The sequence below is a fragment of the Carboxylicivirga agarovorans genome (assembly GCF_050589845.1).
Taxonomy (GTDB): domain Bacteria; phylum Bacteroidota; class Bacteroidia; order Bacteroidales; family Marinilabiliaceae; genus Carboxylicivirga; species Carboxylicivirga agarovorans.
The window spans coordinates 173,015-280,321 of the sequence record NZ_JBNGPA010000006.1; the positions used below are offsets into that span (position 1 = coordinate 173,015).

The window sequence follows — 107,307 nt, forward strand, 5'->3', positions numbered from 1 at the left end:
AAAAGAGCTGAAAGCCAAAGCTGTTAAAGTTGTTGTTAAGGAAATTCGTTTCGGCCCAAACACTGATGATCATGATTATCAGTTTAAATTAAAACACGCTGAGAAGTTCCTTGGCGAAGGAGCAAAGGTTAAAGCCTATGTATTCTTTAAAGGACGATCAATCCTGTTTAAAGATAAAGGTGAGATTCTTTTGTTACGTTTCGCTCAGGATCTGGAGGAAATTGGCAAAGTTGAGCAATTGCCTAAATTAGAAGGAAAACGAATGACCATGTTCATTTCCCCGAAGGTAAGCGCTAAGAAAAAATAGCTTATTTTTTATAACTAAATATATAGGAATAATGCCAAAAATGAAGACAAATTCCGGTGCTAAAAAGCGTTTTACGATTACCGGAAGCGGAAAAATCAAGAGGAAGCATGCTTTCAAAAGTCACATCTTAACTAAGAAGACTAAAAAGCAGAAGAGAAATTTGACCTATGCTGGCACTGTTCACAAAGCTGATGAAACAAACATCAAGCTATTATTGAACATGAAGTAATTCAGATTTCAACGAGAAGAAGAAACGATTTTTTTTAACCAGAGTGAATTAGCTAAGAAGATTCCCAAAGGGGGCGCTAACCATTCGAAAATGATTTTAAAATGCCAAGATCAGTAAATCATGTAGCGTCAAGAGAACGACGCAGAAAGCTTTTAAAGCAAACCAAAGGTTACTTTGGACGTAGAAAAAACGTATGGACTGTTGCTAAAAACGCATACGAAAAAGGTCTTTCTTACGCATACCGCGACAGAAAGAAGAAAAAGAGCACATTCCGCGCATTATGGATTCAGCGTATTAACGCAGCTGCTCGCCTTGAAGGTGTATCATACAGCAAATTAATGGGTATGTTACACGCTCAAAACATTGAAATCAACCGTAAAGTTCTTGCTGACCTTGCAATGAACCACCCGGAAGCTTTCAAAGCTATTGTTAAGAAAGCAACTAACGCTTAATTGTATTAAGCCAAAATATTGAAGGAGACCATTTGGTCTCCTTTTTTATTGCCTGAACCTTAGGATTCCAGTTAAATTACTATCTTGTGTGCCCATTTTTATGTCATTATGAAGCAGATCAACCTAACAACAAGCATAGAGATTTTTGAATCGAAAGAAGAACTTAGTCGACAGGAGCAAGAACTTGTTAAGCATGCCGAAGAAGCATGTAGGAAAGCCTATGCTCCTTATTCTGAATTTAATGTCGGAGCAGCTGTTCTGCTCGAAAATGGAAAGATAATTACCGGCAGTAACCAGGAAAATGCAGCTTACCCATCAGGCTTATGCGCAGAACGAACAGCCATTTTTTACGCTAACGCTCAATACCCTGACACTCCTGTTGTTTCAATGGCAATCATAGCTATCAATAAAAACGGGATTCTTGAAAATCCGGTCGCTCCTTGTGGCGCCTGCCGACAGGTACTACTGGAGACTGAGCTGCGGTTTAAGAAAGCTTATGACATATTGCTGGTTGGGCAGTCATCGATACAAAAAATAAAAAGCAGCAAAGATTTGCTGCCTCTATCTTTTATTGGAGAAGGATTGTTAAAGAAGAATTAATCTTTAACCAGTGGAGTAACTTGTACTACTCTTTTAGATGGAGAATCTTTATTGTTTTCTCTTCCTGATTTATCCAATCATAGTAAGGAATTTCATTGATTACATCTGCACCAGATAATTCCCCACACGTAATTGCATATTCAACATCTTTAACCCACCACTTTACTTCTTCAGAAAGCTGATCATTATAATTACACCAACCATTAAATTCATATCCTCCATCAATATTTTCGGCACTCACCCCTTTATCGATAAGACTATTGGCAGCTTTCCACCGTGCCTCATTAACTTCTAAATAAGTCTTATGGCCTAACAATGAAAAGGATCCAGATAATAAGATAAGCGACAATGAGATTAGCAACCTGAAATTACCCTGTAATTCAAGACGATTTTTGGGGATAATAACGAAAAAACCAACAACAATAGAAGGCAAAAAATACCTTTCAAACAAAGTGTTTGCTAACGCAAGAAAGGCTATATAAATCACTCCAAAAACACATAAACCTATTTGAATTCTTTCTACAATAAGTACTTCATTAAGTCTCACACTTTTTATTTTGTCCCACAATAAAAGCACGTACATAATAAAGCCAAATTGTGTTAAGAACAGAACAAAACCTACTCCTAACCAATGCATTTTAGCCGGTAAATTCTCTCCTTGCCAAAAAGTATCTAAAAACGTCAATGGACCAATATAAATATCATTAACAACATTACCGAGGGGGAAAGTTATTATACCACTATAAATCAAGAAAATAAGTACAGAGGAACAGATAACTGACATTAATACAAATATCCGATGCTTTCTGAATAGCTCTTTCCTGATATACATCAAACACACTGGCAGCGAGAACAAACCTACATATAAAGAAAAATAAACAAAGACCTTAATCAGATTTTTTATTATTTGCCCTGACAAAAGATTGTTAATTATTACTTCACTTCCACTAAAATATGAAGGAAGTATATCATTTGTTTTAAGGTAAAATAAATACACTTCTAATAGCAGAAAAACAACAACTACACTGGCTATTGAATAAATTAACAGTTTTAAGTTAAACGGTTTTCTCACACAAAATGCTGCCAGTAAAACTAATGGCAGTAAAAGCCCTATTTGTCTGATTAGAGTTGCTAATATTGAAAATATGCACACAAATATGAAATTCCAAACACTTTCATTCTTAACGGCTTTAATAAAGAAGAAGACAACAAGGAGCGATACCACAAGAAAAGGGATATCCGTCATAAATGTTCCTGATAATGTGTAATATAACGGATTTGAAAATAGAGTCAGAACTATAACTCCTGTATATTTAACAGAAAGGTGTAATTTTTCACCAATTTCTTTTATTGTCCATAAGCCAATAAATCCTAAAACAACAACAGACAACCTAAGCGCAGAAAAGGAAAATCCAGCGCTACAAAATATAACTCCCCATAAGACTTGCGTAATAATTGTAGAGCCACAATAATCAATCAAGGTAAATTCACCTGTATCAATTAAATGTTTCACACTAATCGCATGTACCCAATCATCGTTTAAAGGAAAATCAGACAACCCTTTAATGGCCATAAAACTTCCAAACCACAGAATAGCTACAAAAGAAACAATAAGCCAACCCGACTTAAAACCAACTATTTGTACCAACCAATCTTTATTATCCTTATAAAGCTTACTGCTCATAGATAATTTAAATATTTACCCATTCACATTACGAAACTCTTTCCACAGGTTTTCTGTATCCGGAGTGGAGGCAGTTATGGTAATGGTTTCTTTTTTAACAGGATGGATAAATTCAATTTTACGGGCATGTAAAGAGATACTTCCGTCCTTATTGGAACGTGGAAAGCCATACTTCAGATCACCACGGATAGGACAACCTATTTTCGCCAGTTGACAACGGATCTGGTGATGACGTCCAGTCTCAAGGTCAACCTCCAGCATATAGTAATTCTTCAATCCTGAAACCAGGCGATAATTCAAAATCGCTTCTTTGGCACCATTTCGCGGCTTAGGAAAGGCATAAGACTTATTCTTCTCGGAGTTTTTAAGGATATAATGCTTCAACCTACCAGTATCTTCATCAGGTAACTCAGCCACCAATGCCCAATAGGTTTTCTTGATCGTTTTCTCCTGGAACATTTTATTCAAACGACTCAAAGCCTTACTGGTACGAGCAAACAACACCACTCCACTCACTGGTCTGTCCAATCGGTGAACAACGCCTAAAAACACATCACCAGGCTTATCGTACTTCTTTTTAATATAAGTCTTAACCCTGTCACTCAAGGTTTCATCCCCTGTTTTATCACCCTGCACAATGTCTGATGACGACTTATTAACCGCAATAATATGGTTATCTTCGTATAGTATATCTAGTTTCTTCATCTAACTCATCTCTGGCTGTCGCCGCGATTAACCGGCAACTTGCTACCTTATATTTATTCTTTTCAATCTTTATTTTCGACGTCCTGTCGTACTATTCCCTAGTATTGTTCACGTTCATTAGGGAAATCAACACTCTTAACATCTTCTATGTAGTTACCAACAGCACCACTTATCTCTGCAAACAAGTTGTGGTAACGGCGTAAAAAACGAGGTGAGAACTCCTGATTAATTCCAAGCATATCGTGCAAAACCAATACCTGCCCGTCTACCTGGTTACCGGCTCCAATACCAATAATAGGAATCTTCACTTCCTTTGCTACCTGCCCGGCCAAAGACGCAGGAATTTTTTCCAACACGATACCAAAGCAACCAGCTTCTTCCAACAAGTGCGCATCTTCGATCAGCTTCCGTGCCTCCTCTTCCTGCTTGGCTCTTACTGTGTATGTACCAAACTTATGTATTGATTGCGGTGTTAAACCCAGGTGCCCCATAACTGGAATTCCGGCACATAATATGCGTTCAACAGACTCAAGAATTTCCTTTCCTCCTTCCAGCTTTACCGCATCAGCAGCTGTCTCTTTCATAATACGAATGGCTGACGTCAATGCTTCCTTCGAATTACCCTGATAGGTTCCGAAAGGCATATCCACAACTACAAGTGAGCGCTGCACTGCACGTACTACTGATGCTCCATGGTAAATCATCTGATCAAGTGTAATTGGCAATGTGGTTTCCCAGCCCGCCATAACATTAGAGGCCGAATCACCTACCAATATCACATCTACACCTGCACTATCAACAATTTTAGCCAATGAATAATCATAAGCCGTAAGCATGGCTATTTTTTCATTTCGCATCTTCATCTCACTCAATACGTGAGTCGTCACTTTTTTTCGTCTTTCCTGAGCAACTGACATAATGTAGCTTGTTTTATTACTCCTAAGGAGAAATACCCATATTAACAATGAACTGAATTGATACCTTTAAACTTTTTACTTGCCCCGGAATAATTACCCTGGTACAGGTTCTGACCACAATAGGCAATTCAGCATTCAGTTCATAATAATAGTGGTATAATTATATTTTATAGTTATCTATTGGGTGATAGCTAATAATTTGCTTATCACAGCCTGCAAAGTTAATAATTTGTTATGAGCATAACGACATTATTATAACCCATTCAGCTATTTCTTCCGATTCATTACATATATCATGCTCTTCCAATCATAAACTTTAAAACTATTGTTTAATTTTAAACTGTTTTAACCAACCCACACTTATGAAAAAGAGCAGCATCTTATTTGTTACCTTCGTATTAGCACTAATTTCGATCAATCAAAAGCATTTATTAGCCCAGGGTTCATTAGCCCGCCCGGCCAAAGAGGTATTTACAGATACCCTGGTTACATCGAAAGTGCAAATTAAGCTTGGAGGGCAGCTAAAGGCTAATGGCATATACGACTTCAACGCACTTCAGGACAGTGAGTCGTTTAATATTCTTTCAATTCCAACCGGTGATAATCAAAATACTTCGCCGCGCTACAGCCTGGGTGTCAAACAGTCGCGACTTAACATGAACATTGCTTACGATTCTAAAAAGCTTGGTCGAATCACATCGTATTTCGAAGGCGACTTCTTCGGCATGGGCAACCTGAATTTCAGAATGCGTTTCTTCTACCTGGACATTCAGAACTTCAGAATTGGTCAGGCATGGTCTTTATTCTGCGACGAAACTGCATGGCCCGACGTTATTGATTTCGATGGTCCGCCAACAGGCATCTGGGTGCGCTCAGCCCAAGCCAGGTACACCAAGCAATTATCAGAGAACAACAGAATAGCTTTTGCTGTTGAATCTCCACAAGCCGAAATAACTCCCATTGAATCACTTGACTCAACCATAACGGAAACTTTCCAGGGCTTTCCTGATATTACTGCACACTGGAACAATACAGGTGAATGGGGACATGTCCAACTGGCTTTTGTTCTTCGACAATTAAACTACCTGAAAAACAACAAAACACTCTCCAATACAGGCTATGGACTTTCATTGTCAGGACATTTAAAAGTCAGACAAAATGATAAACTTATATTACAAGCAGCCGGAGGTAAAGGCATAGCAAGCTACTTTGTTTCATTTATGGGTGGTGGTTACGATGCTGTCACTTCATCCAGGGGAAAGCTCTCCAACATACCGGTTTTCGGTGGGTATGCCGCATACGAGATAATGTTTGGTAAAAGTTTAAAATCAACACTTGTATACGGATACACGCACATGATAACGGAAGTTGACGTTCTTCCACATGACGAGTTCAGAGGCCATTATACCTCAGGCAACCTTTTCTGGCTTTTGGATGACAAAATAACGATTGGAATCGAATGCCTTTATGGTAAGGTCAATGATTTTTATGGTGAATCAGGTCATGCAACCAGAATCCAATCCATGTTATTGTTTAACTTTTAACAATATAAGTTAATATTAACTGGATTTTAAACGTGCTTTTAACTACATTTCTGTTTGCGCATCGTTTATGCCAAAACTTAGGTCTAAACATGGGTTTTATCAATATCTATTGAAGGAAAAATTTCAACATTTGCTATCAATAAAAATAAAAATCACATGTCCACCACAAAACAAGATGCCTTGCAATACCATGAAAATGGCAGACCAGGCAAAATTGAAGTCATTCCAACTAAACCTTACAGTTCCCAACTTGATCTATCACTAGCATACTCTCCCGGAGTCGCTGAGCCATGCAAAGAAATTGAGCAAAACAAAGATGATGCCTACCGCTATACAGCTAAGGGAAATCTTGTGGGTGTCATATCAAACGGAACGGCTGTCCTGGGCCTTGGCGACATAGGTGCTACAGCCGGTAAACCGGTTATGGAAGGAAAAGGTCTACTTTTTAAAGTATTTGCCGATGTTGATGTATTTGATATCGAAGTAGATGAAAAGGGGGTTGATGAGATGATTAAGGTTGTTAAGGCCATTGCTCCTACTTTTGGCGGAATTAACCTTGAAGACATTAAGGCTCCTGAATGCTTTGAAATTGAGACACGCCTGCAGGAAATGCTTGACATCCCTGTTTTTCATGACGACCAGCACGGAACGGCAATTATTTCAGCCGCCGGACTGCTTAACGCTATTGAAGTAAGCGGTAAAAAGATCGAAAATATCAAAGTGGTTGTGAACGGTGCCGGCGCATCTGCCATTATGTGTTCCCGTTTATATATCAGTCTTGGGGTTAAGCGTGAAAATGTCTGGATGCTGGACAGTAAAGGTCTGATGACGACACAACGTACCGATCTGAACAAGTACAAAATTGACTTTGCCCAAAACAGCCAACTAACAAAGCTCGAAGAAGTAATAAAAGGTGCCGATATGTTCCTTGGACTGTCAAAAGGTAACATATTAAGCAAGGAAATGGTGCAAACAATGGCTGATAACCCAATTGTATTTGCCTTAGCCAATCCCATTCCTGAAATCAGTTACGAAGATGCCATTGCAGCCCGCCCTGATGTGATCGTAGCTACCGGTCGATCCGATTACCCTAACCAGGTCAATAATGTACTGGGCTTTCCATTTATTTTCAGAGGTGCCCTGGACGTGAGAGCCAAAGCCATTAATGAAGAAATGAAAAAGGCGGCTGTATACGCCCTGGCTGAACTGGCAAAAAAGGACGTACCCGACCAGGTGAATGCAGCTTACAAAAGCCAGAACCTAATATTTGGAAAAGAGTATATCATACCAAAACCCCTTGATCCACGTCTTATAACCGAGGTCGCTCCTGCTGTTGCAAAGGCGGCAATGGACACAGGCGTTGCCAGGCTGGATATTGTTGATTGGGATCAGTACAAAATCGACCTGATGAAACGCATGGGTATATACAATAAACTGGTACGCGACATCAGAACACGAGCGAAGGCTGATAAAAAACGAATTGTATTCTCCGATGCAGATAATTTTAAGGTACTGAAAGCCATTGAAGTGGTGCGCTCACAAAATATCGCTGAACCAATTCTATTGGGGGATAAGCAAAAAATAGAGGAAATTGCCTATGAAAACAACCTTAATGTTCTCGACCTGCCAATAATTGATAATAAGTCAAAAGAGGAAGCCGCTAAACGTGCAGAATTTGCTCAACTACTATATGAAAAGCGTCAGCGTAAAGGGCTGAACAAAGAAGAGGCTCTATACCAGATGCTTGACCGTAACTACTTTGGAGTGATGATGGTAGAAACTGGCGAAGCCGATGGTTTTATTGGTGGATTCTCCAATAAATATGCCGACACCATACGTCCGGCCATTCAGATCTCGGGCACAAACAACACCTTGAACCACATAGCAGGAATGTACATTGTGATGACTAAAAAAGGTCCTTACTTTTTTGCAGACACAACGGTTAACTATGAGCCATCGTACAGAACACTGGCAGACACAACACTCTTAACGGTCAATGAGATCAAGAAATTCAACATTGATCCGGTTGTGGCCATGGTATCCTACTCTAATTTTGGTTCTACCCGTGAAGGTAGTCCTAAAAGGGTGCGCAATGCGGTTAAGCATTTACATGAAAACTACCCTGAGCTACTTGTCGATGGTGAAATGCAGGCCAATTACGCTTTCAATTCTGAATTAAGAGCCAAACGTTTTCCATTCTCTAAGCTAGGTACCAGGGATGTTAATACTATTATCTTCCCAAGTTTAAGTTCTGGTAATATTGCATACAAGATGATGCATGAACTTGGACAAGTTGAGATAATTGGCCCTATCCTACTTGGTATCAGAAAACCGATTCACGTATTACAACAACAAAGTTCAGTACGAGAGATTGTTGATATGGCAGCTATCGCAGTAGTCGATGCCCAAACGAAAAAGGATCAGATTATTGAACTGTAGCATATTTAAACAGGAAAGCCACTCAGTGAGTGGCTTTCCTGTTTATACAATACTAATTACCTTTTTAATCAAGTGCTTTAAAGCTACTTTCTATTTCAGCTGACACACGCTTCATCACATCTTCAAAACTGTCAGAGCCATTAACCACTGCCACATTATGTATCTCCTTGTACTTCTCAATAACAGGAATGGTTTTATTGGTATGATCTTCAAGACGCTGAACTATTTTAGCTGTGCTTGAATCATAAGGCATGGCCTGTTCTGTCTTACTTCTATTATCTAACCTTCTTACCAGCTCCAGTGTTTTCACATCCAGTTCAATTATTTTATTGATGATCGCATCGTGCTTTTGCAATAAGCCATCTAAAATGTATGACTGAACCAATGTACGAGGATAACCTTTAAAGATAAATCCTTTGGCATTCTTAGATTGTTTCATTTTTCGCTCAATGAGCTGAATAACAATCTCATCAGACACCAACTGACCATTTTCGTAGTTCTGTTGCACCAACTTACCTAATTCGCTTCCCTTGGAAATTTCCTCATCGAGCATATCACCGGTTGACACAAATTCCAGGTTATACTTTTCAGCAATGGCACGCCCCAAAGAGCCGCGCCCCGAACCAGGAGACCCGAATAGAACTATATTTAATTGTTTCTTCTCTAACTCTTTATTAACCGCTTTTCTAATTTCAGAGGTTACCTTTTTAATCTTCTGAACACCATTAATGGCCTTGTAATTACCCTTTTCCTTAAAAAAATCAAGTACAGGCTTTGTCTTTTCATCGTATTCACGAAGACGATTGCGAATTACCTCTTCATTATCATCCAGGCGTCCCGATGTTTCACCACGAAGCAACAAACGCTTTACCGATTCTTCCTCAGGCACTTCAATACTAATGAGCAGATCCAACTTAGTATTCAGCTTGATCATTAATCCTTCAAGTATATATGCCTGTACAAAAGTCCGCGGAAAACCATCAAATAAAAACCCGTTGGCATCAGGGTTATTCTTAATTGTTTTTTCTATAATCTGCACGATAATTTCATCAGAAACCAAACCTCCTCTCGCAATAATGCTTTTAGCTTCAAGACCAAGCTTCGTTTCTTCTGCCAGTTCTTTCCGTAAAATATCTCCCGTGGAGATGTAAAAAAGATTGTATTTTTTAATTAGAAATTCAGATTGAGTGCCTTTACCCGCACCCGGAGGGCCAAAAAGAGCAATGTTTAGCATAGCACAGATTTTAGGATGTACGCGATTAAAATTGAGATACTTGAATATATCAATTAAAATCGAAAAGGACAAACCTCGGAATGCTAAAGGATTGAGTATCCTATAGGATTTCAGCAATATCCGCCAGTTAAGTTGATCAATTCCCCCAAAAAGATTCTATAATAACCATACCCCAATGATTAGCGGATTACAGGGATATTAATGCCTTCGTCATTGGATATTTTTACTTGCTGTAAATTTATTACACGCTAATCTTCCCCACTCAAAAAAAATGGTTCTGACAGTGCGTTGGCCTGTCTCCTGCCTGAGGCGGGACAAGCAGCCGCACGTCCACGGAGCGGGGACGAAGACGAATGCGGAAGAACTATTGAAATCTATTATATGGATTACGAGGATGCATCATTGGCATAAAACCATTTGACGGATTGGTAAATGTTGGGTATTTGCTTACTCCAAATGACACTTCTGCTCTGAAATTATCTGAAAACTTGTAGCCAACATAAGTTGAAGCACCATAATTATTAAAGCCCTGAAGCGTTGAATTATTACTTTCGGGCATATTGGCATTTAGAAAAACAGCAGCACCTGCATACCACTTTTCATTTATCAGGTAAGTACCCTGTGCGTAAACACCAAACTGCAGCATTGTTTCGTCAAGCGTTAGTTTGGTTGCATCGACCTGACCCCAGGCCGGAATATTATAAAAATTGGTACGGCTCATATATGGTAACACATCCACCTGGAACTTTTTAAACGGCATTAACGACCATTGAGGCGCCAGGTAGGTATTAAAACCATACATGCCTTCAAGATCAGAAAAGGCGCTAAGTCCAACATTCATGCTGAAATCAGCAAGCGGCAAGCTATCTTCCTCAAGAGCGATCTCACTCTCAATGAAATTTGTATTTAAGCCGGTCACATTGCGTTCCTCCTGCCCTGCCAACAACTGTGTCAATCCCAGTATAACAATTATTACAACACCAATTCGCATATGTTTAAGTTTTGCACGGTAAACATACAAAAATCACACCACAGGGCTCTACTTTTTCAATGAATCCATATAAATACTCAATAAAAAAAATAACACCCACTTCCTACTATTACTCACGCTACCCCATCATTTTCTATTTTTTAGACTTCTTTTTTCACTTTTTATACTTCCAACCCCACCTTCATGCTTTAAAACATATCCATATTTTACAATTGATGACTTTCATCATCCATTTACTATTTTTCTATACCCATCTTGCAATCGTCAAAATATTAATGAAACAACCATGAATTTATCAGTTACATTAAATCCCAATCCTCTTGTGAAGTTTTTGCAGAAGCCAGCTTCTGACTTTACAAAAGAGGATATCATCAAATATATGGAAGCCAACGAGATCAGAATGCTTAATTTCAGATACGTTGCAGAAGATGGCCGTTTAAAAAGCCTTAATTTCGTTGCTTCAAGCCTTGAGCATTTAGATGCTATTTTATCAGCAGGTGAGCGTGTTGATGGCTCCAGCTTATTTTCTTTTATGGAAGCAGGAAGCAGTGACTTGTATGTTGTACCACGTTACAGAACCGCATTCTTAAATCCTTTTTCTGAAGTTCCTTCACTGGAAATACTTTGTTCGTTCTACGACCACAAAGGGCAGGCTCTGGAGTCGGCTCCTGAAAACATACTAAGAAAAGCTCATCAGCACTTTATGTCTTCAACAGGCATGAGCATGAAGTTTTTAGGTGAACTTGAATATTACGTAAACAGCGAGCGTTCAAGTAATTTCCCGGCTTCAGACCAGAAAGGTTATCATGAATCAGAGCCTTTTGCCAAGTTTGAAGCCATGCGTAAAGAGGCCTTAAAACTAATTGCCCAATGTGGTGGTCAAATCAAATATGGTCATGCCGAGGTAGGAACATTTACTGCCGGTAATGAAGCCTATGAGCAACATGAAATTGAATTTTTACCTACCGATCCTGAGTTTGCCGCTGACCAGATGCTGATAGCCAAATGGGTATTACGCATGTTAGCTGAAAAACTAAACGTGGAAATCAGTTTTGCCCCTAAAATCACTGTTGGTAAAGCCGGTAGTGGTCTTCACTTCCACATGCTTGTGGAAAAAGATGGCAAAAATATAATGCTTGGAGATAACGGCCTTAGCGACACAGCTAAAAAAGTTATAGCCGGAATACTGGATATGGCAGACGCCTTAACTGCCTTTGGAAATACCATTCCTACTTCATACCTACGCCTTGTACCTCACCAGGAAGCACCAACTAACATATGCTGGGGCGACCGTAACCGCTCTGCATTAGTTCGTGTGCCTCTTGGTTGGACCGGTGGTGTTGAAAACATGATATTCGACGCTAACCCGGGTATTACTATTACCCCTGCCCCTACCGACAGCAAGCAAACCGTTGAGTTCCGTGCTCCTGATGGTTCGGCTAACATCCATTTAACCATTGCCGGATTAATTACAGCAGCCGAACACGGTATCAACATGCCTGATGCATTGGACAGAGCTGAAAAGCTATATGTAAATGGTAACATTTTCCATAAGATGCCTGAAGGTGGCCTTGAGCAGTTACCAAGCTCATGCTACGAGTCGGCTGAGAGACTGGAGAGCAAGCGTGATCTTTTTGAAAATAACGGTATTTTTTCTGAGCGTGTTATCAATCACAGCATTGAAAAACTAAAAGCTTTTGAAGATAAAGACCTGAGCGAACGACTATATGGCAAAAATGATGAGATTCGCGAGTTGGTATTAAGGTATATACACTGTCAATAAACCAAAATCTGTATACTTTCCACATTGCTTCGCAATGTTATTACTTAGTATTTGCACAACTAAACCTGTTAAGGGCTGGGATATAATCGTCCAGCCCTTGCGTTTTTTTTAAGGGCTAACAAAAACAGTCAATGCATTTATTTAAAGTGCACACAGTTCTAAACACACTTTTTTAGCTTCCTCTTATAAATGACATGTTTCTCATTCTTGTAAACTGTCATTTCAATGACCTGGTCATTCGAGTAATACCTCAAAATACACTATCTTTGATAGCAACCTTAAAAATAATACAATGGCAATATTTGGCACACTTGCTACTTTGAGCAAACAAAGTTCAGCAAACTTTCACAAAGCGCTTAACTATCTCGAAAACAATAATCTGAATGATATTTTTAAAAAAGTATCAATAAACGATCCTCTCGAAGTAGAAATTGATGGCCGACGCATTTTTGCCATCTTCCAAACCTATGAAACAAAGGCTATTTCAGAGGCTAAGATGGAAGGCCATAAAAAATACATTGACCTGCAATACATTCACAAAGGCGTAGAACAGATCTTAGTTGCCCCAACCAGCAGAATGGTTAAAGAAGGTAACTACGACCAGGACAAAGACCTGCATTTCAGTAAAGTTGCTGACTACTCCAACTTTCGATTAACAGCCGGAATGGGCTGCATTTTGTACCCCGATGATTTACACGCTCCTTGCATTAGCATTGATGCTCCATCGGTTGTACAGAAAATTGTAGTTAAGATTGCTATTGATTAATTCCAATGGGAAACCCGGAAAGTGGCATATCCTTTTCCGGGTTATATATAATAGCTATAAGTCTGCTTTTTACAAGCGTATATTTCAACGATCAACTCCTGTATCCCTTTGATAAAAAAATACCATAGCATCAGCTAGTCAGGCGGCAATCCTTGCCAGGTAAGAGGTGATGTTAAAAATAAACAGTAGCTGTAAGCACGGTTATCTTACCTGATAAAATTAGTATATATCTTATCTTCCTGCTCAGGAGCTTCAACTGTGGCTTTACCTGCGTCTATAAGCTTTAGCAGATAAGACATATTCTTACCCAAAACACGCATTATCTGAACACCTTCTTCATCCTGCAATACCTCTCCAGGAGAGGTACCATGTATGACGTTCCAATAGTTTGAAGTTGGGATAAACATCTCGGCATAATTCAGGAAATTATTCATCTCGTTAAATGTTGGTAAGCCTCCTGAACGACGCACAGCAGCGATACTGGCACCTACTTTATGACGGAACATGTTACCATTTGAGCCCGACACATAGAACGCACGATCAAGAAAAGCTTTAATATTAGCACTCAAGGCAGCGTAGTGCACCGGCGAGCCAAACAATATACCGTCGGCATTTTTCATTAGCTGAATCCATTCATTAACAGCATCTGTTTTAATAATGCACTTCTCATCTTTATTCTCTCGGCACTTGCCGCATGCCAGACAACCCTTTATCCCTTTATTGCCCAGGTGTATAATTTCTGTTTCAATTCCCTGAGCCTGTAATTGTTCACATACGATTTTCAATGCATGGTAAGTATTACCTTCTTTCTTTGGACTTCCGTTAAATGCAACTACTTTCATTGGTTCTTCTGTTTGTTCATTTGCAACTGTACACTAAACACAAAAGTAGAGAATAAATTATTTGAAAGCCACACCCACAGTATCGTTACCTGGTTTTACCATGACCACACCAGTAATGCAGTCAATAATTCCTATTTTTAGGCATGCAACACTTCAAAACCATAACTGAATACTATAAAGCCATTGGTCTGGATGCCCCCAGGCACCCCCATTTCGATATCAAAAGTTTTGAAGAGAACATGGGTAAGGTGGCATCAGTCATGACGCCTTTTCGCCATGAATTATATTTTATTGGCATTAAAGTAGATGGAGGTGGAAAAGTGCTCTTAGGCCATAATACCACCTTCCCCAAAGGCATCACTGTCTTTTTTAACTCCCCGTTCCAAATCCAGTCATGGGATACAATGCCCGACTGGTCGGGCTATTACATATTGATATCCAAGGACTTTATAGCTTCATCACATCTTTTTGACCGCTTGCTTGATGATTACCCCTTTCTGAAAATTGAGGAATCCATTCCTTTTGAGATAAACAAAGCCGATGTGCCTGAAATCCTTTTTATCTATGAACGCATTAAAGAAGAATACCTGGGCGGGAATGAAGATAAATTCAGCTTTATCGAAGTGTATATTCTGCAATTACTCAACCAACTAAGACGATTGTTCTTAAAAAACATTGACAAACAAACGCTCAATGAGCAGATACATTCAGCTAACACAAAAATACTGTCTGACTTTCAGGAATTAATAAAGACAAGCTTTTACCCGGATACTAAGATCGCCGCATCTTCCAATATTCATTCACCATCCTATTACGCAGATATCTTACACATCCATCCCAACCATTTAAATGCCGTTGTTAAATCAATAACCGGCATAACAGCTCTCAGGCTGATACACAATCATATTTTAGAGCTTGCCAAAGCAGAACTTGTCCAAACCAATGTCAATGTTAAAGAAATAGCATACAATCTGCATTTCGACTCACCAAGTAACTTTGGTGCTTTCTTTAAGAAGAACACAGGCCTTACACCAGTCTCCTATCGGAAAAATGCATAATCTTTGAAATTCAATAGTCTTGCTTTGAAATTACAAACCTGAATGCTGATCGACCTCCTAGTTTTGCATGCAGAATGAATGCGATTTTTCTTGAGCACTCATTTGTATGTACAACCATGAAGGTAGATATTATGAAAACACTTGTCATTTTAGCACATCCCAAACTGGATGAATCCATTGCCAATAAGCGAATAGCCGAACAATTGACCACGAAAGTAAGTAACCTGGAAGTAAGAAACATAACAGCTCTATACCCCGACTATAAAATAAATGTTGAATCTGAACAGGCGGCATTACTGGAGGCTGACACGATTATATTCCAGTATCCGTTTTGGTGGTATAACATGCCGGCCAATCTAAAGCAGTGGTTCGACGATGTATTTTGCTTCAACTTTGCTTTTGGCCCTGAAGGAGATAAACTCAAAGGCAAAAATTTCCTCCTGAGCTTTACTGTAGGTGGTCCGGATGATTCATATTCACCCCTGGGTTATAATCATTTTTCCATCGAAGATTTTACTAAACCCATGGAGCAAACAGCTTATCTGGCACAAATGAACTATTTAAGGCCGGTTTACGAACATGGTATGGTTTACATAGCTGGTGTATACAACACTAAAGAAGCCGTTGAAGAACGTGCCGACAAACAGGCTCAGCGCATTATTGACAAAATCGGGAGGTTCGAGAATGAAGATCCGGAAACAAAAATCAGGTCCTTTGCCAAAGAATGGTTCGAACACTTTGATATATTGGCCGATGACGGCTATTTCAATAACCACATTGCTAATGGTGCAAGACTACAGTTCGACGAAGGCGAGTTTATTGGTCACGAAGGCTTTTCAGAGTGGTACGCCCAGATCAGGAAAACCATCAAACCAAACAATGAACATCGCATCGAGTCAATCAATGTGCTTTCCAATAACGGGCATTATGATGTGGATATGTCGGTCAAACTGAAGGCTGAGAAAATCGACGGTTCGCCCCTTCAACTGAATGTGAAAGAAAACTGGAAAGTGGAAATTACACGCGACGGCCGTATTAAAATCCTTGAATACGTGGTAAAAGCCATCAACTAAGACACTGCCCTGGTCAATTGCCAGAGCGTGAAACCATGCCTGGCAATCAATATCATTCAACACAGCATTACAATAATACAAGAACATTTAATAAGTCTATTGACAAATGACACAAGAAATTAAGGATGTAGTAACGAAGCTATTTGTGTACAACGACGAACATGATTGGGAAGGCCTGGCATCGGTATTTGCACCTGAAGTAAAAATGTTACACCTGCTTGAAGGTAATGAAGAAGAGCACACCATGACTCCCCGCCAAATTATTGAGGCCTGGCGACCAATAATGGAGCAATTTGACTCAGTACACCATCAAATTGGCAACCTGTTGATCAGAAGCAAAGGGGACAAAACTGCCACTGTTACGTGCTATGGCACATCAACACATTACAGATCGGAACCGTTCAGCGTATGGGAAGTTGTTGGAACCTACGAGTTCAAGCTCAACAAGATCAATGATGAGTGGAAGATCGCCAATGAGGTTTTCAAGTGTAAATACCAATCCACAAATACAGATTCATGAAGCAACTATTTGAGCACGTCACTATCAGATCCTTAGTGCTGAAAAACAGAATCATACGCTCGGCCGCCTGGATGAATGCAGCTGAGGAAGATGGTAGCCTAAACGAGCAAACACTTAAGATCTATGAAGATCTGGCCAAAGGCGGAGCCGGTCTGATCATAACCGGATATGCCTACAGTTTAGAAGACGAAAAACCCAATACCAATATGCTTGGTATTTATAAGGATGAATTAATAGATCAGAAGTCAATGAACACTTTGATGGCATGTATTGCTCCCCAGGGATAAGCACTTATAAACTGCACAAAAATGAATGATATAAATAGCAACTACCAGCAATGCTGTCTTTATTTTACGGCTAATTCCTTAACCCGGCATATAAACGAAATGGCTGATGGAGCTTTTCGCACAACAGGTTTGTCACCTTCATATGCACACCTGTTGTTGCTTGTCATTGACAACCCGGGTTTGACGCAAAACGAATTGAGCGGAAGGATGAACCTGAAACCATCGACCTTAACCCGCTTCTTTGACAAGTTGGTAAAAAAGGACCTGGTCGAACGCTTGCAAAAAGGCCGTGAGGTCAATATCTACGCAACGAACAAAGGCAAGGAATCAAAAATATTGATCGATAAAGCTTTAAACCAGCTGTACAAGAACTATTGCGATGTCCTGGGTGAAGAATTCGCGGTAAAACTAACAGCCGGCATCTATAAAGCGACTTGTGCTTTTGAATGAAATACCATCATTAAATAACAGGACTCTGAACCAACGGGTCATTCAAGCCGACATCACTAATTTTTACCATAATTGTAGTAATTAGTATTATCCCTGAACCTTGCCGCACTGGTACATTTGCATTATCATAACAAACAAAATACAGTATGGAGCAACGAAACATACTCATAACAGGAGGCTCTGCCGGCATGGGACTTGCTACAGCCATCCGATTTAATGAGAATGGCGATCAGGTCATTATTACAGGACGTAATGAAGAGAAGCTAAAAGCTGTGAGACAACAGCATCCTGCCATTCACACCATCACATCAGATGTCGCATCATCATCTGACCGTGAAGCTTTGATGACTGAAATACAAAAGAAGTTCGGGCGCATCGATGTACTGTTTTCCAATGTTGGTGTAGGGATATTCAAGCCTTTAACTGAGATCAGTGAACATGAGTTCGACCAATTGGTGAACATCAATTACAAAGGAACATTCTTTCTTATCCAAAAGGCTTTGAAACTAATGCCAGATAATAGCCGGATCATAGTCAACAGTTCATGGACACACCACAGGGGCTTATATTCATCGGCGTTATACGGCTCTACCAAAGCCGCCATCAGCCACCTGGTTAAAACCTTAGCTATTGAGCTGGCCGGCAGAAGCATCAACATTAATGCTGTCAGTCCCGGTTATATCAATACCGAACAGTTCAATGAAGAGATGCTTGGCGAAGCAACAGCGCAAAAACGAAAAGCAGAGGTTCCTTTAAAACGCTTTGGCTCACCAAAGGAAATAGCCGGCATGGTTTACTTTCTGGCCTCACCCGAAGCAAGTTACCTAAGCGGTCAGGATATCCTGATCGATGGTGGCTTAACTGCAGTACACAACTATTAACGTACATCCATTGTTTCGTATAAAATGTATCATGTAACAGTATTGAAATGACAAATAGACAGGCATTTAAACTTAAAAACACCCTCACATTGGCAATTGTTATATTGGTAAGTTGCACCCAATCACCAAAACAGTCGTCGGCGCAATACGACCAGAGGGCTGCTGAGGAATATAGTGCTAACGATGTACAGGCCTTTCTTTACAGTTGGTTTGCAGGTTTTGATCACCAAAGAGAAGTTGACTTCTTTTTAAAACACATTGCAGAGCCGGTTGATATGCATTTCCCTGATTTCCCTGTTCGCTCGAAAGAGGATTTCAGGCGCTGGTATAAAAATGTAGAAGACATTATCTCATGGAACAGCCATGCGATCCGCAATTTACAGGTTACTGGTAATGAAACCGATGGCTGGCATGCCAGCTATGATGTGGAATGGAAAGCCCGTGACAAAAACAATAAGAGTATCGCTATGCTGATCCACCAGGAAGTGCAGCTGATGCGCCAGGGAGATATCTTGCAGATCACGCAACACAAGGCCTATGCCCGCGATCTCAATCACCAGGATACTCATTTATCTGAACTTATGAAAGCAGCTGGCAATGGCGATGCTAAAAGGGTTAAAGACCTCATCAACAAAGGCGCCAACATTTACACACTCGATGCGCTTACAGGTACCAGCGTTGTGCATTTTGCCGCACAGGGAGGAAATACTGAAGTCATGAAAGTGCTTATTGAAAATGGAGCAGAAGCCATCATCAATCTACAGGCAGCCAGCAACAGCTTCACGCCATTGATGGTAGCTACCTGGTATCAAAACCCTGATATGATCAAATACCTGTTAAGCCTTGAACATATCAATCCTAACCTTAAAGATCAGTTCGGACGAACAGCTCAGCAATTTCCGGTGGTGGCAAAAGGCTACACAGCACTTCACCCCATTGACCAGCAAATTGTCGACATATTCAATGACTATTATGAGCAACGTGAAAAGATGATAGCCAATAAGTTTATGGCAGACCGAATGACACCTAAAAACCTGCCAGAAGATGTTGATCTCCGGATTCCCAATGTTGAAACAGGTAACTCTCAACACACAGCCGCACTGGTTGCGGCGCGCGATAATGATTTGATGCTGTTCAAAAAGATGCTCGAAAATGGTGCTGATCTGACCGCTGCGGGTGAATATATGAAAGCCATTGCTGCACATAAAGCTGCTTACATGGGTAATCCGGAAATAATGACACTCATTGTTCAACATCCCGATTTTGATAAGATCAAGAATGCACAGGGGCCAACCAACGGGTACACGCCCCTGCACGATGCCATATGGCATGGCCATACCGCCACAGCGAAAATCCTTATCGATGCCGGTGTTGATACTTCACTAAAGGGCTGGGATGGCTTAACCCCCTTAGACCTGGCTAAAAAACTCAATTACAATGAGATCGTTCAACTCCTGCAGCAATAAGGTTGTGGAATAATTACCGGGGACTATCATAAAATTCTGTTTCACGCAAAGCTCGCAAGGCATCTGATCTCACCACTCACTACCTGGCGTTCTTTGCATAGTTCCAACATTGCACGCTTTGCAAGAAATATTTTAATTTTAATCAGTCTCTTTTATATCTTGCCATTTGTTTATGCAACACTTCAAAACCATAAGCGACTATTGCGGTGCCATTGGAATTAAACCTCCAAAGCATCCTCATTTTGATGTTCGCCGGTTTGAAGAGAACAGCCACAACATTAGAACTAGCATGCCGCCCTTTCGGCACGAGTTCTATTTTATTGCTATCAGAACTCATGGAGAAGGTAAAGTCAAATCGGGGCATAACCTCAATTTTCCCGAAGGCGTCACCATTTATTTCAATACCCCATTCCAGATTCTCTCCTGGGATATTGAAGTGGAATGGGCAGGCTATTACATCATCTTTTCACAGGATTTTATTTCATCATCGCATTACTTCGACCGGCTACTGGACGATTTTCCGTTTCTGAAAATTGACGAATCACAACCATTTACGATCAATTCAAAAGACCTGCCTGACATTATACACATATACGACAAAATCAGGCAGGAATTCAGAAGTGAGAACCAGGATAAGTTTAGCCTGATCGAAATATATGTATTGGAGTTACTAAGTAATATCAGGCGTCTGTTCAATAAACAAAGCGATGAAAAGAAAGTGAGTGAGCAAATCCAAAAGGCCGACCTGAAACTACTGTCGCGCTTTCAGGAGTTAATAAAAATGAGTTTCTGCTGCGAAACGCAACTGGAAGCCAATGCAAACCCCCATTCACCATCATACTACGCCCACTATTTAAATGTACACCCCAATCATTTAAATGCCGTGGTAAAATCAATTACAGGGCAAACCGCTTTGTTTCACATCCATTCATATATTTTAAAACTGGCCAAGGCCGAACTGGCACAGACCAATGTCAGCGCCAAAGAGCTGGCCTATAAACTCCAGTTCAGTTCACCTGTTAAATTCAGCTCTTTTTTTAAAAAACATACTGGCGCCACTCCTCTGTCCTACCGAAAAACTGCCAGTCTTTGAAACTGGTAATCCTTTCTTTGAAATAGGAAATCTGAATAATACTGCACGGCGTATTTTCGCATTGTAATGATCAATTGACATTAAAACTATTAAAAAACACTTAACACTTACAGCTATGCCAGTAGTTAATTTTCAAGGTGGCCACTTAAGCACAGAGCAAAAAAGAGAGTTGATCCAAAAGTTTACTGAGATCACCAAAGAAGTTACCCATGCTCCGGATCAGTTTATCACTGTGATCATTGAAGAATATGACGATGATAACCTGGGTGTAGGAGGCAAAACAGTGACAGAAATAAAAGAGGAATTAAAAAAATAAATGATGAAAAAGCTTGTATTAGTAGGCTCTACAGGAGTCATCGGTTCTAAAGTTAAAGAACTTCTGGAAGCAGAATATGAAGTAATAACCGTGAACCGCAGCAGTGGTGATCACCAGTTAGACATGGCAGACGCAGCTGCCACTGAGAAGCTGTTCAAGAAAATAGGTGGTTTTGATGCCTTGATCACAACCAGCGGCTATGGTAAATGGGGAAGCATGGACGAGCACAGCATCCCGGATTTCCACGATGGCCTTAACAGTAAATTAATGGGTCAGGTCAACATGGTCATGATTGGTCGCAAATATGCCAACCCGGGAGCCAGCTTTGCCGTTTCCACTGGTATCCTGGCTCAGCATCCTGTCAAAGGCGGATTATCTCTGGGCATGATCAATGCAGGATTGGAAGCATTTGTCAGAGGTGCCGCTTTGGAAATGAAAAACATGACCATCAACGCCATTAGCCCCTCCTTTGCAAAAGAAACAATGGAATTAATGGGCATGGATTCTTCAGCAGGTGTGCCTGCTATTGAATTTGCCAAACTTTATAAACAAGCCATCGAAGAAGGTAAATCGGGCGAAGTCTACCATGTATAAAACCTCTCATCCTTATAAATTATGCCATGTATTACTTGTAAGGATTCACCTGTGTCGTCAGTTAGCGATACTACCTGTCGTTAATTGGCGACACCACACGTCGTCAGTTAGCGACATCACACGTCGTCAGCTGGCGACAACCACGGTCGTTAGTTGGCGACACCTGCTTTTACAGTACTGTAACTGGTCATAAACAGGCACCATCACGTAGCGGATACATAAGCTACGAAAGAGATTAGTCCAGCTATCGTTCAAATTTGTATTTCACCAATTCCTCTTCTGTCATCCAGTGAATATCATCATGGGCGGCTGCATTGATCGTGAAATAATAGAATTCTTCGGCCTCCTGCTTACTCATTCCAACACTCTGGTAGTATGCTATATAAGGCATATGATTATTATGCCCCCTGGGAAAATCAGTAGCATGCTTTTTCCCATCTGACCAGGAGTGAACACCTAACATTACATTCTTCTCCAAAGTTCGTTTATTGCCGGCCAGAAAGAAATCCGTCCCACCAGAAGCGACCATGCCTCCCTCCTTCAATACTGTGTTAAAGTCATTCTCATATACATAGCGGCTTAAACTAAGGTTAACATCATCATTTATGGAACCATCACAATTAATAATGTGTATCGTTTTCACATCAGGATGAGCCTGTGCCACCTTTTTAAAATCATCAAAAGCTTTGCTGTTTATAGTCCCATCCAAAGCAATTACACCGATGTCTTCATTGTAAGAAAACACCGTTATTCCCTCCAGTTTTGCAAATTCATTCATCTCACTGCACGAGAGGAAAAACACCGAACACAAAAGTGCGGCCAATACTAGTCTGATCTTCATATTACTTGTTTTGTGTTAATAAAAAAAGCCCATACTTCGTCCTCTTAACAGAGTCTGAAGTATGAGCTTATATATCTTACTCAAAGCTTCCCGTAATCATTCCCAATTTCTTCTTCAGCGCTGGAACGATCACATGATTGAAAGAAGCTTATACCAATCTTATTCTTGTATGGCAAATGTATATCATTCGTTTAAAACAGCCACAAATCCTTCATGAAATAATCGTTTAAAACGTATTGTATTTAAAATCTTACTAGATTCGTACTATTGGAAATATTGAACAATGATCCAAACCGTCTACAACATACAAGATATGTACCGCTTAACCGGCTTTGAGCACCAGCCGCTTTCTGATGATTTTGATATTATCACACATCAGGAAACCTATCCGACAACGAACAAAATGGTGGCAGCTCACCGGCGAGACTTCTTTTCCATTATTTACCTGGAAAGCCAGCAGGAAGGAGAAATGCAGATCAACCAGGATAAGCATGCCCACCTCAACGACATCCTGTTTTTCCAAAGTCCGCAGCATGTGTTCAGTTTTGTTCGAGGCGACTCCATGAAAGGTTTTCTGATATTCTTTAAGCCCGAGTTTATACTGCCCTTCTCCAACGATGTCATATCTGATTTTTCATATTTCAGAAGCAGTGAAAACAACCTCTTTCAGCTTAATCAAAAGGAGAAGGAAGCTTTTACAGGACTGTTTAAAGCCATTGATGCTGAAAAGGAACACACAGATGTAGCAAAGGCATTGCTTCTTGCCCTTTTGGAGAAAGCCAGGCTACTGCAGCAAAAACACCGCACCATAGAGCAGGCCATACCTGCCGAATACCAGCTTGTCAACAACTTTAAGCGATTGGTTAACAACCATTTTATTGTCGAAAAATCGGTTGAGTTTTATGCGGAACAATTAAATATGACAGCCAATTACCTCAATAACCGCATTAAGGCACACACCGGGAAAACCGCCAAAGAACATATTGCCCACCGCACATTAATGGAAGCCAAAAACATGTTGCTTTACACAGGCTTTGACGTTGCAGAAATAAGCTTTCGCCTCCACTTTTCTGAACCATCGTATTTTGGTAAGTTCTTTAAAAAGCACACACAACAAACACCTAAAGCTTTTCGCCTGAATCGCTAATTATTACCATTTCTTCCTTTTTTAGTATTATCACTTCACCCTTGCGGCGAGCTACTTTTGTATTGTCACTTTTTAAAACCGATAATAATGAGCAAAGTAGCAATAGTAACAGGTGCCAATCAGGGTTTAGGACTCGGATTGGTTCAACGATTAAATGAAATATACCAAAAGAATGACATTATCTACATGGGTGTACGACGCACTGAAGCAGGCAAAAAAGCCCTCGAATCAATCGAAACGATCAAAGCAGACATAAGGGTCATATATATTGACATCAGCAAAGAGGAAAGCATTATAGCAGTAAAAAATACCATCTTTAAACAACACGGAGGCATCGATCTGGTCATTCATAATGCAGCGGCCCGCATTTCACCCGACAGGCCTTATAAAGAGCAGGTGAAGAACTTTATTGACACCAATAATATGGGGACTTATTATATGTTGAAACATTTTCAACCATTAATGAATGAGAACGGCCAGTTAATCGTAGTGGCCAGTGCCTTTGGCTCTTTAATCCATCTCAACTCAAACCTGCACAAACTATTCGATATCGAAAACAGCTCTTTGGAAGATATTAATACAACAATGATGAATTATGTGCATGATGTAGAATCGGGCAGAGAGGCAGACAAAGGCTGGCCTGAATGGATTAATATACCTTCAAAAATCGGACAGGTAGCTTTAGTTAAAATTGCCGCTAAAGAAGAGGATTCCAATAAAAGCATCTTTTCAGTATGTCCCGGCCTGGTAGATACCGATGCCTCACGCCCATTCTTTGACAACATGAACGAGGCCCAGTCGCCCTATGAAGCTGCCGGCCACATTATTGCATTGACCGGTAACCGATCAACTGCTCTATCAGGTCAATTGATCCAGTTTGGAAAGCAATTACCATGGAATTAAGCATCCCTACTGGCATAAGATCAAAGACAGGGTTAAGGGTAAAACATTGAAGTAAAACAAAAAGACTATAATTATGAAAGCCATTCAAATTACTAAAAACGGTGGTACTGAAGTATTGGAATATAAAGAAGTACAGTTGCCTGTTCCTGCACAGGGACAAGTACTTGTAAAGATACATGCAGCTCCTGTGAACTTTATTGACACCATTTTACGCGAAGGTAGCATGCCTCCGGGAATGATGCCTGAACTTCCTTTTATTCCCGGCGTGGAGGGCACCGGTATTATTAAAGATGCCAACGGTACGCATCTTAACAAGGGCGATAAAGTTGCATTCCTGGGAGTTATCGGTTCTTCGGCCTATGCCGAATATGCCCTGGTTGATGCCGGTAAACTGGTGGTTTTAAGCAAAGAGGCCAACTTACAAGAAGCTGCGGTATTACCTGTCAACTATTTTACAGCTTATCACATGCTTAAAAATGTAGCCCGGGTTGAACGTGGTAAAACAGCCCTGATCTATGCTGCATCGGGTGGCGTTGGAACCGCACTGATACAAATAGCCAAATTACTTGAGATCAGGATTATTGCCCTTGAGCGTCGCGATGAAAAGGTTAAGAACGCCATGTCAATGGGTGCCGACCATGCCTTTAACACATCCGATGAAAACTGGAAGAAAAAGTTAATAGAAGCTGTTGGTGAAAATGCCATCAACTATGTCTTTAATCCAGTTGCAGGCAACAGTATTAAAAACGACCTGGAATTATTGGCTCCTCTCGGTCATGTGGTGGTATTCGGCTTTCTGGCAGGCATGGGCGAATTCAACCTGATGCAGGAGTTAATGACTAATTTCAGCAAAGCACCAACCGTTTCATTTTCCGAATTATATGCCACATTCTTCAACAATTATGCTTCAGTAGATAAGGGCTTAAAAGAGCTATACCAATGGCTGGATGAAGGCAAAATAAAACCGGTATTTGAAACCATGCCACTAAAAGAGGCCCGTGCTGCACATGAGAAATTACAGAAGGGCCTGGTGCGTGGCAAACTGTTGTTAATTACTGAATAACACAACAATCAGTTATGGGCAGGCAATCCCTAATTTTCAGAATAGATAAATCTCAAAGCATCATACAGGCTTTGAAAAGGAACATGCCCCTCATCTTCATAGCTTTTCATTTTACACACTATGTTTTCTTTTGATTCGATGCGTTGGGTAAAATCATACAGTTGCTTCTTAATGACCCCGTCAGGGTCCAGAAAATCTTTCAGCCCCTGGGTCATGTACAAACATGTTGGCTTCACTTGTTCTGTTTCTAAAAACTGATCTGTCAGGTCAATGAAATAGTCCTCACAGTCAGGAAAACCGCCACTGCAAGCAATGTATGAATTAAATGAGTCGGTATGAGTCAGGAAATAATAAAAGGTGAATATGGCACTTATTGACTGGCCGCATAGGAGCTTCTCACTTGTTGTGCGATAGGAGTTGTTGATATGCGGAATTAATTCACTTTCAATAAAGGCTATAAAATTATCGGCCCCGGGATCAGATGTGAAGTAACTTGTATTTACAGGCATCATATCACGGTTACGGTTCGTATTCCCGATCATCACAATGATCATGTCCGGTATCAGCTCATCCATGTGCACCAGACGATTGATCGTTCCCACTGTTTCTGTGTACACATCCATATCTCCATCAAGCCTGTAAAGAACCGGGTATGATCGTTCAGAAGCGTTATAATCCCTTGGAAGCTTGACAATAAACTTTCTGTTTTCGTTCAGCACTTTTGATTCTATTGAATCCTTAAAGCCAATATTGATCTCCTGTCCACTTACCACAGATGTTAACAAGATCATGAATAGTAATAAAGGGAGGGTTTTCATTAAGATTTGATTTAGAGTTAAAATTCATTAATTGACACTATCATTACAAGGTAATTCGGCAAAAACAATATTTAAATATAAGAATTAAAGAATAATTGTAGTTTATTGTCAACCAATACTATAAAAACATTACAAAAAATCAATGCTCCAAAATCCTTGTTTTATTGCGTAAATTGCATTGTTTTGTGTCCTGAATCATTTAAAAACGTGCCATGATAGGAAAATACATTCGATTAATACTAGCCATACTTATAATAGCGTCATCAGTTTTTCTTTTTATTTACGGATATTCAGGCTGGGGTGTACTGGCTGTCTTTGCAGGTTTGCTGCTTGTATTGTTTCAGTTTAAAAATGAAACGAACCTGCTTGCGTTCTTTTTCATCAGAAGAAACAATTTTGCAAAGGCTGAGGCTATTCTTTCCAAAGTAAAACATCCTGAGCATATGCTAAAAGCCCAGGAAGCATACCATTACTATCTTTTGGGTTTAGCTCAGGCACAAACCCATCAACCTGCTTTGGCTGAAAAAAGTCTGAAAAAAGCCTTGTCAACAGGACTTCGCCTGAAAAGTGATCAGGCGATGGCAAAGCTTAACCTGGCAGGATTCTATTTATCTAAGAGAAATAAAAAACTGGCTAAAATCCATTTAATGGAGGCCAAGAAACTGGATAAGCAAAAGATGTTGACAGCCCAGATCAGAGAAGTTGAGAACATGATGAAACGAATATAAAGAATAAGACTAATAACAGTTAAGGCGCAGTGAGAAACACTGCGCCTTTTTTAATCTTAAGTACTCATCAAAAAAGGCCGTCAACCCGGTTCAGCAAAAGCATGTGAATACGAAAGTAAATTTCATCCCTGTTTTATTACTAAAGATCAAGCATCAGGTAGTGACCCAATGACTCTTCATACAAAGGAAAAGATTGATATATATTAAATAAAAACAATACATTTGCGTTGAAATCACTTATTAAATGCGTTGTAGTTATCTAATTGTTTTACTGCTTGTTCTTCTGTGTCACAGTCCGCTTGCTTCTCAATACAAGGTGTTTCTGAGTAACAATTATCCACCTTACAACTTTGTAAATGAGGAAGGGGAACTGGTTGGTTTTAACGTTGAAATTGTTGAAGCCATTAATGAACTGTACAATGCCGATTTTACGATCAAGTCAGGTGATTGGCAAAAGATCAACGTGGATCTGAATAACGGTAAGATAGATGCCATTGCCGGCATTCATTACAACAACAGAGCCGACAGCCGTTTTATCTATACACGCTCAGCAATCAATACATCACATTGTTTTTTGTACAACAGCGAGCACCAAAAACAATTTACACTTGAAAAGTTCCGGTCTTTAAAGTCTCCTTTGGTGGCTATGTATAAAAACGATGTATTAATACACTATGTCAAATCCATTAATCCAACAGCTGAGCTCATTTTTATAAACAGCTATCAGGATCTGGCCGACACATTGGAAAATGAAGCCATGACTTGTGTTTTTGCCCAAAGAGTTGGCTTTATGTACTTTGCCAACCTAAAGGAAAATAACCATATACGGGCGCTTGATCAACAAATATTGGAGCGCCAACTTGGCTTTATGGTTTCTAAAGATAGCCCTGAATTAGCAGCCATGCTAAACAACGGTTTAGAAGTGATTCTGGCCAATGGAACCTACCAGGAAATATATGACCGTTGGATAACACCGTATACAGCAAGAGACAATCATTGGAACAGGTACTTGAAATACATCGTTTTCGGGACAGGTTTAATGCTTCTGCTTTTTGTATTCCAGATCATTATCAATCGCATATTAAGAGCCAGGATCAACAGTAAGACGCGAGACCTTCAAATGCAACTGGAGGTAAATGCCGAGGTAATGAAGGAGCTTGAAAATCAGAAAAACAAAGCTGAGGAAAGCGACCGCATGAAAACTGCCTTTCTGGCTAATATGAGTCATGAGATCAGGACGCCGATGCACGGCATAATCGGATTTACTGAATTACTAAAAACAGGAGGTTATTCAAGCGAGGAGCATAAGCTATTTGTTGATATCATTGAGCAAAGTGGTAACCGGATGCTGGACACAATCAACAATATTATTGATATATCAAAACTTGATGCAGAACAGGAAACAGTTCAGTATTCACTGGTTGATATTGACCTGTTAATGCAGGAGTATAAGAATTTCTTTCTCCAGGAGGCCGCTAAGAAAGGCATAGATTTAATTCTTAAGCCCATGGATAATCACTCTTCCACAGCCTTTTATACCGATGAATATAAGTTAAATTCCATTTTAACCAACCTGATTAAAAATGCCATTAAGTTTACTACCCAGGGTTGTGTTTCGGTTAGCTACAAGGTATTGAATGATATGGCCGAGTTTAAAATCGAGGATACCGGCATTGGTATTGCTAAATCAAAACAGGCCAAGATATTCGAGCAGTTTGTACAGGCCGATACGTCCTACTCACGCGAATATGAAGGATCGGGGCTTGGACTATCGATCACCAAAGGCTATATCGATCTTTTAGGAGGAGAGATCACCTTGCACTCCACACCTGAGGCCGGAACAGTATTTAATGTTAAAATACCTCAAGCACCTGATTTCAATGTGTAATGTACCGGTGGACAAATTCTTGTAAACAGCTCCCTGACACCTTATTTTCACAAGACTAAAATCCTTTCTCAAATAATACTGCCGATCGATAGGCCATAATAAAATCATTTTTATGCAGACCTTTAATTTTATGGGTCCACCAAACAATGGTAACAGATGAGTATTCAACAATAATCTGCGGATGGTGATTTACTTCTTCGGCTAATTCAGCTATGGCATTAGTAAACGACATGGATTCAATAAAATTATCTGTATAAAACACCCGCTTCAGTTTCTTAATATCATGGTCAACGATCAATTCCCAGCCTTGAACATCAGGCATCAGTGAATCAATTTCATCAGCGGAAAGCCTATGGGCATTTATGCTGCATGCTTCACATTTCATATTGGACAACTGGCTCATCTTAAATAAGATTAGAGTTTATATACTGAATAGAAACAATCGCTTAACAGATCACTGGCATTAAGCAGGCATACCTAAGAAAATAAGATATGGCGTATTTGTCAAGAGGTATGTATCAGAAGTTGGAAAGGCGCCTACTACCTGATGACAACCATAGTTTATCTGATTTTCAACAAGTTGATCTGTAACATTGAAACACAAGCTCCAGGAAGCCAGTGGATATTGTCGAACATCTTAGTTAAATTAGCATAGACTGATGTTTTCGAATTAGTACGAAAGTTGCAGTATATGTGAGTATGGGCTCATGTTATCCCTTCAGGTTAACAATGACAGTACCACAACTACTAACTAAGCACGACAATTCATTCACGGTCAACTATCAGTAATAAAACTGACACCCCTGACGCTAACAGGTTTAAACCTTCTAAAACAATGTCTCTTGAAAGCGATTCGAAAGTTATCGGCCATTATGTTTACAGATATAGTAGGATACACTACCATGATGGGAAGGGACGAAAGCATGACAATAAAGAAAGTAACACATCATGAAAAAGTCATTAAACAATTAGTTACTGAGTTTGAAGGTGAGCTTATACAGTTTTATGGCGATGGCAGTTTATCCATATACCCAAGTACCACTTTTGCCCTGAAGTGTGCCTTAAAGATCCAGGAAACCTTACGGTCAAACATTATTGTTCCACTTCGAATTGGTATCCACATTGGTGAGATCCTTTTTAAAGATGGTAATATTTATGGAGAAGGCGTCAATATTGCATCCCGTATCGAATCATTGGGTCAGGCAGGCAGTGTTTTATTTTCTTCGAGTGTATTTCAGACCATACATAACAACCGACTATTTAAAACCCGCTTTTTAGGGGAGGTTGAATTAAAGAATGTTAATCGCCCCGTAATGGTTTATGCCTTAAGCAATGACGGTTTAACAGTGCCGGAGCCAAAGGATATAGCGGGACGGATAAAAAGTAGAGATGAACAGCAAGTAGCAAAATCAATGAATAGAATCGATTCTGCTAATGATATCAGTGATACTATTGCAGAGAAAATACCGGATCTTTCAATTGCGGTCTTACCTTTTGTCAACATGAGTAGTGATCCCGAACAAGACTATTTTTGCGAAGGAATATCAGAAGAAATCATCAATACCATTGTGCAATTTCCTGATCTGACAGTAGTAGGAAGAACATCTTCGTTTTGCTTCAAAGGAATAAACGAGGATTTACGGTCGGTCGGAAACACATTAGGTGTTAGTAAGATTCTGGAAGGTAGCGTGCGTAAATCAGGGAACAGAATCCGGATCACTGCACAGTTAATTGAAGCCTCTACAGGTTTTCATTTATGGTCCAATAAATATGACAGGGAGCTGGATGATATATTTAAGATCCAGGATGAAATATCGCATGAAATTGCGGAACAGTTAAAACTGACTCTTGAAGGCGTTCATCCAAATCCTATTATCAGACAGCAAACAAAAAATGTAAAAGCTTATCAATTATATTACAAGGGTCGATCACTGTTTTACAAACGTGGAACATCATTGTTTGACGCTTTAAAGTGCTTTAAAGAAGCGATAAAAACAGACCCACATTATGCTTTGGCCTACTCAGGCCTGGCCGATGTCTATGTTATGCTCAGTTTTCACGGATACTTGTCTCCCGATGAATGTTGGAAGGAGGCTATCCCTGCCGGCAGGCTAGCTGTTGAATACGGCCAGGGTCTCAGCGAAACACACAATACAACAGCCGTGATCGCCTTATTACATGACCGTAATTTTGAAAAAGCGAAGAGCGAGTTCGTAAATGCTTTAAACATCAACCCTAATCATGTGCAGGCGCGTGCCTGGTATAGTATGTTTTGCCTTATACTTTCTGAAGAAAAATTCAAAGAGGGTTACGAACAATTCAGCTTAGCCATAAAAAACGACCCTTTATCCTCATACGCGCAAAGCTGTTACGCTTTGATGCTGGCTACCAACGATCAATTTATTGAAGCCATTAATCATGCTGAAAACGCCCTTAAACTGGATCCTGATTCTTTAATTGTACGCTATTGTTTAGGTTATTGCTACTTATGGTCTGGTTCACCTGAAAAAACAATCGAACAATGCGAAATAGCCTTGAAAATATCCAGACAACATGCATGGGTACTTCACTTATCTGCTCTTGCTTATCTTGCGTTAGACCAACATGATAAAGCCGTTCAGATCTTTGAGGAGATGGACAGCATACATCGTAAGCAATATCTGCCTCCTTCTAACCTGGCAATCGTAGCTGCAGCTTTAGGGAAAAATAAGTATGCGCTTGAGCTGGCTCATAAAGCTGCTGATACGGTAGATCCTTATCTTTCGTTTATTACAACACTCATTAAAGACAGTACAGCATTACGAAAAATTGATGGATTTAAAGCCATACAAAAGCGATTAGGAGAATAAGTCTGAACCTATGAACAGCAAGCAAAGCCTGAAATGCAATGAAAGTAAGGGCTGTGTGCTCTGTATTCGCCCACTTAAGTATAAAAAATACCGGAGGCGGTCTTCATCCGGCACTTTACAATTCTGTGATTAAGACGATCACTTGTTAAGACACAGCCATTTTTCCAAGGATATGATCAATAACTTCACAGTGCTCCTCTTGTGGACTGAACATTACAAAATCGGAGTCTTTCCCTGCTATCACCGTGTGACCCGGAGGCCAATAAAACAGATCCCCTGTTGTAACAGTTTCTTTTGTATTATCTGAAAACAAAACTGTTATCTCGCCCTTAAGCACATATCCCCAATGAGGAGTCTGACACATGTTTTGTTTTAATCCCTGAAGGAGAGGCGAAATATCTGTTCCGGCTGACAGGGAAAAGTATTCACCACTGATCTCTCCATAACCTGTCGAATCACCAAAACCTGTTTGTTGTCGCGCTATTGCAGCAGGTGTATTAATCTTCACCGGCACATCTTCTTTTGCTATTTTCATAATTACTGAATTTAAAAATTACCAAATAAATTCCTGAATATTAAAACTATGTCCTCCTCTCTGTACCTGACTCTGTCAGTTTTGACTTTATATATTTACTTCCAAAAAACTATCTGTCATTACATTAGTACAACGAATACTCCAGCATTCTCTTGCCAGGTAAAAATGTCTTCGTCCTTCGCAAAGACTTTGTTTCCTTTCATGAGATTTAATGGATCTGTTAAAGCTTTCATGCCATTTGCTCTTGTTTCTGCGAAGTTATGGCAGAACATAAGGACGGAATTACTAATTTCAATTCAAAGACTGGTAATTTTAGGTCATAATGGTTGAATACTGGTTGTTATTCCTCGCCACTTTCACAAGCATTGATAAATAATGATGGAAGAATACCAAATCGTTCTTTAAAGCATTTTGAAAAATAGGAAGGGCTGCTAAAACCTGTCTCATAGGCAATTTCCGAAATACTACACTCTTGTTTTTCCATCATTTTAAGAGCTTTACTCAGTCTGTATTCCTTTATAAAGTCGTTAGGAGACAAGTGCATCAATGCCACTATTTTACGATAAAGCTGAGATTTACTAACCCCTAATTCAGTTGCCAGCTTATCGAGTTTAAATCCTTCTTTTTTACAGGATTTTTCCATTGTATGAAACAATTGCTCAATAAAACTTTCTTCTGATCGCTTAAGAATTACCACGTTTTCTTTTTCAAAACTGCTTATATTATTCTTACGACAATGATCGGCTACTCCCGAAGACATGGTTATCTGGTTTCGTTCAGACATATAACACATGTTCCTTGCCTGCTGTATGGTATTACCAAAAAAATCACCACTTTGCGCGATAGGACTACCTGCACAAATGCCTAATTGAACCGACACTGGCTTGTCATTTTGACGGTTATTACCTACAAAGCTGTTTCTTATTTCAATCGCACATGTAAACGCTTGTGAAGCGGAAACAAAAGAACACAATGTACATTGTTCGTTATATTCTGCGATTCTTCCCTTATACCTCTCAATCATCTTACTCACAATTGCATGATGCCGCCGTTGACTCAAAATGAACTCTTGTTTATTCAAACACTGATGTTTACCTTTTGAGTATTTGATGTTAGTGGCCAATATACTTCTGAAAGCAGACTCATTTTCAATAAAAGGTTCTTTCTGATCCTCAACATGACGATCTTCAATCCGTCCCAGAAATGATTCCACCACTTGGTTGTTGACTTCAATGATCTGATGTGGAATTAATCCATGGGCATGCTCATGCATTGCTTTAACAGCCCCCTTATCGGGAGCTTCAATTAAACAGAAAGCTGTCTGCCTCTCTTCATCAAACCAATAGGTAATTGCGCGGCACCCATACTGATCTTGTATTTTCAAATCCTCCTGATGTGCTTTGGCTACATCTTTGGCTGTAACACCAGGCAAGTCATGTCTATCCATGTAAATAGGCATAATATCAATTTAAATGAACAAATACCAGATCAACTGATCTATACAAACTAAATGAGTTTATACAATATAGTTAAATGAAATCAGTATGGAAATACCTGAAAGCACGTATTAAGAATATATTCTGTAATCCTATTCGTTAGTTTTGCAGGTAAACCTTCATCATATCTTATTTTTTTTCGTCCTCTAAGCCAGTTATTAAAACACATTGACCGGATAAAAGAGGATTGAATAATTGTCATTGAAAATTCTATAACATATATTGACCGGATCATAAATAATTAAATATGCCGGGAAAACACATCAACAATTACCTGCTGTTATTGGTACTCCTTTTTTCCAATGCAGCGATCGCACAAAAAACGATCAATGAACTAAACAGCAAAGAGAAAGCACATTATAATGAACACATGAAGTGGGGTCAGCCCGACAACAATAAAGTACTGGTGCGTACAGCCTATGTCAACAGTTACAACAGTAAGTTCAGGATACCTAACTACGCTGTATACCATATCATTCCCGACTATTTAAATACTCCTGCGCGCAAGTCGCGTTTTAAGACATTCAGAACCGACCCTGATGTTGATAATGCGGTTAATGATAAAGAGTATGACGGCTTATTCAGTGCCTTTAATTATGCGCGCGGTCACTACTGCCCCTATAAGGTGCTTGGTGGCGACAGAGATGGTGATGGCAAATATGCCAGTCTGGATCATAATGCGTCAGATACCGATGATGAGTTAACCATCTTTGAGGGTAACTACATGTCTAATATCGCACCTCAACTGCACTATGGACTCAATGGCAGTGGCGGCGTCTGGTTCAAAGCTGAAAGGTGGGTACAGGATGATATTGTTGCCTCAGGGCATGAGGTGTGGGTGTACTCGGGAGGAATAATCAGTAAGGACAAAGAACCGGGTAAAGTTGGTGGCAATAACTCCATTTATGTCCCTGATTTCTTTTATAAAGTTGTGGTGATGGATAATGGCGCAGATTTTCCGCATGTGGCCGTGTTTTATTTCCCTCATCATGACAAGAAAGAAGACTATATAGAAAAGGATATTTTCAAATACACGGTAACCATTGACTACCTTGAAAAAATGACCGGATTCAACTTCTTTAAATCCTACCCAGAAACTGTACAGTCAGAGTTTGAAAAAAAGGCATTTAATGCTGATTACTGGCGGCAATTTTAGCCTCTTTTTGACATACCTGTTTCATGAATTTCAGTACCACATTATATCCTACTAGTACGCACCAGGCGTTTTTTTGTAATTTTTTCACACCTGTGCCACTGCACTTTAGGCAGTATTTGTTTATAACGGTATAGAAATAATGTGTTACGTTTTTCCAAATCTGCTATTAACTGGTATAACGTATATAATTTGAGAACTTATGAAAAACAAAAAGCTGTATACACTACTGGAGCAGAAGGACAATCAGGAATTACACCTTTTTAACTCGTGGAAAGACGAAAATGGCACATGTAAAGTTGAATCCACCTCCTTATGCGGATGCATGCATTTCCCTGAAAAATCAGATACTCCACTTTTTATTTGTGAAGATGAAGAAAATACACGCCTTTTATGTGCTGCTAAAGGAAGAGCTGTATGTGAAAAGTGTATTGGACAACTATATAAGTCAGAAAAAGTGTCACATTACGACGAATCCCTGCTAGAAGTTTAAGTCAGCTATATCTTGCTCCATTTAAGTGAATATATCACTTAAGGTAGCTTCCAGCGAAAAAATACAAGTATGCCGAATGCAATAAGACTATGTTTAATTTCTTATTGCACTCGGCATTAGTGGCATGTACCGTACCTATTAAATTGTACCATTGTATATATTGAATCCCGGACCTACACTTCATTCACTCCACTTGGTGATGCTGCAATAGTACTATAGCATCCGGACTAAAGCAATTAGGGGTAAGAGAAGCCGATTTTGGAATATTGGCTGCAAATGCCCTCAACGATGCCTGCAGTGCCACCAATCCTGTTCAGGGTACTGTTAAGGATGTCATAGGCATTTACAAACAGGCTATGTAACATAGTGCATTGATCAGGAAATTGTGATCAGATCAAAAAGCTAACAAACATAGTAGTGGTCTCAATTATTCATACTACCCCTTTTGCATGGTCAAAAGGGGTAGTTGAGTATAAATCCTGAAGGAAGTGATTCATGATCTGCCAATCCAATTAGCTTAATCAATGGTCAACTACTACCATATCCCCCTTTGCTGTATGACCCTTCTTTATCTGTTGTTATTCGAAATGTATCCAAATAAGGTCTTTATATGCCCGGAAAAAAAGCGTAAATTACATAAGCTATAGCGTCACCAGAAAAAGCTCTATGAATTGTCGAGTCAATATATTGTTCCTCTTTTGTTACTTCCTCCTGTGGAATGCTACCGAAAGTATGGCGCAGCAACTGACTTTTAAACACTATGGGGTAAACGATGGCATAACGCAAAGCGAGATCAAGTGCATTCACCAGGACATGGAAGGATACATATGGTTTGGTACACAAAATGGTCTTAATAAATTTGACGGCTATAGTTTTGAAAACTTCTTTTACGATCCGACAGACAGTAAGTCCATATCCAATAACTGGATATTTGATATGGCCGAAGACAGCCTGGGCAACCTCTGGCTGGGCACCAAGGAGGGCCTGAATCGTTACGATAAAAAAACAGGAGCGTTTACTGTTATACCTCATAAAATCGATGACACCATTGTGCCCGATAATTTTGTGTATGGACTCTGCACTGATGACACCTATATTTATATCAACACACCTCCTGTCCTCTCGAGGTATAATTACAGAACTGACAGTTTAGAAAGCTTCCGCTACAGTCAGACTTACGACGGAGCCCTCCATGATATTGGATTTCCAGTCTTAAAAAGCAGTGATGGTCATATCTGGCTGGGTTCAGCTGATGGATTAGCTGAATTTGACCAGGAGAAGGAAATGTTTGTGCTTCATCGAAATGATGTGGCCAATGAACACTCCATCTCCAACAATCACATTACAGCCCTCTACGAAGACCTGGTCGGTAACATTCTTATCGGAACCGAAAACGGACTCAATTTTTATAACAACTACGGCAATGGTTTTACCAGGTTCGAAGATGAGACCACCTCCTTGAATACCCTTAGCAGTAATTATATCCTATCCATACTTCAGGATAGCAATGGCACCTACTGGATAGGCACCCAGCAAGGAGGCCTTAACCGCCTGGATTGGAGTTGGGACGCCGGGAATTTTGAACTGACTTTATTTAGAAGTGGCTTGAGTTACAATAATTTCATTGGCCATGATATTGTTTATTCATTGCTTGAGGATCGTTCCCGCAACCTGTGGATCGGTACGATTGCAGGCCTTGACCGTACCGATCTGAAAACAAAGAAATTCAGGAGCTATAAGAAAACGGAAGATACCAATTCTCTGAACCTTCTTGATAACATTATCGCATCAGTCTACATAGATGATAATAACCGTCTGTGGATCGGAAATTGGGGAAAAGGATTGAATGTTTACAATGACCGCACAGGTGAAATTATTCATTACACCTATGAATCAGAAGGCAAGTTGCACATTCCCAATAACCATGTGCATGTATTGTTCGAAGACAGCCGGTCACGCCTTTGGCTGGGTACACGCAATGGCGTTAGTTTATATAGCAAACAGCAACAACGATTTATTCCTTTTAGCAGTTATTTTTTGCTGGATGATACTGACTTTTTTGACAATAACAGGGTGTATTGCATCACTGAAATATCAAATGGAGATATCTGGATCGGTACCGGCAATGGTATCCTCAGTTTTGACCCGGACAATAAGGAAAGCTTCTATTTAAGATCTGATGCCGCGGAACCTTATCGGATCAGCAGCAACCTGGTTTATTCAATTCTGGAGGATAAAGATACTTGTATCTGGATCGCCACTATGGATGGATTAGACTGTTTCTTTCTACCTGATGAACAAATGCGCCATTACAGACACTCCAGGGAACAAAGCAATTCACTGTGTGATAATTTTACTATTTCATTGTGCGAAGACAGTAAAGGACATATATGGATAGGCACCAGCAGCGGTATCAATCAATTTAATAAGAGTGACAGCACATTCTCCTATTATTCCCTGAAGGATGGTTTACCCAGTAACATTGTATATGATATCGTTGAAGACAAAAATCAAGACCTTTGGTTTTCGACAGGTAACGGATTAGCAAGGTATAATACGCTCAATAAAGAATTCAAAACCTTCTCAATAAGTGACGGGCTACAAGGTGTTGAGTTCAATTTAAAGGCTGTTCATCAAGCGGATAACGGCGAGATTTATTTTGGAGGCATGGATGGCCTGATTGCTTTTCATCCCGACTCACTGCAAGAAAACACCTATATACCTCCTGTTGTTATTACCTCGTTTGTTAAAGAACGCTCAGGACAAAAACAAAACCTTAACGTTTATACCGATAAGCTTGAACTGTCTTATAAAGACTATTCATTTACCATTAAATACGCGGCACTTGATTACACCGAGCCCAATAAAAACAGGTATGCCTATAAAATGGAAGGCCTTAGAGATGAATGGGTAGAGGTAGGTAACCAAAACTTTGTTCACTTCACCAATCTGCCAAGTGGCTATTACAGCTTCCTGGTTAAAGGAACAAATAACGATGGCATATGGAATGAAGAACCCACGAGGCTTACAATAAACATTGCTCCTCCCTGGTGGCTGAGCGGCTATGCCTATGGTGCATATATTCTACTGGGTTTTATGATCGTAATGAGTGTCATTTGGTTAAGAGAGCGGAATCTGAAGCGTGAAAAACACATTCTTGAAGCTGGTATTCGTGAGCGAACAGCTGAAATAGCCTTACAAAAAGAGCGCATTGAAGAAAGTGAAGCAAAGTTGAAATCAACGATATCTTCACTTAACGACCTGGTATTTGTTCTTGATCGTGACGGAATATTTCGGGAGTTCTATAATCCGGGAAACACCGATCCTCTCTATAATAATCCGGAGTTCTATTTAAACAAACACTACAAGGATGTAGGATTTCCTTCGAAAGTAATCACAGAGCTAAAAACAGCCTTTACAGAACTTCAAAAAAGCAATCTGATTCATGAATTTGATTATTGTGTGAACCACAACAATATGTACTGGTACAATGCAAAGATCAGCCCCCGCCGTAATAACTGGGGTGAACTGACGGGCATTACCATCGTGTCTCGTCACATTACCGAGCGTAAGGAATCGGAAGATCAAATGAGGAGACAAAAGGAAGAATTGGATGAATTAAATGCCACCAAGGATAAGTTTTTCTCAATAATGGCACATGACCTGAAAAATCCGTTTGCCAGCCTCTACTCATTAAGCCAGGCTATTGATGATAACTACGTCGAACTTGATGAAGAAGACAAACTGCTTGCCTTAAAACGCATACACCAATCGGCCGAGCTGATATATAACCTCCTTGAAAACCTGCTTACCTGGTCAAAATCACAAAGCGGACGCATAGAATACTCTCCAGGTCAGTTTGAGCTTGCTACATTAATACAGGAGAATATCAATTTGCATGGTGTTGCGGCAGAGAAAAAATGTGTTCATCTCAATGCCGATCTAAAAGAGGTATGTAAGGCATATGCAGATAGTCAGATGATTAATACCGTCTTGCGCAATCTGATTAATAATGCCTTAAAATTTACCGAACCAGGTAATGAAGTCCTTGTCAGTTTAAGGCAGGAAGGTCAATTTCTTGAGGTAGAAGTAAAGGACCAGGGAGTGGGAATTGCGGCCGAAAATATGGATAAGCTCTTTCGAATTGATGTGAAATACAAGACCACAGGTACATCGGGTGAGAAAGGCACCGGCCTCGGGCTGATCCTTTGCCATGAATTTATATTGAAAAATAATGGTGCCATCTGGTGCGAAAGTGAGGTGGGCAAAGGTACAAGCTTCTTTTTTACAGTTCCGTGTGCCAGATGAAGCTAAAACGTTGAGTATATCCCGCCAGAACTCCGTCTTCCGCCTTGTTGGCGGAAGTACCTCAACCACCCCTTAATACACTGTATATCATATATCTTAACCCATTGACAAGACCTGAATTACATGCTACCTTTGTATGTGCAGTTACTAATGATCTGCCCTTTTTTTGAAATACAATTTTACTGTCATAGCATATTCACAGAATTTACTGTCATGAAAGCTTTTCAATTATATACATTCGTATTTTTGAGTGTTGTAATGGTTTTGTCCTGTTCAAAAGATGACTCTGATAAGCAGCCGGTTCCTGATAACAAAGCACTGATTGTAAATGGCACCGCTTATGAACTTTCGCAGGCAACCATCACTTACGAAGGTCTTGATCCTTTGAATGAAGGTCATCAATATGAACTGACTATCGTTTCGGCCAGTTTTGATATGGAACGGGGAACCGGTACCGGTGAAGGCCTTGGCCTCACCATCATTACAGCGGGAAAAGAAATTGTTGAAGGGACTTATACCTTTGACGGTGATCCGGCAAGGACATTAAATAGCTTTTCTGCTTATGTCGTGGTTGATTTTAATATTGAAACCTGGGAACGTAAGCATTTCTTTGTCGTTACATCAGGTACTGTGAATATTACACAGGATGGTATCCATAATTACACCGTAAACATGTCGGTCAAAGCCGATGATATTGATGATGATGACAATATCATCACCAGCAACAACACCATTACCGTGAATTACTCGGGTACTTTTACTTATGAGGAATATGACGAATAAAGTATAAGCTTCTGTTCCTGGCATCAATTACAGACTATCATCACTGAGGCATGGCCTCTTTGGGGCTTATCCCCTTAATCTTCTTGAACATCTGCGAAAATTGGGGGATACTGCTATACCCAAGATCATAACCAACTTCCATTACTGAATAAGCACCGCTGTTTAACCTGCGGTATGCCTCATCCATCTTTACATGTGTAAAGAACTGGTAAACAGAACAGTTATACAAGGTTTTAAAGTCCCTTTGTAATTTAGAAACACTAATGGCATGCTGCTCCGCAATAGATTCAAGACTAATTCTTCCTTCAACACTTTTAATAAGTTCATCTTTTATAATCAATAGTCGCTTGTAATCATCGAGGTGTAAGCCATGTAGCTCATTATTGATGGACAGTTGCCTGACAGATGTGATCAATACAACAAAGAGTTCAAGTCCTTTGGCATTCATTAGGGGAATACGGGCAAAGCTTTTCTCTTCACAATTAAATATATCCTTGATCAAACGATCCATATCTGCAGAGATATGCATATGGTATCCCTTCGCTTCGTCTTCAGAAAATTGTGATTCAATGATATCAACAGCTTCCGGAAATAGTTTTCGCAAGGCAGGTTTAGACACTTTAAAAGCAATGGAACGGAAAGTTGCCCTGGCCGGAAAAACCGTTTTTAAAGGGAACAAGCCATTATAAATAAAAATTCCCCTGGGCGTATCAGCATCCATATATTTTTGCTCACTATTGTATTCTTGAATAACCTGGCCTTCTTTAACAATATTAAAATGGTAATAATCCCTTCGCTCATCTGCTTTGCGATCAATCACCAGCGATTTAAGCGTTGACGATTGCGTAACAACTAATTCAAAATCCTCCATTATTGAGTAATATGACAACTGTATTTGATTACCTCCCTGCCTGTTCACATAACGCTTATTCACATGTTCACCACCCAGGTGCTTCATGAGAATTTCTATGTAATTAAGGATGCTACCTTCTTTAAGGGGTAAGATAATTTGCTCGTTATTCATTTCTGATGATGTGATTTTCCCTTAAAAATACACGTTTGAAAATAGCGGTACAAAATGAACTTGCCTTTTTTGAATAAGCACTTGACATTTTACGGATAATGAAGTTGGCTCTTACCCGGTAGTTTTGCTTTTGTAAACGAATTAAATCAATTGTAATACTTAAAACTATGAGTCATGAAAAGAGCAGGTAAATATTTAGCTATCGTATTAATATCAATGTTCACATTGGTTGTACAGTCACAGAATTCATATTACAATCCTGAAATACCAGAAATAGTTCAATACACAGTGACACCTGATGTAAAGTATGGAGAAGGTAAAATTATGTCTGACAATAAGATTGGCAGTAAAGATTTGAACATGGATGTTTATTACCCGACCAACAACAATAATAACCGCCCGGCAGTCATCCTAAGTTATGGCGGAAGCTTTCACAGAGGTAATCCGCGTATTCCTTATGCCGGTTTTGGCGGACAAACAACAACCATGAGCCAATATGCCATGCGCCTGGCTGCTGAAGGTTACGTTGTATTCACAATTAATTATCGCGTAGCCCCGGATAATCCTGTGCTTGATAACTATGAAGGGTTTTCAGAAGATGATCTTGATGCTGACATCTTTAAATCGCAAATGGCCATTGATCAGACCAACACCATCAGACAACAAATGGGTTTGGATAACTTAACGGATGAGAATGCAGAAAAGGTATTGAAAACCGCTGTTCTGGCTGCTACGGAAGATTTAAGAAAGGCGATCAGGCATATCAAAACAGAGCATGAAATATATAATATTGATCCGGATAAGATTGCCTTGGGAGGCTTTTCGGCAGGTGGTGTGATATCAATAAACGTTGCATACGCCTTGCAGGAAGAGGTAAGTGCAGTATTTACCAACTCCGGTTTTCCAGCTGTTTTTAAAATGGAAAAATTACTCCCTCAATCAGATAAGCATCCACCGATCCTGATTTTTATAAGTGAAAATGATTATCCTGTTGTAAAAGCGCTAATGCCCCCTTTTATGCAAGAACTGAAAGCTATAGGTGTGGAAACAAACTTTAACTGGGTATCTGGATTTGGGCATTTTTACCCTTCTGGTGCTGTGAGTTTATCGGATACAGGAGACAAAATGCCTATTGAACAGCGAATCATCCAATTTTTAGATAATAAGCTGAAGTAAACAAATTTGTATGCAAACAGTCAGTACATTAACTCAATGGATGATCATAGACTATCGTTTATAATCATCCATTGATTTTTTATAAGGTGGAGAATTAATATGCCTGAAAACGGATTATGTATTTAAACCTTTATGACTCTTCCCATTGACCTTACGTTAATGAACGTTCTGCATCAAAAGGGTTGCCTTAAAAGTAAGCCTAACCTATTTATAAGGGAATATTAATCTCGATCTCTTTCCTGTCTTTATTTTTATCGATCAGGCGCTTTTTTGTAATCATATACATCAGGCCGCTGAATTTACGCGCTCCGTATGGACATACATCAATACAACGGGTGCAGGAGATACAGGCTTTTTTATCCGTCTTTTTTGGATTGCGTGCATCAATGGCACTGACGGGACAAGCCTGAACACAACGCCCACAAAAATTACAGTCGGCACCAGCCTTAGCTACAAGTGGTACAACACCCTGGGGGCGATTTGACATGTCATCTTGTGTTTTAAATTCGCCACCGTTCATAATGCGCGAATGCATTATACTCTTCTTGCCGAACTGACAGGCATTATCCAGGTCCCGTGCATCCGGCCGTCCTTTGCCCAGCTCAGGAAACATGGAATGACGCGATACAAATGCCCCTGAACTAATGGGTATAAATCCTGCCTCAACACAAATATTACTTAATTCACTGAGTGTATTTTCGTAATGGCAGTTACCATAGGCACAAGCTATAATGGTCTTGGCCCCATTACCTTTGATCTGTGATATATACTGAGCCGCCAAAGCAGGTACACTGCCCGAGAAAGCAGGTACTCCCACAACAGCTATATCACTTGATGATAGCTCAATGGGCTTATAAATACCTTGTGTTATATCATGAATTACCAGTTCTCCTGGTATACCTCCGGCAATGGCCTCTACTATCTTTTTGGTAGAGCGGGCCGGACTGAAAAAGATGGCGTGCACCTTTTGTTGATCCATTTTAGTGGTTCCTGTTTGCTGACACATGGGTTATCAATTATCAGGCTGATTAACAACCGTGATATTTACAGCAAAAGTATTGGATTAATGAACCTCAAAAATTGACCGAAGTCATGCTTATACTATGTTGCACAACAGCTTCGGTTAAAAGTATCTAAAAGTAGTGAATTGTTATTTTATAATTGCTTGATCAGTTTAATTGAGAAACTGTCGAACTGGAAAACTGTTAAACTGGGAAACTGTCGAACTGATCAATTGTCGAACAGATCAATTGTTGATGCAATATAGCCACACATAAGATTATCCATCTGATTATCTTACTTTTACATATCAAGACATCTCACATCCAACATCCAAACATCGTACATCCAAACATCCCTACATCTCACATCCTAACATTCCTCTTACTCCACTTCCAGAAAGGTTTTAACAGCACCCAGGTAATAATCATTCCAGCCTTCCACAATATCATCGTAGGCATCTTCCGGAATATTAGTGTGTAACAGATCTATCTGTACTTTAGAGCCTCCCTGGGGAAAGAACTTAAGCGTAACTATCGAAGGTTCATCCTGCTCTCCAAAATACCACTCCTGTACAATCTTTTTCTCCTCTTCCACTTCCAGCACACGACCACATATATCACCCTCCCAAAGAGAGAATTCAGAATCAGGCTCTTTACTCATTACTGCAGGGTAACCACTCCACAGCTCAATGGTAAAAGGATTGGTAAAAGCTGCAAAAGCATCTTCCATTTCAGCCTTTACTTTAATGCGTGTCTTAAATTCTTTGTACATATTCAGTTCTTTTCAGCAAAGAAAAGGAAAATTGATGAACTGCTAAATTGATATGTGATTTGTTTACTAACACCGGGTTGTTATTAACACTAGCTGGTATTAGCAACTAAAAAAAGAACCTGCGGCAATACGCCGCAAGTTCCTGTGTCCAAGCCAAATCTGATAGTATCGTTATATACCTAATGCCTTTGTCAGATCTGCCACCCTGTAGAAGTGAATTTTTGATATATCTTCCATCTTGGTGCGTAAACCTTCATGATCTGTATAGTATTGATGTTTTTGGGTTATTGGAAAATCCTTATTATAAAATTGCAATTCATTCTCCTGAACCTTAATCCTGTTGATCAATCTATTAAGTTGCTCTGTATGTTCGTCCAGCACCATTAACTCAACAGTATTAAGTTCTTCGATATTCTGCTCATGCTTTACTTCCTCATTTCTGACCTTCAGAATATCTATCTCCTTCACAAATAAAGAAAGGCGATTTTTCCATAATTTATATTCAAAATCAAGATCGATCAAATTTATATTTCCCCCTTTCATAGTGCGTGGTTTTAATCATTAGCATTAAAAAGTTAAGAAAAAAGAAAAACAAATGCAGCATTTAAATGAAAATATATCCTGACACAAGGTAAATAAGGATGTTGTCAACAGCTGATAATTAGTTACAACAGGCGTGATAAATCATTACTGGATTTTATTCCACAAACCAACCATTCAATTGCAAACTGGTATTTGCCTCTTCCCTTTCTACCAGTGGAACTTCTCCCCATAAGGCATCAGGAAAATATGACCTTAAGAAGCGCTTTAAAACCCTGGCTGAATCTTTTGTTATTTCGGGTGCTGTTACAGGATAGTGATTGTAAATAACTCCGTACAATGGAATATTCCTGGATTTCATGACTTCCAGTGTCAGCAGAGTATGATTGATCGACCCTAAACGCCCCGAAGTAACCAAAATAACCTTAAAATTATGTTTCTGCACATAATCAACTAGCATTAAATCATGATTTACAGGTACCATAAGCCCACCAACACCTTCAAGCAAAACCGTTTGGTAAAGTTGCTCAAGCTCATAAACTGACCTATCCAGCTTCTCTTCTGATATCTGTGTTCCTTCCATTTCGGCAGCCAAATGCGGACTGGCAGGAAACTTAAAAACATACGGACAGGTCAGGCCTGCTTTGTCTTCTGGCAGTAAATCAATCCCCATTAAACGCCGGTGCACTTCAATATCTTCTGAAACGGTATCACAACCTGTTTGCGACAGCTTCATGCTTATCACATCTTGTCCCTTGTCCTTTAAGTATTTTGCAAGTAGTCCGGTAACAAAGGTTTTGCCGGCATCGGTATCAATTGCCGTAATAAAATAGGTAGCCATTGTTATTTCTTTTTAAAGATCATTAAATAAGGATGGTAGGTCAAAGGATAAGCGTTTGTTTGCGCAAACGCTTCATAAGCCAGGTTAAAGGCCTGCATAGCCCCTTTGCTCCATTGACAATGTGTAACACTGTTAACACCTGTGTAGCGCATATGCCTGAGCACATCAGCAGGCTTATCAAACCACATTCGCTCTTGCCATTCCTGGAATGCCACCAATTCAAAATGACCAGCTGCAGCTGTACATATTTGCTCTTTCACCTGATAATCAATACCATTACCTGTAATACTTTTAATCTCGTGGTAATTATCAGGGCCGAAGGACGATAACACGAGATAGCCTCCTGTTTTTACGACAGATGATAACTTACCGAAGAAGCGAGGTAGCTGCGTTATCCACTGTATAGTTGCCCCCGACCAGATGCTATCCTGCATTTTTGGAAATTCCAGCATTTCTGCATCACCAGCAATAAAATCATAATGCCGGATCCTGTTGCCCAGTATGGACCGGTTTAGATGGCTGACTTCATCAACCAAATCGTTACCCACATAGTTATTAAGAGCAAATTCCTTTACGATCTGCTCGGTCAGTAATCCAGTTCCACATCCTAACTCCAGGACATCAGGCTGTTGATGAGACAATACGGGCTTAGCCATCTTCACCAGTTTGATGGCCATTTGCCGCTGCACATCAGCATGGGCATCATAGGTTGTAATGGCTGAGCCAAAACGTTTCTTGAGCAAGGCTTTATCAACAGCCTGCACTTCTTTTCCTGTTTCTGTTGCGACTAACATTGACTCTTGGCTAAATTGATTATTTCGTCCCAGCTATTGAAGCTGTAAAAGCAAAAATGCCCGCTTTCCAACTCATGTACCTTTGCATCTTGCTCCCAAAACCGAAGCTGATTTGTTGTTGGGAATATCATATCATTACTCCCCACTATTGCCTGCTTGTAGAATTCTCCGTTCAGCTTTTCTACTTTAAAATGCTGAAGCAACAAGAACAACTCATTCTTTACCTCTTCAAATTCTCGTTGAGGCTTATTGTCTGCAAACTGTTGCCATGCATACTTATCAGAGAACATACGGCGTTGAAACTTTGCCAGGTTCTTCTCATTCAGTCCGGATAAAGTACCCATGGCTATTGGAGCCGGAATACCAAAGTTTTTATCAACAGGACGTGTGGTTCCATTGATAGCAAGCGCAGTACATAACTTTTCTTTTAAAGGAAACAGGCTTACCTGCGCCACCCAAACACCAAATGACCAGGCAACAACAGCAACTTTTTCATAGCCATTGATGGCTTTCAGGGCTTCTTCAGGCAGCCTTAAATCACGATAGTCGTTTAGCATCAAAACATCATGTTCCTCACTCTTCAAGAATTTAAAAGGATGCTCATCACAGCTCCAGCCATTAAAAAAGAGCAGCAGTTGTTGTGAATTATTTCTATGTAACCACTTACATTTCATTGCTTTGTTTTTTATTGTCAGGGATAAAACGCATTAATCTCTCCAGATCGTTTAGTTGCAGATCGGCGGTCAATGATAGTCGCAAACGCGCTGTATTGGCCGGAACAGTAGGTGGACGAATGGGAAATACCAGAAAACCTTCTTTGCGCAAGTGCTCTGATAGCTGCACCGCCACCTTATTAGCACCTGCCATTACGGGCATTATATGACTTCTATGAACCTTGTAGCCCTTTGCTGCCAGTGCCTTTTGCATGTAGGCATAAAGCTTGTTCAGCTGATCACGATTGGAGCTCATTTCAGGCATGCGTTCAATGATAAACTTTGTCCAGGCCATATTAACCGGAGGTAAGGCGGTTGTATAGATCAATGTTCGGGCCTTATTGACCAATAGCTCTTTCAGGCTGTGATTCATAATAGCAAATGCCCCAACAGAAGCATAGGCCTTGCCCATGGTGCCTACCAGCAAATCTATCTGTTCAGTAACATTCTCCTGCTCACACAAGCCCAGTCCCGTCTCACCCAATACACCTACAGCATGTGCCTCATCTACATAAAGCAGGCAGTTGTACTTCTCCTTAAGGGCTATGAGACCATGCAGGTCAACCAGGTCACCGTCCATACTAAAGACCGATTCCACCACAATGAACACCCTGTTATAGTGGCTACGCTTCTTTTCCAGCAGTGCGTTCAACTGATCGTAATCCAGGTGACGAAAACGCTGGTGATCTGCTTTACTCAGGCGGATACCATCAATAATACTGGCATGACACAACTTATCAGAGAGGATCAGGTCGCCTTTATCAGTCAATGCCGGCAATATCCCCATATTGGCATGATAGCCACTATTGAAGAACAGGGCAGCTTCGGCTTTATAGTTGGTCCTCAGTAATTCCTCCACCTCATCGTAAAGCTTGTTGTTGCCGGTAAGAAGGCGCGATGACGAAGCTCCAAAGCTGAGCCAGGCTTCATTGGATTCAAACTGCTGAATAAATGCCTGTTTTAAGGCCTCATCAGTGGCTAATCCCAAATAATCATTTGATGCCAGGTTCAGCATCTTTTGCCCCTGAAAATAACAGGAGGCATCCTCCAATGGCTCAACTGCTTTCAGCTTCCGCATCAGGCCTGCCTCATTAATCTTCAGCAACTGCTCGTTGTAATTCATCGTTCTCCCTCCTCTTTAACAACCACATATACAGCCTTGCATAATTTTTCTATCTCTTCATCAGTAATAATAAAGGGAGGCATCAAATACACATTACGGCCAAAAGGACGTACCCAAACACCCTGTTCTACAAAGCGCTTTTGCACAACTGCCATATCCACTGCTTCATGCAACTCAACTACACCGATGGCTCCCAGGCAACGCACGTCTTTTACATCAGGCAGTTGCTTACATGCACTCAAGCCCTGCCTGAGTTGTGATTCAATATGTTTAACTTTTGTTTGCCAGTCAGACTGTAACAGCAGATCGATACTGGCATTGGCTACAGCGCAAGCCAGAGGATTTCCCATAAAGGTAGGTCCATGCATAAATACTCCCGGCTGGCCTTTGCTTATTATTTCAGCAACAGCAGTACTTGTCAAAGTGGCTGAAAAACTCATATAGCCCCCGGTGATCGCTTTGCCCAAACACATAATATCGGGCTCAATACCGGCATGTTCACAGGCAAATAACTTACCGGTGCGACCAAAGCCTGTGGCAATCTCATCGGCTATTAACAGTACCTGATAATGCTCACACATGCTTTTGAGTTCCTGTAGGTATAGGGCCGAATAAAACCACATGCCACCTGCTCCCTGTACAATGGGCTCCACTATTACGGCAGCTATATCCTGGTGGTGCTGTTCCAATATCTCGCGCATTGAATCCAGATCTGCCTGTACATCGTCATTACCAAAGCGACACTGTGGTTGTGCTGCAAAATAATGTACCGGCAGGGCCTTATTGAATATATGATGCATGCCTGTCTCCGGATCACAAACAGACATGGCATTCCATGTATCTCCGTGATAACCTGAACGAATAGTGGCAAACTTCGATTTATCACGCTGTCCCCCGGCTATCCAGTATTGAAGAGCCATTTTCATGGCAACTTCTACGGCCACTGAACCTGAATCACAATAAAACACCTTTTGCAAAGACGGAGGTGTTATATCGAGAAGCTTTTGCGTCAGCTCAACAGCAGGCTCATGCGTCAGGCCACCAAACATTATATGCGACACCTGTTTTAATTGCTTCTCTGCTGCTGCATTTAAAACAGGGTGGTTGTAACCATGGATAGCAGCCCACCATGACGACATACCATCGGTCAGCTCACGTCCGTCCTTCAGGTATATGCTGCAAGCCTCGGCACGTTCAACCGCATATACAGGCAAGGGCTCAAGCATGGATGTATAAGGGTGCCAGATATGCTCGCGATCGGTCTTTATCAACTGGTGTGTATTCATTGTACTAGTATTATCCTTTACAGCAGGTCTCTTTTGCCGATAAGCCTTTATCAATGGAGAATCCGGCATTCTTAAATATTTCCTTATCCTGGGCTATATTCGTTCCCACAGTTGTCAGATAATCACCCACCAATGCTGCACTAACTCCTGCTTTCAATACCCGGTCCTGAATATGTGCAATCAGCTGGCGACCGCCTGCCAGGCGAATGTTAGCTTTTGGATTTATCAGACGGAACAATGCAAATGTTGTCAACACCTCTTCATCTGTTAATGGAGAAACATCGCCTATCTTTGTTCCTTCCACTTTCATAAGAATATTGATAGGGATAGACAGAATATTCAAGTCACGCAGGGTAAAGGCCATCTCTATGCGTTGTTCCATGGTTTCGCCCATACCGATGATACCTCCGGAACAAACGCCCATACCAAGCTCCTGCGCCAGTTTGATGGTCGTGATCTTCTCTTCCATGGTGTGTGTCGTACAAAGCTGACTAAAAAAAGATGGTGCCGTTTCGATGTTACAATGGTAATGCTTCACTCCTACCTCAGCCAGTTGTTCAAGCTGCTCTCTTTTTAACAGACCCATCGAAGCACAAAGCTGAATATCTGATTGCTGCCCGATCTTTTTATACACACCACACAGCTCATTTAGATTGCGGTTAGAAAGGGCTCTGCCACTGGTTACCAAAGAAAACTTATTGACTCCCTGGCTGGCATTTTCCATAGCCTGCTGTTCCGCCACCTTCATATCAACCAATTCGTATTCATCAACCTTGGTTTTGTGAAAAGCCGACTGCGCACACCACTTACAATCCTCTGAACAACGCCCCGAACGAGCATTTAAAATGGAACATGTGTCCATTTTATTACCCATAAATTGCTGTCGGACTTCATTTGCTGCCGCATAAAGATCTTCCTTATTTGCCAAAGACATCAATTGAAGTGCTTCGTCATGATCAACTGCACCACCGTTTAAAATTCGCTTTTTAATTTCCTGAATCATACCATCTAAAATAAAAAACCGTCAACAGGACAAGCCTGCTGACGGTTAGTAATATCATCTTAATTTATTATATGCATCGCCAATAACATCAGCAGTTGTTACTAATGTTATCATTTCAACTTCGCCCAGCTCCAGCTCATCTACATCCTCTTTATCAAAGGATTTGAAAGCCAGCTCCAGCTCTGTTTCAACATGTAAGATCAATTGTCCGATACATTGCAGAAGTGCAACAGACAAGCGACCAATGTGTATAACATGGCTCAGTGATCCAAAAATGGCGTATCCTTTGCGACTCCACCTTTTGAATACACCTGCAGTACGGTGCCTCTTGTTTAATACCGGAAAATTCATGACTGCAAAACTAACGCTTAGTTTTCACATCTGAAATACAATACAATTTGCTTTGCAACATATCTGCAATAATTGTTCATAACTTTTTAAGCGTATTACTGAGTGATAATAGCGGCAAAAACAGACCAATTGGTCATTTCACTTTCCCCTATCATAATGCCCTTAAGCTGGCATTTTTTGATCATAATATGTCATTGAGTCCTCATTTAGAATTAAAACAAATAAGAATAGAAGCCAAACAACTCTGAGCAAACCACTTATAAATATTTAAATTAGTTGGCTTAATACCTCATCACAAAAAATTTAATACACATGAGTGGATTTTTTGGCAGCATTTCTAAAAGTGACTGCGTAACGGATGTTTTTTATGGGACCGATTATCATTCTCATTTAGGAACAAAACGAGCCGGAATGGCTTTTTTCAACCCCCAGAAAGGTTTTCAGCGGGCCATCCATAGTCTTGAAGATGGCTATTTCAGAAACAAGTTCGAATCAGATATTGAGGACTTCGATGGTAACAGCGGCATAGGTGTGATCTCAGATACAGAAGCACAGCCAATTATAGTGACGTCGCACCTGGGACGTTTTGCTGTTGCAACGGTTTCTAAAATTGTTAATATCGACGAGCTGGAAGAGCGCTTTATAAAACAACACCGTACCTTTTCAGAAACAAGTCAAAGCAGCATTAACCCAACCGAACTGGTGGCCATGCTCATTGCTGAAGGTAAAACCTTTAAAGAGGGAATTGAAAATGTTTACAACAGCATAAAAGGTTCCTGTTCAATGTTGGTTTTAACTGAAAATGGCCTGTTGGCTGCCAGAGACAAATTAGGTCGTACACCAATCATATTGGGTAAAAAAGAAGGTGCATACGCCGCTTCCTTTGAAACCTGTGCTTTTTCTAACCTGGACTACGAAATTGAAAAATACCTGGGTCCCGGAGAAATAGTAAACATTACAGCTGACGGATATGAGCAGTTGCGTGAGCCTAATAAGAAGATGCAGGTTTGCTCTTTCCTATGGGTTTACTATGGCTATCCACCATCGTTCTATGAAGGAATCAACGTTGATGAAAGCCGTTATCGTTGTGGCGCTGCCCTGGCTAAACGAAATGGAACTGACGCTGATTTTTGCGCAGGCATACCTGATTCGGGCGTCGGACATGCCATGGGATACAGTCATGCAACAGGTATTCCTCTAAAGCGTCCTTACTCAAAATACACACCGACATGGCCCCGCAGTTTTATGCCTCAAAGCCAGAAAACACGTGACCTGGTTGCAAAAATGAAGCTGTTGCCAAACAAAGCACTGATCGAAGATGGCCGGGGCATCTTTTTAGACGATTCCATTGTACGCGGAACCCAGTTAAAGGATAATGTAAAAGACTTGCACAAGGCAGGTATCAAAGAAGTACATGTGCGCATTGCCTGCCCGCCGCTTACCTATCCATGCGAGTTCCTGAATTTCAGCCGCTCCCGTTCCAACATGGATTTGGCTACCATCAAGGCAGCCTGCAAACTGGAGGGTAAGGAAGATGTGGATATGAAAGAGTATTCAGACTGTCATTCAGATAAGTATAAGGCAATGGTTGAGGAAATCCGTCAGACACTGGATTTGACTACCTTAAAATTCCAACGGCTGGATGACCTGGTGGAAGCCATTGGTTTACCCAAAGAAAAACTGTGTACTCATTGCTGGGATGGCTCCAGTTACTTTTAAACAGAATTATAATTGACACAATATAAGCCGGCGTAAGTCGGCTTTTTTTTTACACCTTCTCTACCACGCAAAGGGTAGGATAGCTATCGTAATTGCCCGGCAGCAGTGTCCTTTGCTGGAAATATTTTTCATTTAATACATCCTCTTTATTTACAATTTGTTAAGTCGCTTCACGAAAAAACTCAATAATCTCACAAAGAATAGATAAACATAGTACAATGCAAAGCTCAGCAAAATAATAAGTGGTATACGAATAAAAAACTACCTTTGCCGCTCATTTTTTTTGAGTAAGCTTCACATGCACTATTTATCAGATAACCTCATATACCTACGCAGTCTAAGAAAACAGACACCTAAACAGATCGCGGAACACTGTCAATTAAACGTTTCCACATATCGAAAATATGAAAACGGGAAAAGCCTGCCCCGAACAGGCAACCTGCTAAAATTAAGTCAGTGCTTCAGTCGAACGATCGACGAGTTGCTAAGCCTGAATCTTAAAGAAGCAGACAAGCAAGTACCCGACAATCTGAAAGGTGAGAAAATACGCATTCTGCCCATCGTCGTTGATGAAACAGAGGAAAACGAGCATGTATCACTGGTACCTGTGAAAGCATCAGCAGGCTATACGGCCGGTTATGCCGATGCTGAGTTCATTGCCGATCTGCCTCGCTTTTCACTGCCATTTGCCGAATTATCCAACCACCGCACCTATCGTGTATTTCAGATCGAAGGCGACAGCATGTTGCCCATAAAAGCAGGTTCCTACATCATTAGTGAGTATATTCAAAACTGGGAAACGCTTAATAAGAAACAGCCCCACATCATCATTACAAAAGATGATGGCGTGGTGTTTAAGCGCATACATATTAATGAGCAGAACATGCTTGAACTGGAGTCGGATAATAAGGAATTTGACACCTATACCCTTCCTTTAAACCAGGTTATGGAAATATGGCAGGCTCGTGGTTATGTCAGCTTTGAGTTTGACTGATAAGCTGCATCTGTTTAGAGGGGTGACAGGTGTGAAGTTCTTTCTCTATGGTTTGTGTAAAAATATATGCCTAAACCTAGATTTTGGTTGTGATCCGAAATCAATGCTGGATTGTATAGCTGTAACACCATAAAAAAAGCGCACCTAACGGTGCGCTTTAAACTTTATGAATAAGTGAAATTTATTCCACTAACGAAACTTCTTTGATGACCTCACCACCGCGTGCAATTGCTTTTTCATTCATAGGAATCAAGTGGTGATGACGCTCAGGTAATGATTTCTTCAATCCGGCGATCACATTTTCCATTTTAACCAATGGTTTCACCTGAAGATATCCACCTAATACAATCATATTAAACGTCTTAACAGCATGCATGCGTGCTGCTTCTTCAGTAGCATCAACACGATAGATGTTAATATCTGTACGCTCCGGGTGACGTGTAATACCATTTCCGTCGTAAATCAATGTACCACCTGGCTTCACGTCTTTCTCAAACTTATCCATCGACTGCTGGTTAAGAATGATCGCCGTATCATATTCGTGCAAAATTGGTGAGCTAATGCGGTCGTCACTTAAAATAACAGTCACGTTAGCAGTACCACCACGCATCTCTGGTCCGTAAGCTGGCATCCATGATACTTCCATGTCTTGCATTACGCCTGAGTAAGCTAAGATCTTACCCATTGAAAGTACACCCTGTCCACCAAATCCGGCTATTACTATTTCTTCTTTCATTTCTTACAATTTTAAAAGATTAAACCGAACTACTCGTTTTTAATATCTCCAAGTGGGTAGTACTGGAACATGTTCTCTTCCATCCACTCGTTAGATTTAGTCGGACTCATTTTCCAACCAGAGCTACAAGTAGCAACAACCTCTACCAAAGAAGTACCTTTGTTGGCTGCCTGGTTTTCAAAGGCCTTTTTCAAGGCTTTTTTAGTCTTACGCACGTTAGCTGCCGTATGAACAGACTGACGGGTTACATAACAAGTTCCTGGTAATTGCGCCAACAATTCAGAGATCTTGATAGGTGCACCATCGTGGCTTACGTCACGACCAGCAGGACAAGTAGAGGCAGGCATACCAGGTAAGGTTGTAGGAGCCATCTGACCACCGGTCATACCGTAGATACCATTGTTGATAAATACCATCACAATGTTTTCACCACGGTTACAGGCATGAATCGTTTCAGCAGTACCAATAGCGGCCAGGTCACCGTCTCCCTGGTACGAGAATACGTTCTTTTCAGGCATTAAACGCTTAACGGCTGTAGCCAATGCTGGTGCACGACCGTGAGCAGCTTCCTGCCAGTCAATCTCTAAGTAATTATAGGCTAACACAGAACAACCCACCGGAGCAATACCAATAGTTGTCTCCTGCATACCCAATTCTTCGATTACCTCAGCAATCAATTTGTGCACTGTACCGTGGCTACATCCAGGACAATAGTGCAATTCGTTCTCTGAAAGAACATCAGTCTTTTTATAGATGATGTTTTCAGGCTTTATAATTGTATTAATATCTGACATTGCTTATCCTCCGATTAATTTTTGCTCCAATGCTTCAACAACTTCGCCTGGTGAGTGTACTGAACCACCAAAGCGACCGAAATGCTCAACAGGCACTTTACATTCAACAGCCAGTTTCACATCTTCAACCATCTGTCCGGCACTCATCTCTACCGATAAGATACCTTTCATTTGTTTAGCTCGTTCCTGAAGCTGCTTCGTTGGGAACGGATATAAAGTAATAGGACGTAACATACCAACTTTAATGCCCTTCTCACGAGCCAACTCAACTGACTTCTGACAAATACGGGCACTTGATCCATATGCTACGATCAAATATTCAGCGTCATCACACATTACTTCTTCAAACAACACTTCATTTTCTTCTACCTTCTGGTATTTATTCTGAAGTTTGTGGTTGAAAGCCTCCTGAACAGATGCTTCTAACTGTACTGAAGTAATAATATTTTTATCGCGGTTAGCTTTTTTACCTGTTGTAGCCCATGGGTGATTTTCTTCGATGTACTCACTGGTCCAGCGAGGTTGGAATTCTTTCAACTCCACTTTTTCCATCATCTGACCAATAACACCATCAGACAGAATCATAACCGGGTTACGGTATTTAAATGCCAGATCAAAAGCTGTTTCAACAAAATCAGCCATCTCCTGTACTGATGAAGGCGCTAAAGTGATCAGTTTATAATCACCGTGACCACCACCTTTTACAGTTTGGAAGTAATCCGACTGAGCAGGCTGGATAGTTCCTAATCCAGGTCCTCCCCTAACAACGTTAACAACCACACAAGGCAATTCTGCTCCTGCAAGGTAGGTTAAACCTTCCTGCATCAAACTCACGCCCGGACTTGAAGAAGAAGTCATTACACGTTTACCACATCCGGCACCACCATATACCATATTAATAGATGCGATCTCACTTTCCGCCTGCAATACAACCATCCCGGTTGTTTCCCAAGGCTTTTCAAGCATGAGGGTTTCCATTACTTCCGACTGAGGAGTAATAGGATAACCAAAGTAACCATCCACACCTGCGCGGATAGCAGCTTCAGCAATCGCCTCATTACCTTTCATTAATTTTAATTCTCTCATGTGTGACTAAATTTCCTTTATGAGTTTTACATTAAGCAGTAGCTCCTGCCTTAGCGCGATAAACAGTAATACATGTATCGGGACAGATAATCCCACAGTTGGAACAACCGATACAGCTATCAGGATTTGCCATATAGGCGTAGTGATAACCCTTGCCGTTTACTTCGGCAGCCAATTCAATTACCTTTGTAGGGCAAGCCGTAGTACAAACGCCGCAGCCTTTGCACCTTGCTGTATCCACTACAATTGCACCTTTTGCTTTTGCCATATTATTGAGTCTTTAATAGATGTTACAAATTTAAACTAATGTCGCAAATTTACACATGACGACAGTCAGTATTTACCTGTTTTTTAATGTTATATAACAGGTATCAATTTATCACAATTAGCTATGCATTGTGCGCACTAAACGCCTCCAGGCGAACCCGCAGGTCTTCAAAGCGCTCGCTGCCGGTTTGCGAAACACAAGCTCGCAGGCTTTCTTGCTTGCTACCGGTTTTACCTAATGTGATAGCACTGATTCCATAATACAGAAGTTTTTCAAGCAATTGTCCGCCTGTCAAACCTTTGTACGAAACAGTGAAATAAAAGCCATCAGCCAATGGCTCATCAATATCTTTATCGTATGTAAGGTTAAATCCATTCGCTAAAAACAGATCTTTCATCACTTTACCACGCTCTTTATAATCTTTTACTTCTTCAAGAAAGTTAAAATCGCCATCGTTAGCCGCCTTTAGCATGGCCGCCAAGGCATACTGAGCCGAGTGCCCTGTTCCTGAAGAAAGCGCATACAATACTCGTGTAACCAACACCTGCCCATACTTCGCCACTCCAAAACGCTCTTCAAGATGAGCATATTTACGATGATACAATGCATCAGACATGCATGTCAGGCTCATTCGCTGTCCTGCATAACTAAACGCTTTAGAGCTTGATATAAGCAGTACGTAATTATCAGTATAGTGCCCCACAGAAACCTGGTACGGCGCTTCGAAAGGCCTTGACAGGTCACTGCGAAAATCCATTGCAAAATACGCCAGATCCTCTATAACAACAACATCGTATTTCGTTGCCAACTCACCAATGATCTTTAATTCAGATTCGGTGAAACACACCCATGTTGGATTGTTAGGATTAGAATATACCACAGCGTTGATTTTCCCGGTCTTGAAATAGGACTCTAACTTTTCACGTAAAGCCTCACCACGGTAATTATACACATCAAACGACTCATACTTGTATCCCAGTACATCCAACTGCTGTTTTTGAACCGGAAATCCCGGGTCTATGAACAACAATGTATCACGTTCCTTGTATACCTGTCCGCAAACCAGGAAATTGGCATATGACCCTTGCATAGAACCAACGGTAGGCACGCAGCACTCCGGTGAAATATCAAGATTAAGAAAGGCTTTCACAAAGCGGCTTGCTTCTTCTTTCAAAGGCTTGATACCCTCAAGCATTGGATACTTGGAAGCCACACCTTTTTTCAAAGCCTCAATTTCGGCATTGGTAGCGATTTCAGGTGGCATAAGCCCTGGAACACCCATTTCCATGCGGATGAACTTCTTCCCGCTTTTCTCTTCTATATCATTGACAATTGAAACAATTTCACGAATTGTTGCATTATTCAAATCTCCAATCTGATACTTTGCCAAAACTTCATCGACAATTTTAGCATCAATTGGTGTATTAGTGTGTGGTTGCATGTGCTTAGTTTTCTAAAGGAATGACGATAATTCCCTAAAAATTAGTAACAAAAAGGGTGGTACAAAGCACCACCCCATCAGTTATATCATTAATAACCAAACTCGTTAATGAGTCGGTTAATCCAATTTTCTACACGGACATCTGTTTTATCAGACTCGTTATCCTCATCTACCGGTAAGCCCAGAAACTGACCATCTTTAATACCTTCAGACTCTTCGTAAGTATACCCGTCTGTTGAGCAAAAACCAACGAGTTCAGCCGCTGTATTTTCAAGGCGCTCATACATCCACCCCAGTGCATCAACAAAATGCTGAGGATACTGAACGTGATCACCTAAACCATACATAGCCACTTTTTTACCACCCCAGTTAACTTTATCAAAATGCGTTACAAACACATCCCAGTCAGTATCTTTATGTTCAGAATCCCAATTGGTTTTACCAATGGTAGACATACCAAAGATTAACTTATCAAATTGTTGAAGAGCAGCTTCGTTAGCATTTTTAACTGCCACTAATTCAACTTTACCGGCACCAAATTTACTTTCAATAACGCGAGCAACCTTCTCGACGCTACCTAATTCAGGACCATAAAAAATACCAATCTTAGACATAGTTATTGATTTTTACAGAAGTGTTTATATTTATTCAAATATGCTTTTTTTAACCGAGATATGCAACCGTTCAAACTCACGAAGCTTTCTTATTTGCTGCGATAGCAAGCAGTACACCCAATACAATTCCCAATAACGCAGCGAATAACACCCTGTATTCGGCAGGCATTAAAAATGTGATGGTGTGTGCCGGTATCCAAAAGAATGGAATCGTCTTTTTAAATACGAAATTCCATTGCATACCCCAATCCATTTCTTTCATTATTTTACCGAAGGCCACCGGTTTTAACAAACAAGCCAGCTTACCTCCATTGGCAACAATATGCGTATCAGTAATGCGATGCAAGGTCATCATTACCGGCGCATAAATAAGATTCATAGCAGCACTGATACTGAAAGCCACTAACAATTTAGAAGATGAAAATGGCTGCTTCATCACTTCCAGCGCGTCTGACATACCCATTTTCTCAAGAAACACAGGAACTCCGGAAGCAAAAATAACAAATGCCATTTTAATAGTTAAGCCCAACAATCCCCATATGACCGCCCGGGGCAGAATTCCAAAACCATTAGCCGTATACCGCCCTGTTTTAATGCGCAAACCAATCACCTCTCCTAAAGTCGCCAAAATTGCAAACTTTAGAAAACTCATCACCATTGGATGTTGCAGGTTGAAATGCGTGTACCAGCTAAACACTGCATCACACAAAAAGAAAGGCATAAAAAACACCACAACAGCCAGCGCAAACAATATATCTTTAACAACTTTATTCATTGATCACCAATTTTGTTTCAAACCCTAATTAAAAACTGTCATAAATAACGAATTAATCAGATCATCAATCATCCATTAACACCTAATTAACAAGCCATTCAGAACATTTCAATTTGTAAGGCACCACAAAAATAAAAGGATTTTAGATTATTGCATGATTGGGAATGATGATTTAAATCAAGTTTAACGCTAAATTTCTTTAAAGACAGTCATAACGCACTTCTCAGGATGTAAAAATATTTCACACCCTTCTTATTTAAAGAAATTTATCTCTATTGAATACTGAGCCAATAAAAAAGCCGGCCTTCCATTGAAGCGCCGACTTTTTCATCATTATCAATACACAAACAGTTACTTCTCAATCCGTATGCGGGCATCCACGGCAACAATTTTTTCACCCTCGCCCAACAACGGATTTATATCCATTTCTTTAATTTCAGGAGCATGACACAGCATATTTGATAAGCGCGCTACAATTTCAGCATACTTATTTTCATCAATACCTTTTTGTCCTCTTACTCCCTCTATAATTTTATAGCTTTTTAAACCTCTGATCATCCCTAAGGCTTCATCGTGATTCAAAGGTGCCAGACCTGAACTGACATCCTTCAATACCTCGATAAAGATACCGCCCATTCCGCACAATACCATATGACCAAAGCCAGGCTCATAGGTAGCACCTACAAACAATTCCTTGCCACTTAACATGGCTTGCAACATCACGCCGGTAGCATCCTCTATCTTCATCATGCGATCAAACTCAGCCTTCAACTGTTCATCTGAGTCAACACCCAAGACAACACCACCAACATCTGATTTATGAACAGGCCCCACAACTTTCATCACCACAGGATAACCAACCTCAGCAACAGCGGCCTGTAAATCCTCAACCTTATCGCTTACAAATTCTTTTACACGTGGCACACCAGCCGCATCCAACAGTTGCTGCACTACTTCAGGCGCAGCGTAACCATCTTCCTGGCCTTCAATAATACGGCGAACCTCATCAACGTCAACACCATCATTATTTACACCTGCCATCACAGGTTTTGATGTATTATATATTTTAGAAAGTGCATTCCCAAATAATACCTCATCAGGGAAATTAACATTACCCATATTGATAAACATCTCAATATCATCCTTCACATTAACCACTGATGGCAGAATCGGATAGATCGGCTTCTTACACTCTCTTATCTTCTGATGTAATACTTTATAGACTTCCTCATTGGAGAATAAACCAGGACTACCAAACACCACTGCCATGGCATCGATGTGGTCAAAATCATTCTCACACGCATCAATAATATCACCAAGCTGTTCTGCTGTTCCGGTAGCTAAAAAGTCAATTGGATTGGCCACACTTGATCCCGGATACAGCTTCTCTAACAAGGCTTCTGCTTTTGGTCCTTCAATGGCCGGCACTTCCAAACCACCATTTGACAAGGCATCCGTCAACATTACAGCCGGTCCGCCGGCATGAGTAATAATGGCAACATTCTTACCCTTTAATTCCTCAACCATAAAGACAGCTGCCACATTAGCCAACTCCTCACGGCCATAACAACGAACGATACCCGCTTTCTTAAATAGGGCATCCACAGCCAGATCACTACTAGCCAAGGCACCTGTATGACTTGAAGCAGCGCGACTACCGGCATCTGAACTACCTGCTTTAACAGCTGCGATCTTACATCCTTTATTAATCAATGAAGAAGCATGCTTCAACAACTTCTGCGGATTATTGACACTTTCGAGGTACAACAACTTGATCTTAGAGCTCTTCCCCTCAACATAGGTATTATCCAGGTATTCCAACACCTCTTCAACGCCAGTCTGAGCACTGTTACCCACCGAGTAAACGCTATTGAACTTAAGCCCTTTTGCCATTCCCGCTTCGATAATAAAAACAGCTGTAGCTCCCGACCCTGAAATAAAATCAGCACCCATTGGCTCCAATGCAGGAATCGGTGTTGTAAACACACTACTATGATTTGTTGTTAATACGCCCACACAGTTAGGTCCGATCAAACAACCACCTACTTCATTGATAGTATCAACGATCTGATGCTCCAGGGCGGCTCCTTCTTCATTCTCTTCACTAAAACCAGCCGATATGATAATAAAGGCTTTCGTTCCTTTTTGTTTCGCCAACACCTCTATTGTCTGCGGGCAGAATTTTGCTGCAATAGCTAAAACGGCCAGATCAATATTCTCAGGCAAATCAGCCACATCGCGGTAAGACTTGATCCCCTGAACTTCATCACTTTTAAGATTAGTTACATACAAGTCTCCTTTATAATTACCGTCTACAATATTCTTAAGAATCTTACCTCCTGGTTTCATGACATCATCAGAGGCTCCCACCACAACAATGCTTTTCGGATTAAGAAGTTGTTCGTTTATCATCTGTTTAATGTTTTGTCTGTCTATATCTGGAATTGCGTTTTTAAAGAAAGTCATGCATAAATATGATTTAAATCATAAGCTTTTAAAAAGCCTATAAATAAAGATACTAACACAACCTCAACAACAACTCAAATAACTTTTGGTAACAATTTGTTACCTGCGCAAAAATACACGAATGATTCAACTTTCAAACCATTGGCTATTGATTTTTTGTTATTTTTACGCAATCTAAAAAGGGAAAGATGAGCACAGAAAGAATCCGGAAAATCATTAATAACAAAGAACTTAACAGGGAAAACCTAAGCTATTTGATTGGTCTGGAGGGCGAAGAAAGAGACTATTTTTTAAAGTCTGTTGGTGAAGAATACGTCAAATCGCTGGGAAAAAAGGTGTTTTTCAGAGGTCTTGTCGAATTTTCAAATTATTGTACCAAAGACTGCTATTATTGTGGTATTCGAAAAAGCAACAGCCACTCTGAACGCTATGACATAGATGACAAAGCGATCATTGACGCTGCTAAATTCGCACACGAACATAAATACGGCTCACTGGTCCTTCAGTCGGGCGAAAGGAGCGACAAAGCTTTTACAGAGCGCATTACAAGCCTTCTGAAGAAGATCAAAGAAGTCACAAAAGGAGAGTTGGGCATTACCATCTCACTGGGAGAGCAAAGCGAAGAAACCTATAAAGAATGGTTTGCAGCAGGAGCACATCGTTACCTCTTACGAATTGAAAGCTCCAACCGGGATCTTTATTACAAGATCCATCCTGAAGATGAGAAACACAACTTCGAGGCACGCATCAATTGTCTTCGCTCCCTTCAGAAACATGGCTATCAAACCGGAACTGGCGTGATGATAGGATTACCCTTCCAAAACTATGATGATCTTGCCGATGACTTATTATTCTTTAAGGAATTGAATGTTGACATGGTTGGTATGGGACCTTTTATTGAACATACCGAAACACCGTTATATGATTTCAAAGATGAACTGTGGCCCATTCAACGAAGATTTGAGGTAGCCTTGAACATGATAGCAACACTGCGCCTTTTAATGCCGGATATCAATATTGCAGCTGCCACGGCTCTTCAGGCTATCGATCCAATGGGTCGTGAAAAAGCACTTCGTTACGGTGCCAACGTGATTATGCCAAACATTACACCAACAGCTAACCGTAAGGATTACACCTTGTACGAAAACAAACCTTGTACCGACGAAGGCGCTGATGACTGCTCCAACTGCTTGAGCATCCGTGTTGAAATGGCAGGTCGTGAAATAGGCTATAGCGAATGGGGCGATTCAAAGCATTTCTTCAAAAGAACAGGCAAAGATTAAAGCAAATCAACAAATTTCATACGACTAAGTCACTCCACTAAGATAGCAGAGGTAGGCTATAAAGGTATTCTTTGGGGGTAATTTCTTGTTAGTAGTTTGATCGATGTTTATTCGACCAAAATTGAATAAATATGGGGTCACGCGCATAAATCGGACCTGTATATTAAGCTTAATCACAATCGGGCATTGGCCATGCCGGTGCATGGGACAGAAGTACCCATGTGAACAATTGTTGTTGTACCGGGCTATGATGTGTCAGACCTACAGCCTGCTATTTACAGCTTGGGAATCAAATCCGCAGGAATTAATCCGTTAAATCCCATTACCCCGATGGCTATCAGGGCGTGGTCAAAAGAAAAAGAAAACCGTGGTTTCATAGGAAGTAGAGTATTGTACAATACCAATGATTTAAATAAATAAAAAAGAATGAACCACGAATTACACGAATTGTGCAATCGCTACGCGATTACTATGGCGCAGCAATAATCCGTTAAATCTGATTACCCCGATGGCTATCGGGGTACACGAATTATTGACTGGACCATTTGATTATTGTTACAACTAATCGCTAAGCTATTAGATAATTCGTGTAATCCGTGTAATCCGTGTAATCCGTGGTCAAAAGGAAGAAATCCGTGGTCACAAAAATCATTTTCTTAGTTCATCAATATAATTCAACGCATATAACTTAAACACAATCGGGCATTGGCCATGCCGGTACATGGGACAGAAGTACCCATGAGAACAATTGTTGTTGTACCGGACTATGATGTGTCAGACCTACAGCCTGCTATTTACAGCTTGGGAATCAAATCCGCAGGAATTAATCCGTTAAATCCCATTACCCCGATGGCTATCAGGGCGTGGTCAAAAGAAAAAGAAAACCGTGGTTTCATAGGAAGTAGAGTATTGTACAATACCAATGATTTAAATAAATAAAAAAGAATGAACCACGAATTACACGAATTGTGCAATCGCTACGCGATTACTATGGCGCAGCCAGTTTCTTCGGTATTTGTGGCAGTCAACTTCGGAACCGCATCGGAACGTGTTCGGTAATCCTTCGGTAATTGTTCGGTAATTGTTCGCTACGCGCGTAGCCAAAGCAATTCCGAACAATTACCGAAGAAACCCCAAAAAAGACCCGAATAAGGTCCATTTATGACCCCAAAAAGGCTCAAAGAGGTTAAGAAATGACGTTTTTTGGATCATTTTTCAGGTTTTTCGAACAAAAACAGCATTTTCTCTAACGTGTATCGCGTAGTGTTTTTAACATAAACACCACTCAAAATTACTTAAACATCACGTAATGTGCAACATACACATTCCGTCAAATTACAATGCATGCACTGTCATTGCAATGAGCTCTTAATCGCTTTATGTTTGTTGAAAATTGAACTCAAAATACCTCCGTCATGAACTTAACGAAAATGAACAAGTACCTTTACGGCTATACCGATCATAAACCAACTGCACATTCCGTTGAAGGTCAATTTCTACGGATTAATTTTCGGTTGCACCGGTTTGATGGGCGTTGGGTAACCCGGTGCGTCGCTAAGCTTTGCCCACGAGTGTTCGAAAAGATTCAAACATTCACATAATATAGTGTTTTGCAAGCTGTAAATCAGCTCTCCTCCTGGCAAGGAGGAGAGCTGATTTACATGATGCATAGATCTATACGTTTATAAAACTTCTTTTCGAACACAATTGAGCGTTGCCCCGGGCTATGGTTTGACAGACGTTCAGTCTGCCAGTTACAGCCTGGAAAAATTCCGCAGGAATACAATCCATTAAATCGGTGGATTGTGCTAAAGTATCATTTAAACTCTTTGTCATTATAATCCCATTGCAGAACATTGGCAATGGAGGGAATAATATGTTGTGCCATTTTTAGCTGCCCCTGATAAGATGGATGATAATCAGAGCCCAGATCCGATGTTTTATTCAACAAAAAAGAGGGAATGCCGATGAAGTACAAATTCCTGTCATTATATATCACACGTGATGACTCCACCACCTCTTTAACGTTGCTATAAGCAGGCTCGTTAACCATAGGTCCGCTGACACAGAAGATGGGCACATCACCATAATACTGTCGTATGTTGCGTATAAACCGCTTATAACGATCAATAAAAACAGCTTTATCGGGCCGAATATTAGTCGAATAATCATTGGTTCCCAAATTGATAACCACCGCTTCAGGTTTCCATTTTGCAAAATCCCAATGCAACGACGTATCCATATCCAATGATTGATGGTAGCGTTGTGGTAAGGTGGCCAGCTCGGTTGACACTTTCTTTTTATCACCATAATTACGTACCACTCCCAAACCAGAGTGTGCTGTAACATAACACTCGGCTTCAAAGGCGCGCGCCGTAATAAAAGCATACGACAGGTTGACATTTTCTGTTTCGGGAAGAAAATCCTCCTCAGGTGTTTTTCCTTCTGTTCCATAACCGCAGGTGATGGAATTACCAATAAACTCAATTTTTCGCTGAGGAAGAGCTTCATATGCAGCAATATTTGCCTTACTACTTAACTGAACGCCTTTAAAAATAGTGGTACCCATCTCTCCTTCAGTTCGTTTCAGAAGCCTGCAGGTATGCCAGCCCTTTCCTTTTATGCCGGATACGGCATAAACCGTATCAACAGGAGCATGCATCACCTCTTTTAATTGATCATCAATAAACACATTGAAGTAGTTGCGCTCTCCTCCCTCAATAAGAAATGCGAGCTCCTCCCCCTTGAACTGAAAGTAAATGGAGGTTCCCGGCCAGTCATATCGTACTTCCTTTGGATTGGTAAAGTCAAAACGACCGGAGTAAGTGAAAGCCGGGTTATCAGGGTAAATTATTTGTGTTTGAGCAAGCATTGTATTTAAAACAAGCAGTAAAACTGCACTTAATATTAATCGCATCACTTATTTTTTTAACCTTTTGATCTTAAACAACTACACATTCTGCATCTCTTAAGTAATCCTCATCAAAGGCAGCACCAATTCCAATACCATCCCCAATGGTCCATAAGCCCTTTCCTTCGTAATTGATTCCTCCCTTTACCGGATCTTCAGCCAGCATTAACGATGAATCGATATCGTAATGCACCACATTGGGACATGCCAGCACAAAATGCATTAAAGCAGTGAGGGCATATCGCGATTCTGACATACACCCAACCTGGCACTTAACGCCAGCAGCTTCGGCAATGGCATTGATCTTTAATGCCGTATTGATACCTCCCGATTTGGAAAACTTAATATTGAAATAATCACAAGCTCCAATTTTGGCCAGTTTCATGGCATCATGATGTGTAAAAACCGATTCATCGGCCATAATTGGAACAGGGCTATTCTGACGCACCTTGGGCAACTCCATATAATTCCAGGCAGGTATTGGTTCTTCGCAATGTTCAATATTGTATGGACTAAGCTTCTGTAAGGTTTTAATGGCAGTTATAACATCCCAGCCCTGATTGGCATCAATGCGAATGGGGTAATCATTGCCTACCGCCTCACGAATTGCCCTGATTCGGGCCACATCATCCTTCGTGTTTGTGCCAAGCTTAACCTTTATGGCAGGGAAACCTTCGTATTTAAAATTGAGGGCATCAGCAGCCACTTTATCAGGCGTTCCAATACTGATGGTCATATCGGTATATATTTCACGATTATTGGACCCTCCTAAATACTGATACAGAGGCAAACCAGCCCTCTTTGCCGCCAGATCATACAAGGCCATATCAAAGGCACTCTTCATGGTGTAATTACCAAAAACCGCTTTATCTATCTCTGCCAGGCGCTCATTCAAAGCATAGGGATCTTTCCCCTTAAGCATCTGAGCAATTTGCTTTGAAAGCTCAAAAACCGTTTCCTGGGTTTCTCCGACAATAAAAACAAAGGGCGCACACTCCCCCGTTCCAATTAATCCATCGGAACAATGAATTCGTACCACCACATTTGTCGCAGAGGGTATAACACCTAATGAAATAACAAATGGCTCTTTATAGGGGATATTGAGTTTGATTACCTCAACTTTAGTGATAAGGGGCATGATGTAATAATTTAAGGATAAACTACAAGTTACTAAAAACAAACAAAGAGGGCACACGGGCCCTCTTTATCCATTTATTTTTAAAAGCAAATATTAATACCCAGGGTTTTGAGTGATAGCTCCAAATGAAGCATCAATCTCAGCCTGTGGGATAGGGAACAATTCGTTTTTACCCGGAGTAAAGTTCTCATGCAGTAGCTCATCGCCTCTACCTGTTCTTATCACATCCCAAAAACGATGGTGCTCTAAGGCTAACTCAACACGTCGCTCATGATAGATATCCTTCAACAACTGCGCTCCTGAAGAGGTAACATCTGGCAAAATGGTGTTATCACCAGCTCTGGCTCTTTTACGAACTTCGTTAACATATTTCTTAGCGTTTGTTTCATCACCCGTATGATAAGCCGCTTCAGCATACATCAGGTAAACATCGGCCAATCGAATAACGATTTCGTTTAACGGGCTGTTTCTTGAACTTAAGGTAGGACGCTCCGAAGGCTTTAAGAAGTCTTTACGACTATAATAACCCGTTACATCATCAGAACCGGCTTGCACTTCGCCTTCTATTTCCTCACCGCGCACAATAATAGTTGCTTCACGACGAGGATCACCTGTTTCATAAGCATCATATAAGTCCTGAGTTGGCTGCATCAATCCCCAACCCCAGATGTTACGTGGCATTACGAATACAGTAGAGAAGTTACCACCATTACGCCATGCACTTGATTCAGATTTGCTTTCAAAGAATTGAATTTCCCAAATTGATTCAGGTCCATTCTCACCGGCTAAGGTAAATTGCTCACCATAATTTGGAATCAGATAATAATCGGTCATGTCGATTATTTTTTGGAACTCTGTTTTTGCTTGTCCCCACTTTTCCTGATACAGATAAGCTTTACCTAATAAACCAATAGCGGCCTCCCTGGTAGCATGACCAATTTCTTCATCTAACAATTCCGATTTTCGAGGCAATACAGTCGCCGCATATGCAAAATCTTCTTCAATCAATTGATAAACCTCTTCAGCTGTTGCACGAGGAATGGCATAGTTACCTACATCAGGTACCTCATCAAACAATGGCACTCCACCGAAAGAACGCACTAATTCAGAATAATAATATGCTCTTAGAAAGCGAGCCTCACCAACAATGCGATTTTTATCTTCCTCGGTAATATCTTCTACAACATCAGCCTTTTCAATTGTCAAGTTAGCATAGTAAATACCACGATAAATACGAGTCCACCACCATGAGTGGAACTGGAAGTTTGAAGAGGTAGCCCTAAACTCTTCTATTTCTTTAGCTGAAACAAAATCACCAGGCTCACTACCTTTCGTTGCATCATCAGATGCCACGTCTCCCAAAAAGAAACGATTAGAAATATACCTGTAGTTCTTTAATTCAGAATATGCAGCGATCAATTGCCCCTCAAGTCCGTCTTGAGTTTTATAAAAATCTTCTGAACTTTGCTCACCCTGTTTCTTTTTCTCAAGAAACTCATCTGAACAAGACGCCATCATAACAACGGCAACACTTGCTAAAATATATAGTAACTTTTTCATTTTTTATTCAATTTTAGAAATTAGAAAGTAAGGTTAAGACCTAATGAAACGGTACGTGCATGAGGGAAAATACCTTCATCAATACCTGAAGAATACTGGTCATAATAACCAATTTCCGGTTCCAAACCTGAATACTTCGTAAAGGTTAATAAGTTCTGACCACTTACATAAACGCGACATCTTTCAATACCTGCTTTTTCAGTAAATGTTTGTGGCAAAGTATAGCCTAACTGAATGTTACGCAGGCGCAGGTAACTTCCATCCTCCAGATAGCGATCTGACACTCTGAAGTTATCATTTGCATCTGCTCCATTTAAAATAGGAATATCATTACTTGTTCCTTCACCAGACCAACTACCTAGTATATCACGATACTTATTCGTCGTTTTTCCAGGGTTCATTGTTTCGAAGATCATGAAGTTGTAAATATCGTTACCAACAACTCCTTGCCAGAACATTGATAAATCGAAGTTTCGATACTCCATATTAATGTTCATACCAAAAGTAAAATCAGGGTGTGGCGAACCTATAAACGTTCTGTCGGCATCATCAAGCTTCCCATCAGGTTGACCTGTTAAATCACCATTCTCATCGTATCCATTAATATCTTTAAAGCGAATATCACCAGGGATAGCATCACCTTGCATAAGGTTACCTTCTGCATCGGCATGCGCATTTACCTCATCCCAGTTTTGGAATAAACCATCGGTAACGTATCCGTAGAAAGCACCAATTTCGTGACCAACCTGCGTACGGGTTGAATTATCGATACGCACATAACCAGCCGCAATGAAATCTTTACCACCTAAGTTAACCACCTCATTCTTAATACTTGCAATATTGAAGTCAACGTTATATTTGAATTGACCTACCTGATTTTTGTGACCCAAAACAAATTCAAAACCTTTATTCTGAACATCACCCACATTTGAATATGGAGAAGTTGTATAACCAATAAAGTTAGGAATTGGCGCGCGTAACAACATATCCTTCGTATCCTTAACGAAATAGTCAAATGTAGCAGTCAATTTATTATTGAAGAATCCAAGATCTAAACCAACGTTGGTTGATTCTGTCACCTCCCAGTGAATTTTCTTATTACCAACACCTTCAATAGTTCCACCATAATGCAATAACTGATCAGCATTGTCTTTTCCAAATACATAACCATATTGCTGGTTCATACTTACCGTAGGGTCCTCGTATTGGTAAAGATCAATTTTATCATTACCAATTTGTCCCCATCCACCACGAATTTCAACTCTTGTTAAGAAACCACCTGTAACAAGCGATTGCATGAAGCCTTCGTTCGATAATTTCCACTTAACAGCGGCGGAAGGGAAGGTACCCCATCTTTTTTCCGGTCCAAACTTAGACGAACCATCGCGACGAACATTACCGGTAAATAAATACTTATTATCATACGAATATGTCAAACGTCCTAAGTATGAAAACATGGCCCACTCAGACTGTAATAATCCGTCCGCTGAAGCCATGCCGTTCTCATCACCAGTTGCAGCACGCAAATATCTCAAATAAGATTCATCACTTGGAATATTATTTTTGCTAGCTGAAAACCATTCCCATTCACTTTCTTGTGCATCCAAACCAGCCATTATTGAGAATGAGTGTTTCTCAATTTCTTTCATATACGTTAAAGTATTAGTCCAATTCCAAGTCAGTGTTCGATCATTTCTTCGAAATACGCTATTAACCAAATTTTGCTCATCTGCTGCATAATTATATGTTGGGTTAAAATTGAACCTATCAACAACATTTATATCCATACCATAACTTGTACGAAACACAAGATCATTAATAATTTTATAATCCAAGTAAGCGTTACCGGCTATTCTTAGCTCGCGTCTTTTGTTGTGAGTATTTGCAATCTGTGCCACCGGATTTTTAACATCGGTATACGGCGATGACATAAATTCACCATCTTCCCCGCGCACCGGTGTGATTGGATCTAACTTTAGGGCCGAGTTAACAATACCATTAAAATAATCTCCTTCGTTAATTACCTTACGAGTGGATTCAGAAATTGAAAGATTCTGACCAATTTTCAACTTATCAGACACCTGCATTTCAGTGTTAACACGCATTGAATAACGCTTGTAACCTGAACCTTCAATTAAACCATCCTGATTAAAGTAGTTCCCTGATACAAAAGCTTTCACTTTTTCAGTACCTCCAGAAACTTTCACATTATAATCTTCAATAACAGCACTGCGTGTGATTTCGTCCCACCAATTGGTTGTGTGTGTTAAATCATCGGCTCCAGGTCTTAGTACTAATTCATCATTACCACCATTAAAATTGGCAATATTAATGACATCATACCATTCTTCAGAATTCAGCAAATCAGGTTCTTTCCATGCCGTTTGAACACCCCTGTATGCATCAACCTCAACACTAAGCGCTCCTTCTTTGGCTCTTTTTGTGGTAATTAAGATCACACCATTGGCACCTCGCGAACCATAAATGGCAGTTGCAGAAGCATCTTTCAACACCTCCATTGACTCAATATCTTTGGAGTTAAGGAATCCAATAGAAGAAACAGGTAAACCATCAACAACATATAAAGGATCTGAATTACCAACAGTACCGCGACCACGAATAGTCACTGTCATTGGTGATCCTGGCGATCCTGTATCAGAAGTAATATTTACACCAGCAACTTTACCCTGCATGGCCTGCATGACTGTTGCAGTTGACATTTTCTCCAGTTCTTCAGCTTTTACCGAAGCAACAGCACCTGTAATATCACTCTTTTTCTGTACACCATAACCAACAGCAACAACCTCATCCAAACCAATATAATCGGGCAACATCGTTACGTTTATAATACTCTGTCCGGCTACACTAAATTCCTGAGACTGCATTCCTATAAAAGAAAATTGCAAGGTCTCACTCTCTGATACTTCCAATGAATACTTACCATCAATATCAGTAATTGTACCCTGTGAAGGATTACTTTTAGGAACCACATTTACACCTGGTAATGGCACGTTCTGATCATCAATAACAGTACCAGTTATTGTTTTTTGTGCCTGGCCATACATGACCAAAGAACACAATAAAAACAAGCTAAATAATATTCTTTTCATCGATTTGTTATTTAATTAATTACTTTTCGAAAAATCATAGTTCCATTCTACTTTTTCGAGAATAGACCAATTATCCATCCAATTACCCCCCATATTACTTCCGGGAATTTTCCAAATGGAAGTTTGAGGACCCGATGCTTTAATAGCTCTGTTAAGAACATCTACACCAATTGCATCGTCTCCTGTTTTTTCTGCACTGATAATATGAAAAACCGGCTTTTTCGCGCCAAGACTTTCATACTCCTGATTGCCTGTCGCAATGCTATTCTCTGGGTTTTCCGCCCATTCTCCACCCCACATTTCCATGTACGTCTGTGGCATGTGCGCATCAACATATTTATCAACTATATGAATGGCAAAGTTATGGTAGGCAGGGTTGCCCCAGGTTGTGACTATCAAGGGAAATGATTCATCAATAAATCCATCCTTCACAGCCTCCATCATTTGCTCGTAAAAAGCCATCATCACTTCTTCAAGCTCAACTGTTTTGCCATCGAACTCTGCTTCCAGGTCAATTACATAACCATCATAACCTGATTTAGCAGCCTCATAAAGGGTGAGCGCTTGCTCTTCCGCATCACCCGGATAGTTATAGGACCAGGCATACACCTCCAGCCCTTTTCTTTGGTAATAGCTTAAAAATGCTTCACCATTTGATTCTTCAACATTTGCGGCTTCAGACCATGTATTACGTCCATCACCAACTTTGATAAATACTCTTTTAACTCCCAAAGGATAAATTTTATCAACCACTTCCATGTGAGACTTAAAACCGGTTTCTTCCAGGTACCAAATCCAAAGTCCCAGTTTATTGGTCGTTGATTCAGAATTAAAAGCTGTTGCTTTTCTTTTAATAACAGTAACAGGAATACTGTAATCAGCCAACACAGCGTCATCATTGTTCAATGCCTTCAACACCAGGTTTCTTTTACCGGCTGAACTTAACTGTATTTTGATTTCAAAATTACTTCCTGCTACTTGCTGGTTCAACACCTCTTGTTCTCCATCGTATAAAACAACCGACGTAATAGCATCACCAACAATTTTACCCCCAAGCTGAAATACTTCATCTTGCAGAATTTTCTCTACAAATTCAAGTTTTGCGAGGGCAGCCTTTGCAACAAACTCATCATCATCAGAGCCATCACATGCCACAAAGCATGTAATAATTAGCAGAATATATGGTAATAGATAGTTCTTCATTTATGAATTACTTATTCTGCATCAACAGGAATATGAAGACCTACGCTTCCATCTTCACCAATTGCAGCGTAAACTTTTTCTCTTGGATAGCTTACATATTCGCCAGCTGTTTCAGATTTTGCGTATTCTCCACCAACTGCAAGATCCCACTTACCAGCTGGATCACAAACAAGGAAAGAGCGATCATTGCGTCCAACCAAAACAATCTGATGCTGGAAAGTCGCATCTTTCATAAAGTCACCATGCACGATAACAGGCTGACCACTTTCTATGGCTGCATCAATCTCGGCATATGTTCCATTTGCTTTACTGTCCAAAGTTTTAGGACCGCCATAATAAGGAGATTCATTAATGTACACACGGTGTAAATTATCAACATTATTAGCAATAATCTTCGGCCATACACTAACATAATAAGAAGCTACCCAATCAGGATCATGCGCATTAATGTCACCACCCAGTTCACCCTGGAAATTAGCATTTGAAGGGTCAAAACCGTAAAAATTCATCACACTGGTTAAAGCAGAGTAGCCAGCTGAAGCATCAGCATCATAAGACATCTCCGCATCTGCATATGTATTATTATACATATAGAAGTATGGGATACCTTCGATTGTAAAAGGAAAATACTCACGAACAGGCACTGTTAACACCTCTCTTGACTGATTAATACCTTTCTCAGTAGTTAAGTCAGCAGTTAAATTAAGCTTCTTATTGGCAAATCTAACCTCTTCAATAAGGTACTCAGTCTCTACATAATACTGTAATTGTTCTTCCATGTAGCTAAAGTCAGATGGTGAGAACTCTTTCTCTACCTGACGTTCACCAACCTCACCAGTTACAGGATCGATCACCGCACTATACAATACAATTTTTTGAACCTCATTGCCTTCAAATTGCTTAAACCGAAGTCTGATCTCCAGCTCCGCCCCTTCGACATAAGCTTTTTCGTAGCCATTACCGTCAAAATCCGTAGCCGGCATCCAGCTTACAGGTGTTGTTCCATAGTTGCTATCAACATCATCTTCGCAGCCTTGAAAAACGACTAACGAAAAGATCGCTAACAAACTTAAAAACCAAACATTTTTTTTCATAGATACTTACTTTTAATTTGATTAATTGGATTAATATTTAACTCACTATTTTCTTAGAAAAACTTATCTTCTCTGTAATGATCCTGCAGATGATCAATTGTGAACCAGACGAATAGGGTATTTGCTGTTCTCCATACCTATTAGCACCCAAATCATTTACCTCCTCCAGTTTCCGGCCTAATGCGTCGTACAGTTCTATACTTATAATTTGCCCAAGCGAGTGACTGGTGGGCATCTTCACCTTTATTATTTCATTGTGTCTGTCGTGACACACGACTACTTTAGCTGTATCTTCAGCCAGCTCGTCATCAATACCGGTTCGTTGATTATAGTTCAGTTGATTAGGATTATACACGTAATCGAAATTTTGAGACATGCCGCAGGGATCGAACATATCCCGCCTGGTTCCCAATTCAAAGTGCAGGTGACGTACTTCGCTACGACCTGAATTTCCCATTTGCCCGACTATCTGTTCGGCATAAAGCTCGTCGCCAACTTTTACAGTGATCGAATTCTTTTTTAAATGGGCATAGCGTGTATAAACAGAGCCATGCTTAACCACCACATGATTACCCCAGCCGGCTCCACACTCTCGATTGTAGTTATTGTGTTTAAACTGGCTGCTTTCAGGACATCCTTCGCGCACATAAACCACTTGTCCGGCAGCTGCCGTATGGATATAAACATGCTCTTTTGATGTATCTTCATGCACGTAATCCATGCCTTCATGAGAAGCTTTATTACCAGGAGTACCGCTAAAGGACACTAACCGGGTGTAATTAGAAGGAAAAAACCAATCAGTATCATTCACATCAGCAGGCAGTTCACCACCTGTCATTTGAGCGGGTCCGGGATCTTCAACCGATGATACCACCCTATCGCATTGTCCGTATATAGCGGGCAAAAACACAAAGCTTACCAGTATTATGCTGATTACATGTTTCATGATCGTTTTTCTAATGCGTTTGTTGCTTTATCAACCAGGTAAAGAATCGATTGATAGTTTATTCCACTGTGCAAAGACAGACCGATTTCGCAGGTGCGACTGGTGCTGTATCCTGCTACAGCCCGTTCAGGCACTTCATCCTTTAAATACCTCAATGCACTTTTATTCAATTCGGGCAGGTTAAAACCCTTATCACCAGCCCAACCACAACAACCTGTCTTTTCAGGTTTGATAACTTCCGCGGCACAAAGGCGTGCCAACTCAAGGAGCTTATTATCCAGCCCCATTTTTGTCGAACTGCATGTAGCGTGCACCATCACTGTCTCATCCTGAATCTCAAATTGCAGGTAGTCCTTCAAATAGACCAGGGTAAAATCAATTGGCTCCATTAAATTCAGTCGTTCATCCATCAACTCTTTCATGCGCAATAAGCAGGGGCTCATATCACATAACACAGGATAACGACCATTATCAGTAGCCAATAAAAGAGCTGCTTCCAGCTCCTTAAGCTTGTTCATTCCCTGACCTTTAAAACCTTTGCTATCGAATGACATTCCACAACAAAGGTTCGTCAGGTTCTCAGGATAAATTATTTCATAACCGGCCTTATTGACCAGCTTCTTTGTTACTGCCGTTAATGCCTCCTTTGATTGTGTATCGGCATCATTACCCATCATGCGATTGATACACGCCGGGAAATACACAACCTTTCTGTCAGAACGAACATCAGATTCCGTATTCACTTTCTTTGCACCCAAAGGCATGTGTTTATTCCACAATGGAATGCTTCGACCAGAAGCCCTATGTACAAATGAGCCGCCTTTTTCCATTAACTTCTCAGGCAACACGCGCTGCAGGCCTCCCACAAAAGATAAAGCCCCACGGGCAACACCATTGAACGCAGCATAATTACCGGCAATAAAGTCAGCTGTTGCCATGGCCAGGCTTCCTTTATTCTCAAAGCGCAGATCTTTGATCAGCTTTCCTGTATTGATGCCAACAGGGCAATTCAATGCACATAATCCATCGGTTGCACAACTTTCATCACCTTTATAAGCAAAGGCTTTTGCCAGCTTCTTATATTCTTTATGAGAATCCACCTCACCGGATTCCAGCGCCCTGTATACGGTTATGCGCTGACGCGGTGTTAAGGTTAAATCACGTGAGGGACAATTACTTTCGCAAAAACCACACTCTATACAGTTATCCACAACAGGATGAGCTTCAGGAAGTGGTTTTATATTTTTAGTATAAACCTCAGCATCGTCATTAAGCAATACACCCGGATTTAAAATACCAGTCGGGTCAACTGCTTTTTTCAGCTGCTTCATCAGCTTATAGACCTCAGAACCCCACTCATACTCAACAAAAGGAGCCATGTTGCGCCCCGTACCATGCTCAGCCTTTAAGCTGCCGTTGAAACGGTTAACAACCAAATCGGCCAAACTATGCATAAAAGCTTTGTAGTTATCCATCTGCCACGACAATTTAAAGTCGGGCATAATCAAGAAATGGATATTACCATCCAGGAGATGTCCCCAGGTTACTGAGCCATGATAGTTGTGTTTATCCAGTAAAACCTGTAATTCAGGCAGGGCCTCATCCAGAACCTCACCAGGAAATGCCACATCTTCAATGATACAAGTAGTCCCTCCGGGCCTTGTGGCAGCTGCCGATGTAAACAATCCTTTCCGGACCTTCCAGTAGGTGTTGTAATCCTTTTCATTATCGGTAAAAACAATGGGAAATAAGGTTTCAACTTCACTTAACTTCTCAACAATTTCCTGTTGTTGCCTATGCAATTCTTCAGCCGTATGAGCAGCTGTTTCAACAAGCAATGCAGCGGTACCCAGAGGCAATTCTTTTAAAAATGCCGGTAAACCTTCAACATCCTCTACTGCACGTAATGCATTTCTGTCCATTAATTCAGCCGCACTTACTTTGCACGAGCGTAATGGCATGATACACCTGGCTGCATCTTTGATGGAAGGTAAAAATATTAATGCACAGGTTCTGTTGGCGGGATCCTCTATGGTATTCATTGTAACCTCAGAAATAAATCCCAGGGTACCTTCCGATCCAACCATCAGGTGCATTAAAATATCTATTGGGTCTTCGAAATCCATCAATGAATTCATTCCGTACCCTGTCGTATTCTTTAATTGATATTTAGAACTTATTTTATCCGATACACTCTCTGTATTAAGTATAAGTTCACGAATACTACTTAACTCTTTCAATAGAGCTGTATGGCTTTGAGCAAAAGCTTCACGGCTCTTATCATCATTGGTCACAAGCAAAGTGCCATCGCTCATGACAAGGCGCATGGCTTCAATTGTATTGTAACTGTTGGTTACGATCCCATAGCTGGCTCCACTGGCATTATTGGCAACAATACCACCAATTTTGGCTGCATTAATGGAAGCCGGACTAGGACCTATCTTATAACCGTATTTAGCCAGTTGCCGATTGGCGAATCCTCCGCGAACGCCTGGCTGTAGTTTTATTTTCCTACCCTCATCGAGTATTTGGTACCGATTGAATTCCGGTCCTATCTCGATCAAGACCGAATCGGAAATAGTCTGGCCCGACAAACTCGTTCCACCAGCCTTAAAAGTGACAGCAACAGATAAACGATGAGCCAGGCTTACAACCTTCTGCAATTCCTCTTCATTGTTAACCTGCACAACCAACTGAGGTATCAATCGATAAAAACCGGCATCTGTTCCTTTGGCGAACCTATCGATGTATTCAGCGTACACCTGCTGTCCCGGCAATATAGCTTTTACCTCTTTTCTGAAATCAGATATGTTATTCTTTCCTGCCATCACTCAACTATCCACTATAATTTCACCACACCGATACCGGGATGCTCATTCAGCGTCACCTTCCCGTCAATCACCTTCACACCCTCAAACACATCATTGGATATCAATAAATTACCATCCAGATCAGCCCAATCAACCAATGGTGATATTTGCGAAGCCGCTGAAATGGCACATGATGTAGCCGTCATACAACCAATCATCACTTTCATGTCCATGGCACGCGCCAGGGTCATCATTTTTCGTGCTGCGCGCAGGCCACCACATTTCATCAGCTTAATATTGATTCCCGAATACACTCCCTTCAATGGCAACACATCATCCACTGTTTGTAAAGCTTCGTCGGCTATGGTTGGCAGAGGACTGTTCTCGGTTAACCAGGCCATATCGTCCATCGCTTCTTTTGCTTTTGACATGGGCTGCTCAACAAAAACAACACCTTGCTCTTTCAACCAGTGCGTTAACTCCAGCGCCTCATGCTTATCTTTCCAGCCCTGGTTAACATCAACACACAATGGCTTATCCGTTACTGAGCGTATGGTTGATATCATTTCCTTATCATTCCCCCTGCCCAGTTTCACTTTCAATATATTATAAGGTGCGGCCTCTTCAACTTTCTGACGGACCACATCAGGCTCATCAATACCAATGGTGAAACTGGTACTTGGTGTTTTAGACGCATCCAAACCCCACATTTTATGAAGTGGTTGCCCAACCAGCTTACCCAATAAGTCATGCAGAGCAATATCAACAGATGCCTTGGCTGCATAATTACCAGGCATAACACTATCTACATAAACCAGGATATCTTCCAACAAATACGGACTGGCAAATTGTTCGAGCTTAACCATCGACAGGAACTTGGCTGCTGTTTCATGCGATTCACCCAGGTAAGGTGGCATAGCCGCTTCACCATAACCAATAACGCCATCGTACTCTATTTCAACCAACATCACCGGGGTCGTTGTCCGCGAACTGGAAGCAATGGTAAAAGTATGCTTCAACTGTAAGTCATATGGTTTAAATGTCAGTTTCATTTTAGCATTGGTCTGATGACCTTTTTTTGATCCACCAGCACTACAGGCGTTTAAAGAACCACCAACAAAAGCAGCTCCGGCTATCAGTCCTGATTTCTTTATAAAATCTCTTCTGTTATTCATCAACATTCCACTTTATTCTTTAGCATTCACATACCAGCTATGCTGAGAGACAGGCATTAGGCCTTCACTTACACCTTGCCCTATATAGCGTTGAGCCCCAAGCCACGAACTGGTGCGGTATTCACTGTAATTTTCCCTTGATTTATCCAGACTGTTAATCTTAACCTGACCCGATGAATGAATGTACTCGGTATCGCCAATATACATAGCTACGTGAGTAACCCTGCCTTTCTCCGCATTGCCGAAAAAGAGCAGATCTCCAACCTGAAGGGCTTCTATTTTCAGGTCGACTTTCTGACCATATTTTATTTGCTGTGATGCATCCCTGGCAAGAATATATCCATTCATGAAATAGATATTTTTCATAAAACCAGAGCAATCAACCGCTTTTGAGGATGTCCCTCCCCATAAATAAGGCAGCCCCATAAAAGTTACAGATTGTGACACCAATGCCTCCTGGTCCAGTTCAATACCAGACATCCAATCACTTAACAATATTGCCTGTTTTGGATTTACTATTCCGCTTCGACCATCCGGCAGCAATACATTTACTTCATCAGCACTATTATTTACCTGTACAATACTACCTTTTACCAGGTCACTTACTCTTTTCCCATTTTCATCCAGCAACCAGCAGTCTTCAAGAATAATGAAACGCTCACTGCTTTTCCACGCGGAAAATGCTTCATCATCCATTGCCTTTAATGACGAGTTATTGACCCAGGCTATATAATGATCGGGAGCCTGGATTAAACTCCACCCATTTTCAGATTTAAGGATTTGCACAGGGGTTCCCATGATGATCTGCGATACCAACTGAGCGGCGTGCCTTGGCTCGTCCCTAAGATTAGCCACACTCAGAGAGGTAACACCCCACTTTTGTTTTTGTATTGGCAGAACGCTTATACTATCTATAATTGATATTTGCAGCTCTTGAATACGTTGAATTAAATCTGCTTTGGCATCTTCAACAGTTGTTTCTCCCACCAAAAGGACCTGACCAGGTAAAAACCGCACTTCAACATCAAACAGTGCCACCCTCGAGTCGGGCACCCACTCCTTTTTAACCGATTCAACTTCGGCTATAACTGCTTCATTTGACCCACCACATGCTGTAACTATTAATACTACAGCAACTTGTAAGACTATCAGAATTGTTTTCATATCTTTAGGTATGTTGTATTACATCTTACACATGTCAAAATTAGGAATTGTATTAACAATTGCAAACAATTATTGTATTTTTTATAACATGTACGACATATTATTGCTACTACACAACAACAGATAGTGCATTAAATCCTATTGCCTACTGACAGACAGGTGATAATCCCAGTGATTGAAATATAAATTCCCTTCTTTCCACTCTACCTCGCCACGCTGAAAATCCCATGGTTCACTTCTAAGAAATACTTTGGAAGGACAGAACTGCGCACCAATGCCATCATTTATTATTAAACGCCAGGCATCAATGCCCGATATATAAAACTCACGCAGACGATGATCTTCAGACTGCTGCAAACCAAATGACATATCCAAAGGCACCCAACCAACACCTTCGTAATAAACCTCGCACCAATCATGCAGGTTTTCTTCACCAGGGTGAAGCATCCAGCCACTTTGCCAACGTACCGGAATACCCCTGTAGCGAGCCATTGCCATAAACAATAAGGTTTGCATACCACAATCCCCTTTTCTGTTCTTTAATACATACTCCGGAATATTTGGCATTATACCATATTCAAGAGCTCCGGCCCATGGAATATTTTTATCAATCCAATAGTAAATATCCCTCACCTCAGCAACGGGATCACTCGTATCTCCACAAATACTATCAGCTAAATGCTTTATGTTATGAGTAAAAGCAATATGAGGCAATTGCTCTTTGGTATACTCCTTAAAAACTGCGCTTTCTTCATCATACGGCAATACATTATGCTTCGACAGATCAATGTATTCTGCCTGTGCATCAAAACTAAACTTCAGTCTGAATTCTGTTTTTTCACCTGCTACCGCAAGCTGTTCCACGTATACACTTCTGTGAACACAGGTATCATTGGACAAGATATAATCTCCGGGTGTAACATTAATCAATTTTACATTCGTTTGTCGCCCGTGTAATTCCTTGGGAAACGGCAACCAACAACGAATGGTATCACCAGCCGGTACTGCGTCCTTATCAACACTCACAACAAAGTCAATTACAAAGTTTTGCTTTTTAACCCTTGATCGATTGGACACATCAATTTCATCAAGTACTTCCTCGGAGTGTTTAAGACAAAAAGCATCCAGTGCCTTATCCAGTAAGCCGTCTCCGCGCCCCGTCAGAATAGCCAGGTTTGATGCGGCACGCTTAAAATAATGCATCTCTCCATCCAAAACCCTTCCTTCCAATAAACCTGAAGAATTCCAGTCACTCCACTCCTCTTCCGTATATTCACCAACTTTGGTTACTAATTGCTCCCTGACTTCCGATTCGCTAATCTTAAAATCTATCGCTATCCTTTTAGCAATCCGCGCCAACGAATCGGCCTTCATCCATTTCTCATCATACTTAACAGAGGTCTTTTTGATTGAATCGGCCCATCCTTTAACCTTATTTAATTCGCCACCTTCAAGCAGTATAAAAGGCATGGTCCAATCCACATTTTCCGTTTCATTATGCTGACATCCAAGGGATAGAAAAATAAAGAATAGCACAAGCGGTAATTTCAGTAAAGAGTTTTGCATAACTTAGTGATAGTAGTAGTAAATTAGAAAAACAAATTATATTTGTATTACATATTACAAATGTAATGACGATATTTGATATTCAAAACACTTTTTAACAATTAACAAGCAAATAACATGAGACGGACCTTTTTTTTTGCCATACTAATCTTTTCCTGTGCATTTATTCAGGCACAAAAGGTTAAAACCGGCATAGAAGTATTACAAGAATCTAAATTCAAGTCACTTGACGGCAAACGCGTTGGTCTTATTACGAACCCGACAGGTGTCAACAGCGAATTAAAATCGACAGTAGACATCCTGTTTGATGCATCCAATGTAGAACTTGTTGCTCTGTACGGACCAGAACATGGCGTGCGTGGTGATTACTCTGCCGGCGATAAAGTTGACTTTTTCACCGATCCCAAAACAAAGCTACCGGTCTACAGTCTTTATGGCAAAAACAAGAAACCGAGTCCTGAAATGTTAAAAGACATTGATGTATTGGTATATGATATACAAGATATCGGCTCACGCTCCTATACCTATATCAGCACATTGGGCCTGGCCATGGAAGCCGCCGCTGAAAACAACATTACACTGGTTGTGCTTGACCGTCCTAACCCACTGGGCGGAATTAAAATGGAAGGACTTGTTACCGAACCTGAGTTCATATCTTTTGTAAGCCAGTTCCCAATACCATATGTACATGGTTTAACCGTTGGGGAGTTAGCCGAACTGCTGAATGGTGAAAAATTACTTAAAGATGACGTAGTCTGTGATTTGGAAGTTATCAAAATGGATGGCTGGCAACGTACGATGACTTTTGAAGATACGGGATTACCCTGGATTCCTTCTTCTCCCCATATTCCTCATGCCCACTCTTCCTATTTTTATCCGGTCAGTGGCATACTGGGTGAGTTGTATGTTTATAATATTGGCGTTGGCTATACTCTCCCATTCCAGCTATTTGCGGCAGAATGGATTGATGCTGACAGTCTTGCCAACAACCTGAACGCATTGAAAATTGAAGGCATCACTTTCAGACCTGTTCATTTTAAACCCTATTACAGTGTATCAAAAGGCAAGATGGTTCATGGCGTACAGGTGCATTTCACCGATTATCAGAAAGCACCATTGTCGCTTATTCAGTTTTATATTTTACAGGAAGCCTATCAGTTATGGCCTGATCACAATGTATTTGAACTATGCACAGAGTCGCGGATTGGCATGTTTGATAAAGTAAGCGGTAGCGATAAAGTAAGAATAGAATTTACTAAAAACTGGAAAGTGGCCGACATTGAAGAGATGTGGTACAAAGACATTAAGTCTTTTAAGAAGACAGCGAGCAAATATTTTATTTATTAGGTGTCAGGTCATTAGATTGATGGACTGTTAGACGGTAGATATAGTATTGATTGAAAGAGGCCCCTTTTGCTGAGGGGCCTTTATTTTAAACAAAAAAAGAAAAAGATATTCAGAAACAGAATCAGCATATAACCACTTATAAACCTAAGCCTAAAACCATCCCCATAACTGCGGCGTCGTACTTTCCCTTGCATTCATAAACAAAGGGAAAGACCGATAATTATCGGGGTGATTGACACAGCTATGAGCATGAAAAACTTCTTCATAAAATTCAGATTATTTGAGTTAGTATAAAGTCTTTTGAGAAATACTAAACGACACTAAATGCCTAAGCGCAAAAGCCGACCAATGGCCGGCTTTTACATTATAATACACACAAACACAAACAGTACAAGCTAACCTGTACTTATACCTTTATAAATATTTTTTTACGGTATAATACCCAACCAATTGACCAAAAGAAAACAATGTGAACCAAAGCAAAAAGCAATGATCCATTCATATTGCCGGCAATAGGAACAAATACTCCTTCATATAATGCCGTATAACCATTCATCACGGTTGGGACGTCGCCATCTATCGAACTAAACTTTATTATTCGGGCCAATACTTTGACCCACAAGATTGAAAAGGCGAATATAAACAGTGGGTTCATACCAAAAACCACGAAGAAGGATGTCCATTTTTTATACCCTTTAATATCAACCAGCCAAACCAGCAAGCTAAGCAAGAGCATGGCCAGACCAGCGGTATATACCACATATGATCCTGTCCAGAGTGGTTTATTCAAAGGTAATAGCAGACTCCATAACAGGCCGGCTCCAACAAGTATACCGCCATTAAACAACAGCTTAAGAGGCAATTTACTTCTGTCAGAGTTTTTAATCAGTAATCCAACCAGGTAACCTAACAGCACAGTTGCAATAGCAGACATGGTGCTAAAGATACCTTCCGGATCAAAAGGCAAACCGAACCCTCTATACAGGTGACTTTCTCCCAGGATAGCTTTATCAAAGGGGATGGTGGCATTCTGCTCCAGCGAATAAGGCTCGCTTCCTCCAAAAACATATAAAGCCAGCCAGTGGATCAGCACTAATAATACTGCCGAAATAACTATTCCTCGTTTTTTAAACGACAAAACAATCAGCGAACTAAAGACATAGGCCAGCGCAATACGTTGCAGCACACCCATGATACGCAGTCTTGAGAAATCAGTCTGCCATTGAGGAAAAGAGTTTAAAAACAGGCCAATGGCAAAAATCAACAGCCCGCGTTTACCGATCTTTACTAACGATGCCTTGTTTAATCCATCGCCATATTTGGAGAAGGAGAAGAACATAGAAACCCCCATCACAAACAGAAAGAATGGAAACACCAAATCGGTTGGAGTACACCCATGCCAGGCTGCATGCCTTAGAGGGGCATATATATACGACCAGCTTCCGGGAGTGTTCACCAGGATCATTCCGGCAATGGTGATTCCTCTTAAGACATCAAGGGCGAGATAGCGTTTTGATTCTTTCATATCTTCAACTTACAGAAGGTTCTTTTATTCTTCGCTTTTTTTAATTCCAAACTGAGGATCAATCTTTAAGAATCGTATGATCAAGAATCCAGGGATTGTACAAATCATCACCCAGATAAAGAAGTTCTGATACCCGATAATTTCTTGAAGCCACCCTGATATCATACCAGGAATCATCATCCCAAATGCCATTAATCCAGAACAAATTGCATAATGCGCGGTTTTACTTTTTCCTTCAGAAAAATAAATCAGATACAACATATATGCTGTAAACCCGAATCCATAACCAAACTGCTCTACGGCTACACTGCACGCAACGATCCACATGCTCTCCGGTGTAAAATATGACAGGTAAACATAAGTCAGGTTCGGTAGGTTAATGGCTAAAGTCATCCACCAAATCCAATATTTCAAACCATTCCTGGAAGCTAAATACCCTCCAATAATTCCACCTAAGGTTAAAAACAGAATCCCGATAGTTCCATAAATAAGTCCTACATCACCTGTCGTTAATCCTAAGCCTCCAGCTTCTCTGGCATCCAAAAGAAATGGGGAAGCTAGTTTAACCAGCTGACTCTCTCCTAAACGGAAAACAAGTATAAAAACGAAGCCAATCCAGAAATTCTCTTTTCTGAAGAAAGAAACAAACGTTTCCCAAAACTCCATTAACATGTTTTCTCCTTCTGAAATTGGTTTATCTGCAGCAGGACGCGGCAAGAAGAAGCGATGATAAATAAGAAATATAACAAATAATCCTGCCAAAATAAAGAAGGTAACAGACCAAGCAAAAGGAATATTTCCTGATAAACCACGGAAACTGGCTTTGGTCACTTCTTCAAGTTTAGGATCAGCCTGTATCAACACCCATGCTTCTTTATCCCAGTTATTATGATTGAAGGTTAACCTCTGACCTTCGACAAGCGATAAATCTTTTGCCCCTCTGAAACGATCCATGTTAAGCACAATGGTTTCATCTGCTTCAGGTGCTTTTAATAAACGCAAGCCCAAACATGCAATATTTCCTTGTACAGCTCCTTTAAAGCTGGCTGATCTATCTTCCTTACCAAACTTCTCCTTTAACGATTCCTTTAATGGAGTAGAAACATGCTGTGACCACCATCCCGGTTCATCTTCAACAACTTCCTGCTCTGTTATGAAACCATTCGTTATGTTTTGATGATTGGCCCAATTTTTAATTGAATCGGCTTTTTGCTTTTCCAGCTTATTCAACCCAATAGTAATATCCTTTTGAGTAACAATAAATTGTTGCTCATCTGTTTTGGTAACACCTGAACCATAAGGCAAATGCCATTCTGTTTTTTGATGCTGCGTACTAACAGTAAACTCAACCGGTTCAAGTCCAGTAGAAGATTCGATAAATCCAGCCAATATAATTAGCAGTCCTTGCCCTGTAATCATAGCCAATCGATAAAAAGTACTGCGGATACCAATAAAATAAGCTTGTTGGTGCTCATCCAGGTCTAACATATAAAAACCGTCGGCAGCGATATCATGCGTAGCAGAACTAAAAGCCAGCAACCAGAAAAACATCAGGGTATACTGAAAGAAATCGGGTACTGGTATTGTTAACGCAACCCCTCCCAGGCCAACGCCTATAAGCAATTGCATAATGACAATCCACCAACGTTTGGTTTTTAAGATATCAACCAATGGACTCCATGCAAACTTGATAACCCATGGAAGATAAAGCCAACTTGTATACAAGGCGATGTCTGAATTAGAAATACCCAATCGTTTATACATAATGACTGATACAGTCATCACCACCACATATGGTATTCCTTCGGCGAAATATAATGAGGGCACCCAGGCCCATGGAGATTTTTGTTTCATAGTTTTATGCTTGCTAACAGAAGCCTGAGAAGATAAATATCTGAATTGGTATCATTCTTTTGCCCCCGGTCTTCGGTGTTTAGTACTTTCTTTTTAACTCTGCCCCTCTGAAATAATGCATTAAGATAGCATTATAATCGTAACCTTTGGCTCCCATTACAGCAGCACCAATCTGACATAAACCTACTCCGTGTCCCCAACCTGCACCTTTAAGGGTAAAACTAACTTCCCCGTTAGTTTCTGACTTTTCTACGATAAATGCCGAGCTATACAGGTGCGATTCAGACAAGGCTTTACGGATCTCCAGCTCTTTTCCGATTGTTAAGGTCTTTTTATCTCCTATGATCTTTAACTCAATTAAACGCCCCGAATCACCTCTTTTAACAGGCACCATATCCTGAATAAGACCAAAGTCAAAGCCTGTTCGTTTTTTCAACAGCTCACTCACCTCCTGTTGTGTATACTTAACTTCCCAGCGGTAGAAATCATTCGTTTCCTGGTCATAATCATTCAATACCTGGCTCAAGACCTCTTTATCATCGGTATTACAGAAGGCATCAGGACTTCCAAGCATCCATTTTTCAGCACTGGCCTCGTTCACCAGGTTGGTATCAAAGCCTTGCGGATTGACATCATTATCAGCAAATGCCTGTAAATAGGGGTGATTAACAGGCTCCCACACATTCTCAAACTTCTCAACCATGCCACCACAACATTTTGAGAAACGTGCATCACAAATTGCTTCACCGTTCATCAACACCTGACCATGGGTTGCCATTACAGCTTCTTCCACCTCTGTTGTTGTTGATCGGGTTATCCCCTGGTAACGCTGACAATGATCGTCGGCACACACATCAAAGTTAATATGATCTTCACGATCGTACCATTTGATAAATTTGTCATCCGACTCAAATACCGACTGGTATGAATTATCAGCTTTCTGCAGTGACTGGTTCTTTTCAATTTGCGCCAGCAACCAGCTACGCGAAATAACAGCATGAGCTTTTAATAACTCCAGGGATGATGTGGCACTCATTTCAGAAGAAATAACACTCATCAGGTAATCTTCGACCGGCAACACATTAATAGCTGTTATCTTCTCATTCTCGATCAGGAGCTTTAAGCCCCCCTTGAACGATTGATCTTCATCCCGTTCCCAGTGAAAATTAATCCCAATGGTTACATCATGAAGCGTAAAAAAAGAATCAGCATCCAGAGGTTCAATAAGCGCACCCGACGGAAGGCTTATCTTCTCTTTACCGTCACTCAACTCAAGGCCTCCATTGACACGAACAGCTTTATACTTTCCTTTCAGATTAATACCTGCACTTGTTACATATGCCCCTGCCAGGGTAAATTCTATGTATTCTTTAAACTGAATACCTACATGTATAACCGGGGTTTTTTCCATGATATTTAATTTAGTCCGAAGTCCGGTTAACGGAATCCGATCTGATTTTGCACTTCTTAATTCTTACTTTAATTTCTTTTCGTATCTCCAAAATACCCTATCGACAACAGCATTACTATGCCATGAGTAAAAGTCAATGGGTCCAACCCATGGAATAATGGAGTGCGATAAGCCCATATCTTTCATATCCTGCAGGCATCGCTTTAATAAAATGGCCCCCATGCCCTTACCTCGCAAGTCGGGATGCGTTCCCATCGGACCAAACCAGCCAGTTCCTTTATTATTGGCATTATGTGCCGAAAAAGCTTTTACCTCACCATTTAACAAGGCAATATGAATGGATGGCTGATCGTCTTTAAAAGCCATCTCCACCTCGTTGCTCCACAATAACCAATCGTCTTTAATAAAATCCAGAATAGCCTGTTTATCCTCGGGCCTCGCGCGACGTACCTCTATATTGTCAGCTTTAAGAGCTGTTTCTTTAGCGCTCATATCCCAATCCTGGTTTAAGTCAACCAAGAGGTTGGAGGTATCACCAAAACGCTCAAAACCCTTACGCATAGCCCAACACAACGCGGGTGTATAGCGCGGATCAATACCAGGCATAAAGTAGTTTAAAGGCACATCACAGATGCGCACCACATCAGCTTCATTCTGTTTAAAAATAGCTTCAAGCTTTTCAAACATGGCAGATGCAATTCCCTGACGTCGGTATGTTTCATCAACAGCCATCAGTTTGATATAAGCGTAACGCGTGCCTCTGATATCACGCATCACACCTTGCATAAAGCCAATGATCTCATCCTTATCCTTACAAACAAAAGTTGCTTCAGGCATCCAGTAAGGATCGCCTTCCAACTTTTCTTGCAGGATGCTTTCGGTAATACTGTCGTATTGCCAACTGGCATTTAAAAAAGCAGTTAAGCGCGACAGGTCTTTTGACTGATATTGGGTAATCGGGTATTTCATAAATAAGATCGCTTCTTGATTTAAGGTTTATCTCTCAGTATCTCTTTTATCTATAGGTTCTCTTTAACAGGGGAATTACAACCTGCCTATAAAAGCTCTTTTAAAAGCTGCAGGCAATCATTTTCATCCATACAAACCTGGTGTAGAATATCGGCCACATCACCGGCACTTATCTTCTCAAAATCCTCTGGACGCGGTGTAATAAAAACACCTCCCATATCAACTGATGCCGGGCTGATCAATATCTGCTCATCTCCCTCAGCAAAATAACATGCAGGACGGTGTAATATACGCGGAAATACATGTATCACATATTCATCCGCCTCATAGTAAGCCAGTACATTTAACATGGGCTCCACTTCCTCCTTCTGTTTTGCCCACAATAAGCCGTGCAGGTTTCTGAACAACTTTGTTATTGATTCTGCATCGACACCGGCAAAAGTAACAACACCCCTATGGTAGCCTTTCCAGTTATAGATCTTCACATTATCCCGCTCCTCGATCAACTGTGCAAAAGTTTCATTCCTGAAGTCTTCTTCAACCGGCATAAATCCTTTTATACCAGCCTGAAAATGGAAGTGATCAGGTGCCGAAGCACCGCACTTTGGTCCGTTATAAAACAAGGTAAACTCATCCAGTTCTTTTGCCAGCTTTAACATGGATGGAAAATAAGGCTCGATCAGCTGCAGGGTATGCTCCTGATGCGGGATAGTCAGGTGCTCCGGAAAAATCGGAAATGGATTAATCAGGATGGTGTAATCATCTGTATCAATCCCATCCTGTTCGGCCGGGCGATTTTTCTCGCAAAGAAAACAAGGGCGTTCCTGTATAGATTTGGCATCAACCTTAGCTGCTGAAGAGCGCATGCGTTCAGGATTGAACTGAACCTTTACTTCTGCGCCTCCATCAAGCGCTACACTCTTGTTCTTTACCTTCTGCAAACCTGCATAATTAGCAGTGGCCAGACTCCAATTTTGAATCTGGCCTTGTATTAGTTTTTTGGTTTTGAGAGAAATATTCATTTTATCGGATATGACTAGTGAGTAGTGAGACAAGAGTAGTGAGATCATATACATACTTCACGGCTATCGTGCCAATCCTTTCGCATGGTGATATAATACATTTCACGCGGAGGAATTTGTACGGCATCGTATGCATTCTCTTCTCTCACCGCTTTCTTCTCACTTCTACATTAAGACTTAGCTATTCTTTACAACCTGTTTGCGTGCTTTGAACTCCATGGTACGGATTTTATCCTTGTAGAAGTTATGCGCATTCATCTTATTGATATCCAGGGAAGCATCTGAGTTATCGTCCCATCGGCGACACAGATATAATGGATCATAGATACGTCCGATCTGATAATTGCGGCTGATATTCAAACCCAGAGCATAATCTTCACCATAACTGGTATTGGGTACTTTTACATCGCGTAATACCGGTGTGTAAAATGCACGTGGTGCTCCCAGGCCGTTAATACGTAAGGCATTGTTACGTCCATTTTCCGGTGTCCACTCTTTATGGTCAATTAGGCCGGGAGGAATCTCCTCCAGTTTGAAGTTCACCATCTGGTAACTTCCCACTACCATGGCACAATTTTGCTCATAAAAAGCTTTTACAACACGCTCAATGACAGTTTCATCGATATATAGATCATCACTATCCAGCTGAATAGCAAATTTACCACAACGCTCATCTGCTACCGCTGCATTCCAGCAACCACCAATTCCCAGATCATCACGCTCAGGGATAATATGAATCAATCGCTCATCATTAAATGAACGGATAATCTCAGATGTTTTGTCTGTTGAATGGTTATCAACAATAATCAGGTTAAAAGCAAAGTCTGTCTTTTGTTTTAAGACTGACTCTATGGCATCACCAATTGTTTTTTCGCGGTTACGAACCGGGATAATAACAGATGCTTCAACAGGAAAGTCAGATTCAGTAAACTCAATCTTTGCAAATTCAGGCTTCAGGTAAGCACCAACAGCCTTCAGGTGAGCCGTACATGCTACTTCCATTTCAATCTGACGATCACGATTACGAGGATCAACATAGTCGAACATTTTCTCACCCGACTTACGCGTATCCATTTCCACTTCAGTATATAACAGTTCAGGCAAGTGCATTAATTCGTAAGCTTGCGAAACGCGCAAACGTAAATCGTACAACGCCGCATGCTTGTAATCAGCATCCATTGCCTCTACGGCAGCTTTCAATGCTTCCGCTTTATAGAGTAATAAAGAGCCAAAGTTAAAGTCATCGCGTAAACTACCTTCCTGGTATTCAATTACAGGATGAGAAGACAATTTACCTTCTTTCTTCTCGTAATAATCGGCATAAACCATCCCTGCACCGGCATCGTTACAACAGCGTGCCATACGCTCAAGAGCATTCATTCCAATGTTTAAAGCCATCGCCTTGGTATACACTACCACAAACTCACCAGTAATCTCAGCAAGAAGTGTTTTCCATGTTTGTGTTGCATCCAGTCCTCCTTCGGCTACAATTACTTTAGCGCCTTCTACTTCCACTGCTTCTTTAGCAACAACAATAATGTTTGTTGCTTTCTCCCCTTGAAATGCCTCAATTGTTGGCTTTAATTCTTCCTTATTAGAATAAGGCAGAATACAAGTTAATTTTTCACCCATCGTATTTTTGATTTAGTCTTTATGTTTTATTGCTATTCATTAGTCTTTAAAGAAAAAGGTCAGGATCTGCTTCATCAATTTATCCCGCTCTTTCTCATTCATAACTGTCTCAAAGGGAAAGCCCAGTATCACAGTTTTATATTCACCATTATAAAGTGTCCCGGCACTCACATTATTTTCGCTGTAACGAAATGCTGTCACTGCATTAATTCCAACAGGCTCAATGCCATCAGGTGCTTCAACCGTATAATACTCCTGACTATGACTGGTATTAAACTCAAATTGCCCTTTAAAAACAGGAGCAGCATAATCGGTCGAACAGACGCTCCCTTTTTTAACAGCATGATTGGTACGCCACTTAAATCGCAACACATCAGCTGCAAAATCATTAGCCAGGGTATCATTGTTGAGTTTTATATCTGATCCAACATAAGCACCACTCATAAACACACGCTGCTTATTGGCTGTTAACCGCTTAATTTTATTCATAAAAGCAGTGGTATAAATCTTATACTTTGGGGCATTTCCCTTGTATGACACACTAGTCTTTTCTTCTCCCAATATGATATCGACAGCTTTAAAGGACGATGCATCAAAACCGGCCGACTCAAACACTTCATCACTTACAGAAATAAATGAATAACCTGCCTTCAATATGGCCTGGCCATGTATCATAACATTATCCCTGCTATTACCTTTAATAATATTGCCTTCTTCATTGGCATAACTAGCTCCCCAACCCGGACTGTCATCATCCAGCCATGGTGACTGACGGTTAAAATCATATTGATTCCCGGTATAGGCATACTCATATTTATCAGGCACACCCTCATCGTCCCACCATGCTACACCAGCAAAATCGCCTTCATCAACAAAGGCCGGCGCGCTAATACGATCAAAAGCGTTCACCACCAATACCTTTTCAGCTTTCTTCGTTGCAATTCCTATTGACAGAACTTCACTGTCAAAACTTTCACCACCTTCGTTTATAGCTGTTACTTTAAAGCTTAGTATTTGACCTTTTTTAATCTTAGGTAGTTCGTATGTTGTTCCCTGCACAACAGTTCCGTTGTCAAAACCATTGTTTCCAATTCGTGTATATACCTTATACTTTGAAGGAACAGCCGTAGCTTCCAAAGAGTCCATAACCGGCTGCCAGATTAACTGATAACCTTTTTTAGTTTCCGTTAGTCCCAAATGATCCACCGGCAAAGGCTGAACCACATAATCACGTCCCTCCTGGTAAGCCTGGAACTTTAGTATACCTTTATAGATAGCGCGACTGACATCGAAACGAAAGTGCGGGTCCAGTCCGAACTTCATGTCGGCTAAATTCTGATGAGATAATAATTCAAGCAACATCGTAGGCACATTTGGTCTCCATGCCTCTGAGTATTGTTTATCCCACATACCACGCCGTGTCCATTTTTCATTATATAAGGCACGGATATCATCTACGATTTGTGTTTGAATAACATCTGTTAAATCACGACTGGCCAGTTTTGATTGTCCATTCGGAAACACGCCACTATCCCGTTCAGCACTGTAAATACCCAATGTACCGATTATCGAATCATTGGGTGTAACACCAGCATCAGTATGAAAAGCAAACGCCAGATCAATCGGAATTTTAAGTCCTTCAACTTCTCTGTCTTTAGTTGGTCCGTTTGGTGCGCCCATCAGGTAGTCAACCCACTCACCCCTGCTCTGATAATCATCGTTGTAGTCATTCTTTTCATCATTCAGACTATATACTAATGTATCAGGCATTCCTGCATATTGTAACCAATAACGGCCAGCCTCCATAAATCGTGGTCGTTGCGAAGTTTTCCATGTAAACTCATCCGGATCAACTGACACGGCCTCTTTCTTTTGGGCACCGGTATTATTTAAAGACCACTGATTTGGCATAATCTCATTGGAAGGACGACGAGCAACATTGCCCATTCCGCCACCAATTTTAACAGCGTCAAGCGAAACTTGACCAACTCCTGACACTTCAACCCGGGATTCTTTTCCATCATTAAACAGATAAGTACCAAGGTACACCCATGTACCTCCTCCCATTTGTTGATTGATAATATACGAACTCGTGCCTCCACTATGATGAATGGTATAAGTCACCTTATCTGAATTTGCCTCGTCCTGCTGATAGGATACATATATAGCATATTCACCCTTATCTTTTATTAAAGGTATATAGTCGGCCACTTTACCTTTGGCATCGCTTATCAATAATGATGTACCCAGCATAAAAGGATTATCACCAGCAAAGAGTGTATCTTTAAATATAAAGCCGTTTTTTGATGTGCTGTTTATTTTCTTCTTAAGAACCAGCCGGCCCCCTTCAGATGACCAGTCATTATCAACAATAATTTCACTGATCGAAAAACATCGCTCACGTGGAATATAGGTCACAGCACCTGCATTCTCAAGCATTGGTGCAATATATGGTAACACATAAACCATTGGTGAAATATCTTCAACAGACCCAAATAAGCGTGCCCGTTGCCACTCCCAACGATCCAGCTTAGACTCGTAATACCACCCATGACTGTGCCATAACGCCAAATGACTTCCACTTAATCCTTTTGGGTAATCATCCTGCTCTTTTCGTTTTATGTGATATGATTTCTCTTGAGCGTATATACGTTCAGTATCAAGAGCTTCACTATCATTAAATACATTCGGTATTAATGATGATAATTCATAGGAGTTCGTGTAAGCTAAAACACCATAATTCGGGAAGCTGTCTTTTTGGTACTCCAGTATACTGTTAATAAAAGTATCAAGTATATCATTTCGCCACGGAATATACGACAACGGTTTATTGAAGTAATAAGAAAGCACTTTCCGCGATTCATCTATTTTCACAGAATCAAGGCGAATTGCACCAACATGTCCCCACTCCTCAAGAGGATTATTCCATTTCTCCGCAAAATCACTTAAATTGTTATCCAGTTTATTCAGATTGTACGACTGGGCATTAACAACGGAGGAGAAAAGTACTGTAATAAACAGCACACAGATAATATTTATTAATCGTGCATTCATATTAAACACAATAGCATCGTTAAAATGATGCTTCAAAAATAGGAAGTTTTTCACAAGATTCAAATTTTTGTCATACATCTTACGTATTATTTTGAAATATGTCCGATTTATTTATACATTTGTAGCGTATTCAGTAAATACTAGCTTGTATATTATATTATTAAGAGAGTAATTATAGGGTATTACAATGAACTATTAAATATTTTAACACATATCATACAAGTACAATATGATACTAATTGCAGATAGCGGATCAACAAAAACAGAATGGTGTCTTACCTCCAATGGCAACATTGTTGGCAAATGTATTACTAAAGGTATCAATCCTTTTTACCAGTCTTCAGCCGACATCCTGCAAAATCTGAAAGAGGAATATACGTTAAATAATGCGAAGCCTCAAAAAATTTACTTTTATGGTGCCGGATGCGCCAATGAAGAGAAGAACAACATAGTTAAGAAAGCCTTAGTCGATTTTTTTGATATAGATAAGGTTACGATTGCGAGTGACCTGACCGGTGCTGCACGATCATTATGTCAGAATAATGAAGGAATTGCCTGCATATTAGGAACAGGATCCAACTCGTGCCTGTATGATGGAGAAAACCCCAGTCACAATGTTTCGCCTCTTGGATTTATCATAGGAGACGAAGGTAGCGGTGCCGTCCTTGGTAAAAAACTGATAGGAGATATACTTAAAAATCAATTACCGGCAAGCGTAAAGGAGCTGTTTTTTAATAAATACAATACCAATCAGGCCGAGATACTTGATAACATTTACAAAAAGGCTTTCCCCAACAGGTATTTGGCACAGTACACTAAATTTTTGTCTGAAAATATCCACCTTAGAGAAATTGAGGAAATAGTATTACAGGCATTTAATGAATTTATTACAAGAAACCTCCTGCAATATTCCAATGTGGAAGAATTACACATTCATTTTACAGGTAGTATAGCCTTTTACTTCAAGCCACAGCTTGAAAAGGCCTTAAAGAAGCACAATTTAAAATTAGGTACGATAAGTCAGGCTCCTATGGAAGGACTTGTTGACTATCATAACTCAGGAAATTAACAGGTATGACTGGAAATAAAACCAAAAAAATAAGTGTTACTGAATCGCCATCGCATTTTGACAATTTAGAAAAAATGTCGGTGGAAGAACTGATCACTAATATTAATCAGGAAGATGCCAATGTTCACAGGGCAGTGCAAAAAGCCCTGCCGCAAATCAAAGAGCTTGTTGAGCGCATCGTTAAACGCATGGAACAGGGAGGTCGTGTTTTTTACCTTGGAGCAGGCACCAGCGGACGCCTTGGTGTACTGGATGCTTCAGAGTTACCACCGACTTTTGGTGTGCCTGACAATATGGTAATCGGCTTAATAGCAGGTGGTGACAGGGCTTTGCGACAAGCTGTCGAATCGGCTGAAGACGATGCCAATAAAGCATGGAACGAACTAAAAGAATATAAGGTTGATGAGCTGGATACTGTTATTGGCATTGCCGCATCAGGAACAACCCCTTATGTTATAGGCGGAATAGAGCATGCCCGCAATAACGGTCTATTGACAGGATGCATTACCTGCAACCCAAACAGCAATGTGGCGGCAGTTACTGAATTCCCGATAGAAGCCATTGTAGGTCCTGAATTTGTAACGGGGAGCACGCGCTTAAAAGCCGGTACAGCACAGAAAATGATCCTGAACATGATCACCACGACCATTATGATCAAGCTGGGACGGGTTAAAGGTAACCGAATGGTGAACATGCAGCTTACCAACAAAAAATTGGTTGACCGAGGCTCACGCATGATAATGGACGAGCTTAAACTAAGCTATGAGCTATCAAAAGAATTGCTTCTGGAACATGGCTCTGTTAAAAAAGCTATAGATGCATACAATGGTTAGTTTTAAGTTAATATTTACAAGAAAGCGGGTTGTGAAAATATCACAACCCGCTTTTTTATAATAGATTAACTATACTTGCTTAAAATACTTATCGTACACTTCCATGTTACGCTCCAATAACTCCACTGTATACTGATAGGACTTTTCACTGTCTTTTTCAGCAACAGCCTTGTATATCTCTTTCTGAAGACGAAGTGTATACTCTTTTTCACCTTCTATATTGGCATAGATCATATTGCGCATGCGAGGCAATAAGGAGTATATTGGCTCCATTGATATGATTACAATCGGATTACCTGTTGCCTTAGCCATATTCATATGAAAACGGTTAATGAGATCAACTTCAAGCTGTGTATTATCCGGATTACAATCTTCCAGCTCACTAATATTAGACTGCAATAATTTTAAGTCTTCATCATTGCGGTTAATTGCTGCTAATCGGCCAATTTCAGGTTCAAAAATACGCCTAACCTCAATTATTTGTCGAATAAGGCTGGAGTCGAACTTCATGTCATAATAAAGATTCAAAGACTTAATAGCATCTTCTATCTTTATTTCAGAGACATACATCCCGCTCCCTTTTTTAATTTCAATTAATCCACGAGCACTCAATCGACGCAAAGCTTCACGCAGGGCCGTACGACTCACTGCAAAACTTTCGCATAATTCTTTTTCTGAAGGAAGTTTGGTTCCCGGGATTAATTTCTTTGTTCGGATCGCCTCCTCAATCTTTCGTTCTATCTTTTGACTTAAGGTTTGGCTAGTACCTATTTTTCCAAAAATATCGTCCATCAATTCAAGTTCTTAATACATCATACAAATCTAGAATAATTTACTGAAAATCCACCATCAAAATTATAACGTTAATCACTTTTTAGGTGTAATATACTTCAAAACTGTATCTTTTTGTTCATAAAAAAGGGATGACAACAGCCATCCCTCAAATTATTCAGTATTATAAACCTGATTATAAACTTACATCATATCAGTTTATTACTCCTGCTCTGCTAAAAAACGTTCGGCATCAATTGCAGCCATACATCCTGAACCTGCCGCTGTTACAGCCTGACGATACTGGTCATCCTGAACATCACCACAAGCGAACACTCCCGGTACATTTGTTTTTGAAGTTCCAGGAACAGTTTGTATATAACCGACATCATTGGTATCAATATAATCTGCAAAAATGGCAGAATTTGGAGTATGCCCGATTCCTAAGAAGAAACCATCAATAGCTATTTTCACTTCCTCTTCCTCTGGAGTACCAAGGTTTTTAACCAAAGTAGCACCTTCTACAACGCCATCACCAAACAATCCTTTTGTCTGATGCTTCCATAACACTTCAATATTTGGTGTTTTAAGCGCCCTATCCTGCATAACTTTCGATGCTCGGAATACATCACGACGAACGATCAAATATACTTTACGACACAAACCAGCCAGGTACATTGCTTCTTCCAGTGCGGTATCTCCCCCACCTACAACAGCAACATCTTTTCCTCTGTAGAAGAATCCGTCGCATGTAGCACAGGCCGATACTCCTGAACCTGCATATTTAGTCTCATCAGGTAAACCAAGGTATTTGGCAGTAGCTCCGGTTGCAATAATTAAAGCTTCAGTTTCAATTACCTTGTTACCGTCAACAGTTACTTTGAACGGACGCTGACTCAGATCGGCTGCTGTAGCCATGCCAAAACGCACGTCTGTTCCAAAACGAACGGCCTGCTCCTTCAACTCTTCCATCATCTCAGGACCTGTTGTCCCTTTTGGATAACCCGGAAAATTCTCTACCTCTGTGGTTGTGGTTAACTGTCCACCAGGTTGTAATCCTTCATACATGACAGGACTAAGGTTCGCACGCGATGCATAAATAGCCGCTGTATAACCAGCCGGTCCTGAACCTACAATCAACACTTTTACTTTTTCTACTTCTCCCATATCTTTATTTTCATTTTGCGGAGCATCCAGGTTCTCCATTTTCTCAAAAAGAGCCATAATATCTATGTATTAATATTTCTAAATAAGTCGTAAAACTACAAATTTTCAGCAGTCACATCAAAATATATGCCGCACTTAAAATCATGACATTTTACACACACTTTCTCCTGATTCTGACAATCTTGTCAGGTTTCATTTCCGGCAAACAAGGCATTTGATCACTTGATAAAAACCAGGGAATCGCTATCAAAGTTCATTCCCGAAAACAAGCCAAGCCCATTATCTATGTTGCTATGAATCTTGACCGGCTCAAAAACCGGCAAGCCTTCATAAAAGCCTTCAAAGCCATCGGCCAGTATGGTTGAACGAAAATAACTGTAGTAATCGTAGGTGTGATGATACAAGTAAACCGTCAGTCTTATCTTATCTTCATAATAATCGAAAAACAAGTTATCCTTCGGAATGTTTATCCCCATTTCATATTTTCTACCATTGATGATATCATCAGTAAACAAGCCTTGAAAATCGATTCCCGGCAGTAAGCTACCTCCTGTATCACCCTGTGTAAAAACCATATCATCCTTATCATACTCCACCGTTTTCCTGGTATAATAGGGTCTTCCATCAATATCTCCCCAGCCCTCGCGCACAATAAGGGTTTGGTAATAATTCTTCTCTTCAATGGGATCCTGGAAGACTATTTTTACACTTAACATATTGGCACCTGCATCAACAACATTAGTGGTAACTGTTGCAGTATCCATCTCCAGAATATCTATTTTACCAGGGATATAGGAACTCGCATTTACTGTATCACCATTAAATTCATAGGCGCTTATTCGAATCGCATCCTCTACGTCAAACGAAAATTCACTCCATTCACTCCAAACCGTATCTGAAGGTAAAATATAGGCCCCCTGAAAGTTCTCATTGATATATAATTGAAATCGCCCTTTCTCTACCTGACTGTAATCGGGTACCGACAGTATACTCTGACTTTTACTGAAATGAAGATTTAAAGCGCTGTCGGGGTACACAAAAGCATACATAACCAGCTTATCACTTTGCTGATTAAGCTCCAGTTCGATATCCTTTTCACAGGCCAGCAATGCCATTGTCAGCATTAATATGTATCCCAGCTTTCTCATCCTTAAAACTTAACGGTATATCTTACATATGGTAAAGGTATCGGAAACAGACTAAACTGTCGCAATGAACGCTCTGTTTCTCCGGTTTGCTCATTCTCTCTATCTTCAAAATACAGGAAAAACGGATTTTGACGACCATAGGTATTCATAAGGCCAACGCTCCACAAGCGACTTCCCCAGCTTTTCTTCTTTTTAAAATTAAACCCTACATCAAGTCGGTGAAAGTTGGGCATCCTGTAACTATTTCGTTCGTTAATATACTGATTATATGACAACTGATTAGGTGTCTCGGCAGTTGGCAGCTGAGGAGCGTAATACTTTGTTTCTGGCAATGTAATGGGGTTTCCCGTACCAAAAGCCCAGGTTGCACCCATATCGACTTTCTCAGAAAACTTATAGGTCGTATAGATAGATATATCGTGTGTGCGATCAAAGTTGGCAGGAAACTCCAGACCATTATTTAATTCATCAAACTGGTTAGTCGATTTGGAATAGGTATATCCAAACCAGCCCGACAAATTACCCATTTTTCGATGCAACAGCACTTCAAATCCATAAGACTGCCCGTCACCTGCTGTCAACTTGCTCTGCCAGTCTGAAGCAAAATCAAAATAACCGGCTGTTTCCTTATAAGCTAAAATATTATCCAGCTCCTTATAATAGAATTCAAGTGATAAGTTAAAGCCCTTACTGATCTCATATTCAAAACCCAATGCTGACTGAATGGCACGCATGGGTGCAATATTCTTTGACACCGGCAACCACATGTCGGTAGGCATGGCCACTGTAGAAGTTCGTAACAAATGCATATATTGGGTCATATGACTATAGGCAGCCTTTACCGACAGGTTATCCTTTATAAGGTAGCGAGCAGACAATCGCGGTTCAGCCGACCAATAATACTTATCTCCTTCGGTCTGAAACAATGAAAAATGACCACCAATATTTAGTTTCAAACGTGGTAACAGATGAAAATCATCTTCCAGGTAAAACCGGTATTCAGCCCTGTACATTTCTGTTCCTCCGAAGGTGGTATCGATTGGTGCACCTTCAATTTCTGTTAACTGAACATCAATACCAGGATAAAATATGTGATTAATGGCGCTTCCTCCAAATCGGATGTAATGTTTAGGAGAAGGTAAATAGTCCACATCAATTTTTGCACTCCAATCGCGTATACCACTGTAATATTCCTGGGTACCCTGGGTCAGGCCTTCGTCAGTCACATAGTTCAATGACTGATCGATAAAAAAACGGTAATCACTGTATGACAAAGTTGTATTAGCAAACATCTTATCCCCAAAAATATGGTTCCATCGTGCTGAAGCCACGTAATTTCGCCAGCCAACATCGTTTTCATCGTAAATGGTTCGTGTTGTGGGAGGTAAGTCAGGGTTTTCAATTTCCACTGTCTGCTTGTTATAGGAAATGCCATAACTGTCTTTACCCATGTATGCACTAAAAAACAGCCTGTCTTTGGTCGACAATTTATAGTTTAACTTGGTGTTGAAATCGTAGAAGTAATACCTGCTTTTATCAGCTTCATTCAATTGCCACACACTGGTCAATATATCAAAATACGTACGACGGAAGGAGACTGAAAAAGATGATTTATCCTTGATCAAAGGTCCTTCTACCGCCAGGCGACCGGATAACAAGCCCATGCTTGCTGTTCCTTTAAACTCCTCATTGTTACCATCATACATCCTGATATCAACAACCGATGATAAGCGTCCCCCATAACGGGCGGGAAAACCTCCTTTGATTACTCGTACGTTATTAACGGCATCGGCATTGAATATTGAAAAGAATCCCAGCAGGTGACTGGAGTTGTAAATAGGTACATCATCCATTAAAACCAGGTTCTGATCAGGACCTCCACCCCTTACATATAATTCACTAAATCCTTCACCACCACTTTGAATACCAGGTAGCAACTGAATACTTTTAACAATATCAACTTCTCCCAAAAAAACGGGAACCTTTTTAATCTGCTCAATCGGCACATCAATGACCCCGGTTCGTGTGCTTTTTACTTTTCCGGGTACGCGCTCACCAACCACTGCTACCTCATCCAGTTCCTCTTTAGGTTCCATGCGGAAAAACAATGTTGTATCTCTGCTCAATTCAAGATAATGGTGATGGTTTTTATAACCTACGTATGAACTGCTCAGGTGGGCAAAGCCCTTGGGCAAGGTAATACTAAAGAAGCCAAAATTATTACTGACTGTACCCAGCAAGAGGTCGGGTTCATAAACATTAGCCTGAATAAGGGCTTCATTGGAAGAACCATCCAGCACATATCCTTTAACAACAACCTTCTCTGGCTCTCCATCAACAGGCTGAATAATGATCTTCTTATCTCTTACTATATAATTTGAGGGACAATCAATAAAGAGGGCATCCAGTATTTCGCGCACATACCCCCGTTGTTTGGCAAGCTCGATCTCTTCTTTAAAGCAAAGCTGATTACTGTAGCTGAAAACAACACCTGTTTGCTCTTCTATTTCGTTTAAAAAGAATTGAGTCGATCCTTTTGAAACAGTAAGGTCGACGTAGTCATATAAAACATTTTGCCCATTCAGCCTGGTGCTTACCAGCAGAATGAGCAAAACAAAAAGTGTGCTTTTATATGTATGGTTTAAGATTATTGGCATATGAAATTAATCAACTCCGAAATTAATCAGAGATGATTAATTTGTTATCATTAATCTCAAATTTTTTCATGAAATGAATTCTTAATTCTACCAACACGTCTTCCAGGCTTGGATTATCAAATCGTGTTGTTATGAATAAGTCTGAGTCTTTTGATGTATTTTCAACCACTGTCACCTCATTAAAATGGTCTACAATCGTTTCAACAACTTCATCCAGTGATGCTTTATCAAAAACAATCTGTCCCGTTTTCCAGGCGATACAATTTGACGATGTCAATGGTTCTTTAGAAATAACACCATTGCTGCAAACAGCACGTTCTCCGGCAATTACCTCCATTTGATTGTTGTCCGATGAAAACAAAACGCGTCCTTCAGTAACAGCCAGCACGATTCTATCGCCATCTTTATTCTCATCCAGGTTAAACTCTGTTCCTAAAACTTTAACCTGTGCATTGCCCACTTTAACGACAAATGGTTGTTCTGGATTCTTTGCTACTTTAAAATAACCTTCACCATTTAACTTCAGACTACGTTCTTTGCCTGATAAACCTTTTTGATAAACAAGGCTACTGTTTTTATTAAGAGATACTTCTGATGCATCGGCTAAAACAATACTTTCCACCTCGTCACTGGTCGCAAAAGCCTCCCATTTGCCAAAACCCGGAACATTCTGATACAAGGAGTAGGCTGCAATTAATACCATTGCCGGTATCATCACTGCTGCTATTCGCATAAATGAACGACGGAAAGAATGTTTTACTACTTTAGGCGTCATCCCCACTTTTGCTTTGAACTGCTCAAAATCGCTCATCACATCAACACAACGAAATGCCTTAAGCCCCTCTGAACGTTTCCATACTTTAATCATCTGTTCAAAGTAGCAGGCATTATCGTCCGATTGATTCACCCACTCATCCAGAGTCACCTTTTCTTCAGGCAACACATCGTTGGTCAGCGATTTCACAATCAGTTCATCTATATGCTTGTCCATTTCTTTCATGTATTTCTTCTTTCATTAAAATCGGCCATTGATAGCAATGACCTGGCACTATCAATTAATGAAAATCCATAATGCCGAAAATATTTGGCTCTTCAGTCTTTGTTTCCACGACTTTTTCTGCCTGGCTTTCTTCTTTTTTATTTTCGGTCATTTGGTTAGTTTCTGCTTTCACTTGCTTTTCATCAACAGGTGATAACAGGTCGGCTAAAATTTGAAAAACGAATTCCATTTTTATATCCTTTAAAGGTTACAAATACTTCGTGTCATTAGCTATGACAAATAACTTTTACCACACACGTATTTATTTTTCCTTTTTTTTATCTACTCAGAAAAATCCATATTATAAACGCCCACACATCAAGGTAACCACTCAGGTTGGTCCGTAATACTTTTAAGGCTTTACTTATTTGTGTTTCAACAGTACGCTTTGACAATTCCAGTTTATCAGCAATTTCCTGATTAGTGATGCCTTCAAACCTGCTCATTTCAAATATCTTTTTACACTGAGCAGGCAGCGTCTGTATTATCGAAAATATTTTTTGCTCCAGCTCTGTTTCTTCCAGCTTATCATCCATGTATGCTTCTGAATTCTTTTCTGTCAGATAGATATTAGCATGGTGATCGCGACGAATCTGGCTGTGTTTAATCTGATTAAGGCACCTGTTTCGAACCGATTGGTATAAATGCGCTTTGAGTGAAGAATGAATTTTTATCTCTCCCCGCTTCTCATAGAAATTAACAATAACATCCTGCACCAGTTCACGGGCCAGATCATCATCAATTACCACCTTTCGGGCAAAAACAACTAACTGGGTATAATATTTTAAGAATAACTCCTGATAAGCTGCTTCGTCTCCTCTTTCAATTCCTTGTATTAATTCAATGTCGTTAACCTGGTTTTGCATTTAGGTCGATGTGTAATGTGTACTAGCAAAAATATAAATTCATCTATAACTGCCTATATATTATTACGAGTAATTGCATCGTTGATATCTTTTTTAACTTTTTTAAATCCCTTTGATTGCCCAAGAGCTCATTTTAATTAAATTTGCGAATAATAATTGCGGGATGTGGCGCAGCCCGGTTAGCGCACTGGTCTGGGGGACCAGGGGTCGCAGGTTCAAATCCTGTCATCCCGACAACTTACGATTCAAAGAAAATCAAAAGACTGTGAATTTATTGATTCACAGTCTTTTGTATTTTTAGACTATATCAATTGATATCAAAAATAACCAATGAATCCGTTACCTATTCGGTTACCTAATTTTTTTTCTTAAATTTAGGTAACCGAATTAGCTGTAACTAACTATACCAGTGATAGTTTCATTTCCCCATTTTTGGTGTTTTTTGATGAATTTTAGCTCATTTTGAGCCCTTTTAGGAGGTGTTTCGGAGACCTATTCGGTAACCTATTTCATCATTTTAAACCAAAAAATATGGAAACAAACATGAACACCTTTGGAACAATTTTCGTTCTGAAAAAGCAAAAAGCAAAAGAAGGTAAATATCCTATTTACCTCAGAATCACAATAAACGGTCGTCGTTCGGAAGTTTCAATCAAACGCTATATCAAAGAGGATAACTGGAATTTATCACGTGGAATGGCCAAGGGAAAGAGTGACGAAGTTCGAATCCTAAACACTTTCTTAGAGCAAATACGACGAAATATCGTTGATTGCTACCAAGAGTTAAAGACTACAAAACAAAATTTCTCATGTGAAGATGTTAAAAATGCTTTTTTAGGGATTAAAGAAGAATCTCATACTCTCATGGAGCTATTTGACTACCACAACACTGAAATGAGCAATTTATTAGAATGGGGGACTCTAAAAAACTATTTCACCACTAAAAAGTATTTTCAGCACTATTTAAAAACAAAGCACAAAAAAACAGATATTCACTTATCTCTTCTAAGGTATGGATTCCTTGTTGGTTTCGTTAATTTCATGAAAGAGACAAAACCAATTAATCCGCATCAACCATTTTCACACAATACAATAATGAAACATGTTGAACGGTTTAAAAAAATCATGAACCTGGCTTATCAGAATGAATGGCTTGAAAAAGATCCATTTAAAAGATTTAAATTATCCTTTATCAAAAAAGACATCGAACATCTAACTGAAAGTGAACTCAACAAAATTGAAAAAAAGAAATTCAAAATTGAACGACTAGAGTGTATTAAAGATCTATTTATCTTCAGCTGCTACACAGGTCTTTCATACATTGATGTTCACAACCTAAAAAACGAAAACATTATTATTGGAATTGATGGTAGAAAGTGGATATCTACGAATAGGAAGAAGACCGACAAATCAGTAATGGTACCTATCCTTCCACAAGCAATGAAAATTATTACCAAATATAAAAATGACCCAATTGCAAATTCAAAAGGCAAACTATTGCCTTCATATTCCAATCAACGACTCAATTCATACTTAAAAGAGATAGCTGATGTATGTAGAATAAAGAAAAAATTAACTTTTCACATGGCTCGGCACACCTTTGCCACAACAGTGACCTTATCTAATGGAATTCCCATCGAAACTGTTTCAAAATTATTAGGCCATTCAAATATAAAAACAACACAGATTTATGCCCGGGTAATTGAAAGCAAAATAAGCAGTGACATGGATGTTTTATATGAAAAATTTAACGGTCACTCTTCCAACAAATTGAAACAACTTTCCTCTTAAGAAACAGATAGTTTAATATCTTTACACAGACAACCTTACGGTTTTCTTAAAATCAGATTTACCTCGCCATTGATATACTAATGGCGAGGTTATTATTCTTCTTTAAGAACTCAATATATAATCCACGGCCTTTTGTGCCAAACTTGCAGCAGAAACAATAAACTTCTTATCACTCTTTAATTTTCTTAGCCAACCTTCAATATAAGCTGCACTGTTATCAATGGTTGCATTTTCAATACCGCTTATACCGCAGAGATAAGCAGCGCCCATTTCGGCAACTAATTCTTCCTGATTATCATGAAATTCTGATAATCAGGATTATCCGAACAAGAATCTTATCCTAAATTAATTATCACATCATCTGGTATGCAGCCGCCTAATCATCTAAAAGTTAGGATGATATTTTCCCTTTCATCCGTATATTATTCTTGAGTTTCAC

93 protein-coding genes, 1 tRNA gene and 1 pseudogene (1 of these 95 running past the window's edge) are annotated in these 107,307 nt (G+C 40.3%); 39 read left to right on the forward strand and 56 right to left on the reverse strand.

All coding sequences use genetic code 11. The features are described from left to right. From infC to cdd, 4 genes are all read left to right on the forward strand, one after another. Positions 1–307 carry the 3' portion of a translation initiation factor IF-3 gene (infC, locus tag ACRD69_RS09065; RefSeq protein WP_430814845.1) on the forward strand. Its footprint begins 200 nt before the window's first position, so 307 of the gene's 507 nt are visible here — the last part of the coding sequence; the start codon falls outside the window, past its left edge; the stop codon is at positions 305–307. Positions 308–347: 40 nt separating this feature from the next. Continuing rightward, positions 348–536 carry a 50S ribosomal protein L35 gene (gene rpmI / locus ACRD69_RS09070; RefSeq protein ID WP_430814756.1) on the forward strand — a complete coding sequence of 63 codons (189 nt, stop codon included), beginning with the start codon at positions 348–350 and terminating at the stop codon, positions 534–536. Positions 537–637: 101 nt separating this feature from the next. Further along, positions 638–988 carry a 50S ribosomal protein L20 gene (rplT, locus tag ACRD69_RS09075; protein ID WP_200464278.1) on the forward strand — a complete coding sequence of 117 codons (351 nt, stop codon included), beginning with the start codon at positions 638–640 and terminating at the stop codon, positions 986–988. A gap of 108 nt (positions 989–1,096) precedes the next feature. Further along, on the forward strand, positions 1,097–1,588 hold the full coding sequence (gene cdd / locus ACRD69_RS09080) for a cytidine deaminase (protein WP_430814757.1): 492 nt from the start codon (positions 1,097–1,099) through the stop codon (positions 1,586–1,588). A gap of 25 nt (positions 1,589–1,613) precedes the next feature. On the opposite strand, the gene ACRD69_RS09085 is transcribed toward cdd, so the two are convergent. The 3 genes from ACRD69_RS09085 to panB all read right to left on the reverse strand — a co-directional run bounded on the left by ACRD69_RS09085 (position 1,614) and on the right by panB (position 4,894). Next, positions 1,614–3,272, reverse strand: a complete 1,659-nt coding sequence (locus tag ACRD69_RS09085) for a hypothetical protein (RefSeq protein ID WP_430814758.1) — start codon at positions 3,270–3,272, stop codon at positions 1,614–1,616. A gap of 15 nt (positions 3,273–3,287) precedes the next feature. Then, positions 3,288–3,977, reverse strand: a complete 690-nt coding sequence (locus ACRD69_RS09090) for an RluA family pseudouridine synthase (RefSeq protein WP_430814759.1) — start codon at positions 3,975–3,977, stop codon at positions 3,288–3,290. Between the two features lie 98 nt (positions 3,978–4,075). Beyond that, complete coding sequence (gene panB, locus ACRD69_RS09095) at positions 4,076–4,894, reverse strand: 3-methyl-2-oxobutanoate hydroxymethyltransferase (protein WP_430814760.1); 819 nt, start codon at positions 4,892–4,894, stop codon at positions 4,076–4,078. Positions 4,895–5,256: 362 nt separating this feature from the next. Here panB and ACRD69_RS09100 point away from each other — a divergent pair, with 362 nt between their 5' ends. Both ACRD69_RS09100 and ACRD69_RS09105 read left to right on the forward strand, forming a co-directional pair. After that, positions 5,257–6,438, forward strand: a complete 1,182-nt coding sequence (locus tag ACRD69_RS09100; RefSeq protein WP_430814761.1) for a DcaP family trimeric outer membrane transporter — start codon at positions 5,257–5,259, stop codon at positions 6,436–6,438. Positions 6,439–6,594: 156 nt separating this feature from the next. Next, complete coding sequence (locus ACRD69_RS09105) at positions 6,595–8,877, forward strand: NADP-dependent malic enzyme (RefSeq protein WP_430814762.1); 2,283 nt, start codon at positions 6,595–6,597, stop codon at positions 8,875–8,877. Between the two features lie 64 nt (positions 8,878–8,941). On the opposite strand, the gene ACRD69_RS09110 is transcribed toward ACRD69_RS09105, so the two are convergent. Both ACRD69_RS09110 and ACRD69_RS09115 read right to left on the reverse strand, forming a co-directional pair. Next, on the reverse strand, positions 8,942–10,111 hold the full coding sequence (locus ACRD69_RS09110; protein WP_430814763.1) for an adenylate kinase: 1,170 nt from the start codon (positions 10,109–10,111) through the stop codon (positions 8,942–8,944). A gap of 364 nt (positions 10,112–10,475) precedes the next feature. Further along, entirely contained in the window at positions 10,476–11,102 is a 627-nt protein-coding gene (locus ACRD69_RS09115) for a hypothetical protein (RefSeq protein WP_430814764.1), read from the reverse strand. Positions 11,103–11,388: 286 nt separating this feature from the next. On the opposite strand from ACRD69_RS09115, the gene ACRD69_RS09120 reads away from it, so the two are divergent. Together ACRD69_RS09120 and ACRD69_RS09125 are read left to right on the forward strand one after the other, a co-directional pair. Continuing rightward, a complete protein-coding gene (locus ACRD69_RS09120) occupies positions 11,389–12,885 on the forward strand; it encodes a glutamine synthetase family protein (RefSeq protein WP_430814765.1) in 1,497 nt (498 codons plus the stop codon). A gap of 292 nt (positions 12,886–13,177) precedes the next feature. Then, positions 13,178–13,651 carry a NanQ anomerase/TabA/YiaL family protein gene (locus ACRD69_RS09125; protein ID WP_430814766.1) on the forward strand — a complete coding sequence of 158 codons (474 nt, stop codon included), beginning with the start codon at positions 13,178–13,180 and terminating at the stop codon, positions 13,649–13,651. 206 nt (positions 13,652–13,857) lie between these two features. Here the strand turns inward: ACRD69_RS09125 and ACRD69_RS09130 are convergent, their stop codons facing one another. Beyond that, positions 13,858–14,493 (reverse strand): flavodoxin family protein, encoded by a 636-nt coding sequence (locus ACRD69_RS09130; protein WP_430814767.1) that lies wholly within the window; start codon positions 14,491–14,493, stop codon positions 13,858–13,860. A 143-nt stretch (positions 14,494–14,636) separates the two neighbouring features. Here ACRD69_RS09130 and ACRD69_RS09135 point away from each other — a divergent pair, with 143 nt between their 5' ends. The 10 genes from ACRD69_RS09135 (at position 14,637) to ACRD69_RS09180 (ending at position 22,231) form a co-directional block, all read left to right on the forward strand. Further along, positions 14,637–15,551 (forward strand): helix-turn-helix domain-containing protein, encoded by a 915-nt coding sequence (locus ACRD69_RS09135; protein ID WP_430814768.1) that lies wholly within the window; start codon positions 14,637–14,639, stop codon positions 15,549–15,551. Between the two features lie 131 nt (positions 15,552–15,682). Then, positions 15,683–16,624: an NAD(P)H-dependent oxidoreductase gene (locus ACRD69_RS09140; protein WP_430814769.1), complete on the forward strand. Its 942-nt coding sequence runs from the start codon at positions 15,683–15,685 to the stop codon at positions 16,622–16,624. A 106-nt stretch (positions 16,625–16,730) separates the two neighbouring features. Then, positions 16,731–17,144 (forward strand): nuclear transport factor 2 family protein, encoded by a 414-nt coding sequence (locus ACRD69_RS09145; RefSeq protein WP_430814770.1) that lies wholly within the window; start codon positions 16,731–16,733, stop codon positions 17,142–17,144. Further along, positions 17,141–17,431: an oxidoreductase gene (locus ACRD69_RS09150; RefSeq protein WP_430814771.1), complete on the forward strand. Its 291-nt coding sequence runs from the start codon at positions 17,141–17,143 to the stop codon at positions 17,429–17,431. Before ACRD69_RS09145 ends, ACRD69_RS09150 begins: the two co-directional genes overlap by 4 nt. Positions 17,432–17,452: 21 nt before the next feature. Further along, the gene (locus ACRD69_RS09155; RefSeq protein WP_430814772.1) at positions 17,453–17,881 is read left to right on the forward strand and encodes a MarR family winged helix-turn-helix transcriptional regulator; all 429 of its coding nucleotides are present in this window, start codon (positions 17,453–17,455) and stop codon (positions 17,879–17,881) included. 146 nt (positions 17,882–18,027) lie between these two features. Further along, positions 18,028–18,762: an SDR family NAD(P)-dependent oxidoreductase gene (locus ACRD69_RS09160; RefSeq protein ID WP_430814773.1), complete on the forward strand. Its 735-nt coding sequence runs from the start codon at positions 18,028–18,030 to the stop codon at positions 18,760–18,762. A gap of 47 nt (positions 18,763–18,809) precedes the next feature. After that, entirely contained in the window at positions 18,810–20,228 is a 1,419-nt protein-coding gene (locus ACRD69_RS09165) for an ankyrin repeat domain-containing protein (protein ID WP_430814774.1), read from the forward strand. A gap of 172 nt (positions 20,229–20,400) precedes the next feature. Then, positions 20,401–21,321, forward strand: coding sequence for an AraC family transcriptional regulator (locus tag ACRD69_RS09170; RefSeq protein ID WP_430814775.1), 921 nt, complete (start codon positions 20,401–20,403; stop codon positions 21,319–21,321). Between the two features lie 115 nt (positions 21,322–21,436). After that, positions 21,437–21,637 carry a 4-oxalocrotonate tautomerase DmpI gene (dmpI, locus tag ACRD69_RS09175; protein WP_430814776.1) on the forward strand — a complete coding sequence of 67 codons (201 nt, stop codon included), beginning with the start codon at positions 21,437–21,439 and terminating at the stop codon, positions 21,635–21,637. Between the two features lie 3 nt (positions 21,638–21,640). Next, positions 21,641–22,231, forward strand: coding sequence for a short chain dehydrogenase (locus ACRD69_RS09180; protein WP_430814777.1), 591 nt, complete (start codon positions 21,641–21,643; stop codon positions 22,229–22,231). Positions 22,232–22,475: 244 nt separating this feature from the next. Here ACRD69_RS09180 and ACRD69_RS09185 read toward each other — a convergent pair whose 3' ends face one another. Then, on the reverse strand, positions 22,476–23,072 hold the full coding sequence (locus tag ACRD69_RS09185) for a hypothetical protein (protein ID WP_430814778.1): 597 nt from the start codon (positions 23,070–23,072) through the stop codon (positions 22,476–22,478). A 283-nt stretch (positions 23,073–23,355) separates the two neighbouring features. Here ACRD69_RS09185 and ACRD69_RS09190 point away from each other — a divergent pair, with 283 nt between their 5' ends. The 3 genes from ACRD69_RS09190 to ACRD69_RS09200 all read left to right on the forward strand — a co-directional run bounded on the left by ACRD69_RS09190 (position 23,356) and on the right by ACRD69_RS09200 (position 26,185). Next, the gene (locus tag ACRD69_RS09190) at positions 23,356–24,219 is read left to right on the forward strand and encodes a helix-turn-helix domain-containing protein (RefSeq protein ID WP_430814779.1); all 864 of its coding nucleotides are present in this window, start codon (positions 23,356–23,358) and stop codon (positions 24,217–24,219) included. A gap of 87 nt (positions 24,220–24,306) precedes the next feature. Beyond that, complete coding sequence (locus ACRD69_RS09195) at positions 24,307–25,122, forward strand: SDR family NAD(P)-dependent oxidoreductase (protein ID WP_430814780.1); 816 nt, start codon at positions 24,307–24,309, stop codon at positions 25,120–25,122. Positions 25,123–25,195: 73 nt separating this feature from the next. Next, positions 25,196–26,185, forward strand: coding sequence for a quinone oxidoreductase family protein (locus ACRD69_RS09200; RefSeq protein WP_430814781.1), 990 nt, complete (start codon positions 25,196–25,198; stop codon positions 26,183–26,185). Between the two features lie 29 nt (positions 26,186–26,214). Here ACRD69_RS09200 and ACRD69_RS09205 read toward each other — a convergent pair whose 3' ends face one another. Further along, entirely contained in the window at positions 26,215–27,003 is a 789-nt protein-coding gene (locus tag ACRD69_RS09205) for an alpha/beta hydrolase (protein WP_430814782.1), read from the reverse strand. A gap of 212 nt (positions 27,004–27,215) precedes the next feature. Between ACRD69_RS09205 and ACRD69_RS09210 the strand changes: the two genes are divergently transcribed. Next, positions 27,216–27,731, forward strand: a complete 516-nt coding sequence (locus ACRD69_RS09210; protein ID WP_430814783.1) for a hypothetical protein — start codon at positions 27,216–27,218, stop codon at positions 27,729–27,731. 244 nt (positions 27,732–27,975) lie between these two features. Then, positions 27,976–29,619: an ATP-binding protein gene (locus tag ACRD69_RS09215; RefSeq protein ID WP_430814784.1), complete on the forward strand. Its 1,644-nt coding sequence runs from the start codon at positions 27,976–27,978 to the stop codon at positions 29,617–29,619. 55 nt (positions 29,620–29,674) lie between these two features. On the opposite strand, the gene ACRD69_RS09220 is transcribed toward ACRD69_RS09215, so the two are convergent. Further along, positions 29,675–30,022: a 4a-hydroxytetrahydrobiopterin dehydratase gene (locus ACRD69_RS09220; protein WP_430814785.1), complete on the reverse strand. Its 348-nt coding sequence runs from the start codon at positions 30,020–30,022 to the stop codon at positions 29,675–29,677. A 439-nt stretch (positions 30,023–30,461) separates the two neighbouring features. On the opposite strand from ACRD69_RS09220, the gene ACRD69_RS09225 reads away from it, so the two are divergent. Further along, on the forward strand, positions 30,462–32,468 hold the full coding sequence (locus ACRD69_RS09225; protein ID WP_430814786.1) for an adenylate/guanylate cyclase domain-containing protein: 2,007 nt from the start codon (positions 30,462–30,464) through the stop codon (positions 32,466–32,468). Positions 32,469–32,613: 145 nt separating this feature from the next. Here ACRD69_RS09225 and ACRD69_RS09230 read toward each other — a convergent pair whose 3' ends face one another. After that, the gene (locus ACRD69_RS09230) at positions 32,614–33,003 is read right to left on the reverse strand and encodes a hypothetical protein (RefSeq protein WP_430814787.1); all 390 of its coding nucleotides are present in this window, start codon (positions 33,001–33,003) and stop codon (positions 32,614–32,616) included. 340 nt (positions 33,004–33,343) lie between these two features. Then, positions 33,344–34,462 (reverse strand): nickel-binding protein, encoded by a 1,119-nt coding sequence (locus tag ACRD69_RS09235; protein ID WP_430814788.1) that lies wholly within the window; start codon positions 34,460–34,462, stop codon positions 33,344–33,346. Positions 34,463–34,746: 284 nt separating this feature from the next. On the opposite strand from ACRD69_RS09235, the gene ACRD69_RS09240 reads away from it, so the two are divergent. The 5 genes from ACRD69_RS09240 to ACRD69_RS09255 all read left to right on the forward strand — a co-directional run bounded on the left by ACRD69_RS09240 (position 34,747) and on the right by ACRD69_RS09255 (position 41,236). Beyond that, positions 34,747–35,655 carry a DNA/RNA non-specific endonuclease gene (locus ACRD69_RS09240; protein WP_430814789.1) on the forward strand — a complete coding sequence of 303 codons (909 nt, stop codon included), beginning with the start codon at positions 34,747–34,749 and terminating at the stop codon, positions 35,653–35,655. 199 nt (positions 35,656–35,854) lie between these two features. Continuing rightward, complete coding sequence (locus ACRD69_RS09245) at positions 35,855–36,145, forward strand: hypothetical protein (RefSeq protein WP_430814790.1); 291 nt, start codon at positions 35,855–35,857, stop codon at positions 36,143–36,145. A gap of 215 nt (positions 36,146–36,360) precedes the next feature. Continuing rightward, the gene (locus ACRD69_RS25305; protein ID WP_489685668.1) at positions 36,361–36,507 is read left to right on the forward strand and encodes a hypothetical protein; all 147 of its coding nucleotides are present in this window, start codon (positions 36,361–36,363) and stop codon (positions 36,505–36,507) included. 304 nt (positions 36,508–36,811) lie between these two features. Beyond that, entirely contained in the window at positions 36,812–40,453 is a 3,642-nt protein-coding gene (locus tag ACRD69_RS09250; protein ID WP_430814791.1) for a sensor histidine kinase, read from the forward strand. Between the two features lie 213 nt (positions 40,454–40,666). Continuing rightward, entirely contained in the window at positions 40,667–41,236 is a 570-nt protein-coding gene (locus tag ACRD69_RS09255; RefSeq protein ID WP_430814792.1) for a hypothetical protein, read from the forward strand. 40 nt (positions 41,237–41,276) lie between these two features. Here ACRD69_RS09255 and ACRD69_RS09260 read toward each other — a convergent pair whose 3' ends face one another. After that, entirely contained in the window at positions 41,277–42,260 is a 984-nt protein-coding gene (locus ACRD69_RS09260; RefSeq protein WP_430814793.1) for a helix-turn-helix domain-containing protein, read from the reverse strand. Between the two features lie 174 nt (positions 42,261–42,434). Between ACRD69_RS09260 and ACRD69_RS09265 the strand changes: the two genes are divergently transcribed. Next, the gene (locus tag ACRD69_RS09265) at positions 42,435–43,436 is read left to right on the forward strand and encodes an alpha/beta hydrolase (protein WP_430814794.1); all 1,002 of its coding nucleotides are present in this window, start codon (positions 42,435–42,437) and stop codon (positions 43,434–43,436) included. A 208-nt stretch (positions 43,437–43,644) separates the two neighbouring features. Here ACRD69_RS09265 and ACRD69_RS09270 read toward each other — a convergent pair whose 3' ends face one another. The 10 genes from ACRD69_RS09270 to ACRD69_RS09315 form a co-directional block, all read right to left on the reverse strand. Next, complete coding sequence (locus tag ACRD69_RS09270; protein WP_430814795.1) at positions 43,645–44,442, reverse strand: flavodoxin family protein; 798 nt, start codon at positions 44,440–44,442, stop codon at positions 43,645–43,647. Positions 44,443–44,819: 377 nt separating this feature from the next. Beyond that, positions 44,820–45,209: an SRPBCC domain-containing protein gene (locus ACRD69_RS09275; protein WP_430814796.1), complete on the reverse strand. Its 390-nt coding sequence runs from the start codon at positions 45,207–45,209 to the stop codon at positions 44,820–44,822. A 171-nt stretch (positions 45,210–45,380) separates the two neighbouring features. Then, positions 45,381–45,752, reverse strand: coding sequence for a hypothetical protein (locus tag ACRD69_RS09280; RefSeq protein ID WP_430814797.1), 372 nt, complete (start codon positions 45,750–45,752; stop codon positions 45,381–45,383). 154 nt (positions 45,753–45,906) lie between these two features. Further along, a complete protein-coding gene (gene bioD / locus ACRD69_RS09285) occupies positions 45,907–46,590 on the reverse strand; it encodes a dethiobiotin synthase (RefSeq protein WP_430814798.1) in 684 nt (227 codons plus the stop codon). Between the two features lie 2 nt (positions 46,591–46,592). Further along, positions 46,593–47,384, reverse strand: coding sequence for a malonyl-ACP O-methyltransferase BioC (gene bioC, locus ACRD69_RS09290; RefSeq protein WP_430814799.1), 792 nt, complete (start codon positions 47,382–47,384; stop codon positions 46,593–46,595). Continuing rightward, positions 47,378–48,058, reverse strand: a complete 681-nt coding sequence (locus ACRD69_RS09295) for a DUF452 family protein (protein WP_430814800.1) — start codon at positions 48,056–48,058, stop codon at positions 47,378–47,380. Before ACRD69_RS09295 ends, bioC begins: the two co-directional genes overlap by 7 nt. Continuing rightward, positions 48,048–49,220: an aminotransferase class I/II-fold pyridoxal phosphate-dependent enzyme gene (locus tag ACRD69_RS09300; protein WP_430814801.1), complete on the reverse strand. Its 1,173-nt coding sequence runs from the start codon at positions 49,218–49,220 to the stop codon at positions 48,048–48,050. The genes ACRD69_RS09295 and ACRD69_RS09300 overlap by 11 nt, the downstream gene beginning before the upstream one ends. Beyond that, positions 49,217–50,506, reverse strand: coding sequence for an adenosylmethionine--8-amino-7-oxononanoate transaminase (gene bioA / locus ACRD69_RS09305; RefSeq protein WP_430814802.1), 1,290 nt, complete (start codon positions 50,504–50,506; stop codon positions 49,217–49,219). Before bioA ends, ACRD69_RS09300 begins: the two co-directional genes overlap by 4 nt. Positions 50,507–50,516: 10 nt before the next feature. After that, positions 50,517–51,509 carry a biotin synthase BioB gene (gene bioB / locus ACRD69_RS09310; protein WP_430814803.1) on the reverse strand — a complete coding sequence of 331 codons (993 nt, stop codon included), beginning with the start codon at positions 51,507–51,509 and terminating at the stop codon, positions 50,517–50,519. 54 nt (positions 51,510–51,563) lie between these two features. Next, positions 51,564–51,860 (reverse strand): hypothetical protein, encoded by a 297-nt coding sequence (locus ACRD69_RS09315; RefSeq protein ID WP_430814804.1) that lies wholly within the window; start codon positions 51,858–51,860, stop codon positions 51,564–51,566. A gap of 312 nt (positions 51,861–52,172) precedes the next feature. On the opposite strand from ACRD69_RS09315, the gene ACRD69_RS09320 reads away from it, so the two are divergent. Beyond that, entirely contained in the window at positions 52,173–53,579 is a 1,407-nt protein-coding gene (locus tag ACRD69_RS09320) for an amidophosphoribosyltransferase (protein WP_430814805.1), read from the forward strand. A 298-nt stretch (positions 53,580–53,877) separates the two neighbouring features. Then, positions 53,878–54,573 (forward strand): XRE family transcriptional regulator, encoded by a 696-nt coding sequence (locus ACRD69_RS09325; protein WP_430814806.1) that lies wholly within the window; start codon positions 53,878–53,880, stop codon positions 54,571–54,573. 181 nt (positions 54,574–54,754) lie between these two features. On the opposite strand, the gene ACRD69_RS09330 is transcribed toward ACRD69_RS09325, so the two are convergent. The 8 genes from ACRD69_RS09330 to ACRD69_RS09365 all read right to left on the reverse strand — a co-directional run bounded on the left by ACRD69_RS09330 (position 54,755) and on the right by ACRD69_RS09365 (position 62,699). Then, complete coding sequence (locus ACRD69_RS09330; RefSeq protein ID WP_430814807.1) at positions 54,755–55,309, reverse strand: 2-oxoacid:ferredoxin oxidoreductase subunit gamma family protein; 555 nt, start codon at positions 55,307–55,309, stop codon at positions 54,755–54,757. 29 nt (positions 55,310–55,338) lie between these two features. Then, a complete protein-coding gene (locus ACRD69_RS09335) occupies positions 55,339–56,103 on the reverse strand; it encodes a thiamine pyrophosphate-dependent enzyme (protein ID WP_430814808.1) in 765 nt (254 codons plus the stop codon). 3 nt (positions 56,104–56,106) lie between these two features. Continuing rightward, entirely contained in the window at positions 56,107–57,189 is a 1,083-nt protein-coding gene (locus tag ACRD69_RS09340; RefSeq protein WP_430814809.1) for a 3-methyl-2-oxobutanoate dehydrogenase subunit VorB, read from the reverse strand. A 31-nt stretch (positions 57,190–57,220) separates the two neighbouring features. Continuing rightward, positions 57,221–57,457, reverse strand: a complete 237-nt coding sequence (locus ACRD69_RS09345; RefSeq protein ID WP_262326404.1) for a 4Fe-4S dicluster domain-containing protein — start codon at positions 57,455–57,457, stop codon at positions 57,221–57,223. A 121-nt stretch (positions 57,458–57,578) separates the two neighbouring features. Beyond that, positions 57,579–58,898: an aminotransferase class I/II-fold pyridoxal phosphate-dependent enzyme gene (locus ACRD69_RS09350; RefSeq protein ID WP_430814810.1), complete on the reverse strand. Its 1,320-nt coding sequence runs from the start codon at positions 58,896–58,898 to the stop codon at positions 57,579–57,581. 89 nt (positions 58,899–58,987) lie between these two features. Continuing rightward, positions 58,988–59,512, reverse strand: a complete 525-nt coding sequence (locus ACRD69_RS09355; protein ID WP_430814811.1) for a flavodoxin — start codon at positions 59,510–59,512, stop codon at positions 58,988–58,990. Positions 59,513–59,588: 76 nt separating this feature from the next. After that, entirely contained in the window at positions 59,589–60,287 is a 699-nt protein-coding gene (locus ACRD69_RS09360) for a hypothetical protein (RefSeq protein WP_430814812.1), read from the reverse strand. Positions 60,288–60,638: 351 nt separating this feature from the next. Beyond that, on the reverse strand, positions 60,639–62,699 hold the full coding sequence (locus tag ACRD69_RS09365; protein ID WP_430814813.1) for an acetate--CoA ligase family protein: 2,061 nt from the start codon (positions 62,697–62,699) through the stop codon (positions 60,639–60,641). 242 nt (positions 62,700–62,941) lie between these two features. Here ACRD69_RS09365 and hydE point away from each other — a divergent pair, with 242 nt between their 5' ends. Further along, positions 62,942–64,036: a [FeFe] hydrogenase H-cluster radical SAM maturase HydE gene (gene hydE / locus ACRD69_RS09370; protein WP_430814814.1), complete on the forward strand. Its 1,095-nt coding sequence runs from the start codon at positions 62,942–62,944 to the stop codon at positions 64,034–64,036. Between the two features lie 738 nt (positions 64,037–64,774). Further along, complete coding sequence (locus ACRD69_RS09375) at positions 64,775–64,975, forward strand: hypothetical protein (RefSeq protein ID WP_430814815.1); 201 nt, start codon at positions 64,775–64,777, stop codon at positions 64,973–64,975. 877 nt (positions 64,976–65,852) lie between these two features. Here ACRD69_RS09375 and ACRD69_RS09380 read toward each other — a convergent pair. From ACRD69_RS09380 to ACRD69_RS09430, 11 genes are all read right to left on the reverse strand, one after another. Further along, positions 65,853–66,953: an SGNH/GDSL hydrolase family protein gene (locus tag ACRD69_RS09380; protein WP_430814816.1), complete on the reverse strand. Its 1,101-nt coding sequence runs from the start codon at positions 66,951–66,953 to the stop codon at positions 65,853–65,855. Between the two features lie 25 nt (positions 66,954–66,978). Next, positions 66,979–68,085: a mandelate racemase/muconate lactonizing enzyme family protein gene (locus ACRD69_RS09385; RefSeq protein WP_430814817.1), complete on the reverse strand. Its 1,107-nt coding sequence runs from the start codon at positions 68,083–68,085 to the stop codon at positions 66,979–66,981. A gap of 93 nt (positions 68,086–68,178) precedes the next feature. Continuing rightward, on the reverse strand, positions 68,179–69,645 hold the full coding sequence (locus ACRD69_RS09390) for a RagB/SusD family nutrient uptake outer membrane protein (RefSeq protein ID WP_430814818.1): 1,467 nt from the start codon (positions 69,643–69,645) through the stop codon (positions 68,179–68,181). 20 nt (positions 69,646–69,665) lie between these two features. Beyond that, on the reverse strand, positions 69,666–72,755 hold the full coding sequence (locus ACRD69_RS09395) for a SusC/RagA family TonB-linked outer membrane protein (protein WP_430814819.1): 3,090 nt from the start codon (positions 72,753–72,755) through the stop codon (positions 69,666–69,668). Between the two features lie 15 nt (positions 72,756–72,770). Then, the gene (locus tag ACRD69_RS09400; protein WP_430814820.1) at positions 72,771–73,958 is read right to left on the reverse strand and encodes a hypothetical protein; all 1,188 of its coding nucleotides are present in this window, start codon (positions 73,956–73,958) and stop codon (positions 72,771–72,773) included. 11 nt (positions 73,959–73,969) lie between these two features. After that, positions 73,970–75,052, reverse strand: coding sequence for a C39 family peptidase (locus tag ACRD69_RS09405; RefSeq protein WP_430814821.1), 1,083 nt, complete (start codon positions 75,050–75,052; stop codon positions 73,970–73,972). 37 nt (positions 75,053–75,089) lie between these two features. Next, a complete protein-coding gene (locus ACRD69_RS09410; RefSeq protein WP_430814822.1) occupies positions 75,090–75,998 on the reverse strand; it encodes a peptidoglycan DD-metalloendopeptidase family protein in 909 nt (302 codons plus the stop codon). Then, a complete protein-coding gene (locus ACRD69_RS09415; protein WP_430814823.1) occupies positions 75,995–78,826 on the reverse strand; it encodes an FAD-binding and (Fe-S)-binding domain-containing protein in 2,832 nt (943 codons plus the stop codon). The genes ACRD69_RS09410 and ACRD69_RS09415 overlap by 4 nt, the downstream gene beginning before the upstream one ends. A gap of 14 nt (positions 78,827–78,840) precedes the next feature. Continuing rightward, positions 78,841–79,983, reverse strand: a complete 1,143-nt coding sequence (locus tag ACRD69_RS09420; protein WP_430814824.1) for a dipeptide epimerase — start codon at positions 79,981–79,983, stop codon at positions 78,841–78,843. 12 nt (positions 79,984–79,995) lie between these two features. Continuing rightward, positions 79,996–81,147 (reverse strand): C40 family peptidase, encoded by a 1,152-nt coding sequence (locus ACRD69_RS09425; RefSeq protein ID WP_430814825.1) that lies wholly within the window; start codon positions 81,145–81,147, stop codon positions 79,996–79,998. Between the two features lie 138 nt (positions 81,148–81,285). Continuing rightward, entirely contained in the window at positions 81,286–82,713 is a 1,428-nt protein-coding gene (locus tag ACRD69_RS09430) for a transglutaminase-like domain-containing protein (protein ID WP_430814826.1), read from the reverse strand. Between the two features lie 117 nt (positions 82,714–82,830). On the opposite strand from ACRD69_RS09430, the gene ACRD69_RS09435 reads away from it, so the two are divergent. Continuing rightward, positions 82,831–84,060: an exo-beta-N-acetylmuramidase NamZ family protein gene (locus ACRD69_RS09435; protein ID WP_430814827.1), complete on the forward strand. Its 1,230-nt coding sequence runs from the start codon at positions 82,831–82,833 to the stop codon at positions 84,058–84,060. A gap of 406 nt (positions 84,061–84,466) precedes the next feature. Here the strand turns inward: ACRD69_RS09435 and ACRD69_RS09440 are convergent, their stop codons facing one another. From ACRD69_RS09440 to ACRD69_RS09470, 7 genes are all read right to left on the reverse strand, one after another. Next, positions 84,467–85,585, reverse strand: a complete 1,119-nt coding sequence (locus ACRD69_RS09440) for an acyltransferase family protein (RefSeq protein ID WP_430814828.1) — start codon at positions 85,583–85,585, stop codon at positions 84,467–84,469. A gap of 24 nt (positions 85,586–85,609) precedes the next feature. Then, entirely contained in the window at positions 85,610–87,439 is a 1,830-nt protein-coding gene (locus ACRD69_RS09445; RefSeq protein WP_430814829.1) for an MFS transporter, read from the reverse strand. 79 nt (positions 87,440–87,518) lie between these two features. Beyond that, positions 87,519–88,850, reverse strand: a complete 1,332-nt coding sequence (locus ACRD69_RS09450; RefSeq protein WP_430814830.1) for a SpoIID/LytB domain-containing protein — start codon at positions 88,848–88,850, stop codon at positions 87,519–87,521. Between the two features lie 63 nt (positions 88,851–88,913). Next, the gene (locus ACRD69_RS09455) at positions 88,914–89,819 is read right to left on the reverse strand and encodes a GNAT family N-acetyltransferase (protein ID WP_430814831.1); all 906 of its coding nucleotides are present in this window, start codon (positions 89,817–89,819) and stop codon (positions 88,914–88,916) included. A gap of 86 nt (positions 89,820–89,905) precedes the next feature. Continuing rightward, positions 89,906–90,841 (reverse strand): DUF4922 domain-containing protein, encoded by a 936-nt coding sequence (locus ACRD69_RS09460; RefSeq protein WP_430814832.1) that lies wholly within the window; start codon positions 90,839–90,841, stop codon positions 89,906–89,908. 177 nt (positions 90,842–91,018) lie between these two features. Then, a complete protein-coding gene (locus ACRD69_RS09465) occupies positions 91,019–92,473 on the reverse strand; it encodes a glycosyltransferase family 2 protein (RefSeq protein ID WP_430814833.1) in 1,455 nt (484 codons plus the stop codon). A gap of 39 nt (positions 92,474–92,512) precedes the next feature. After that, positions 92,513–95,581 carry a golvesin C-terminal-like domain-containing protein gene (locus ACRD69_RS09470; protein WP_430814834.1) on the reverse strand — a complete coding sequence of 1,023 codons (3,069 nt, stop codon included), beginning with the start codon at positions 95,579–95,581 and terminating at the stop codon, positions 92,513–92,515. Between the two features lie 175 nt (positions 95,582–95,756). Here ACRD69_RS09470 and ACRD69_RS09475 point away from each other — a divergent pair, with 175 nt between their 5' ends. Further along, positions 95,757–96,596: a BadF/BadG/BcrA/BcrD ATPase family protein gene (locus ACRD69_RS09475; protein WP_430814835.1), complete on the forward strand. Its 840-nt coding sequence runs from the start codon at positions 95,757–95,759 to the stop codon at positions 96,594–96,596. 5 nt (positions 96,597–96,601) lie between these two features. Next, positions 96,602–97,429 (forward strand): N-acetylmuramic acid 6-phosphate etherase, encoded by an 828-nt coding sequence (gene murQ, locus ACRD69_RS09480; protein WP_430814836.1) that lies wholly within the window; start codon positions 96,602–96,604, stop codon positions 97,427–97,429. A 69-nt stretch (positions 97,430–97,498) separates the two neighbouring features. Here the strand turns inward: murQ and ACRD69_RS09485 are convergent, their stop codons facing one another. The 7 genes from ACRD69_RS09485 to ACRD69_RS09515 form a co-directional block, all read right to left on the reverse strand. After that, the gene (locus ACRD69_RS09485; protein WP_430814837.1) at positions 97,499–98,221 is read right to left on the reverse strand and encodes a FadR/GntR family transcriptional regulator; all 723 of its coding nucleotides are present in this window, start codon (positions 98,219–98,221) and stop codon (positions 97,499–97,501) included. A 201-nt stretch (positions 98,222–98,422) separates the two neighbouring features. Continuing rightward, positions 98,423–99,424 carry a thioredoxin-disulfide reductase gene (trxB, locus tag ACRD69_RS09490; RefSeq protein WP_430814838.1) on the reverse strand — a complete coding sequence of 334 codons (1,002 nt, stop codon included), beginning with the start codon at positions 99,422–99,424 and terminating at the stop codon, positions 98,423–98,425. A 161-nt stretch (positions 99,425–99,585) separates the two neighbouring features. Further along, a complete protein-coding gene (locus ACRD69_RS09495) occupies positions 99,586–100,515 on the reverse strand; it encodes a DUF4249 domain-containing protein (protein ID WP_430814839.1) in 930 nt (309 codons plus the stop codon). 2 nt (positions 100,516–100,517) lie between these two features. Beyond that, positions 100,518–103,172 (reverse strand): TonB-dependent receptor, encoded by a 2,655-nt coding sequence (locus ACRD69_RS09500; protein ID WP_430814840.1) that lies wholly within the window; start codon positions 103,170–103,172, stop codon positions 100,518–100,520. Positions 103,173–103,194: 22 nt separating this feature from the next. Next, positions 103,195–104,172 carry a FecR family protein gene (locus ACRD69_RS09505; RefSeq protein ID WP_430814841.1) on the reverse strand — a complete coding sequence of 326 codons (978 nt, stop codon included), beginning with the start codon at positions 104,170–104,172 and terminating at the stop codon, positions 103,195–103,197. Positions 104,173–104,227: 55 nt separating this feature from the next. Next, a complete protein-coding gene (locus tag ACRD69_RS09510) occupies positions 104,228–104,401 on the reverse strand; it encodes a hypothetical protein (protein ID WP_430814842.1) in 174 nt (57 codons plus the stop codon). Positions 104,402–104,489: 88 nt separating this feature from the next. Continuing rightward, positions 104,490–105,077, reverse strand: a complete 588-nt coding sequence (locus ACRD69_RS09515) for an RNA polymerase sigma-70 factor (protein WP_430814843.1) — start codon at positions 105,075–105,077, stop codon at positions 104,490–104,492. Positions 105,078–105,236: 159 nt separating this feature from the next. Here ACRD69_RS09515 and ACRD69_RS09520 point away from each other — a divergent pair. Continuing rightward, positions 105,237–105,311 (forward strand) — tRNA-Pro (locus tag ACRD69_RS09520). Between the two features lie 297 nt (positions 105,312–105,608). After that, entirely contained in the window at positions 105,609–106,868 is a 1,260-nt protein-coding gene (locus ACRD69_RS09525; RefSeq protein WP_430814844.1) for a site-specific integrase, read from the forward strand. 102 nt (positions 106,869–106,970) lie between these two features. Here the strand turns inward: ACRD69_RS09525 and ACRD69_RS09530 are convergent. Then, a pseudogene (locus ACRD69_RS09530) lies at positions 106,971–107,147 on the reverse strand (zincin-like metallopeptidase domain-containing protein); the annotation flags it as partial. Positions 107,148–107,307: the final 160 nt, after the last annotated feature.

Bases quoted from the DNA above. Each gene is read 5' to 3' on its own strand.
- ACRD69_RS09300 (WP_430814801.1), bottom strand. From the start codon at position 49,220: ATGAATTACAACGAGCAGTTGCTGAAGATTAATGAGGCAGGCCTGATG.
- ACRD69_RS09415 (WP_430814823.1), bottom strand. From the start codon at position 78,826: ATGGCAGGAAAGAATAACATATCTGATTTCAGAAAAGAGGTAAAAGCT.
- ACRD69_RS09420 (WP_430814824.1), bottom strand. From the start codon at position 79,983: ATGAATAACAGAAGAGATTTTATAAAGAAATCAGGACTGATAGCCGGA.
- ACRD69_RS09205 (WP_430814782.1), bottom strand. From the start codon at position 27,003: ATGAAAACCCTCCCTTTATTACTATTCATGATCTTGTTAACATCTGTG.
- ACRD69_RS09455 (WP_430814831.1), bottom strand. From the start codon at position 89,819: ATGAAATACCCGATTACCCAATATCAGTCAAAAGACCTGTCGCGCTTA.
- ACRD69_RS09260 (WP_430814793.1), bottom strand. From the start codon at position 42,260: ATGAATAACGAGCAAATTATCTTACCCCTTAAAGAAGGTAGCATCCTT.
- ACRD69_RS09230 (WP_430814787.1), bottom strand. From the start codon at position 33,003: ATGAAAATAGCAAAAGAAGATGTGCCGGTGAAGATTAATACACCTGCT.
- ACRD69_RS09240 (WP_430814789.1), top strand. From the start codon at position 34,747: ATGCCGGGAAAACACATCAACAATTACCTGCTGTTATTGGTACTCCTT.
- ACRD69_RS09270 (WP_430814795.1), bottom strand. From the start codon at position 44,442: ATGTGTCAGCAAACAGGAACCACTAAAATGGATCAACAAAAGGTGCAC.
- ACRD69_RS09340 (WP_430814809.1), bottom strand. From the start codon at position 57,189: ATGAGAGAATTAAAATTAATGAAAGGTAATGAGGCGATTGCTGAAGCT.
- murQ (WP_430814836.1), top strand. From the start codon at position 96,602: ATGACTGGAAATAAAACCAAAAAAATAAGTGTTACTGAATCGCCATCG.
- ACRD69_RS09165 (WP_430814774.1), top strand. From the start codon at position 18,810: ATGACAAATAGACAGGCATTTAAACTTAAAAACACCCTCACATTGGCA.
- ACRD69_RS09170 (WP_430814775.1), top strand. From the start codon at position 20,401: ATGCAACACTTCAAAACCATAAGCGACTATTGCGGTGCCATTGGAATT.
- ACRD69_RS09315 (WP_430814804.1), bottom strand. From the start codon at position 51,860: ATGAATTTTCCGGTATTAAACAAGAGGCACCGTACTGCAGGTGTATTC.
- ACRD69_RS09120 (WP_430814765.1), top strand. From the start codon at position 11,389: ATGAATTTATCAGTTACATTAAATCCCAATCCTCTTGTGAAGTTTTTG.
- ACRD69_RS09100 (WP_430814761.1), top strand. From the start codon at position 5,257: ATGAAAAAGAGCAGCATCTTATTTGTTACCTTCGTATTAGCACTAATT.
- ACRD69_RS09135 (WP_430814768.1), top strand. From the start codon at position 14,637: ATGCAACACTTCAAAACCATAACTGAATACTATAAAGCCATTGGTCTG.
- ACRD69_RS09215 (WP_430814784.1), top strand. From the start codon at position 27,976: ATGCGTTGTAGTTATCTAATTGTTTTACTGCTTGTTCTTCTGTGTCAC.
- ACRD69_RS09320 (WP_430814805.1), top strand. From the start codon at position 52,173: ATGAGTGGATTTTTTGGCAGCATTTCTAAAAGTGACTGCGTAACGGAT.
- ACRD69_RS09220 (WP_430814785.1), bottom strand. From the start codon at position 30,022: ATGAGCCAGTTGTCCAATATGAAATGTGAAGCATGCAGCATAAATGCC.
- ACRD69_RS09345 (WP_262326404.1), bottom strand. From the start codon at position 57,457: ATGGCAAAAGCAAAAGGTGCAATTGTAGTGGATACAGCAAGGTGCAAA.
- ACRD69_RS09325 (WP_430814806.1), top strand. From the start codon at position 53,878: ATGCACTATTTATCAGATAACCTCATATACCTACGCAGTCTAAGAAAA.
- ACRD69_RS09335 (WP_430814808.1), bottom strand. From the start codon at position 56,103: ATGTCAGATATTAATACAATTATAAAGCCTGAAAACATCATCTATAAA.
- rplT (WP_200464278.1), top strand. From the start codon at position 638: ATGCCAAGATCAGTAAATCATGTAGCGTCAAGAGAACGACGCAGAAAG.
- ACRD69_RS09200 (WP_430814781.1), top strand. From the start codon at position 25,196: ATGAAAGCCATTCAAATTACTAAAAACGGTGGTACTGAAGTATTGGAA.
- ACRD69_RS09495 (WP_430814839.1), bottom strand. From the start codon at position 100,515: ATGAGAAAGCTGGGATACATATTAATGCTGACAATGGCATTGCTGGCC.
- ACRD69_RS09150 (WP_430814771.1), top strand. From the start codon at position 17,141: ATGAAGCAACTATTTGAGCACGTCACTATCAGATCCTTAGTGCTGAAA.
- ACRD69_RS09195 (WP_430814780.1), top strand. From the start codon at position 24,307: ATGAGCAAAGTAGCAATAGTAACAGGTGCCAATCAGGGTTTAGGACTC.
- ACRD69_RS09450 (WP_430814830.1), bottom strand. From the start codon at position 88,850: ATGGAAAAAACCCCGGTTATACATGTAGGTATTCAGTTTAAAGAATAC.
- cdd (WP_430814757.1), top strand. From the start codon at position 1,097: ATGAAGCAGATCAACCTAACAACAAGCATAGAGATTTTTGAATCGAAA.
- ACRD69_RS09180 (WP_430814777.1), top strand. From the start codon at position 21,641: ATGAAAAAGCTTGTATTAGTAGGCTCTACAGGAGTCATCGGTTCTAAA.
- ACRD69_RS09400 (WP_430814820.1), bottom strand. From the start codon at position 73,958: ATGAAGAACTATCTATTACCATATATTCTGCTAATTATTACATGCTTT.
- ACRD69_RS09380 (WP_430814816.1), bottom strand. From the start codon at position 66,953: ATGCGATTAATATTAAGTGCAGTTTTACTGCTTGTTTTAAATACAATG.
- ACRD69_RS09190 (WP_430814779.1), top strand. From the start codon at position 23,356: ATGATCCAAACCGTCTACAACATACAAGATATGTACCGCTTAACCGGC.
- ACRD69_RS09130 (WP_430814767.1), bottom strand. From the start codon at position 14,493: ATGAAAGTAGTTGCATTTAACGGAAGTCCAAAGAAAGAAGGTAATACT.
- dmpI (WP_430814776.1), top strand. From the start codon at position 21,437: ATGCCAGTAGTTAATTTTCAAGGTGGCCACTTAAGCACAGAGCAAAAA.
- ACRD69_RS09375 (WP_430814815.1), top strand. From the start codon at position 64,775: ATGAGAACAATTGTTGTTGTACCGGACTATGATGTGTCAGACCTACAG.
- ACRD69_RS09275 (WP_430814796.1), bottom strand. From the start codon at position 45,209: ATGTACAAAGAATTTAAGACACGCATTAAAGTAAAGGCTGAAATGGAA.
- bioC (WP_430814799.1), bottom strand. From the start codon at position 47,384: ATGTTAGTCGCAACAGAAACAGGAAAAGAAGTGCAGGCTGTTGATAAA.
- ACRD69_RS09465 (WP_430814833.1), bottom strand. From the start codon at position 92,473: ATGGGTGAAAAATTAACTTGTATTCTGCCTTATTCTAATAAGGAAGAA.
- ACRD69_RS09365 (WP_430814813.1), bottom strand. From the start codon at position 62,699: ATGATAAACGAACAACTTCTTAATCCGAAAAGCATTGTTGTGGTGGGA.
- ACRD69_RS09445 (WP_430814829.1), bottom strand. From the start codon at position 87,439: ATGAAACAAAAATCTCCATGGGCCTGGGTGCCCTCATTATATTTCGCC.
- ACRD69_RS09295 (WP_430814800.1), bottom strand. From the start codon at position 48,058: ATGAAATGTAAGTGGTTACATAGAAATAATTCACAACAACTGCTGCTC.
- ACRD69_RS09360 (WP_430814812.1), bottom strand. From the start codon at position 60,287: ATGAATAAAGTTGTTAAAGATATATTGTTTGCGCTGGCTGTTGTGGTG.
- trxB (WP_430814838.1), bottom strand. From the start codon at position 99,424: ATGGCTCTTTTTGAGAAAATGGAGAACCTGGATGCTCCGCAAAATGAA.
- ACRD69_RS09350 (WP_430814810.1), bottom strand. From the start codon at position 58,898: ATGCAACCACACACTAATACACCAATTGATGCTAAAATTGTCGATGAA.
- ACRD69_RS09430 (WP_430814826.1), bottom strand. From the start codon at position 82,713: ATGCAAAACTCTTTACTGAAATTACCGCTTGTGCTATTCTTTATTTTT.
- rpmI (WP_430814756.1), top strand. From the start codon at position 348: ATGAAGACAAATTCCGGTGCTAAAAAGCGTTTTACGATTACCGGAAGC.
- ACRD69_RS09515 (WP_430814843.1), bottom strand. From the start codon at position 105,077: ATGCAAAACCAGGTTAACGACATTGAATTAATACAAGGAATTGAAAGA.
- ACRD69_RS09440 (WP_430814828.1), bottom strand. From the start codon at position 85,585: ATGAAAGAATCAAAACGCTATCTCGCCCTTGATGTCTTAAGAGGAATC.
- ACRD69_RS09155 (WP_430814772.1), top strand. From the start codon at position 17,453: ATGAATGATATAAATAGCAACTACCAGCAATGCTGTCTTTATTTTACG.
- ACRD69_RS09505 (WP_430814841.1), bottom strand. From the start codon at position 104,172: ATGAAAGAAATGGACAAGCATATAGATGAACTGATTGTGAAATCGCTG.
- ACRD69_RS09105 (WP_430814762.1), top strand. From the start codon at position 6,595: ATGTCCACCACAAAACAAGATGCCTTGCAATACCATGAAAATGGCAGA.
- ACRD69_RS09425 (WP_430814825.1), bottom strand. From the start codon at position 81,147: ATGAAAACAATTCTGATAGTCTTACAAGTTGCTGTAGTATTAATAGTT.
- ACRD69_RS09510 (WP_430814842.1), bottom strand. From the start codon at position 104,401: ATGGAATTCGTTTTTCAAATTTTAGCCGACCTGTTATCACCTGTTGAT.
- hydE (WP_430814814.1), top strand. From the start codon at position 62,942: ATGAGCACAGAAAGAATCCGGAAAATCATTAATAACAAAGAACTTAAC.
- ACRD69_RS09245 (WP_430814790.1), top strand. From the start codon at position 35,855: ATGAAAAACAAAAAGCTGTATACACTACTGGAGCAGAAGGACAATCAG.
- bioB (WP_430814803.1), bottom strand. From the start codon at position 51,509: ATGATTCAGGAAATTAAAAAGCGAATTTTAAACGGTGGTGCAGTTGAT.
- ACRD69_RS09460 (WP_430814832.1), bottom strand. From the start codon at position 90,841: ATGAATATTTCTCTCAAAACCAAAAAACTAATACAAGGCCAGATTCAA.
- ACRD69_RS09410 (WP_430814822.1), bottom strand. From the start codon at position 75,998: ATGAAACATGTAATCAGCATAATACTGGTAAGCTTTGTGTTTTTGCCC.
- ACRD69_RS09280 (WP_430814797.1), bottom strand. From the start codon at position 45,752: ATGAAAGGGGGAAATATAAATTTGATCGATCTTGATTTTGAATATAAA.
- ACRD69_RS09235 (WP_430814788.1), bottom strand. From the start codon at position 34,462: ATGCCTATTTACATGGATAGACATGACTTGCCTGGTGTTACAGCCAAA.
- ACRD69_RS09405 (WP_430814821.1), bottom strand. From the start codon at position 75,052: ATGAAAAAAAATGTTTGGTTTTTAAGTTTGTTAGCGATCTTTTCGTTA.
- ACRD69_RS09085 (WP_430814758.1), bottom strand. From the start codon at position 3,272: ATGAGCAGTAAGCTTTATAAGGATAATAAAGATTGGTTGGTACAAATA.
- ACRD69_RS09525 (WP_430814844.1), top strand. From the start codon at position 105,609: ATGGAAACAAACATGAACACCTTTGGAACAATTTTCGTTCTGAAAAAG.
- ACRD69_RS09330 (WP_430814807.1), bottom strand. From the start codon at position 55,309: ATGAAAGAAGAAATAGTAATAGCCGGATTTGGTGGACAGGGTGTACTT.
- ACRD69_RS09115 (WP_430814764.1), bottom strand. From the start codon at position 11,102: ATGCGAATTGGTGTTGTAATAATTGTTATACTGGGATTGACACAGTTG.
- ACRD69_RS09160 (WP_430814773.1), top strand. From the start codon at position 18,028: ATGGAGCAACGAAACATACTCATAACAGGAGGCTCTGCCGGCATGGGA.
- ACRD69_RS09435 (WP_430814827.1), top strand. From the start codon at position 82,831: ATGAGACGGACCTTTTTTTTTGCCATACTAATCTTTTCCTGTGCATTT.
- ACRD69_RS09390 (WP_430814818.1), bottom strand. From the start codon at position 69,645: ATGAAAAAGTTACTATATATTTTAGCAAGTGTTGCCGTTGTTATGATG.
- ACRD69_RS09185 (WP_430814778.1), bottom strand. From the start codon at position 23,072: ATGAAGATCAGACTAGTATTGGCCGCACTTTTGTGTTCGGTGTTTTTC.
- bioA (WP_430814802.1), bottom strand. From the start codon at position 50,506: ATGAATACACACCAGTTGATAAAGACCGATCGCGAGCATATCTGGCAC.
- ACRD69_RS09265 (WP_430814794.1), top strand. From the start codon at position 42,435: ATGAAAAGAGCAGGTAAATATTTAGCTATCGTATTAATATCAATGTTC.
- ACRD69_RS09255 (WP_430814792.1), top strand. From the start codon at position 40,667: ATGAAAGCTTTTCAATTATATACATTCGTATTTTTGAGTGTTGTAATG.
- ACRD69_RS09395 (WP_430814819.1), bottom strand. From the start codon at position 72,755: ATGAAAAGAATATTATTTAGCTTGTTTTTATTGTGTTCTTTGGTCATG.
- ACRD69_RS09355 (WP_430814811.1), bottom strand. From the start codon at position 59,512: ATGTCTAAGATTGGTATTTTTTATGGTCCTGAATTAGGTAGCGTCGAG.
- ACRD69_RS09500 (WP_430814840.1), bottom strand. From the start codon at position 103,172: ATGCCAATAATCTTAAACCATACATATAAAAGCACACTTTTTGTTTTG.
- ACRD69_RS09125 (WP_430814766.1), top strand. From the start codon at position 13,178: ATGGCAATATTTGGCACACTTGCTACTTTGAGCAAACAAAGTTCAGCA.
- bioD (WP_430814798.1), bottom strand. From the start codon at position 46,590: ATGGCTACCTATTTTATTACGGCAATTGATACCGATGCCGGCAAAACC.
- ACRD69_RS09110 (WP_430814763.1), bottom strand. From the start codon at position 10,111: ATGCTAAACATTGCTCTTTTTGGCCCTCCGGGTGCGGGTAAAGGCACT.
- ACRD69_RS09210 (WP_430814783.1), top strand. From the start codon at position 27,216: ATGATAGGAAAATACATTCGATTAATACTAGCCATACTTATAATAGCG.
- ACRD69_RS09485 (WP_430814837.1), bottom strand. From the start codon at position 98,221: ATGGACGATATTTTTGGAAAAATAGGTACTAGCCAAACCTTAAGTCAA.
- ACRD69_RS09145 (WP_430814770.1), top strand. From the start codon at position 16,731: ATGACACAAGAAATTAAGGATGTAGTAACGAAGCTATTTGTGTACAAC.
- ACRD69_RS09140 (WP_430814769.1), top strand. From the start codon at position 15,683: ATGAAAACACTTGTCATTTTAGCACATCCCAAACTGGATGAATCCATT.
- panB (WP_430814760.1), bottom strand. From the start codon at position 4,894: ATGTCAGTTGCTCAGGAAAGACGAAAAAAAGTGACGACTCACGTATTG.
- ACRD69_RS09385 (WP_430814817.1), bottom strand. From the start codon at position 68,085: ATGCCCCTTATCACTAAAGTTGAGGTAATCAAACTCAATATCCCCTAT.
- ACRD69_RS09250 (WP_430814791.1), top strand. From the start codon at position 36,812: ATGAATTGTCGAGTCAATATATTGTTCCTCTTTTGTTACTTCCTCCTG.
- ACRD69_RS09475 (WP_430814835.1), top strand. From the start codon at position 95,757: ATGATACTAATTGCAGATAGCGGATCAACAAAAACAGAATGGTGTCTT.
- ACRD69_RS09090 (WP_430814759.1), bottom strand. From the start codon at position 3,977: ATGAAGAAACTAGATATACTATACGAAGATAACCATATTATTGCGGTT.